The organism is Nostoc sp. LEGE 12447 (genome assembly GCF_015206985.1).
Lineage (GTDB): Bacteria > Cyanobacteriota > Cyanobacteriia > Cyanobacteriales > Nostocaceae > Nostoc.
In genome coordinates this window covers 1-84,025 of record NZ_JADEXT010000035.1, presented here as the reverse complement: position 1 = coordinate 84,025, position 84,025 = coordinate 1, and the positions used below count along the sequence as shown (strand labels likewise).

Annotated in this window: 71 protein-coding genes, 1 tRNA gene and 2 pseudogenes; 34 read left to right on the top strand and 40 right to left on the bottom strand. The window is 42.9% G+C overall.

Going from position 1 to position 84,025, the window contains the following annotated elements:
• Window positions 1-250: 250 nt before the first annotated feature.
• Together IQ274_RS27280 and IQ274_RS27275 are read right to left on the bottom strand one after the other, a co-directional pair.
• A pseudogene (locus tag IQ274_RS27280) lies at window positions 251-571 on the bottom strand (filamentous hemagglutinin N-terminal domain-containing protein); the annotation flags it as partial.
• Between the two features lie 118 nt (window positions 572-689).
• Window positions 690-2,393: pseudogene (locus IQ274_RS27275) on the bottom strand (ShlB/FhaC/HecB family hemolysin secretion/activation protein).
• Window positions 2,394-2,951: 558 nt separating this feature from the next.
• On the opposite strand from IQ274_RS27275, the gene IQ274_RS27270 reads away from it, so the two are divergent.
• From IQ274_RS27270 to IQ274_RS27260, 3 genes are all read left to right on the top strand, one after another.
• Window positions 2,952-3,512, top strand: a complete 561-nt coding sequence (locus tag IQ274_RS27270) for a Uma2 family endonuclease (protein WP_163929897.1) — start codon at window positions 2,952-2,954, stop codon at window positions 3,510-3,512.
• A gap of 119 nt (window positions 3,513-3,631) precedes the next feature.
• Window positions 3,632-3,823 (top strand): hypothetical protein, encoded by a 192-nt coding sequence (locus IQ274_RS27265; protein ID WP_163929894.1) that lies wholly within the window; start codon window positions 3,632-3,634, stop codon window positions 3,821-3,823.
• Between the two features lie 90 nt (window positions 3,824-3,913).
• Window positions 3,914-5,050 carry an AI-2E family transporter gene (locus IQ274_RS27260; protein WP_163929893.1) on the top strand — a complete coding sequence of 379 codons (1,137 nt, stop codon included), beginning with the start codon at window positions 3,914-3,916 and terminating at the stop codon, window positions 5,048-5,050.
• Between the two features lie 526 nt (window positions 5,051-5,576).
• Here IQ274_RS27260 and IQ274_RS27255 read toward each other — a convergent pair.
• The 3 genes from IQ274_RS27255 to IQ274_RS27245 form a co-directional block, all read right to left on the bottom strand.
• Window positions 5,577-6,413 (bottom strand): DUF928 domain-containing protein, encoded by an 837-nt coding sequence (locus IQ274_RS27255; protein ID WP_163929891.1) that lies wholly within the window; start codon window positions 6,411-6,413, stop codon window positions 5,577-5,579.
• Between the two features lie 65 nt (window positions 6,414-6,478).
• Entirely contained in the window at window positions 6,479-8,815 is a 2,337-nt protein-coding gene (locus IQ274_RS27250; RefSeq protein ID WP_194144046.1) for a CHASE2 domain-containing protein, read from the bottom strand.
• A 183-nt stretch (window positions 8,816-8,998) separates the two neighbouring features.
• Window positions 8,999-9,967 (bottom strand): DUF1822 family protein, encoded by a 969-nt coding sequence (locus IQ274_RS27245; RefSeq protein ID WP_163929889.1) that lies wholly within the window; start codon window positions 9,965-9,967, stop codon window positions 8,999-9,001.
• A gap of 119 nt (window positions 9,968-10,086) precedes the next feature.
• On the opposite strand from IQ274_RS27245, the gene IQ274_RS27240 reads away from it, so the two are divergent.
• On the top strand, window positions 10,087-10,311 hold the full coding sequence (locus IQ274_RS27240; RefSeq protein WP_194144045.1) for a hypothetical protein: 225 nt from the start codon (window positions 10,087-10,089) through the stop codon (window positions 10,309-10,311).
• A 31-nt stretch (window positions 10,312-10,342) separates the two neighbouring features.
• Here the strand turns inward: IQ274_RS27240 and IQ274_RS27235 are convergent, their stop codons facing one another.
• The 3 genes from IQ274_RS27235 to IQ274_RS27225 form a co-directional block, all read right to left on the bottom strand.
• On the bottom strand, window positions 10,343-10,534 hold the full coding sequence (locus tag IQ274_RS27235) for a biliverdin-producing heme oxygenase (RefSeq protein WP_228058390.1): 192 nt from the start codon (window positions 10,532-10,534) through the stop codon (window positions 10,343-10,345).
• Between the two features lie 33 nt (window positions 10,535-10,567).
• Window positions 10,568-10,888, bottom strand: a complete 321-nt coding sequence (locus IQ274_RS27230) for a coproporphyrinogen III oxidase (RefSeq protein WP_322745349.1) — start codon at window positions 10,886-10,888, stop codon at window positions 10,568-10,570.
• A gap of 158 nt (window positions 10,889-11,046) precedes the next feature.
• The gene (locus IQ274_RS27225; protein ID WP_194144044.1) at window positions 11,047-14,289 is read right to left on the bottom strand and encodes a PAS domain S-box protein; all 3,243 of its coding nucleotides are present in this window, start codon (window positions 14,287-14,289) and stop codon (window positions 11,047-11,049) included.
• Between the two features lie 440 nt (window positions 14,290-14,729).
• Here IQ274_RS27225 and IQ274_RS27220 point away from each other — a divergent pair, with 440 nt between their 5' ends.
• The 9 genes from IQ274_RS27220 (at window position 14,730) to IQ274_RS27180 (ending at window position 27,635) form a co-directional block, all read left to right on the top strand.
• The gene (locus IQ274_RS27220) at window positions 14,730-15,083 is read left to right on the top strand and encodes a Crp/Fnr family transcriptional regulator (RefSeq protein WP_175586718.1); all 354 of its coding nucleotides are present in this window, start codon (window positions 14,730-14,732) and stop codon (window positions 15,081-15,083) included.
• 3 nt (window positions 15,084-15,086) lie between these two features.
• Complete coding sequence (locus IQ274_RS27215) at window positions 15,087-15,917, top strand: class I SAM-dependent methyltransferase (protein ID WP_194144043.1); 831 nt, start codon at window positions 15,087-15,089, stop codon at window positions 15,915-15,917.
• Between the two features lie 850 nt (window positions 15,918-16,767).
• Window positions 16,768-20,586 carry a PAS domain S-box protein gene (locus IQ274_RS27210; protein WP_194144042.1) on the top strand — a complete coding sequence of 1,273 codons (3,819 nt, stop codon included), beginning with the start codon at window positions 16,768-16,770 and terminating at the stop codon, window positions 20,584-20,586.
• Between the two features lie 7 nt (window positions 20,587-20,593).
• Window positions 20,594-21,523 carry an STAS domain-containing protein gene (locus IQ274_RS27205; protein WP_228058389.1) on the top strand — a complete coding sequence of 310 codons (930 nt, stop codon included), beginning with the start codon at window positions 20,594-20,596 and terminating at the stop codon, window positions 21,521-21,523.
• A gap of 10 nt (window positions 21,524-21,533) precedes the next feature.
• On the top strand, window positions 21,534-21,947 hold the full coding sequence (locus IQ274_RS27200) for an STAS domain-containing protein (RefSeq protein WP_194144041.1): 414 nt from the start codon (window positions 21,534-21,536) through the stop codon (window positions 21,945-21,947).
• Complete coding sequence (locus IQ274_RS27195; protein ID WP_228058388.1) at window positions 21,886-22,332, top strand: anti-sigma regulatory factor; 447 nt, start codon at window positions 21,886-21,888, stop codon at window positions 22,330-22,332. The genes IQ274_RS27200 and IQ274_RS27195 overlap by 62 nt, the downstream gene beginning before the upstream one ends.
• A 1-nt stretch (window position 22,333) precedes the next feature.
• Complete coding sequence (locus tag IQ274_RS27190; RefSeq protein WP_163929882.1) at window positions 22,334-23,344, top strand: SpoIIE family protein phosphatase; 1,011 nt, start codon at window positions 22,334-22,336, stop codon at window positions 23,342-23,344.
• 105 nt (window positions 23,345-23,449) lie between these two features.
• The gene (locus IQ274_RS27185) at window positions 23,450-25,669 is read left to right on the top strand and encodes an ATP-binding protein (RefSeq protein WP_194144040.1); all 2,220 of its coding nucleotides are present in this window, start codon (window positions 23,450-23,452) and stop codon (window positions 25,667-25,669) included.
• Entirely contained in the window at window positions 25,662-27,635 is a 1,974-nt protein-coding gene (locus tag IQ274_RS27180) for a response regulator (protein WP_194144039.1), read from the top strand. The genes IQ274_RS27185 and IQ274_RS27180 overlap by 8 nt, the downstream gene beginning before the upstream one ends.
• 180 nt (window positions 27,636-27,815) lie before the next feature.
• Here the strand turns inward: IQ274_RS27180 and IQ274_RS27175 are convergent, their stop codons facing one another.
• From IQ274_RS27175 to IQ274_RS27155, 5 genes are all read right to left on the bottom strand, one after another.
• Complete coding sequence (locus IQ274_RS27175) at window positions 27,816-27,995, bottom strand: hypothetical protein (protein WP_094351499.1); 180 nt, start codon at window positions 27,993-27,995, stop codon at window positions 27,816-27,818.
• Window positions 27,996-28,140: 145 nt separating this feature from the next.
• A complete protein-coding gene (locus IQ274_RS27170) occupies window positions 28,141-28,461 on the bottom strand; it encodes a 2Fe-2S iron-sulfur cluster-binding protein (RefSeq protein ID WP_114080152.1) in 321 nt (106 codons plus the stop codon).
• Between the two features lie 425 nt (window positions 28,462-28,886).
• Window positions 28,887-29,477, bottom strand: coding sequence for a thioredoxin family protein (locus IQ274_RS27165; protein ID WP_194144038.1), 591 nt, complete (start codon window positions 29,475-29,477; stop codon window positions 28,887-28,889).
• A gap of 254 nt (window positions 29,478-29,731) precedes the next feature.
• Window positions 29,732-30,730, bottom strand: coding sequence for a M48 family metallopeptidase (locus IQ274_RS27160; protein WP_163929879.1), 999 nt, complete (start codon window positions 30,728-30,730; stop codon window positions 29,732-29,734).
• A 218-nt stretch (window positions 30,731-30,948) separates the two neighbouring features.
• Entirely contained in the window at window positions 30,949-31,266 is a 318-nt protein-coding gene (locus IQ274_RS27155) for a hypothetical protein (protein WP_179071275.1), read from the bottom strand.
• Window positions 31,267-31,468: 202 nt separating this feature from the next.
• Between IQ274_RS27155 and IQ274_RS27150 the strand changes: the two genes are divergently transcribed.
• The 3 genes from IQ274_RS27150 to IQ274_RS27140 all read left to right on the top strand — a co-directional run bounded on the left by IQ274_RS27150 (window position 31,469) and on the right by IQ274_RS27140 (window position 33,365).
• Complete coding sequence (locus IQ274_RS27150) at window positions 31,469-31,834, top strand: DUF1622 domain-containing protein (RefSeq protein ID WP_194144037.1); 366 nt, start codon at window positions 31,469-31,471, stop codon at window positions 31,832-31,834.
• Window positions 31,821-32,135, top strand: coding sequence for a DUF1622 domain-containing protein (locus IQ274_RS27145; RefSeq protein WP_194144036.1), 315 nt, complete (start codon window positions 31,821-31,823; stop codon window positions 32,133-32,135). The genes IQ274_RS27150 and IQ274_RS27145 overlap by 14 nt, the downstream gene beginning before the upstream one ends.
• 147 nt (window positions 32,136-32,282) lie before the next feature.
• Window positions 32,283-33,365 (top strand): class I fructose-bisphosphate aldolase, encoded by a 1,083-nt coding sequence (locus tag IQ274_RS27140; RefSeq protein WP_194144035.1) that lies wholly within the window; start codon window positions 32,283-32,285, stop codon window positions 33,363-33,365.
• A 125-nt stretch (window positions 33,366-33,490) separates the two neighbouring features.
• Here IQ274_RS27140 and IQ274_RS27135 read toward each other — a convergent pair whose 3' ends face one another.
• Complete coding sequence (locus tag IQ274_RS27135; RefSeq protein ID WP_194144034.1) at window positions 33,491-34,159, bottom strand: ribonuclease T2 family protein; 669 nt, start codon at window positions 34,157-34,159, stop codon at window positions 33,491-33,493.
• Between the two features lie 259 nt (window positions 34,160-34,418).
• On the opposite strand from IQ274_RS27135, the gene IQ274_RS27130 reads away from it, so the two are divergent.
• Complete coding sequence (locus tag IQ274_RS27130; RefSeq protein WP_163929873.1) at window positions 34,419-35,585, top strand: pyridoxal phosphate-dependent aminotransferase; 1,167 nt, start codon at window positions 34,419-34,421, stop codon at window positions 35,583-35,585.
• A 115-nt stretch (window positions 35,586-35,700) separates the two neighbouring features.
• Here IQ274_RS27130 and IQ274_RS27125 read toward each other — a convergent pair whose 3' ends face one another.
• Window positions 35,701-36,159, bottom strand: coding sequence for a DUF3592 domain-containing protein (locus IQ274_RS27125; RefSeq protein WP_194144033.1), 459 nt, complete (start codon window positions 36,157-36,159; stop codon window positions 35,701-35,703).
• Between the two features lie 192 nt (window positions 36,160-36,351).
• Window positions 36,352-37,539 carry a glycosyltransferase gene (locus IQ274_RS27120; RefSeq protein WP_175586941.1) on the bottom strand — a complete coding sequence of 396 codons (1,188 nt, stop codon included), beginning with the start codon at window positions 37,537-37,539 and terminating at the stop codon, window positions 36,352-36,354.
• 258 nt (window positions 37,540-37,797) lie between these two features.
• Here IQ274_RS27120 and IQ274_RS37810 point away from each other — a divergent pair, with 258 nt between their 5' ends.
• Genes IQ274_RS37810 through IQ274_RS37800 form a run of 3 tightly spaced genes read left to right on the top strand, consistent with a single transcriptional unit; the run spans window position 37,798 to window position 38,267 of the window.
• The gene (locus tag IQ274_RS37810; protein ID WP_322745351.1) at window positions 37,798-38,007 is read left to right on the top strand and encodes a hypothetical protein; all 210 of its coding nucleotides are present in this window, start codon (window positions 37,798-37,800) and stop codon (window positions 38,005-38,007) included.
• Entirely contained in the window at window positions 37,952-38,095 is a 144-nt protein-coding gene (locus tag IQ274_RS37805) for a protein kinase domain-containing protein (RefSeq protein ID WP_322745348.1), read from the top strand. Before IQ274_RS37810 ends, IQ274_RS37805 begins: the two co-directional genes overlap by 56 nt.
• A 49-nt stretch (window positions 38,096-38,144) precedes the next feature.
• Window positions 38,145-38,267 (top strand): hypothetical protein, encoded by a 123-nt coding sequence (locus IQ274_RS37800; RefSeq protein WP_322745347.1) that lies wholly within the window; start codon window positions 38,145-38,147, stop codon window positions 38,265-38,267.
• A 195-nt stretch (window positions 38,268-38,462) separates the two neighbouring features.
• On the opposite strand, the gene IQ274_RS27110 is transcribed toward IQ274_RS37800, so the two are convergent.
• The gene (locus IQ274_RS27110) at window positions 38,463-39,683 is read right to left on the bottom strand and encodes a sensor domain-containing diguanylate cyclase (RefSeq protein ID WP_163936426.1); all 1,221 of its coding nucleotides are present in this window, start codon (window positions 39,681-39,683) and stop codon (window positions 38,463-38,465) included.
• A 770-nt stretch (window positions 39,684-40,453) separates the two neighbouring features.
• Here IQ274_RS27110 and IQ274_RS27105 point away from each other — a divergent pair.
• Window positions 40,454-40,807: a hypothetical protein gene (locus IQ274_RS27105; RefSeq protein ID WP_163936429.1), complete on the top strand. Its 354-nt coding sequence runs from the start codon at window positions 40,454-40,456 to the stop codon at window positions 40,805-40,807.
• Window positions 40,808-40,828: 21 nt separating this feature from the next.
• Here IQ274_RS27105 and IQ274_RS27100 read toward each other — a convergent pair whose 3' ends face one another.
• The 4 genes from IQ274_RS27100 to IQ274_RS27085 form a co-directional block, all read right to left on the bottom strand.
• Window positions 40,829-41,059 (bottom strand): DUF6737 family protein, encoded by a 231-nt coding sequence (locus tag IQ274_RS27100; protein WP_012407001.1) that lies wholly within the window; start codon window positions 41,057-41,059, stop codon window positions 40,829-40,831.
• 380 nt (window positions 41,060-41,439) lie between these two features.
• The gene (locus tag IQ274_RS27095) at window positions 41,440-42,405 is read right to left on the bottom strand and encodes a TauD/TfdA dioxygenase family protein (RefSeq protein WP_190934254.1); all 966 of its coding nucleotides are present in this window, start codon (window positions 42,403-42,405) and stop codon (window positions 41,440-41,442) included.
• Between the two features lie 466 nt (window positions 42,406-42,871).
• Window positions 42,872-44,908, bottom strand: coding sequence for an NAD-dependent DNA ligase LigA (gene ligA, locus IQ274_RS27090; protein WP_194144032.1), 2,037 nt, complete (start codon window positions 44,906-44,908; stop codon window positions 42,872-42,874).
• Between the two features lie 100 nt (window positions 44,909-45,008).
• Window positions 45,009-45,227 (bottom strand): hypothetical protein, encoded by a 219-nt coding sequence (locus IQ274_RS27085; RefSeq protein WP_194144031.1) that lies wholly within the window; start codon window positions 45,225-45,227, stop codon window positions 45,009-45,011.
• Between the two features lie 456 nt (window positions 45,228-45,683).
• On the opposite strand from IQ274_RS27085, the gene IQ274_RS27080 reads away from it, so the two are divergent.
• Together IQ274_RS27080 and IQ274_RS27075 are read left to right on the top strand one after the other, a co-directional pair.
• On the top strand, window positions 45,684-46,634 hold the full coding sequence (locus IQ274_RS27080) for a hypothetical protein (protein ID WP_194144030.1): 951 nt from the start codon (window positions 45,684-45,686) through the stop codon (window positions 46,632-46,634).
• Window positions 46,618-47,616, top strand: a complete 999-nt coding sequence (locus IQ274_RS27075) for a glycerophosphodiester phosphodiesterase (protein WP_194144029.1) — start codon at window positions 46,618-46,620, stop codon at window positions 47,614-47,616. Before IQ274_RS27080 ends, IQ274_RS27075 begins: the two co-directional genes overlap by 17 nt.
• 83 nt (window positions 47,617-47,699) lie before the next feature.
• Here IQ274_RS27075 and IQ274_RS27070 read toward each other — a convergent pair whose 3' ends face one another.
• From IQ274_RS27070 to IQ274_RS27055, 4 genes are all read right to left on the bottom strand, one after another.
• Window positions 47,700-48,395 carry an SAM-dependent methyltransferase gene (locus tag IQ274_RS27070; RefSeq protein WP_194144028.1) on the bottom strand — a complete coding sequence of 232 codons (696 nt, stop codon included), beginning with the start codon at window positions 48,393-48,395 and terminating at the stop codon, window positions 47,700-47,702.
• Between the two features lie 208 nt (window positions 48,396-48,603).
• Window positions 48,604-49,710 (bottom strand): iron-containing redox enzyme family protein, encoded by a 1,107-nt coding sequence (locus tag IQ274_RS27065; RefSeq protein WP_194144048.1) that lies wholly within the window; start codon window positions 49,708-49,710, stop codon window positions 48,604-48,606.
• Window positions 49,711-49,930: 220 nt separating this feature from the next.
• The gene (locus IQ274_RS27060) at window positions 49,931-51,769 is read right to left on the bottom strand and encodes a peptidoglycan D,D-transpeptidase FtsI family protein (RefSeq protein WP_194144027.1); all 1,839 of its coding nucleotides are present in this window, start codon (window positions 51,767-51,769) and stop codon (window positions 49,931-49,933) included.
• 105 nt (window positions 51,770-51,874) lie between these two features.
• Window positions 51,875-52,585 (bottom strand): hypothetical protein, encoded by a 711-nt coding sequence (locus tag IQ274_RS27055; RefSeq protein WP_163939386.1) that lies wholly within the window; start codon window positions 52,583-52,585, stop codon window positions 51,875-51,877.
• Window positions 52,586-53,089: 504 nt separating this feature from the next.
• Between IQ274_RS27055 and IQ274_RS27050 the strand changes: the two genes are divergently transcribed.
• From IQ274_RS27050 to glgB, 3 genes are all read left to right on the top strand, one after another.
• The gene (locus tag IQ274_RS27050; RefSeq protein WP_163939384.1) at window positions 53,090-53,287 is read left to right on the top strand and encodes a hypothetical protein; all 198 of its coding nucleotides are present in this window, start codon (window positions 53,090-53,092) and stop codon (window positions 53,285-53,287) included.
• 531 nt (window positions 53,288-53,818) lie between these two features.
• Window positions 53,819-54,154, top strand: a complete 336-nt coding sequence (locus tag IQ274_RS27045) for a hypothetical protein (RefSeq protein WP_194144047.1) — start codon at window positions 53,819-53,821, stop codon at window positions 54,152-54,154.
• A gap of 149 nt (window positions 54,155-54,303) precedes the next feature.
• Complete coding sequence (glgB, locus tag IQ274_RS27040; RefSeq protein ID WP_194144026.1) at window positions 54,304-56,595, top strand: 1,4-alpha-glucan branching enzyme; 2,292 nt, start codon at window positions 54,304-54,306, stop codon at window positions 56,593-56,595.
• Window positions 56,596-56,681: 86 nt separating this feature from the next.
• Here glgB and leuD read toward each other — a convergent pair whose 3' ends face one another.
• Window positions 56,682-57,290 carry a 3-isopropylmalate dehydratase small subunit gene (leuD, locus tag IQ274_RS27035; RefSeq protein ID WP_194144025.1) on the bottom strand — a complete coding sequence of 203 codons (609 nt, stop codon included), beginning with the start codon at window positions 57,288-57,290 and terminating at the stop codon, window positions 56,682-56,684.
• Window positions 57,291-57,378: 88 nt separating this feature from the next.
• Window positions 57,379-58,782 carry a 3-isopropylmalate dehydratase large subunit gene (gene leuC / locus IQ274_RS27030; RefSeq protein WP_163928189.1) on the bottom strand — a complete coding sequence of 468 codons (1,404 nt, stop codon included), beginning with the start codon at window positions 58,780-58,782 and terminating at the stop codon, window positions 57,379-57,381.
• A 652-nt stretch (window positions 58,783-59,434) separates the two neighbouring features.
• On the opposite strand from leuC, the gene IQ274_RS27025 reads away from it, so the two are divergent.
• From IQ274_RS27025 to IQ274_RS27015, 3 genes are all read left to right on the top strand, one after another.
• Window positions 59,435-59,707, top strand: coding sequence for a GlsB/YeaQ/YmgE family stress response membrane protein (locus IQ274_RS27025; RefSeq protein ID WP_012406985.1), 273 nt, complete (start codon window positions 59,435-59,437; stop codon window positions 59,705-59,707).
• A gap of 892 nt (window positions 59,708-60,599) precedes the next feature.
• On the top strand, window positions 60,600-61,430 hold the full coding sequence (locus IQ274_RS27020) for a metallophosphoesterase (RefSeq protein ID WP_163928186.1): 831 nt from the start codon (window positions 60,600-60,602) through the stop codon (window positions 61,428-61,430).
• Between the two features lie 218 nt (window positions 61,431-61,648).
• A complete protein-coding gene (locus tag IQ274_RS27015) occupies window positions 61,649-62,482 on the top strand; it encodes a metallophosphoesterase (RefSeq protein WP_194144024.1) in 834 nt (277 codons plus the stop codon).
• A 581-nt stretch (window positions 62,483-63,063) separates the two neighbouring features.
• Here IQ274_RS27015 and IQ274_RS27010 read toward each other — a convergent pair.
• Both IQ274_RS27010 and IQ274_RS27005 read right to left on the bottom strand, forming a co-directional pair.
• Complete coding sequence (locus tag IQ274_RS27010) at window positions 63,064-63,783, bottom strand: hypothetical protein (RefSeq protein ID WP_194144023.1); 720 nt, start codon at window positions 63,781-63,783, stop codon at window positions 63,064-63,066.
• 523 nt (window positions 63,784-64,306) lie between these two features.
• Window positions 64,307-64,936: a J domain-containing protein gene (locus IQ274_RS27005; protein WP_194144022.1), complete on the bottom strand. Its 630-nt coding sequence runs from the start codon at window positions 64,934-64,936 to the stop codon at window positions 64,307-64,309.
• A gap of 33 nt (window positions 64,937-64,969) precedes the next feature.
• On the opposite strand from IQ274_RS27005, the gene IQ274_RS27000 reads away from it, so the two are divergent.
• Together IQ274_RS27000 and IQ274_RS26995 are read left to right on the top strand one after the other, a co-directional pair.
• A complete protein-coding gene (locus IQ274_RS27000; protein ID WP_194144021.1) occupies window positions 64,970-66,067 on the top strand; it encodes a tocopherol cyclase family protein in 1,098 nt (365 codons plus the stop codon).
• Window positions 66,068-66,100: 33 nt separating this feature from the next.
• Window positions 66,101-66,174: transfer RNA gene (locus IQ274_RS26995), tRNA-Arg, on the top strand.
• Between the two features lie 239 nt (window positions 66,175-66,413).
• On the opposite strand, the gene IQ274_RS26990 is transcribed toward IQ274_RS26995, so the two are convergent.
• The 7 genes from IQ274_RS26990 to IQ274_RS26960 all read right to left on the bottom strand — a co-directional run bounded on the left by IQ274_RS26990 (window position 66,414) and on the right by IQ274_RS26960 (window position 75,967).
• On the bottom strand, window positions 66,414-67,037 hold the full coding sequence (locus IQ274_RS26990; RefSeq protein ID WP_194144020.1) for a Uma2 family endonuclease: 624 nt from the start codon (window positions 67,035-67,037) through the stop codon (window positions 66,414-66,416).
• Window positions 67,038-67,065: 28 nt separating this feature from the next.
• Complete coding sequence (locus IQ274_RS26985; RefSeq protein ID WP_194144019.1) at window positions 67,066-67,221, bottom strand: hypothetical protein; 156 nt, start codon at window positions 67,219-67,221, stop codon at window positions 67,066-67,068.
• 263 nt (window positions 67,222-67,484) lie between these two features.
• Window positions 67,485-72,665, bottom strand: a complete 5,181-nt coding sequence (locus IQ274_RS26980; protein ID WP_194144018.1) for an eIF2A-related protein — start codon at window positions 72,663-72,665, stop codon at window positions 67,485-67,487.
• The gene (locus IQ274_RS26975; protein ID WP_194144017.1) at window positions 72,635-73,972 is read right to left on the bottom strand and encodes a P-loop NTPase fold protein; all 1,338 of its coding nucleotides are present in this window, start codon (window positions 73,970-73,972) and stop codon (window positions 72,635-72,637) included. Before IQ274_RS26975 ends, IQ274_RS26980 begins: the two co-directional genes overlap by 31 nt.
• 470 nt (window positions 73,973-74,442) lie before the next feature.
• A complete protein-coding gene (locus tag IQ274_RS26970) occupies window positions 74,443-74,679 on the bottom strand; it encodes a hypothetical protein (protein WP_194144016.1) in 237 nt (78 codons plus the stop codon).
• Between the two features lie 155 nt (window positions 74,680-74,834).
• Complete coding sequence (locus IQ274_RS26965; protein WP_194144015.1) at window positions 74,835-75,692, bottom strand: SDR family oxidoreductase; 858 nt, start codon at window positions 75,690-75,692, stop codon at window positions 74,835-74,837.
• 44 nt (window positions 75,693-75,736) lie between these two features.
• Window positions 75,737-75,967 carry a hypothetical protein gene (locus tag IQ274_RS26960; RefSeq protein WP_194144014.1) on the bottom strand — a complete coding sequence of 77 codons (231 nt, stop codon included), beginning with the start codon at window positions 75,965-75,967 and terminating at the stop codon, window positions 75,737-75,739.
• A gap of 491 nt (window positions 75,968-76,458) precedes the next feature.
• Between IQ274_RS26960 and tatC the strand changes: the two genes are divergently transcribed.
• Window positions 76,459-77,253, top strand: coding sequence for a twin-arginine translocase subunit TatC (tatC, locus tag IQ274_RS26955; protein WP_114080191.1), 795 nt, complete (start codon window positions 76,459-76,461; stop codon window positions 77,251-77,253).
• Window positions 77,254-77,367: 114 nt separating this feature from the next.
• Here the strand turns inward: tatC and IQ274_RS26950 are convergent, their stop codons facing one another.
• The 4 genes from IQ274_RS26950 to IQ274_RS26940 all read right to left on the bottom strand — a co-directional run bounded on the left by IQ274_RS26950 (window position 77,368) and on the right by IQ274_RS26940 (window position 81,856).
• Window positions 77,368-78,330: a diguanylate cyclase gene (locus IQ274_RS26950; protein WP_163928165.1), complete on the bottom strand. Its 963-nt coding sequence runs from the start codon at window positions 78,328-78,330 to the stop codon at window positions 77,368-77,370.
• A gap of 7 nt (window positions 78,331-78,337) precedes the next feature.
• Complete coding sequence (locus tag IQ274_RS37795) at window positions 78,338-80,227, bottom strand: response regulator (protein ID WP_322745350.1); 1,890 nt, start codon at window positions 80,225-80,227, stop codon at window positions 78,338-78,340.
• A 9-nt stretch (window positions 80,228-80,236) separates the two neighbouring features.
• Window positions 80,237-81,421, bottom strand: coding sequence for a GAF domain-containing protein (locus IQ274_RS36770; RefSeq protein ID WP_228058387.1), 1,185 nt, complete (start codon window positions 81,419-81,421; stop codon window positions 80,237-80,239).
• A gap of 126 nt (window positions 81,422-81,547) precedes the next feature.
• The gene (locus tag IQ274_RS26940; protein WP_163928162.1) at window positions 81,548-81,856 is read right to left on the bottom strand and encodes a DUF3067 family protein; all 309 of its coding nucleotides are present in this window, start codon (window positions 81,854-81,856) and stop codon (window positions 81,548-81,550) included.
• A gap of 228 nt (window positions 81,857-82,084) precedes the next feature.
• Here IQ274_RS26940 and petC point away from each other — a divergent pair, with 228 nt between their 5' ends.
• Both petC and petA read left to right on the top strand, forming a co-directional pair.
• Window positions 82,085-82,624 carry a cytochrome b6-f complex iron-sulfur subunit gene (gene petC / locus IQ274_RS26935; protein WP_114080194.1) on the top strand — a complete coding sequence of 180 codons (540 nt, stop codon included), beginning with the start codon at window positions 82,085-82,087 and terminating at the stop codon, window positions 82,622-82,624.
• A gap of 106 nt (window positions 82,625-82,730) precedes the next feature.
• Window positions 82,731-83,732, top strand: coding sequence for a cytochrome f (petA, locus tag IQ274_RS26930; RefSeq protein WP_194144013.1), 1,002 nt, complete (start codon window positions 82,731-82,733; stop codon window positions 83,730-83,732).
• Window positions 83,733-84,025: the final 293 nt, after the last annotated feature.

The following is an 84,025-nucleotide window of genomic DNA, read 5'->3' as shown; positions in this document are numbered from 1 at the left end:
GTTTTCACTAATAATTGTTTCAAGATTTTCTGAAAGGTCTGCTTGTTTTGGCTTTGACAAGAGTCGGTTTTTCTTGAACACTTTCACTCTATTAGTAAAATTTCTAGGAGTCGATGAGGATAAGTTAGGGAAAGTTAAGGAGTTGATTTTTGCATTTCGCCTTTGTATAGCATTAGAGAAATTTTGGTCCTGGTGTGCGGGGAATGTTCAAAGGTATGTTAGGACTACTACAAACAGAAGACACTTTTAGAGCATTTGCGCCGAAAATAATCCCACTAGGATTGAGCAAAAACAGATTAGCGCTACTATTGGCTTTAACTAAACCATCAATGTTGGAAACACTGCCGCCAGTGACGCGACTGAAGATATTTTGCACATCTGCGGCATTTTTGAAAAAAGCCAAGCCATTGCTGGGAACTGAAAATTGGCTGAAGCTGTGGAAGAGGTTGTTGCCAACTCTATTATCGTTGGTGATGGTAAAGTTATCGCCACTTTGAGAGACAGTGGTATTTAAAGTGCTATCAGGAGTTACTTGGGCACTCACAGAGCCGCACCAAATTGGCATTACCATCAACGGCACTATTCCAGCGCACAGAACCAACCAAATAGAGGTCGCACTCATTGTCAAGCCTTTATTTATACCTTATATTTTAAAATGCTCCAAATAATATAATTTTGAAGCGATCGCCTCAAAATGGCGAATAGCGCAGTGAGAAGTACAAGCCATTTTCTTGGAGCGATCGCTTTTCACCATCCACTGAGATTAGAGGAATGCCCCAATCTAGGCGAGCCGATAAGTCATCACCCTGTTTCCACAACAGCCCCAACCCAGTACTAACAAGGTTACTGGGCGATGGATTTTCGCCGTTGACGTTCCAGCCTTTACCCACATCAATGAAGGGTGTCAGTTGCAGTACCCCGCCAATGTTATTCGCGCGGGCAATGGGAACTCGAAATTCTGCCGAAAACAACAGACCATTATCTGTAAGTAATGCGTCTTGACGATAGCCCCGGACACTTAGCTGTCCCCCAAGACCAAATTGCTCTAAAGGCACTAAGGAATCTGCCGCTAATTGGAAATCGCCCCTAACTAAAAATAATGTGTCTGGTGCTAATTGTCGTACCCACTGTGTCTGTCCCCGCCACGCGAAAAAGCGGCTATCTGGTTGATTCTCACTGACATTGGCATCGAACCAATCTACCCCAAAACTCAATTGCGATCGCGCCGCAAACACATACTGGTTACTTCGCTGGGTATATTCTTGAAAAAAGCGCAAAGCCGAAATATTCGTTTTTCCGTTCTCATCTGCACCTGGGGAGAGGCGAAACGGCCCAATATTATCAATACCCAACTCAGTTTGGCTTGATTGACGCGAGAATGACACCCCGACTGCCAACTCTTGGGTTGGTTTTTATACCAGTGGTTGGCGATATCCTAATTCATAAGATTGGGAATCTGACTGGATATCAAGGACACTGAATGGTTTTTCAATAACGTGGTTCCATCCCTGGCTAAAGCCAAAGGAGATAGTGCCATTGTGGGCATTAATCGGTAGTGTGTAATTGGCATTAATGCTATTACTGCCATCAGTATTGGCGTATCCCACACTCAGAGTATCGCCCAAACCTAATAAATTGGCTTCTTGCAGATCCACTCCCCGACGAAAACTACCCACACTAGGCGATCGCCCATTATCTAGGCTGGCTGTCAGTTTAAAAGTGTCTGCTTCTTCAACCTCAACTTGCAATACATTGCTTCCCGGATGCATGCCTGTTTGTAATTCGGCTGAGAGGTTTTGGATGCGTGGATCGAGGCGGAGTAGTTGGAGTTTTTCTAGGAGGCGTGGTACGTTTAGGGGTTTGCCAGCACCCAGTTGAATGCGATCGCGAATGTATTTACTACCTAATCGTCTGTTACCAATGATTTTGATTTCTTGCAGACTGCCTTCGATTACCTGAATCTTTACTGTTCCTGCTTCTAGTGTCTGCGGTGTAATCAATGCCCCTGTGGTTACATAACCGTTATTAATATAAAGCTTGGCGATCGCATCTTTGATTTGCAATAATTCTGCAAATGTCACTTCTTTGCCGACAAAGGGATTGGTAATCGCGGCAAATTGCTCTGGTTTGAAAACTGTACTACCTACAACTTCAATCCGATCTACCCGAAATTTCGCATTCGAGTTATCCTGACTTGGAATTGACTCATCTGGTATTTTGGGCAAAGGAACCAATTGATTGTTATCTGTTGGCTTTGGCAATACATCAGTGGGTAAGGGAGTCACTGGAACTTCTTCTAACCGACCGGGTGGTAAGGTTTCAGGATTCGGAGTTTGGGCAATGACCTGCTGATAATTAGATAATACTGCTGCTAAAACAAAGCCGAATGCCAGAGGTCGTAGTCCAGAGATAATACTTACAGGCTTGTTTAATATTTGTTGTGTAGAAAATACTGAACTAATAATAGAGTTCTCTGTAACGACTTGTTTCACTGACACCCTTCTCCTTAAATTTACTAAATAAGAATTCAGGAGTCAGGAGGGGAGCCGAATATCTTCTTTGGTCAGAATTCAGTTGTTTATTCTGACCAAAGAAGCAGTAGCAAGTCCGCCATCCTCTGAATAGAGAGGTTTAAGACCCGTGCTAAATAGAAGATTTAGTGGTCTCGATTTGACCGGAGTAACGGAAACGTCTCCAGCTTCGCTCCTGAATCTAACTTCTGAATTTTTCTTCAATGATTCTTTCTTTAAATTCAGTTTATCCCCGATACTTTGGTGTAACGAGCGATGTACCACTATTTATCATGGCTGTATTTTTTACAGCTATCATCAGCGTAAATACTGCTTTTTGTCAAGACTGATCAAGCGAAGAGACAATTTAATTTAGTGAATCAATACTCTAGGCGATCGCTAAGGCACATAATTAAACCATCCCCTCTACGCTATTTGCTGATGGCGATCGCAACTCAACCCCAACTAACTTTAGACGAGTTCCTCAAACTGTCAGAAACTGAGCCAGCATCAGACTTTATCAACGGGAAAGTTATTCAAAAACCAATGCCTCAAGGTGAACATAGTTTACTTCAGGTGACTCTTTGCGAAACAATTAACGATATAGCTAAAAGGCAGAAAATTGCTATAGCTTTTTCAGAACTACGCTGTACCTTTGGTGGTGCTTCTATCGTCCCTGATGTGTCTGTGTTTCGTTGGGATAGAATTCCTAAAACTCCATCTGGCAGAATTGCTAATCGTTTTGAAATTCATCCCGACTGGGCAATTGAGATTCTTTCCCCAGACCAAAAGTTAAAAAAAGTGTTGAGTAAATTATTGCATTGTTCGCGCAATGGTAATGAATTAGGCTGGTTAATCAACCCCGAAGACGAAAGTGTGCTGGGGGTGTTTCCTGGACAGAGAGTGGAATTATACGAAGGTGCAGATAAATTACCCATCCTAGAGGGTATCGAGTTGGAACTAACTGTAGAACAAATTTTTGGCTGGTTGAGTTTGACGTAAAAAAGCGAACGCATTTCCTAAAGAAAGTTGGAAAGGATTGTATCTGTAGGTTTATTGTAGAAACTGAACCGTACAGCGCAAACTCGTATGTACCACAAAAAATTTTATGCCGTACTTTTATGAGAAATCAACTAGGATTTGTTCTGAAACTGCTTTTACTGTCGGCTTTGTTATCAGTATTAATTAAGTATGTGGGGCCAAGTCTATCAATTCCGGCGACAGGAACCAACGCGCTAATTATAGTATTGTTGCCGATTGTGATTATAGCGATCGCACTACTGTGGCGATTTCAAGCACAGAAACAAAATTAACTCAAACGATCTACGCACAAGTGACTAAAATCAGTTAACCTAGCTGAATTACAACAAAATTGCATCTCGCCAACCGTTGGGAGTTAGCCTGTGAACCTCGGTCAATGGATCGGCTTAATCGCCATAGTTCTTTCTTTATACATCCTGTGGCAAATCCGGGAAGTGCTTTTGCTCATGTTTGCCGCAGTTGTGTTAGCCACGACCTTGAATCGACTAGCAAAACGCTTCCAACGCTTTGGGATGAAGCGTGGATTCGCCGTTCTCCTGGCAGTAGCGATCTTTTTCGCAGGCATTGTGGGTTTTTTCTGGCTTATTGTCCCACCATTTGCACAGCAGTTTCAAGAACTAACCTATCAGGTTCCTAAAGGGTTTGGGCGCTTTAATACTTGGCTTGATGCCTTGAGAACTCGCATTCCTAATGAGTTAGTTCCCTACATTCCAGATATCAACAGCCTCATTCAACAAGCACAACCAGTCGTCAATCGGGTGCTGGGAAATTCCTTCGCCTTTGTATCTGGCTCTTTAGAAGTCGTTCTTAAGATTTTGCTGGTGTTGGTTTTAACAGGAATGATGTTAGCCGATCCTTTAGCCTACCGCAAAGTATTTGTCCGGCTTTTCCCTTCATTTTATCGGCGACGGGTAGATGGGATTTTAGATAAATGTGAAGTCTCTTTGGAGGGATGGATTACAGGCGCTTTCATTGCCATCTTTGTAGTAGGGCTGATGAGTCTCATTGGCTTATCAATTTTGCATGTCAAGGCAGCACTAGCTTTAGCGGTTTTAGCGGGATTTTTTAACTTGATTCCCAACCTGGGCCCAACAATGAGCGTAATCCCAGCAATGGCGATCGCTTTCTTAGATGAGCCTTGGAAAGCGATCGCTGTCTTGATTCTCTACTTTATCATTCAACAGGTTGAGAGCAATTTCATTACGCCTGTGGTGATGGCACATCAAGTCTCATTGCTGCCTGCCATAACCTTAATTGCCCAACTATTTTTTGTAACTTTCTTTGGCTTTTTAGGATTATTTCTAGCACTACCCCTAACTGTTGTAGCTAAGATTTGGTTGCAAGAAGTGTTAATTAAAGATGTTTTAGATGAATGGGGAAATAACCATAGAAAAGAGACTGAGTTTGTGATAGTTTCTGAATCTCCTGAAGTAGAGGACTATTGGACAGCAGATAGTCCTGATGTTAATCGGGAGAAAGGGATTGATGATGATATTTGACAAAAAGAAGATTAATCAATTTTTGATTTTGGATAAAGGCAAGTAGCTAGACGGAAATCAATTAAAGTTTTTAGTAATTTAGTCCTAGTAATCCTAGTTGGTAGTGAGCGATAAATCACTCACTACCAACTAGGATTTTATTTGATGTTGAATTATGGCTAACTACTTATCCCTCTTTTGTTACTTTAGGGAAAGAAAAAATAACAATAAAATTAGATATCTCCTTCCCCCTAAATCCCTCTTAAAAAGCAAGGCTGCTTCATTTAATCTCTTAGGGATTTTGTCAAGAGTATAAGCTAGAAATTTGCTTTAGTGGGACAAACAAACACTACCACCTCAATCAGTAGATTTCAGTGCGAACACCATTTTCTTGCCCAATCAGGTTTTTTAGTCGCCTAATTTTTTTGCTTGAAATGCTTGTAAATTAGCGGCTTTTAGGAGAATGAAACAACCCTGCCTTTATAAGGGGGATTAAGGGGGGTAATAATTCAATTAAAATCACAACATACTACTTTTTAAACAACCCCTAAGGTTGCTCTGAAAAAATCGGTTCTGCTGCAATATCATCTAAACGGATGCTGCCTAACAAATTCTGCCACTCTGCTTGTAATTTTGCATCTTTAGGATTTTTCTGGCGCAGTTGAGCCAGTGTGGTAAGTGCGTCGTACCATATCCCGTTTTGGGCATAGATAGCATAGCGCTTCAAAAGTTCTGTCGTTTCTAGCTCTTTAACTACGGCGGGATTGAGTTCGACTCTTTGTATTACCCCTTCGACGTAAGTCGGGGGAGCATTCTTTTCTTGGTCACAGCTAATAGTGAAAAACCAGCGATATTGTTTGTTTAGTGCCAAGCCAGGAGAAGTGGTAGGTAGAGAAACGTCGATGACTCCTGCTTTCTCTGGTAGAACGATCGGTTTTTTATAAATCTCGTTAGAGTCTTGATCTTGCAGCACAAATTCAACTGCATAAGGAAAATCTTTAGTATATGGCACATAGAAAAACCAACTTGGGTGTTCTAGCGTTGTCTTTCCCCAGACATTGATTACTGAGTTAGCTTCCTGAGTAAAGGACACTAAAGCAGTCAGGTCATGTTTAGTAATTTGGCATCCATTTAGGTTGCGCTTCGCTCCACCACGAACGCGGCCTCCAGGAGGAGGCCCAGATGGAATTGCAGGTTGATTAAAGGTTGTGGATTTAGTATGGCTTGTTTTAGCTTCAGAGCGTAGGCGTAGACCGCCGTAGGCATCGCTAGTTGAAGAACCGACGTTTGGTTTCGCCAGTACTGGAGTCAGGCTAACTAATAAATTGGTACAGCTAAAAGCTACTACTAAAAACAGTTTTATCGGTTGTGAATTTGACTTCATAAAAACCCTTCTTGAACTATGTAAGCCTGGTAGATATCCAAAAATTTAATCAAAAAAATCTTTCCCTATTGCCCATTCTCTACCTGCACTTTTGTTGCTGAATTATAAATTGACAGCAGGCTAACCGTGGCTACTAGCGACAAAATGGACGGGATAAATGGCACCCATGCACCCGAAATTAATAGACCAAGGCAAACTATATAGAGAACACCAGAGGTAATGCTAACTGCCAATGCCAACCAAGGTAAGGAAAACTTTCGCCAAGCCAAAACTCCTCCTACCAAAGACCAAACCCAAATCCAGGCCACCTCAGCCCACAGCGACCAAACCCACAGTAATGGCCGCCCATCCTGCACAGCACTGAGGAGCTGGCTAATCATGTGGGCTTGTACTAACACTCCTGGCATTTGCTCATCTAAAGGAGCCCCGTATGGTGTAGGCCAAGTGTCTGGAGAATCCCCCCTTGCTGTCACACCAATCAAAACGATCTTGTCTTTAATAGCACTGGGATTAATTGGACTAGCTAAAAATTGGGTTAGTTTCACCTGTTGGACTATCTGTTTTGGAGAACGGTAGTTAAGTAAGATTTGACCACCATTAGCATCAATATCGTGATAGCCGCCAGTGCGAGACTTCAGATTCGGAAAAATAGTTTTACCGAGTTGCAAATTCCCTTCAGGGGTGAACTTTGGTTGAATTCCTGAAGGACGCAGATACAAGGAAGCTAGTTGTAGACTGAATGCAAAGGTAGCAGGACACAACGATGTCGGTTCCTGGTTCATGAACAGGAGATGGCGACGGATAACTCCATCAGAATCGTGAATAAAGTCACTGAATCCCAGATTTGTTGGGGGGATTTCTGGTGCTGGCTTAATACCAGTGATGTTTGCTGTGCTATCACTTCCTTTACATACGCCAACCAAATTTTGAGTTTTTTGAAGACGAGTGATTAAATCTGGTTGTTTGGCTTGAAAATCACGGTAAATATCCAAGCCGATCGCGCGGGGTTGATATTTATTCAGTTTTGCCAATACTTTGTTAAGAGATTTTTCGGAAATGGAAGCTCCAATCAAGGACTCATTATTCTGTCTTTGAATTGCCAGATCGTCATCATCAATTGCAATTACCAGCAGGCGCGAATCTTGTGGCTCCGCAGGGCGCGATCGCATCATCTGGTCAAAGGCGGGAATTTCTACACTTTCTAGCCATCCTACGCATCTCACCGCAAAAACCAAGCCTGTAATCGCTAAACTGGATAACAAAGTTGTTGCCAATCTGCGTTTGGTAGACAAAACTAGATTCGGTGTATCTTTAGGTTTTGTTGGAGACTTTAATTCATCCCAAGTGGGTGGTATCTGCGCTGGATTTTGGCAAATCATTGGTAGCCAAGTTGCACAGGGAAATCGATCCTCAAGTCCTTGCAATCGTTCCCGTGCTTGGCGTACCGCTTGATATAAAGACTCGCCACCAGCAAAGCCTTGGAGAAAATACTTTAAGAATTCCTTCGCAACCTGGTCTGGGACTGGTTCACGCATGACGATTATTTGAGGAATTTGCAAATCAGCCAATTCTCGCGCTAATCCTAATCCATCACAGGAGTTGAAGATAGCTAGTTGCAAGCCGTTCTCAATGGCTTTCTTCAGAGCATATTTTAATTCGCCAATGGTCAGACTATCAGTCTTATTCAGGTAAATTCGTCCACTTTCTCCATTTTTGTTACTGGAACTGTGCCCAGCAAAGAAGAGAATATCCCAGTTTTTTCCCCAAAGATGCTCGGTTAATTCTTTACGTTGTGGTTCGACCAAAAAGCAGACTTCTGCGTTACCACACTGTTGGAGTAAAGCTTGATCGGCCTCAGTATCAATCCCCTGACTATTGCCCACAATTGCCAAAATATTGACTAATGGATTTTTTGTGCGTGGCTTGTGAATGCGATCGTAGGATGGTGAAGAAAGAGCGATTTCAGCCTTGGGGTAGCGTTCTAACAACTCCCACAGATGCCAAGGCAATAGCTGTAATTGGCTATTTTCTGTTTGCAAAATTACTCGTACTTCTTCTTCGGACGACAATCTTTCTAACCATTTTTCCCTTAAAGGGCGAAATTCTTCTGCTCGCAACCAGGTATTAAAGCGGGCCCTTAAGATATGGGAAGTGTTTTCGCAGTCTTGAATCATCGAGACATTCGTCACCTGCATTTTGTCAGCATGGAGACGATAACGATTGCCTATCTGCCGATAACTAGACTGCCAATGACTATAATAAAGCGGCATTTCGGGAAATGAAGGTAGTTTCCCCGTGATTTCTGTTGCCGCCCGCTCATGTTCTTCACCAATTTGGAGGGTGACAGCAAATCCCTGTTCAAAACTACCTTCTCCGAATTTCAGAACCACTAACTTACCCATGACCGTCACTATACCCTCTGTGCAGAATCATCCCCTGTTCTAATGTCTCATAACAAGCTCCACACGCTTTTGCAGACTTTTTTCAAAATCTCCAAAACTGGCTTGAATTTTTAATTTTTAATTTTTAATTAACCAATTAGCACTTAATAAGTTACCGACAAAGAGGGAAAATAACTGGATGTTTTAAATCCGAAAATGCTCAGTAATGCTAGTATCATTAATGGCTACCCTAACACTAAATTGTTCTGTAGGTTCACCACGAAACTGTAACTGAATATAGTTGTCTGATTTTCTCGATTGAGCATCTAAAAATACTGCTCCCGAACTATCTAGAACGGTGAGATGAACTCCGGGTGGTAAGTAGATTTGATTCCCAGTGGCGTGCAATTGCAGATGAATACTGGTTTGTTGATCTTTTTCTGGGCTGATTTCCACAATCAACATAACGGGTTGGTTAAGAATTTGGATACCTAAATCAATTAGTTTTGCTCGTTTAGTAATTGATTCTGGTTGATTGAGGGCATTGAGTTCTAAAGTTTCGGTACTACGAAAGGCATAAACTGGTCTAAGTTCCGGCAAGTTCCACAAAGATTCAATCGTTTGCCAACCTGCCTCAAATATACCAGTAAACCACTGACTCAAATTTACGAGTGAACTAACTGGAGATTGACGCAATTCTCCCAAGTGGTCGATAAACGCTTCCAATGGTTGTAGTTGTTTTAAAGGCAGTGTTTCAGTTGTGACACTAGCAATAAAACCAAGCAGCCTTGCTTCTTGGAGTAATTCATCAAATTGAACTACTAAATAACCCACCCGTTCTTCCCAGGTTTCTGGGGGAATGGAACATATCTGTTGATGTTGATGGACAGGGCGACACTCTAGACGACCAACTGAGGGCAATTCTAAGTCAGCAACATTTCCACAGAGGCGCATGATGGGGTTCCAGCTATCGCTAGCTTGGAGGTTGGTAGGAATATCCATCATTTCCAAGTAGTCATTTACCACCCACACAGCTAGCGTATTCAGCCGAACTTGCTCTGCTTTTTCCGAATTTGGCTGTTGGTTAGCAAATTCCTGGGCAGTGATCCGAGCTAATTGGGGAATCGGTAATGTTAAAGCGAAATCGTCTAGCTGATAGGTGGAGTTATTCATAAATCAATCTTTAGTGATCAATGCTGCTATGTACATATCATCCGCATTCACTAAATTTATGCCACAAAATAGAGAATGATTATTAGAAAAATTTAATTAGGGATTGGGAATTGGGGAAAATGCGATCGGTGCAAGAACTGACTCCGATGTTTGACCAACAGGAATTGTTGTGGGGAAAAGCAGTCAAAGTTTCACAACAAGTATTGTCACAAAGGTTTATCAGTTTTCCAGCAGAGCTTTTTGAGCGGGTATTTCATGACTTGCTGCCACATTTACAAGTACATTGGCATTCTAGGCTAAAAAGACCTCTGCCACTTGCGGTCAAATACGCAAGCAAGAATTAATGACTGTACAGCATCGGCATCTCATCAACAACTACTTGGGGATTTCCATGTGAATTAGAATTAGAAAATTCAATGCTTGACGGTACTGCTCTTTAAATTCCCGTCTAGCTTCCGGGGTAGGAATCTGTTCAAATTCATGCATTGCAGTACCGCGATCGCTTGGTAAATCCATTGCCGATCGCGCAATATTTTTCAATGCTTGCCCTCCCGATAAATCTCCCATGTAACGAGTAAACCCTTATTGCTAAAAATGTTGTTATTTTTGGACAAAAGTCACATTAGTCCAATCTTTAGGCTGGAGAAAAATTTCGGTAAGTTGTGCTTTGGGTGTGCCTGGTTCTGGTTCATAGCAATATTCCCAGCGTGCTAGAGGTGATAGAGACATCAGTATGGATTCAGTTCTCCCATTGGTTTGCAGACCAAAAACAGTTCCTCGGCCATACAGCAGATTAAACTCTGTGTAAAGACCCCGACGGTACAGTTGGAACTGACGTTGGCGATAGCTATTAGGCAAGATAGCAACAGACTCTACGTAGTGAAACAAATATGAATGCAATACAATCTCTGCCAGATTCACAGTTTTCTTCTGTCTATAGTTCTGTCAAATCTTGAGCTATATATCTACATAGCTATATGTATTTTATATGATTTAAAATCACCAACATAAATGTCAAGTTCTTGAATTTTAGTTGGAATTTACAGTTTGATTCACCGAATCAGATGCAGGATAAGTTGTCATGGGATGATAACCGTTGCGATCGCATCCAGCAGGCATTGCGGGTAGAGCGGTTTTGCCAGATGCGCTTGAAATCCGGCAACGAGGATTTTCTGTCGATTCGTTTCACCTGCATAGGCGGTCAGTCCGATCGCTGGAATATCCCGGTTGAATTGAGGCGGTAAAGCGCGAATCTGACGAATGAAGGTGTAGCCGTCCATTTCTGGCATCCCAATATCGCTGATGAGCAGATCGAATTGAGCTTGGGTCAGTAACCGCAGGGCTTCGGTAGCAGAGGAGACGGCCCGCACGATCGCGCCTTCCTGCTCCAGTACAACCTTAACCAGTTCTAGAGAATCTGCCTCATCATCTACCACTATCGCTCGCAGATTCTCTAAATTCAGTGTTTGATTGTTGAGGTAATTAGGAGCATCGGGACTTGGTACAGGCATTAATGGCAACTGCACCGTAAAGGTTGCCCCAAGCCCTTCGCCGGCACTTACAGCTGTAATGGTGCCGCCATGCGCTTCGACCACCTGACGAGCGATCGCCAGCCCTAAGCCCAATCCGCCAAAAGAACGAGTCGTAGAACTGTCTTGCTGTTGGAATAACTCAAATACATGGGGCAAAAATTCGGGTTGGATGCCCTTTCCGGTATCACTAACCTGAATTTGAGCATAGCGATCGACAGAGGTGAGTTGCACCGTCACCTGTCCCCTTGTAGAGTTGAATTTAATCGCATTCGACAGTAAATTCCAGACCACCTGTTGTAGCCTGTCTGCATCCCCTCTGACCTGCCCTACCGATGGGTCAAGCAACACCTCAAACTGAATCGCTTTTGCTTCTGCGGCTAAACGAACGGTTTCTAAAGCTGCCGCGATTGGCTCAGATAAATCGATAGCTCCAAAGCTAAGGGTGAGTTTGCCACGAATAATCCGAGAGATATCGAGGAGATCCTCAACGAGTTGCGCCTGTTGCTTGGCATTGCGCTCGATCGCGCTTAACCCCTGCTGGAGTTTGTCGGAACTGACAAGGGGTGATTGTAGTAGTTTTGCCCAGCCTAAAATCGGGTTAAGCGGTGTTCGTAGTTCGTGGGAGAGAACAGCAAGAAATTCATCTTTCATACGGTTGGCACGTTCTGCTGCTTCCCGTGCGGCTTGCTCTTGTCGAAGTAGCTGTTCCCGTTGGGCTTCGGCTTCTTTTTGCTCCGTAATATTCAATACAGTACCACTGAAGCGGAGTGGTTTTCCCTTTGCATCATAGTAGGCTTGGCCTTTTGCCCTAAGCCAACGTTCAACTTTATCCTCAATGCCGATCGTCCGATACTCAGTGTCATAAAAGCCACCTAATACTGGATTGAGCGCCGCTTGAATAATTTCCTGAAGGCGATCGCGGTCATCGGGATGTAAGCCCTCAAAAAATAACTCAATGCTACTCTCACCATCGGGCGATAGCCCAAACATGGCTTTGCAGCCTGTATCCCATTTTAATTCTCCGGTAATGAGATTCCAATCCCAGGTTCCCAATTGGGCAGAGGTGATTGCCATACGCAAACGGTCTTCATTCTCTCGCAGAGCTTCCTCTGCCTGTTTGCGATCGGTGATGTCAATAACTGAACCGATGTAGCCCTTATACTGACGATCTGCCCCAAACCAAGGGCTTGCTGCATCGATTGCCCACCGATACTCTCCGTCCTGACGGCGTAAACGGTATTCTGCCCGAAAGGCTTCGTGACGACTATTAGAGCTTACAAATGTTTCTTTAGCAAATGCACAATCCTCTGGATGCAACGCATCCAGCCAACCAAAACCCAATCCTGTTGCTTCGGTTTGCCCTGTGAATTCGTACCAGCTTTGGCTGAGGTAGGTGCAGTATCCGGTGGCATCCGTGACCCAAACCATTACAGGTGCATTGTCTGCCATACTGCGGAATCGTTCTTCACTCTGGCGTAAGGCTTCCTCGACTTGAATCTGTTCGGTGATATCTTCACAAACGGTATTAATGCCAATTACGCGATCGCCATCCTTTAACGGCAAGAAGCTTTCTAGCCAGACACGCTGTACTCCTGGTTGTGCTGGAGTTTCCCCCCGAATTTCGACGTTTAGTAGTGGTTCTCCCGTTTCTAAGATCGGGCGCAGCAACTCTTCGGCAGTATCTGCGATGTCAGGTAGCAACTCTCGAATGGTTCGCCCAATGTGTTCCTCTATGGAAAATCCATTGATTTCTGCCAATCGCTGGTTAATCCGCACAAAGCGCAGATCGGTATCGAGAACGTTTAACCCTATCGGAGCAGACTGGTAGATGGTTTCAATTTCAGCCAGTTGTCTGTGCAAGGTTGCCCGACTTTCCTCTAATTCGGCTTCCAGTTGCTGACGTTCTGTGACATCTGCTGTCATCCCAATTAATCGGGTTAACTGACCCTGCTGATCAAACAGCGCGCGTCCGCTTTCCTCCAAGATAACGATTTGACCATCCGGGCGCACGAATCGATAGGTGATTTTGTAAGTACTGTTCTCAGGTGCAAGTGCCTGTAAGCCTGCCAAAAAGCGATCGCGATCATCAGGATGGACTTGTTGAAAATAACTGGTACCTGTGTCCTGTTGTGCCGATGACGACCTTAACCCCAGGATGGAAGCAGATTGAGGCGATCGCTTCACCACATCGAGGTTTGGCTGCCACTCAAAAGTAAACATCCAGGCAACTTCCATTGCCAACTGGTTGCGCTCTTCGCTCTCCCGCAGCGCTGCATTTACCTGCTCTAACTGGGCAGTTCGTTCGGCAACGCGCTGTTCTAGTTCTTGGTTAGCGTGTTGTAGGGCAGCTTCCGTCTCTTTTTGCTGGGTCATGTCACGGGCAACGCAGTACATCACTCCTCGGTCAATCTGCGGTGATGCTGTCCATGCCAGCCATCGGTAGCTGCCATTCTTCGTCCGGTAACGATTCTCGAAATAGAGCGTTGGTACTCCCGTATTCAACTTCTCCATTTCTCGCAGTGTGGCAGAGTGGTCATCTGGATGCACGAAGTCCAGAAAAGGACTGGCTAAGAATTCGGCTTCTGAGTAACCGAGGGTTTGGGTAAAGACAGGGTTGATCCGTTTAAAGTAGCCATCCAGGCCAATGACTGACAGCAGATCGAGCGATCGCTCAAAGAAAAAGGCTTCTTCAGATGGCGATGCTGCATCGCCATCTTCCTGAGTGTTCACGGCTGGGAAGCTTTGCGATTTTAAAGGAGGATCTGCTTCACACAAACGCATTTGCTCCATAATAAATAACTATAGTAGCGAATTTCTACCCAAAATTGCTTACCGCCATATTGGTTTGAACCACCCTACCAATACTTGTCGGGTTTTGGGGAAAGGGAAAGGGTTAAAGGGGAAAAACCTTATATATCGAGCCTTCCACTCTTTTTCCCCTTTAACCAAAACATATTCGATGATATCCAACGCCGGATAGTGTAACGGAAGTTGCTGCATTATTTATTGTGAAAGTTAGGAGGATCAACAATAGGTAAGAAACAAACTTAAACATAAATATGACTACTGAAAACCTTCTGCTTGCCGCCTTGCGCCCTGATTTGTACAAGCAGCTCAAAAAAAATATGGAGCAGGTCGAGCTTTCATAGGGCGAGATCCTCAACCGACCTGGCGAAACCATAGAAGAAGTCTACTTCCCTCTCACCTGCTTGATCTCAGTCACCATCACCATGATGGATGGCATGACAGTTGAAGCCGGAGTGGTCGGAAGCCGCGAGATGGTCGGAATCAACGCCTTCATGGGCGGTCGGGAAACGACGCAGACTGAGTATATTGTCCAGGTACCGGGCAAAGCGGTAAGAATGAAAGCAGATTTGCTACTCCATGAGTTCGACACCAATAAGTCGCTGCGCGACGTGATGCTGAAATACACGCAGGCTTATATGGCGCAAATCTCGCAGAACGTTGCCTGCAACCGCCTTCATACTATAGAACAACGCATGGCCCGCTGGCTGCTCGAATCCAGCGATCGTCTCAACTCAGATCAACTGTTCCTGTCCCATGAGTTCCTCTTAAGAGAGTAAGAAATGACACTTGACCCGATCGTTACTCACGAGGCATTTAAGGAATTCGAGCGTGACAGATTCTCTGATGTAGCCCAGGGATATGATCGAGCGATCGCTGTTGTGACTTCTCAGGTGAATGAAGCCATATTGGATGCCGTAGGAGCTAAATGTGGTCTGAGATTGCTGGATGTAGCTTGCGGGACTGGTTGGCTCAGTGCCGCAGCAGTAAAGCGGGAGGCGATCGTCACTGGATTAGACTTTGCAGAGAATATGGTGGCCATTGCCAGAGTGCGATGCCCTAAAGCCCAATTCCATAACGGGGACGCTGAGAATCTTCCTTTCCAGTCGAGCCAGTTTGATGCAGTCGTCTGTAGCTTGGGCATCCTCCATTTCCCAAACCCAGAACGGGCGTTAGCCGAATCCTTTCGTGTACTCAAACCAGGAGGGCGCTATGCCCTCACCTGCTGGACACCACCAACGCGCAATCCGTTCATGGCTCTAATACTAGGTTCAGTGCAGACTTATGGCAGCACAGATGTGAATCTACCTCCTGGGCCGCCCCTGTTTCGCTTTGGCAACCCCACTGAATGCACTCGGGTTTTGAGCGCTGAGGGATTTACTGAGGTGTCTGTCGCAGAACTGCCTATGAAGTGGACTTTCTCTACACCTGAAGATGTGATGCCAACGGTTGTTGTCAGTACGGCACGTCTGGGGCCAATGTTGGCAATGCAAACCGACGAGCAACGGCGCAATATTGAGAACGCAATTATCAAGGGAGCCTCGGAGTATGCCACGGATAGAGGTGTGGAAATTCCTACTTCTGTGATGCTAGCTGTAGCTCGCAAACCATAAGGGATCTGCGGGTTAATAGTATCCCAACCAAACGGGTTTCGACTGCGCTCAACCCTCAGCCATCGAGAGTTGAGCGCAGCGATGCACTGAGCGCAGTCGAAGTGTCAAAACTCGGTTTACTGGTACTTTATTTTCACGCAAGTCCCTAAGCAAGAACAACTTTTATTAAATTACTTGAAGTACAAAGGTGGCTCCCGCTTTTTGAGCGCTCCACCACAGGGCTGATTGAGAATGCTTTCACTGTTCTCTTGTTTAACAAGAGAACAGCTTTAGCTCTCGCTAGAAATTTACATGGGGCTTCATAAATTCAATGCCCCGGTTACTGTATAAGTGGTTCGGTATGTAGAGATATACAGCTTGCATGGTGGCTTGTTCCGAAAAAGAATGGATTATTTATAGAAAATTCATAAATCGCACCACGTATCTGGAGTTAACTTCATACCTATTGATAAAAATCATTTTGTTGACATCCTCCTCAGCATGAAGGTATGAGGATTCCAATCTATTCAAACAGACTTAACTGTATGAATTCTTGGTGGGGTCAGCGTTAAAAAGAGTGAACTGTACAGTCATTTTTGTAGTAGCCATGTCTTTTCTTTTCTGGCTAAGAAACCATTGCACTTTGTTTCTTACTGCATATATATTCTAAAGGTGCCCGCGATCGCTCAATTGTTACAATCAGAACTTACGCAGAAAAACTGTTTGTCGAGACTGGGTATAAGATTATAAGAGTTTTTTTACCTACACCCCTTGTCCAAAGCCTTGATTTTGCTCATTGCTTCAGTTAATAACAGTTTCAGATTGTATATTTTGGTTCAAAATTATGTGTAGCAAGCCGAACTAGATTATAATGCGCTCTTGGTTAAACAGTACATTTCGCATTCGCTTAGTACTTCTCGTCCTTTTAGCTGTTGTTCCAGCACTAGGATTAATTCTGTACACTGCTGCCGAACAACGGCGTACCGCTACAGCAGAGGCACAAGAACAGACACTACGGCTGGCGAGATTGGCGGCTAATAACCAAAAACAGGTTGTAGAAGGAACCCGTCAACTGCTGATGATATTGGCACAGCTGCCACTTGTCCGTCAGGGGAATTCAGCAGAGTGCAATCAATTGCTGACCGATATCCTAAAACAACATTCAGCTTACGCTAATTTTGCCGTACTTGATGGTCAAGGAAATGTGATTTGTACTGGGATTGCCTATCCTGGCTCTGTGAATCTCAGAGACCGCAGTTATTTCCAACGTGCTTTGCAAACTCGGAAATTTGTGGTTGGTGATTATCAAATAGATCGCGTCACTAAAAAAGCTACCCTGAATTTTGCTTACCCAATTTTAGACAAGGCAGGGCGAGTACAAACTATGGTTGTAGCTGCACTTGATTTAGCTCAGTTAAATCAGTTGGCGGCGCAAATAAGAATGCCCCAAGGCTCGGTGCTGAGTTTGGTTGACAAGAAAGGAACACTTTTAGTCCGCTATCCCAATACGCAAAATTGGGTAGGCAAATCTTTAGCACCAGATACTTTCGCCAGAATGAAAATCGCTCAGGTTGAGGGGATCGATGAAATGACTAGCCTTGATGGTGTGCCGCGAATCTTTGCCTTTATTCCTTTGGGCGATAATCCAGTCAAGCCGGATGGATATATCAGGATTGGTATTCCCAAGTCTGAAGTTTTTGCTAATGCTGATAGTTTATTATTCAGAAACTTAATTAGTTTAGGTGTAGTTACTTTTTTAGCGATCGCTGCTACTTGGGTGGGTGGGGATGTATTTTTTCTCAACCAGATAAAATCTTTGGTGCAAACAGCCAAGACCTTGGGTAGTGGTCAACTCAACACACGCACTGGACTTGCTCATATATCGGGAGAACTTGGTCAACTGGCGCAAGCGATTGACGAAATGGCCGCAGCACTAGAAGCACGGGAAATCGCGATCGCTTCTGTGAGCCAAAATATGCAAACTTTATTTGAGTTAATTCCCATTGGCATCCTGATCACGGAAGATATGGGATTTCAGGAGGTAAAATCTAACCCAGCATTTGCTGAGATTTTAGGTATCTTGCCTGAAGTTAATGTTTCCTCTACTCCCGTTAATGCCCCGCGTCCATCTTACAAAATTTTGCGGCAGGGAAAGGAACTCTCACCAGAAGAATATCCGCTACGTTATGCAGCCATTCATAATACAGAAGTCAAAGGCACAGAAGTTGATATCGTTCGTGGTGATGGCACTATATTTAATTTATTTGGTTATGCTGCTCCCCTACTTGATGAACAGGGTAATCCCAGAGGAGCGGTAGCTGCATTTTTGAATATTACTGAACGCAAGCAGACAGAAGAATGCACACGTCAGTTGATGAGCCAGGTGCAACATCAAGCGAATATCTTAAATGCGATTCTCTCTGCCTCGGTGGATCATATTTATATTTTTGATCGGGATGGTTGTTATCAGTATGTCAGTGAAGGTGGGGCTGCGGTTTTAGGTTGTCAGCCAGAAGAGATAGTCGGTAAGGTATGGCAACAACTTGATTTTGCCCCAGAAATGTTTACTACGATGCGTCGGGTAGACACCCAACGAGAAACAGTAATGACAACGGGGCAACCCATCAGAGCAGAGACTGAATATAATACCGTTGATGGAGTGCATTGTTACGAATATATTTTGGCTCCTTTATATAGTCCTGAGCAAGCGATCGCAGGTGTAATTGCTGTATCTCGTGATATTAGCGATCGCAAGCGCACAGAGCAAGCATTGCGACAAAGCGAACAACGCCTCCAAATGGCACAAAGAGCAGGAAAAATTGGGACTTGGGAGTGGAATGTACCTACTGGTGAGGTATTTTGGTCGGAAGGAATCTGGGATATCTTGGGGTTGGAAATAGGTACAGAAGAACCTGGTGTGAAGCCTTGGGTTGATTTTATCCATCCAGACGATCGTCCACGGGTTATGGAAGGAGTAGAAAAAGTATTAGCTGAAGGTAAGGAATATTACGACGAATTCCGCATTGTCCGCAGAGATAATACAGTTATTTGGGTAGCATCGAAAGGGCAAATTATCCGAGATGCAGAGGGACAAGCCGAGTGTTTTTTAGGAGTCAACATTGACATTAGCGATCGCAAGCAAGCCGAAGAAGTGCGGCAAGAAAGTGAAGAACGCTTTCAGGCATTCATGGCACATAGTCCTGCTGCTGCTTGGATTACAGATGCAGATGGTAAAGTTATTTACCTTAGTCCGACTTATGTAAATACTTTTCAGCTATTTACTCAAGATGCGATCGGCAAAACTGCATTTGAATTGTTTGATATTGAGATTGCCACCCAATTATTAAACAACATCCAAACAGTGGCTAAAACTAATCAGGTTTTAGAGACAATTGAAATGGCACCTCGTCTGGATGGCACAATAGGCGATTTCCTCGTTTATAAATTTCCCATTGCTCATTTATCTGGGCAATCTTTGGTGGGGGGAGTAGCAATTGATGTGACTTCCCGCAGGCGAGCCGAAGAAGAACGTGAAGAATTACTGCTACGCGAACAAGCTGCACGAGAAGCAGCTGAAACTGCCAACCGCATTAAAGATGAATTTTTGGCGGTGTTGTCTCATGAATTGCGAACGCCGTTAAATCCGATACTCGGGTGGATAAAATTGCTGCGGACTCACCAATTAAGTGAGGAGAAAAAAGCGATCGCTTTAGAAACAATCGAACGCAATGCTAAATTACAAACTCAACTGATCGCTGATTTATTAGATATATCCCGCATTCTGCAAGGCAAATTAACGCTTAACATTTCTTCAGTTGATTTAGCTGCAACTATTGCAGCTGCCAATGAAACAGTCGCTTTCGCAGCAGAAGCTAAATCGATTCAAATTCACACTGAGATTGCACCAGATGTCCAGCTTTTTATGGGTGATGCTAGCCGCCTGCAACAGGTAGTGTGGAATTTGCTTACTAATGCGGTGAAGTTTACCCCAACTGGCGGCAAGGTAAAAATAAAATTAGAGTCTACCGATACTTGTACTCAGATTCAAGTTAGCGATACAGGCAAGGGCATTACACCAGAATTTTTACCTTACGTCTTTGAAACATTCCGCCAAGCTGATAGTGCCACAACACGCAAGTTTGGCGGCTTGGGATTAGGATTAGCAATTGTCCGACACATTGTCGAAATGCACGGTGGTACAGTTCAGGCGGACAGTAAAGGAGAAGACCAAGGAGCAACCTTTACAGTTAAATTACCGCTCATCACTACAGTTTTACAATCAAATCAGAATAAAAGTTTACCTAAAATATCGTTAAATTTACGCGGCGTGCGGGTGCTGACAGTAGAGGATGAGCAAGATACGCGAGAACTATTGGTATTCATGATTGAGCAATATGGTGCAGAAGTAACAGCCGCCGCATCCGGTCGTGAGGCATTAAAGATATTAAAACAATCTCAGCCAGATATTCTCGTCTGCGATATTGCTATGCCAGAGATGGACGGATATATGCTCATCCGTCAGGTAAGAACTTGGCCAAAAGAACAAGGCGGACAGATAAAAGCGATCGCGCTGACAGCTTATGCTGGAGAATCCGATCAAAAACAAGCTCTCGCAGCAGGTTTTCAAAGACACTTATCCAAACCAATTGATCCCGAAGAACTAGTAGAAGCGATCGCTAGTTTAATATGAGCTGCCAATGAACGGACTTTCGCGTTGGTCTGAATCAGCATACACTGATTTTGGACTAATCAAAGTGGTTGCCCTTATAGGAACAATGAGCGAAAGTAAGATATCAGAAATCTTGGAAACCTTCGAGGCAGAACTGCTGTCAGAGTGGACTCAGGAATTAGCCACTATCAATATTCGGAAAGGCTTGATTAAAGAAGCCGAGCTAAAGGAGGAGTGCCGGGAATTCCTGAGCTTGTTTCGGAGCGCGGTTGGGCAGGGCAAGTTGAGCAATATTCAGGCAGCAGCGTGGCAAGATATGCGGGAAATACTAAGCAGCATTTCTCGATCGCGATCGCAAAAAGGCTTCACACCGGCGGAAACAGCTACATTCGTCTTTTCGTTCAAGCAACCCCTCTTCAACCGAATGCGTCAGCAATTGAAAGACCCCATTGAGTTGGGTGAAGAGATTTGGCTAGCCACCAACTTACTGGATCAACTGGGATTGCTGACAATTGAAGTGTATCAAAAGGCGCGGGAAGAGGTGATTTTGCGACAGCAGGAAGAGTTGATGGAGCTGTCTACCCCAGTGATTAAACTCTGGGACGGAATTTTGGCATTACCCATTATCGGCACCCTGGATAGTGCCCGCACGCAAATGATGATGGAGTCGTTGTTGCAGAAAATTGTTGAAACCGGGTCAGAAATTGCCATTATTGACATTACCGGGGTTCCCACCGTGGATACCCTCACCGCTCAACATCTGCTCAAGACCGTTACTGCTGCCCGTCTTATGGGAGCTGATTGTATGATCAGTGGTATTCGTCCTCAAATTGCCCAAACAATCGTTTATCTCGGTATTGATTTGACTGATATCACAACAAAGGCAACCTTAGCCGATGCCTTTCTCATAGCGCTAAAACGTTTGGGAGCGACCATTACTCGCTCTCAACCCAAATAGGTAGGAACCAATGGAACGTATTCCTATACTCAAAATGGGCAATTTCCTGCTGGTGACAATCCAAGTGGATATGTATGATCGCCTTGCCATGACTCTACAGGATGACTTGGCCAACCGCATCACTCAAACTCACGCTCACGGTGTCTTGATCGATATTTCTGGATTAGAAATTGTCGATTCCTTCATTGGGAGGATTTTAGGCAACATTGCCAGAATATCACGGGTATTGGATGCCCAAACAGTTGTCGTTGGGATGCAGCCTGCTGTGGCAATTACCCTGGTGGAATTGGGGCTGTCGCTGACGGGTATTCGCACTGCCCTAAACGTAGAAAAAGGTATGGCACTCTTGCGATCATCACTCAATGAAACCACAAATCAGGTCATTGCCACTCAATGGCGTGCAGATGACGATGCAGAAGACTGAAACAATCGACATTCAATCTTCTACAGATGTAGTCTTAGTTCGGCAAGCCGTGCGCCATCTGGCCGTGGAGATTGGCTTTGGCTTAGTAGACCAAACTAAAATTGTGACCGCCGCCAGTGAGTTAGCCCGCAATACCCTAGACTATGGGGGAGGTGGCACAGTCAAGCTAGAAACGCTTCAGGAAGGGAGACGACGAGGACTCCGGCTGACCTTTGAAGATCGGGGCCCGGGAATTCCCGATATTGATCTGGCGCTGAAGGATGGGTTCACCACGGGTAGCGGATTGGGTATGGGATTGAGCGGTGCTAAACGACTTGCTAACGAGTTTGAGATTCAGTCTGCGGTGGGAGAAGGAACACGGGTAATAATTGTACGATGGAAATAAAATGAGAGAATCTGTCGCCATTACAATTACTGAATCTAGCCAGACTGGGGAAGCGCGACGGGTAGCGATCGCATTGGCAACTCGGCTTGGCTTTCAGGAAACGCAACGGGGCAAGGTTGGCATTGTGGTGACAGAGATTGCGAACAATCTAATCCAGCACGGTCAGGGTGGAGTATTATTGCTAAGATTGCTCGAACACGATTCAGCCATTGGTATTGAAGTCTTATCGCTAGATAAAGGACGGGGAATGGTTGATGTGGATGAGTGTTTGCAAGATGGCTTTTCCACAGGCGGAACCTTGGGCAATGGACTGGGCGCAATTTCTCGCCTCTCTGGTTTATTGGAAATTTACTCTATTCGCAATCAAGGGACAGCGCTCCTCGCCCACCTCTGGTCAGACTCGACACCCCATCTGCCGGAAAAGACCTTAGAAATTGGGACGATCTGTTTGCCCAAACGAGGCGAGGAGGTTTCAGGAGATGCCTGGGCATATCAAGTTGATCGTTGCCGTAGCCTGTTGCTAGTAGCCGATGGCTTAGGGCATGGGCCTGCGGCTGCTACTGCTTCCTCAAAAGCCGTCAGAATTTTTCAAGAACACGATCGCTCTCCGGCTGCGATCGTCGAAGCTGCCCACGCCGCCTTGCGAAGTACGCGAGGAGCAGCACTCGCCATTGCTGAAATCGACTTTGAACAACAGTCTGTCCGCTTTGCCGGCATTGGCAATATCGCTGCCAGCATTTTCTCCTTTCCTGAACGCCACCATCTGATATCTAACAACGGCACAGTGGGACATGAAATCCGCAAAATTCAAGAGTTTAGCTATCCCTGGTATGCCAACGGACTTTTAATTATGCATTCTGACGGATTAGACACTAAGTGGCAGCTCGATCGCTATCCAGGCTTGAGTCAAAAACATCCCAGCCTGATTGCAGGTGTCTTATACCGAGACTTTAATCGAGACCGGGATGATGTGACAGTGTTAGTGGCTAAAGGAATGGGAAATAATTCGTAATTCGTAATGGGCTACGCCCCGCTACGCCCCGCTACGCTAACGTAATTCGTAATTCGTAATTAAAGATACGAAAGAAAGTGCAATTTTGAATTGGAGTGAAGCGACTTGACAACTATTTTCACCTTCGAAATCCAGTACGAACAGGATGTTGTCCAAGCTCGGCAACGAACTCGTGAGATCGCCGAGCAATTGGGCTTTGATGCTCAAGATCAAGCACGATTGGCAACGGCAGTTTCAGAAATTGCCCGCAATGCCTTTCAGTATGCCAAAGGTGGAACTGTTGAATTTTCTGTGGCAGGAGAACCTCAAGAGTTTCTGATTCAGATTCAGGATTCGGGTAGTGGCATTCCTCATCTGGAAGACGTTTTGGCAGGACGCTACACCTCTAACACGGGAATGGGGCTAGGCATCATGGGTAGCCGGAAGCTGATGGATTTCTTTGAGATGGAATCGCTGCCGGGACAGGGAACAACGGTGGTGATGAGCAAAAGGTTGTCGAAGCGCACACCTAATTTCACCGATTTGCAATTGCAGCAGATTCGAGAAAGCGTGATGGAGCGATCGCCCCAAAATCCCTATGAAGAGATCCAGCGACAAAACCAGGAGTTACTGCGGGCAATGGCAGAGCTACGGAAGCGGGAGGAAGAACTAACCCAGCTCAACCGAGAACTGGAAGATACCAATCGCGGTGTGGTTGCCCTCTATGCAGAATTGGATGAAAAAGCAGACTCTTTGCAAAAGGCAAACGAGCTAAAAACCCGCTTTCTCTCAAACATGAGCCATGAGTTTCGTACACCGCTCAACTCGATTCTGTCCCTATCTCGGATGCTGCTGGCCCGGATGGATGGTGATTTGACCGTCGAGCAAGAAAAGCAGGTGACATTCATCCAAAAGGCAGCGAGCGGATTATCAGAACTGGTCAACGACTTGCTGGATTTGGCAAAGGTGGAAGCTGGAAAAATTGAAGTGCGTCCCAGTTCTTTTGAAGTTAGTGATTTGTTTGCCACACTGCGGGGAATGCTGCGCCCATTATTGGTTCAAGACTCCTCTGTCGCGCTAATTGTCGAGGAACCTGAAGGCATTGGGCAGATATATAGTGATGAGGGCAAAGTCGCGCAAATTCTGAGAAACTTTATCTCCAATGCCCTGAAATTTACCGAGCAGGGAGAAGTCCGTGTAACCGCTGTGCAAAGAGGTCATAACGTGATCTTCTCCGTGTCTGATACGGGCATCGGTATTGCGATCGCCGATCAAGAGCGCATTTTTGAGGATTTTGTCCAAATTGAGTCTTCTCTGCAAAAGCAGGTGAAGGGAACCGGGTTAGGATTGCCGTTATCGCACAAGCTAACGGAGCTACTGGGCGGTAGCATTTCAGTTACAAGTAAGCTGGGTGAAGGTTCTACATTTACAGCAGCGATTCCCATCGTCTACCCTTATGCAACCGAATTTCCCACCCTACTGCAACCGATGTTCGACGGTCGAGCGGAGACGATCGCACCACTGGAAGCAACTCGTCTGCCAATTCTGGCAGTTGAAGATCATCGAGAAACGCTATTTATTTACGAAAAGCACCTTCAGGATTCAGCCTATCAATTAATTGCGACCCGCACTTTAGCTCAAGCTAGGCTTGCCTTACAACAACTTCAACCAGCGGCGATTATGCTCGATATTATGCTAGAAGGGCAAAACGGCTGGACGTTCTTGCGAGAAATCAAAGGAGATGAAAGCACCCGCAGCATACCTGTACTAGTTATCACCATCATTGATAACGAGAAGCAAGCACTAGCCCTAGGAGCCAACGGTTTTTTAATTAAGCCGGTAGACAGATTGCAGTTGTTGAATAAACTTAATACGCTAATTAATCAGAACAAGCCTCAAAAAATCTTGTTAATTGACGATGACCCTGCCTATCGGTATTTGGTGAAACAGTTGTTGGTAAATACACAATTGAGTATTTTAGAAGCCATGAACGGATGGGAAGGATTAAATTTTGCAGAACGCGAGCAACCGACTGCGATCATCCTTGACTTGGAGATGCCAGAGTTAAGTGGGTTTGATGTACTCAAGCAGCTTAAAAGCAATCCTGTCACTCAGTCGATTCCTGTGATCATCTACTCATCGGCACAAATTGATACAGAAACTCAGAGCCAATTAGCAAAAAAAAGCATCGCCATTCTTTCCAAAGAAACAGGCTCTCAAACCGCAACGATGGGCTACGCCTCGCCTTTGCTGCGGAACGCTCCGCTAACGGCGAACGCCCAACTGCAAGATGCGCTGATCAAAGCTGGGCTTGTTCTAGATACTTGTGGGCAAAGTCATGTCTGAGCCACGGGTTATCATCCTGCATGTTGACGATAACGAAGCCAATCGTTACATCGTCACCCGGATTTTGCAAAATGCAGGCTTTACCGTCGTGGAAGCGGCAACGGGAGTAGCAGGATTAAAAGCAGCTACTGAACATCAACCTGCTCTGGTGATTTTGGATGTTAAATTACCAGATATTAACGGCTTTGAAGTCTGTCGCCAAATTAAGGCAAATCCCGAAACTGCTTTTATTCCCGTGCTACACCTTTCTGCAAGTTTTGTCCAAAGCCAGGATAAAGCAGAAGGCTTAGACAGTGGTGCCGATGCTTATCTGGTGCAACCTGTTGAACCCATTGAACTGCTGGCGACAGTGCGATCGCTGCTGCGAATTCGACGAGCGGAGGAAGCTGCTTTATCCTCAGCACGAGAGTGGCAAACTACCTTTGACTCTATCAAGGACAGCGTATGTCTGGTAGACCGGGAAGGTATAATTCTGCGCTGTAATCTAGCGATGATGCAGCTTTTTTGCAAGCCCTCCCACGAAATCTTAGGTTGTGTTCACCATGAGTTGATGGGCGCAGAATTGGGGATTGGAGATGGCGCTTGTTTTCGTCGGGCGAAAGAAACTCACCAACGGCAAGTTCTAGAATTTCAGTCCACAGAACGCTGGTTTGCCAAAACCATTGACCCAGTATTTGATGGGTATGGGACTCTCACAGGTGCCGTTTTCATCCTGTCCGATATCACCGAACGAAAGCGAGCATCAGCGATGCTGCAAGAGCAGAACGATCGCCTCAATCAGCTAATGATTTCTTTGCAGCAACAAACTGAACAAGCGCAACAAGCCAATCGGATTAAAGATGAGTTTCTGGCAGTGCTATCTCATGAATTGCGATCGCCCCTGAATCCAATTTTGGGATGGGCAAAAATTTTGCAAACGAGCCACCAGGACGCAGCCAAAACTCAGTATGCGCTTGAAACGATCGAGCGTAACGCTAAACTGCAAGCGCAACTGATTGAAGATTTGCTCGATGTATCGCGTATTCTCCAAGGTAAGTTGAGTTTGCATACAGTTCCAGTTGGTCTAACTTTAACCATCAAAGCTGCTCTGGAAACCGTGCGACTAGCTGCTGAAGCTAAATCTATTCAGATTGAAACAGTCTTTGAACCGAACGTTGGGCAAGTGTTGGGTGATTCTGGTCGCCTGCAACAGGTTGTTTGGAATCTACTTTCCAACGCGATTAAATTTACCTCACAGGGTGGTCGAGTAGAGGTGCGGTTAGAAAGGATTGAGAATGAACTAGATACTCATCCTTCGGAATACACTCAAATCACTGTCAGCGACACTGGTATGGGGATCTCTCCTGACTTTCTACCTTATGTCTTTGACTACTTCCGCCAAGCCGATGGGACAACAACCCGAAGATTTGGAGGATTGGGATTAGGGTTAGCGATCGTGCGTCATTTAGTTGAATTGCATGGCGGAACCGTTCAGGCAGCAAGCCCTGGAGTCGGTCAAGGAGCAAGGTTTATAGTCAAGTTTCCACCGATCGCTGCGGCAAAACTGAATCAAGATGATACTGCGTTCCATAATCGCTCAGACTTCAATCTAAATGGATTGCAAGCCCTGCTTGTAGATGATGACAGAGATTCACGGGAGTTCATCGCCTTCCTGCTAGAACAGTATGGGGTGCAAGTGACTGAAGCTGAATCAGCACATGATGCTCTAAGCACTTTGGGGCAAGCAAAATTTGATTTGCTAATCAGTGATATTGGAATGCCCGATATGGATGGCTACACACTAATTCGTCAAATTAGAAAGCAGCCGTCTGACCAAGGCGGAGAAATTCCAGCGATTGCCCTTACCGCTTATGCAGGAGAGATCGATCAACAACTAGCACTAGCAGCCGGATTTCAACAGCATATTTCTAAACCAATTGAGCTAGAGGTACTAATGCAGGCTATTTTGACTATAGTCGGGGTATAGCAACGATTAATGAAAAATACTACTTAGGGGGATCAATACACATTTTGTAGCCAGCAAAAAGATGTGTATAGACCGTAGCCTGAAAAAGGGGGGAAGCAGAATCAAAGTCCCCCAATTTATCGGGGAATTTAGGGGGATCTAAAATTTTTGCTACCGACAAGAGGACTTTTCAAACATCCTCTAACTCTTAACTGTCGTGACAACGGCTTCAACTGTAGCTTTTTGTTCGTCAGCATCTACAGAAGTAACTGCCCAACGCAGAGGTTCGCCTTGTTTCTTTAACTCTGTTTCAATTACTTCTAGTAACTCTGCGGGAGTTTCTTGTAAATCAATTTCTGCGGTAATAAAATGAGTTGTCATTTTGGTAAATCCTGTTAATTTCTAGTTTCTAGAATAGCTGACTTCATCTGCGATGAAATACTTGTATAACTTATCAGATGGTAATCTGAGTGAACAGTTATTCAGTTATGAATAATCATCCGATATACTGATAACTGTTCGCTGATTATTTGCCTTTGCCAAATTGTAACTGATAAACTACGTCTTCCTTTTCTGTCTGAAGTTTCAAATCAGAAAGGGGTTTGGCAACACAAAGCAATACGTAACCTTGCTTTTGTAAATCTGGACTAACGCCCATACCATCAGTTTGATCCACAGTTCCCTCAGATAATTGACCGGCGCAAGTTGTGCAAACACCTGCATTGCAAGAACTCGGCAATTCTAAACCAGCAGCCTCGGCAACCGATAAGATCGTTTCATTTTCAGGAACTTGCAAGGTATGAATTTTGCCTTGGTGATCAATTTCTACGGTGTAAGTTTTGGGCATATACAAAAGAAGGTGATGCTACGGACAAATTTATTAGTTTATCTGAATTAGTTAAAAATATCTAGATGTCACTATAAAAATTTAGGTAAAAGATCCATGATTATAGCAACTAATTCTAAACAATTTTTAGATTAGTAACATTATTTACCATAAAACACACAAATAAATTAGTTAAATTTGCTTACTATAAATATGCGCGATCGCATAGGATGGAGAGTCGAAAGTAGTTGGATCTCTTACTCAAAAGTTACTACTCAAAAGTAACTTTTGATACCGCTTTGCTTATCCCAATGTAAACTCATCGTGTAGGTAGTTCACTATTAGTCTTTTTGGGAATATGCCTTTCGGTATACTTTTAACTATCTACTTTTCCTAACTCCCTAAAAAATGGGCGAACCGGGGGTAATTACGAATTACGAATTACTTTAATTTACTACCTGGCTGCCATGACTGCGGGGGTCATCTTGACTAGCTGTTGGTGCTACTGGGGCTGAAAACTTGGAAACCTTCCCACTAGCTTGAGCATAAGGAAGAGACGAACCAGTAACCAAAGCTTCTAAGTTACTAGCCATAATTTTACGGGGTTGATCGCCGATCGCTTGAGCTATGGTTTCCCCTTGCTGACTCAAAAATACAAAATGGGGAATCCCGTCCACCCGATATTTCAGCATTTCGGGTAGCCACTTGGTATTATCCACATTCAGCATGACAAAATTCATCTTGTCAGCATACTCTGTTTCTAATTGAGTGATATCTGGTGCCATTTTTTGACAGACAGTACACCAATCAGCATAAAACTCTACTAGAGATGGTTTGCCGTTGCTGACGGCTACTTCTAATGGTGTGGACGAATCGCTTAACTTGGCTAGGCTTGCTGAGGTTGTTTCAGTTCTCAATCCTAAGACGAGGGCAACGCTAAGAGCGATCGCTACCATTACAACTAAGAAGTTTCTCAAACGCTTCCCTAATGAAGATTCAGGCTTATCGGGAGAATTAACAGGTGAATCAGTACTCATAACAGAATTATTAAAACTTATTAAGCAATTTCTTCTTTAGTCTAGCTGACTCTAGCCGCTCTTTAATACGTAATTTGATATTCAAAATGGGTATTAGAGGCTATTTATAAAGTAAAAATAAAATTCTTGTAGGGTTGTTAGGCGCATATTTCCATATAGTTTGTTACAAAAAATATGACTCTCGCGCCTAACACACCATGTTATGTAGCGGTGAACACCCTACTTAAGATTTATGCCACCATAAATTAGTGTTTTTATTTACCAAAGCGACGCTCTATATCATCTGCTTGGGAACCACCACGAACCGAGTTAATCCGTAACGAGGTCTTATCTTTAGAAATGTTATAAGTTAAAGGCTTTGTCTTAGATATTCGCGTTTCACCCTCTTTAGCCAAAGTCTGGGGTGGATACTTAATAATTAAAGCTTTGATTGCCTCAATTCGTTTGGGTACTGCTGGATGAGTTGTATCAAATTCAGAACCAGGAGTTTGAGCCAAAACCTGCATTACTCTTAAACATCCTTCTGGTTCAAAGCCTGCTTTCACAGAAGCTATGTAGCCAATTTCATCAGCTTCAAACTCTTGTTGTCGTTCTTGTTCTGCTAAACGCTGTTCTAACTCTTTTTTCTTTTTATCGACAATCTCATTAATGCGTTGCTGTGATTCTACTTGTCGTTGAGCGCCTTGATTACCAAGAACTGAACCCAGTAAACCACCAAAAGTTCCTCCAACTACACGATTCACAACGGCACCGCCAACGTTAGCAGCTGTTGACTCTTGGTTTGCAGCTTCTCTTTCTCCCAGTACTTCTTTGGTTGCTTCTTCTTGAATTTTGGCAATTAACTCAGTTTTTTTAGCTTCACCAACAGCAATGTGACGCTTGGTGTGATGTCCCATTTCATGGGCAACTACACAAGCTAATGCTGAAGAATCACCAGCTAACTGGTCAAGTATGCCATCGTAAATAGCAACCAAATTAACGTCACTTGCATAAGCATTGACATCATACTTGGGAACAGCCACAACCCGCCAAGGACGATTATCTAATTCGTTGGCACGTGCGACTCTATCTATGACGCGATAGAGGGTATAAAAATCTTCAGGTAATTCTTTTTTAGCTTGCTGGTAAATTGTTGTAGCTGTGGGTGCTGGTTTCTTTGATTGGACTGGTTTAGCCTGGACTGGCACCATTGCAGACAACAAAAGTAGGCACAAGGAGCTAGTAGTTAGGAGTGTTCTGTCCCAGTTCAGCATTATTGTTGATACCTCTGTAATATAAGGATTATTTTTATACAATAATGCAAAAAATATTTTGTGTAAATTTAAGATTTACAAAAGTACTACAGACCGAAGTCCGTTTAAGCAGACTTCGGTTTGTTGGCGTGAGCGACGGTAGTCATGTCAGTGAAGCTGCGTAGGCATAGCCCATCATAGACATCACTGTTACTCAGACATACAAGTTAGGTCGATATTTACAGTTTGTGTTGGCGTAATTGCTCTACTATATAATCTTCTAGTTCTTGTTTTTCTCTGTTACTGGCATTTCGTTGATAGGTTCTTCCTGTTTCTTGAATAAACTTACGTTTCTCGCTTGGAGAAGATTTGAGTTTACCTCCAGTTCCTTGCAGCTTTTGCTGTAATTCTTCCCAAGTCTTTTCGCCCACACTTTCGCCTAGTTTGACAAGTACCTTTGGTAGTAATGTTTTTGCCTCTCTTTGAAAATCTTCTTCTGTCTCAAGGGAAGCTAAATCTATATTGCTGAAGTCGATATCGATTTGAAACTTACTCATAGAATTGTATTTGTTCTTTTAACGATTATTACCACAATGAGGAAAAGATAAGTTTTATTTTGCTATCAATCGTAGATAGGATACGAAGATAGCATGATTGAGCAGCTAGTAGATGGTAGGGATCGGTTAACTTTGCACTGACAAGTATCGCCAATGCTTTGCGCGTGCGCGTTTGCCTGCTTGAACCTATGAAATAAACTATATGGAAGCTTTCGTCACGAATTTGACGACTGTACTTGCTACAGCAGTTGATATCTTTACTGGCATTATCATTGGTATAGCCGTCTTGGAAGCCGTAGCCAAGGTTCTGGTTTTTTTCTTCAGCCGCCGTAAAAAGTTGAATGAGGCTAAAGAGGAAATTCGGCTATCGCTGGGTATGTGGCTGGCTCTTTCCCTTGAGTTTGCATTGGCTGCTGACATTTTACGTAGTACGATCGCTCCAACTTGGGACGAAATTGGTAAACTAGCTGCCATCATTGCGCTACGAACAATTCTGAATTTCTTTTTGGCAAAAGAAATTGAGCAAGCAAAGAATAAAAAGAACGAGATCAAGGATGAATCTTTTTAATTTCTCAGTATGGGCAGTAATTATCCAGTTTTTAGGTTCTTTAGCGATCGCTGCTTATGTCTTCGCTGCCATCTTTTCTCTAATTTTCAGGTGTAATGTCTATCAGGCAAGACTTATAGTAGCAGAAGGGGTGGTAACAAGTTTAAACTTTATGGTTGCAGCAACTCTGCTAAAGACAATTAATCTGCGAACTTGGAGGCAAATTTTAGTCTTTAGATTAATCCTATCAATCCGCATCTTTCTTAAGAAGTTATTTGTGTGGGAGAAAATGCAAATTTTGACAATAAAATCTCGCGTTTAATGAGTCAAAAAAGTTTTTACTAATAATTTAAGACTGCCATATCAGAAATATTTTACATATAGTTAATGCCTGCATAACCAGGTTAGCAATATTAAAAATGCTATCTTAAAGGCAAAGGTCATTTGCTCAATTTTTGAGGAAAACACTATGACTACAACGCTCATAGAGTCTAGTTCTATCGAGTCATTGCTAGGTAAAGAGGCTGAAGACCTGCTTACCTACAAAGCAAAGGTTTCTCAAGATTTACTACACTTGCCAGGGCCAGACTTTGTAGATCGAATCTGGATCAACAGCGATCGCAATCCTCAAGCATTGCGTAATCTCCAGCTACTTTATTCTACTGGTCGTCTGGCAAACACAGGTTATCTCTCGATTTTACCTGTAGACCAAGGGATTGAACATTCTGCGGGTGCGTCTTTTGCGCCCAATCCAATTTACTTTGACCCAGAAAATATTGTTAAATTAGCGATCGCCGCAGGTTGCAATGCTGTTGCTACCACTTTAGGAGTATTGGGTATAGTTTCGCGCAAGTATGCTCACAAAATTCCCTTCATTGCCAAAATCAATCACAACGAATTGCTGACTTTCCCCAATCAATTTGACCAGGTATTGTTTGCGGATGTAGAACAAGCTTGGAATTTAGGGGCGGCGGCGATAGGTGCGACAATTTACTTTGGTTCCGAGAATTCTACCAGACAAATTCAGGAAATCAGCAAAGCTTTTAAACGCGCCCATGAATTAGGGATGGCGACTATTCTCTGGTGCTATCTGCGGAATAACGCTTTTAAACAAGATAAAGATTACCACCTTGCTGCTGACCTCACCGGACAGGCAAATCATTTAGGTGTGACGATTGAAGCTGATATCATCAAACAAAAGTTACCCGAAAATAACAATGGTTATGGTGCAGTTGCCAAAGCCAGTGGTAAGAGTTACGGCAAAACAGATGAGCGCGTTTATACAGAATTGACAACCGATCACCCAATTGATTTAACTCGTTACCAAGTACTAAATTGTTACTCTGGGCGTGTAGGGTTGATTAATTCTGGTGGCGCGACTGGTAAAAATGACTTCGCTGAAGCAATTCGCACCGCCGTGATCAACAAACGCGCTGGTGGTTCGGGATTAATTTCTGGGCGAAAGACTTTCCAGCGTCCCTTTGAGGAAGGTGTGAAGTTATTTCATACCATTCAAGATGTTTACTTATCGCCAGATGTGACGATCGCTTAGGGAGTGGGGAAGGGAATAGGGTACAGGTTACAGATTACAGATTACAGATTACAGATTATTCACTGTCACCTGTCACCTGTCACCTGTCACCTGTCACCTGTCACCTGTCACCTAATCCCCCATTGCTATCTAACATTTCTCACTAAGAAATCTGGTTGACCACAACTTTTTCGCGATCGCTTCAAAATCTCGGTGCTGCAAATACCAGGTTCACCGTTTTTGGAATAACAAAAGAAGACTTCTTGCAAAAATCTTCCTGAACCAGAACAGAAAGGTGCTACACCATCAGCAGTAATTCGATTATTCGCACTCACAAATGAATTTTTAAAATTTGTAATTGTGGTACGCAAAGGTTTATTGGGACGATTATAAGCTGCGGGAATAGCGATCGCATCTTTTAAGTTTTTACTCAATGTCAAGTATTCCGCAGGAGTTTTCCCCGAACAAGTACCATGTTTTTCCCATTCATGATCGTAAAGTTTATTACTAGGATACAAATTGGGAAACCGTTGCTTTACTTCCGACGGTAGTTTTTGCGTGGAACAATTAGCAGGATAACCAGTTTGGTACTGTGGCCACAAACCATGTAATACAAAACCAAGTTTCCTTCCAGAACCGCACTGCTGCGGGTCACGGGTACCATTTTTTGCACAATAATCCGGCGACCAGGAGAGTGTCAGTACATAAAAATCAAATTTACCTGGAGTACCGCGATTTTGAGCAATGGCAGCATTAGGTATAAAAAGATTAGTAATTAACAGAGAAGATGTAATTAAAAGTTTCTTAATCTGCATAAAAACAGTTAGTTTGCACTAAAAATCAAGTTATATACGATACATTCTTAAGAGTCAATAATCAAACTGCTTCGCGGAGTCATTTGTCATTAGTCCTTTGTCATTAGTCCTTTGTCATTAGTCCTTTGTCATTAGTTATTTCTTATTCTTCCCTGCTCCCTCATCTCCCCGATTATCAACGAATTCAGAAAAAGCAAATCTCGGTAATGATTCTGGGATATCCTTAGATAAGTGAAAGATTTGCCAAAAAATAGTAAGAATGAAGCTGGCAGCAAGAGTAAGTCAGGTAACACCTTCATTGACCTTAGCGATCGCAGCCAAGGCTAAGGCACTGAAGGCAGAAGGAATAGATGTTTGTAGTTTTAGCGCTGGAGAACCAGATTTTGATACCCCAGCGCATATTAAAGCCGCAGCAGTCAAAGCTTTGGATGAAGGCAAAACCAAGTATGGTGCAGCAGCCGGAGAACCAAAGTTAAGGGAAGCGATCGCCCATAAGCTCAAAAATGATAACGGTCTTGATTACAAGTCGGAGAATGTCATCGTCACCAATGGCGGTAAGCATTCTCTGTACAACTTGATGGTGGCGCTAATCGATCCAGGTGATGAGGTAATTATCCCTGCACCCTACTGGCTAAGTTATCCCGAAATGGTGACTTTAGTCGGTGGAGTTTCGGTAATTGTACCCACAGATGCCACAACGGGTTATAAAATTACTCCCGAACAACTCCGTAAAGCAATCACCCCCAAGACAAAGTTATTTATCCTCAACTCTCCATCTAATCCCACAGGGATGGTTTACACGCCAGACGAAATCAAAGCACTGGCGCAGGTAGTAGTTGATGCAGATATCTTTGTCGTATCTGATGAGATTTACGAAAAGATTCTCTACGACGGTGCAGAACATATCAGCATCGGTTCTCTTGGAAAGGAAATTTTTGACCGCACTTTGATCAGTAATGGGTTTGCAAAAGCTTATTCTATGACTGGTTGGAGACTCGGCTATTTAGCGGGGCCAGTGGAAATTATTAAAGCAGCAAGTACCATCCAAGGGCATAGTACATCTAACGTGTGTACCTTTGCTCAATATGGTGCGATCGCAGCGCTACAAAGTTCTCAAGATTGCGTCGAAGAAATGCGCCAAGCCTTCGCCAAACGCCGACAGGTAATGCTAGACAGACTCAACGCCATTCCCGGATTGAGTACTGCAAAACCAGATGGCGCGTTTTATCTGTTCCCTGATATCAGCAAAACCGGTCTAAAATCCCTAGAATTTTGTGACGCTTTGTTGGAAAAACATCAAGTTGCAGTCATTCCTGGAATTGCTTTTGGCGCTGATGACAACATTCGCCTTTCATACGCTACAGATATGGCAACTATTGAAAAGGGAATGGATAGGTTAGAGAAATTTGTCAAGTCACGTATTTAGTTGTCATTTGTCATTTGTGAGGAGAATTTATTAACTCTTCAATTTTTTACTCCACCTTTTCAACTCGAACTGGTGGAGTTTATTTTCAAGTCTCAAATTAGTTCCCAAAATACTTTTACTTAGAACTTATCAAACGTGGAAAGGACTTGATGAGTACAACTCCTCCAAGCAAGGCAAAAATTGATCCTAAGCCAGTTAACATAACAGGTAAAAACCATAAACTTAGCCAAGATTTTATCATGGCAGAATTTGGCTTTTCTGGACTGTATAATATTTCTACCTGCTGACCTTTAGTAAACTCTGGTGGGTTGCTGCCTGAATTTGATTCAAAAACCGTTGCTTCCCCAGAACGGGCAGTAAATTTTATTACTGGATAGTAGGCATAAGAAGAACGACCTTTCCTATCAGTTGATGAACGTTGCACCAAATCGATTATTGTCCCTTGTGCTGGTATTGCTGAGGTAACAAAGGAACGAGTATTCAATGCAATCATGATGCCCGTAACGGCAATTATGCTGCCAACACCGCCGAATATTGAACCAAATATACGAAAGAATTTTGTATCTTCATTCATAAAATATTGAAAGGTTTAGTATAGCTAAAAGTTTAGATTGAAAATTTTAGGTTGATATTTTCAGATTAGGTAACAATCGGGGAGAAGTAGGGGAGGCAAATCTTAAGGCTATTACGCCACAGTGCCAACAAAATTTCGTAGGCGATCTTCTCCCCATGCCCCCTGCCCCCTGCCTCTTTCTCCCCCTCATCTCTACATCAACCCCATCTCTTGCAACCCCTGGCGTAGTCTTTTCGCCTCTTCGGGATTATATCTTTCATGAAGGGCGATCGCTTTTCTAAAAGCTGTTAAACTCTCTTGATGATTGCCAACTTTGAGCAACACTACCCCTAAATTTTGATAGGCTTCGGCATAGTTGGGATTTAAGGTGATTGCATGTTGATAATATACGATCGCATCTGTAAATAAACCCAAAGCCTTAAATGTCATCGCCAAATTATAATGTCCAAAAACAAAATTAGGATCAATTTTTAAAGTTGTGGCGTAAGCTGTTTTGGCACCGTTGAAATCTCCTGCTGCTTTGAGTAAGTTACCCAAGTTGTTGTATGCTCCTAATTTGAGCATGGGATAAATTGGCAATTTGATAGCAGCTTTATAGTGAGAAATCGCCTGTGGAGATTTTTGCAAGCGACTGTAAGCAATGCCTAAATGATAGTGGAGTTCATATAAAATATCGTAATTTTCTTCAGCAACGCTGATTCCATGTCTGAGCAACTCCATACCTTCGGTAATTTTCCCTGTTTCTACATACAATGCCCCTAATTTACTGCAAACATAAGGGTCATCGGGATGAGTAGCAAGAAACCCTTCCATCGCGGTAGCTGCTTTGGCATATTTGTTATTTTGAGCGATCGCACTTTTTTGATATCCTGTGTGTACAAGTGCGACCCCAGGTAAATAACCTATTTGCCAATGGGGTTCTTTATTTACAATTGCTGACACGCTATCATCCACTAAGGCATGGTAAGGACGGTCAAAACGAATATCTGGATGATTGCGGAACAGCCTGGAAACCAAAGAATAGGGAGATTGTTCAGCACCTACTTCCTGGCGAACGAGGTTGATGAGCAGGTATTCATCTCTGGCGATCGCCTCTCGCAACTGCGGTACAATGCCTGGAGTCAAAGTTTCATCAGCATCTAAGACCAAAACCCAATCACCAGTGACATATTTTAAAGCTGCATTACGGGCAGCACTGAAGTCATTACACCATTTAAAATGATGAACTTTTGCACCGAGTTGTTGGGCAATATTGGGAGTGCGATCGATTGAGCCTGTATCCAAAACTACCATTTCATCCACCACTTTTCTGACACTGTTCAGGCATTTAGGCAGTGTTGCGGCTTCGTTTTTCACAATCATGCACAGACTCAAACTCATAAGTTAAAAATTGGGAAATGGGGAATTGGGAATGGGGAATGGGGAATTGGAAATTGGAAATTGGAAATTGCCAAGAGGAGAAAGAGGCAAGGAGAATTGGGGACAATGGGAAAGACTTGTTGCAAGATTCTCACTCAAATCACCTTGTCACCTGTTTGCCCTCATCTTCCTTATTACCCATTTCCTATTTTCATATTTAGATTTTGTGCAAAAATCAAGATTAACAAAATCAGTGAGTGATTCAATCTGGGAGAAAGGGTGAATTTAATGCAGGGTCAAACCATCGGTGGACGCTACCAAATTCTCACCCAACTGGCACAAGGGGGGTTTGGTACGACTTTCTTAGCTCAAGATATTCAAAGACCGGGGAATCCACAATGCGTTGTTAAGCATTTTAAGCCACTCTCTACCGATGTATACACTTGTCCATCAGCACAATGTGATTCATCGGGATATCAAGCCGGCTAATATTCGGCGAAGAACATCAGATAACAAGATAGTACTAATTGACTTTGAGGCTGTCAAACAAATTAGTACTCAGATGCCTAATTCTTAAGGACAAACAAGTTTTACCGTAGCCATTGCTACTCATGGTTATATGCCAAGTGAACAAGCTAGCTAATCGCACTCCACAATTGAGCAGCGATATCTATGCAGTGGGAATTATTGGTATTCAAGCCTTGACAGATGGATTCACGAGTATAAAAGACTCGTTAACGGAGTTCTGAGATGGATTCACTAATATCGAAAAAATACTAATTAACTGCTGAAGTGGCAGGTATAACAGCAAAGTTCGTTCAATTTATGCGATCGCACTTTGATATATAAACAGCGATACACAGGTTCTTTTATTAAGATGTTCACCAATTTGAAATCAGCGTATTTTCTCTAATGAAAGAAAAGTTATAAAAGAATACTAATGCCTATTCTTGTTGATGAATAGATTGCCGCTTGAGACGCTTCTGAGCGTACATTAATTCGTCAGACCTGGCAATTAGTTGTTCTAGTGACATATTACTTCCTGGTGAGTAACGCTCTATTCCCATACTCATCGAAAGTTCATAGCTACGGTTTTGCTGTTGATTAAAGTTGGCAATATTTACTTGCAGATACGCTTGGATGCTATCAGCATCCTTAAAGTAGCTGGAGATGAAAACAATGAACTCATCTCCACCCAAGCGAGCAACAATATCCGAGTTCCGAAAACTTTGCTTGAGTAATCGACCAGCATCAACAATTAAGGCATCCCCCATATCATGACCAAGGGTGTCGTTAATCTGTTTTAGCCCATCTAAATCAATGAAAATCACCCAGCACAACAATCTCATGCGGTGAGCAATTTTCAACTGTTGTTCAGCCATCACGAAGAAGCCACGTCGATTATGCAAACCTGTTAGATCGTCGGTCAGCGATAACTGCCTTCCTTCTATCTCTGATTGTTTACGGTTGCGAATTTCCTGAGTGAGTTCCATCTGAGCGATCGCTTGCCGAGTTAAGCGGCGCAGTGCATCCAACTGCTGGTAACTTAGCTGGCGAGGAACGGTGTCCATCACACACAACGTCCCTATTGGAAAACCATTAGGCGTAACTAGTGGCGCACCAGCGTAAAAACGAATTTTAGAATTACCTTTGACTAGAGGATTGTTTGCAAAGCGAGCGTCCTTGATGGCGTTGGGAACTACTAATATATTCTCTGGTTGCAGAATAGCATGGGAGCAAAAAGCCGACTCTCTGGGCGTTTCTCTAACTTTTAGTCCAATGTTAGATTTAAACCATTGGCGATCGGCATCCACTAAGCTAATTGAAGCAATTGGAGTTTTACAAATGTAGGCAGCAATAGCAGTTAGGTCATCAAATGCTTGTTCAGGTAGAGTGTCCAGAATATTGTAGTCTGCTAATGCTTTGAGCCTTTCTGCTTCATTTTTATATAGAGGAGCAACTGGTGTTTTCACAGATGAGTGTCCTCGCCTTAGCGAGGAAAGTCTGATACGCTGGAATTTTTGCAACAACCGCAGGGCTAACTCTCCAGCAACCAGGCTGCGTGATATAAATATCTCTGCAACGAAAATCAAAATTCGATTGAATATACAGAAATATTGTATTGCATGATGTTCTTCATGCCTTTGGTTTGCTCTGTTGTTCATATCACCCTAATTTTCACTGTGCAAATCCCCTGAGCATCTATATGCTTACAAGGTCTTCTACCCAAAGCCATGTTGAAAATTATCATTGTCAACTAAAAATTATCAAAACTTATCATACTGTCAGAGTTCCTATCAAAACTGGACATTTTTGATACTGATAGTTTGTTTGGATGCAGATAAATTCCGAGAGTTAGATTCCAACCCTCGGAACTCTCCTCTGGGTCTGTTCTTTGCCAAGGGATGCGCGAAGGAGAGCCCCAGAAAACTAAGCAGACTGACGGCAAAAATAAAAATGTGCGATCGCTTAATTTTGCAGTCCAGTCCCGATGATCTCTGCGTAGACGGCTATCCTGATTGATTGGCTTTAATCTCTAATTTTTCAAAAGCCGTAGTGGATGTAACTAAAACCAAAATATCACTAGCTTTCTTGGGGTGGGCAAAATTTTTGCTCTGACTCATCTACCACTTGCACAAAAGTTATTCTGGCTGCTTAATTCTGTTTTCAGTCACTTACCTTTATAGCAATTAGTTTGGTACAAAGCAGCGATTGATACGGTTTTAGTAATCGGTTTCAGCTTTGATCCTTGATAGGAAAGTAACATAAGCCGTAGAAAACTTATCAACAAATTCTGCCAATGGATAAATTTTACTCAAACTAAAATTGCTAATTTTACTCAGATAAAAATGCACACAACATTAGCAATACTGCGTTATCTTTGCTATGCAGAGATGAAGTTACAGTTTTTAGCACAATAATAATGGAGAAAGTAATGATTACTGAAGAAGACTTAGCTCAACAATTTACCCTTATTATGAAGCAATCTCACCCTACAGCATGGGAATTACTACGCCACTGCTATATAAAAGTGCTAAATTCTAGCTTAAAAGAAGCGTATACCGCTCATGCCAAACATATTAGGATTTACTGTCCTGACAGACTGATTGCTGCTGTAGTAGCAGAAAAAAATTTACTGATAGAAGTGGCAGAATCTCTGGGTCTAGTTGAAGTTGTTTGCCTGAATGCAACAAATCTGTTGCACGACCCCAAATCGCAGATTAGGAAGGCTTATCCTCAATTGTGGTTAGATTTGATGTGGATTGTTACGCAAAAGCAAGAATTATGAAACCTAGAATTATCTCTAGAATTAGTCTTTATACGACTCTAAAATCCCACTGCGAATCATTAGTTGTGGCCAAAACAACACAAAAAATCCCATCCACATCACTATAGGGATAGAGACGAGAATGGTTAGCCAGATAGTTTTAAATAGTAACCAGCTACCACTAATAATTGTTACACCTGTGAGAACTATAGACCAGGGCTGACACCACCAAGGTTTGTAGTTCCAAGGACTTATAGGCTTTTCTTCGGACATTTGTTTTATTTAATAAAACTCCAAATTTACCTTTGACCATTTTTAGGGTCAACGATCTACTAGGGTTCCAGAGTTGAACGCAATCGTTATCAATATTATCAAGGTTTTGGTAATATTCTTCAGAAATATAACAGTACAATCCAGATCAATTTTGGTTATTGTCCACCTCCGTAGACTCAGAAAAAATTAACAAGGGGATTTTGCCCCTTGTTATGAACCCGCGTAGGTGGGTAAAGCCTTGTATATACAATACTTTTCGGTTAAACCCAATAATCTCTCTTTTGGTCTGGGGAAAGGTTAAAGGGTAATGGGGAAAGGGAAATTCAAACCCTTTCCCCCAAAACCCGAAAAGTATTGCTTGTATATAAGCTTTTAACTACTTAGGAAAGCACTGCTGCTTCTAGCTTATCGGCTCTGTTCTTCAAGATGGTTGGTAATTCGCTGCTGAACGCTTCACCTTCAACCACTTGCGATCGGAAACCATCGGGCCCAACTGGAACGTCACCCGTGATGGTTGTGCGATAGAGGACGCGCTCAACTTCCAGATGATCCAGATCCTGTGGGGCTAAATGCGAGGTGGCGCGGTTATCCCAGAAGGCAATGTCACCGTTGTTCCATCGGAAGCGAGTGGTGTAGGCAGGCTTGGTGATTTGGTTGAAGAACAACTCAAGCAGCAGGTCGCTTTCTTGTCGTGACACGTCAAGAATGTGTGAGGTGAAACCAGGATTCACATACAATGCTCGTTCGCCTGTCTCAGGATGAACGCGTACTACTGGGTGGATTGAAACCAGTGGATTGGCAGCAATGCGCTGGGCGATCTTGCTATTGCTGGGCAGATTCAAACGCGCATTGAAGCGATGTTCAGCTTTCAATCCGTCTGCAAGCGCCCGCAGGGGTGCTGATAAACCCTCGTAGGCTGCGACCAAATTAGTCCACTGTGTGTCACCACCGAAACTAGGAACGTTAACTGCACGCAAAATCGATGCCGCAGGTGGATTGACAACTGCTGTCACATCGGTATGCCAGCGACTCTCGTAGCTGGAACGCCGTAGACCATTGCGCCGTTCGTAACGGCTGCGGTCAATTGGTAAGATTTCTGAGAAACCTTCTACCGGCTCATCTTCGTGGGGATGTGCGTAGGTCACTTCGCCGAAACGAGCCGTGAATGCAACCTGTGCAGCATGATCGATGTTCTGACCGCGAAAGAACACGACTTTCCACTTCAATAGCGCTTGACGAATTTCTTTAACTGCATCATCGTGCAAAGGACGTGAAAGGTCTACGCCACTGATTTCAGCACCAATGAAACCAGCTACCTGTTTGACTTCAATGTGTTTGTTAGTCATCTGAATTCTCCATAGTTTGATTCATAGGGCGGTGTTCACACTCGTCCGTTCCCTTTGGTATTTTGTTTGCACTTTATGCCTACATCCCAAAGGAAGCGATGCCTACGGCTGGCTACGCCTACGCATTTGAAAAACATTATACGTTAAATCTATCGATTTGCAGTAGTATAAAAATATCGAATTTTAAACTGCCTAACCATCTGCACCCTGTGGGCTTGCTACAGATGACTTTGGGCAACTTAGCCTTGCTTTAATTTCTCTCTTTTTTAAGGGGGCTTAGGGAGGATAAAGCCTTGATCTAAACGTAATTATGTCGTGCATTTAATTGGCACAACTAGGGCGGACAAGATGTCCACCCCACAAGAGATTTATTTTTTGGGGGATGCAAATTATAAAGATTTCTGAAGCTTAAGAAAGTTTAAGCTGTAGAAGCCTTTATACTCCAACCCGTTTTTGAAATTACGAATTATTCGTTAAGTATTTCCAACAACTGCGCTTCGCTTAACTGTGTAATTCCCAAAGAGACAGCTTTTTCTAATTTAGAACCTGCATCTTCTCCTACTACCAAATAATCTGTTTTTTTACTCACCGAATCAGTCACTTTACCACCAGCTTTTTGAATCAAAGCCTTTGCCTCATCTCGCTTTAGGGTTGGCAATGTGCCTGTAACTACAAAAGTTTTACCTGCAAACTTTTGATTACCATCACCAACTGTTTTTGTTTCTTCTGGGGCAGTTAATTGCAATCCTTCTGCTTGCAAGCGTTCTATCAATCTTTGGTTGGCATCAATCCGAAACCACTGGTACACAGATTGGGCAATTTCAGCACCGATACCGTAAATTCCTTCAATATCTGATTGCTTTGCTGTTGCTAACTGTTCTACGGTGAAATATTTCTGAGTCAACAATTGGGCATTCACACTGCCAACGTGACGGATACCTAAGCCATACAATACCCTTGACCAAGGTTGATTTTTTGATTGAGCGATCGCATCAATCAATTTTTCTGCTGATTTTTGCCCCATCCTTTCTAATGCACATAACTTATCTGCTGTCAACTCATATAAATCGGCAACGGAATGCACTAAAACTTTATCAACGAGTTGATGCACTAGCTTTTCGCCTAAACCTTTAATATCCAAGGCATCACGACTTACCCAATGTTCAATAGAACCTTTGAGAATCGCTGCACAGGAAGCATTGACGCACCGAGTTACCGCCTCACCTGATTCTCGCACCACTGCTTGATCGCAGACAGGGCAATGGGTGGGCATAACGAAGGGTTCAGTGTCAGCAGGACGGAGTTCTTTGAGTACCCTCACGACTTCTGGAATGATTTCTCCAGCTTTGCGGACAATAACAGTATCCCCAATGCGGATATCTAATTGAGCAATGCGATCGCTATTGTGTAAAGTCGCGCGAGAAACTGTTGTCCCCGCCAGTTGTACAGGGCGCATCTCAGCTAACGGCGTTAACGCCCCGGTTCGTCCGACATTTACAGCAATATTTTCCACACGGGTGGGTGCTTCTTCGGCGGGGTACTTTAACGCGATCGCCCAGCGAGGAAATTTCTGGGTAAACCCTAGCTGTTCCTGAAGTTTAAAAGAATTCAGCTTTACTACCACCCCATCAGTCATGTAGGGTAAATTCAGGCGTTCCGTATCCCAATATTCATAATATTTTGCCACTTCTGCGATCGAGGCACACAATTTATGGTTTGGGTTCACTTGAAAACCCATCTTTTCTAACAACTCCAACGCTTCCCATTGGGTATTGGCAATACTGGTGTCATCTCTACCAGGAATGTGCAGAGTATAGCCAAAGAAAGCTAACCGCCGTTTAGCGACAATGCGCGAGTCTAGCTGTCTGAGTGTACCAGCTGCGGCATTCCGGGGGTTGGCGAATAATTGCTCACTGGCTTTTTGCCTTTCTTCGTTAATTTGTTTAAATACTTCCAAAGGCAAAAATGCCTCGCCTCGCACTTCCACCCTTTCGAGAATTTCTAACCCTTCAAAATTTAAACGCAAGGGAATTGAGCGAATTGTCCGCACATTTTGGGTGATATCTTCACCTGTCACGCCATCACCCCTAGTTGTCCCCCTAACTAAAATGCCATTTTGGTAGGTAAGAGCCAAAGCAGAACCATCAATTTTCAGTTCAGTGACATATTCCACCGAATCTATTTTCGGTACTTGTCGCCGCCAACGCTGTTCCCACCCTTGCAACTCATCAATATTAAACGCATTTTCCAGACTGTACAGGGGGATATTATGCCGCACCGAAGTAAACTGCGTTGCTGGTCTCTCACCCACGCGCTGAGTCGGGCTATCGGGTGCTGTCAACTCTGGATATTGAATTTCCAGTTGTTGTAATTCTCGATATAGCTGGTCATAGACTGCATCCTCCATAATTGGAGTATCTAGGACGTAATAAGCATAGCTGGCTTGTTGCAATAACTGGCGCAATTCTTCTGTGCGCTTTACTTCCGGCTTAATCTGTGTCATTAGAATAATTACAAAATATTTAGCGAATAAAATTTTAAAGATAATGAAGCCTATTGTTTGGATAGCCGCGACTAACCTGTGAAATCAAGGCTTTCATGAATTAATCTTTCATATTATATTCTACCCAAATTGGATGTCTTGGTAGGCGATCGCTACAACAAGGGCAAGGAAGTACCGGATATCTTTCGGCAACTTTCATTACTAGTGATGCCAATACGGTTCGGTTAAGGGAAGAGACGCGATAAATCGCCGTCTCTACAAAGGACTGATGATTGTAAAGACGGCGGTTTATCGCGTCTTTGCGATCTATAACTTTCATCAAAAAACCTTATTCGAACCGTATTTAGAGTGATGCGATCTTGATCGTTCCCATCTCATAAATATGGATCAATAACCATAGAACCCATTCTTATTGGCTGGGTAATAAGATGTTTTTAAAGTCAATATAAATGTATTTTGTACTAAGCTTATTTGAGCTCATGTTCTTCTCAGTGAGTTAAAATACTTTTTCTTTAAAGTGTAAGAAAGTGCAAAGCACAAAATAGAGAGTATCGCGCCTTTAATTAGCTATCATCGGCAGAAAATAAGCTAAGAATACATAGTAAAGTTATGCCAAAGATATACAAATAAAAGTTCGGTATTTTGAATTCAGGAATCATCTGTAAATCTTGGGTATCCACAATTATCAGCATCGCTACCTGGGTATTGCATAAAAAATAAATGCAAACCTATTTAGTTAGTGCAGCCCACAAATTTACATTTTTATTTTACTAATATGTTCATACGTTCTTTAACATTTACTGCCTCTAGTGCAGCGTTACTTGCAACTTTAGTCAGTTCTGCTTTTGCCGCTCCCATTAACTTTGCTAATAGTGTCAGCAATAGTGAGACAAACACAAAGGTAATTGCTCAAAATGTTGCCCAATTACAGAGAATACCCGATGTCAGAAGACAAGCGATCGCTAACGGACAAGACCGATATGCCGCTATTTGGGTGAAGTCTGGTAGTGGGGCTTGGGAAGCGCGGCATGGATTGACCTCAGCCCAATATCAAGCTACTTTTGACAAACTAGTTGGCGAAGGATATCGGTTAGTTGATGTCAGTGGTTACAGTGTGAACGGACAAGGCCGATACGCTGCTATTTGGGTCAAGTCTGGCGGCCCAGCTTGGCAAGCGCGACATGGATTAACCTCAGCCCAGTATCAAGCGACTTTTGACAAACTAGTTGGTGAAGGATATCGATTAGTTCACGTTAGTGGTTATGCTGTGAACGGACAAGACCGATATGCCGCTATTTGGGAGAAGTCTGACGGCCCAGCTTGGCAAGCGCGACATGGATTGACCTCAGCCCAGTATCAAGCTACTTTTGACAAATTGGTTGGTGAGGGATATCGGTTAGTTGATGTTAGTGGTTATGGTGTTAACGGACAAGACCGATACGCTGCTATTTGGGTGAAATCTGGTGGCCCTGCTTGGGAAGCGCGACATGGATTGACCTCAGCCCAGTATCAAGCGACTTTTGACAAACTAGTTGGTGAAGGATATCGATTAGTTGACGTAAGTGGTTACAATGTCAACGGACAAAACCGATACGCCGCTATTTGGGAAAAGTCTGGTGGTTCAGCTTGGCAGGCGCGACATGGATTGACTTCAGCCCAGTATCAAGCTACTTTTGACAAACTGGTTGGTGAAGGATATCGATTAGTTGATGTCAGTGGCTATTAGTACAACATCTCCAATTATCATTGCACACCGAGGCGCTAGCGGCTATCGTCCAGAACATACTTTAGCTGCTTATGAATTAGCGATTGCATTGGGTGCTGATTATATTGAACCTGATTTAGTTTCCACCAAAGATGGTGTTTTGATTGCTCGTCACGAAAATGAGATTTCTGAAACTACTGATGTTGCAAACCATGCAGAATTTGCTTACCGACGAACCACCAAAATAATTGATGGCGAATCAAAAGCTGGCTGGTTTACTGAAGATTTTACCTTGGCAGAAGTGAAAACACTACGAGCCAAAGAGCGAATTGGGCAACTGCGATCGCAAAATACCGCTTATGATGGACTCTTTGAAATTCCTACGCTACAAGAAATCATTGATTTAGTGAAGCGTAAAAGTGCCGAAATTAATCGTGCGATCGGCATTTATCCAGAAACAAAACACCCAACTTACTTTAAATCTATTGGGTTAGCTCTAGAACCACCCCTACTTGCAACTTTGACAGCCAACGGTTATGAGGGCGCTAATGCACCTGTTTTCATTCAGTCTTTTGAAGTGAGTAATTTACAAGATTTATCTACAAAGACTGATTTACCTCTGGTGCAATTGCTGAATAACAGTGGTAAACCTGATGATTTTGTTGTTAGTGGCGATGAACGCACTTATGCAGATTTAGTTACTGCATCAGGTTTAAAGGAAATTGCTAAATATGCAAAGGCGGTTGGGATTCATAAAAATTTGCTGGTTCCTAGAGATAGTAGTGGTAAATTGCGATCGCCTACATCTTTAGTAACTGACGCTCATGCGGCTGGTTTGCTGGTTCATGTCTGGACTTTCCGCAATGAAGACTGGTTTTTGTCACTGGATTTTCAAGGAAATCCCCAAGGGGAATATGAACTATTTTTCAGCTTAGGTGTTGATGGCGTATTTAGTGACTACCCGGATACGGCTTCTACTGTGAAGGAAAATCTTCGATTGTAAATCTTGTTCTTCGTAAAAGTTTTAGTCATGAAAAATTAGATTCCCGACTTCTTAAAAAAGTTGGGAATCTGAACTCCTGATTTTCACAAACTCGTCATCACCTGAGCTAGTTGATTAGATAAATCAATCCCCGGATTCTCTGATTTTGTAAATAAAACGCCAGCTAAAAAATAATAATCGCCAGAATAAAAAGCCATTTTGTTTTTTCGGAGTTCTTCTATGTGTTTTTTTACTTTAGGCTCCGAGCTATAGTAGCCGAACTGCAAAGGTACTACCATGAAATTTTGAACATAATAACCATTGTATTTTGCTATATTCAACGTATTTATGGGATTAGAAAAGCTAGATATTAAAACCAAGACATTTTCATAATCTAACGACAAAAGATCATTGGTAACTGTTGCTCCATCTACACCCCCAAATAAGAGTGGTATATAAATATCGTCATCTGGTGCGGGTAGATAGGGTGGATTGGCTACAAGATACTCGGCATCTGGTTGAGAAGAATTAAACAAAGATGAATTATGGATTATATATTTATTTGTGAGATTGTATTCATCGATGGTTGAATTGGCAACTTTCCATGCAGAAGTATTTAATTCAAATCCCTGGATTATGCCATTAAAGTTGTTTCTCAATAAGGAATTAATTACAGGGCTACCATCTCCTGAACCAAACTCCACAATAGATTCAGAACTTTTACAATTTCTGATCACAAAGCTTTCTAAACAGTTTGAGTAGAAATTGGATTCTTCAGGACAAAAAAAGATATCTTTCATTTGACTGCAACCAATTGGTAATGTATAATAAGCAGGAAAGAAATTATTTATTACCTTGTATTAAGGCAATAAGAAACTGTTCCTTTAGCAAGGTGTTGCTAAAGAAATGTTTTTGCAGGTAAATTAGATATAAAATGACTTAAAAATGTCAAATTAAAATTCTAAAATCTGCTATTTTTAGTTTTTGGGATTTCTCTTTACATACGAGTCAGACTGATTGTTTTGCTTCGCGTATCGATCGCACAACAGCAGTAGCGGCGCGATCGCCCATTAGTTTCTCCTGGTCATACCCAAGCAGGAGTTCCCAGGCATTTTTGGGATACTGTTCTGCTAAAGACAAAGCAACATCATCTAACATCCAACGACCGTGGCGTTCATCTTCCCTGATGTGCAGTTCCCAATAACCCATCGCCGCCTCTGACAGTCCCAATCGTTGCGCCGCCGCCAGATAGTTTTTATAAGCCGCAGGGCCAGCCACCTCAAAATATGTTAATGCACCACAATAACGTAGGAAATAGCGTTTGCGATCAGTGGTCAAAAAATTATGATTAGCACAAGCTAGAACTTCCCAAGGCACTAAATCGAAGTATCCTTCTGGTGCAGTGTTCATCCCAAATTTAGCCAGCATTTGGGCAAAAAATGTCGAGTGCTTGCGGGATAAACGACCATTGCCGTATTCTTCTAGTAGTACTCGCACCAGCGTACACTGCACTTCATTAGCAGCACCACCCAATACATAGCAAAGACGACTACCTTCAACCAAGCCATCAAAAGAACCGATCGCTAGCAAGTGACGATAGCCAGCTTCAGTCATATCCTCACGAATATAGCGGCTACTATCCGACAAAGGCGGATTTAAATCGGCGGATGCACGCTCAATTAAAGCGTGTTTGACATCCAATTGTTGCAGCGCTGGTAAATCTATCTGTGCCAGTTCCCAGTTTTGCCAAGCAGCCTCAATTTGATCGCGACATGAGGATAAATAAAGCGATCGCTCATTGGTATAATGCTGCAAATCGTCGTACCAAAACAGTTTTAGCCGATTAATTCGATAAAGTATCCGTTGCAGAAAACGGTGAGCCTGTTCATCAGAGCGATCGTTTTTATAGGCGGCACGAATTGCTGTTGAGAGCGCCTGTTCAAACTCACTAGCTATTGCAGGTTTTACATCCAGCTTACGATCCAAATCCTCCATTGCTAGCAATTCTATAAATTGCTCCTCGGCACGGTCGTACTTGGTAATTGTTCTTTCTTCTGTTCGGGTGCTTTTTTTCGCAGCCCCAGTATTAGGAAATATAACTAAATTGCTTTGCATGGAATCTTCGCTAGCTTTGGAAAAGTGAGAAATTAGTTTCACCTCTAATACCTAGGTTTCCACACCAGTAGCTTTCTGTACCTCTTTCCCTGGTTATAAACAAAGATTAAGTTTCAAAAGAAGGATATTGGGTATTGGGCATGGCGCATTGGGCATTGGTTATTTCCCCTACTCCCCTGCTCCTCTGCCCCCCTGCTCCCTCTGCCCCCTGCCCTACTCCCTACGGTGCTTTCGGCTGCTGCTCAATCGCCTTACTTGGCGGAATCTCCTCAAGAGGAATCAGTGCTTCGATTACTGACTTAACAATTGGTGCGGCAACAGTAGAACCATAAGCACTTTCTCCTTTTGGCTCATCCACCAGTGCAAACACTACATAGCGAGGAGATTCTACTGGTAAAATAGCCACGAAGCTTGTCATTCTAGCACCCTTGATGTAACCACCATTAGGACTAGCTTTTTGGGCTGTACCAGTTTTACCAGCAATGCGATATCCGGGAATTTGTGCCGCCTTACCACTGCCTTCATTAACAACAGTTTCCATCATTTCTACGACCTTTTGAGCTGTTGCGGCTGAGAAAATTTGCCGTGATACAGTGCGAGTGGGTGAATCATGCATCTGCCCTTTGGTATCAATCAACCCGCGCACTACATGGGGTGTAACCAATTTACCGCCATTGGCTAAAGCACCGTGCATTTGCACTAGCTGTATGGGTGTCATCGAAAAACCTTGCCCAAAGGAAGTAGTAGCTGGTTCAATTGGCGAAGCAATAAATTCTTCTTGACTTTTGAGCCGACCGCCAACTTCAAAAGGTAAATCTGTATCAACTTTTTGTCCTAATCCCAAGCGTTCTAGCCAGTTGTAGTAGATTGAAGGCTTTAAGCGTTGGATAATTTGCACCATCCCAATGTTGCTGGAATATTGTAAAATCTGAGCGATACTGATTCGCCCATTACCATTATTCATCGCATTTTTGATGGTGTAATTAGCTACTCGAATAGAACCGGAGTCATTAAACATATCATCCGGTTTGATGACACTATTTTCCAGAGCGATCGCCACATTCAAAGGCTTAAAAGTCGATCCCGGTTCATAAAGATCCGCCACCGTCCAGTTTTTGAACAGCGAGATATTAGCTTTAGCGTATTCATTAGGGTTATAGGTAGGCTGAGAAACGAGGGCGAGTAAGGAACCATCCAACGCATCCATTACAATTACCGCCCCACGTTTAGCATCAAACTTCTCCATTTGTTGTTTGAGTGCCAGGCTAGCAATCCGTTGCAGACGGCTATCGATTGTGAGTTGCAGCCGCAAATCATCAAAATGCAGAAAACCTTCTGGTGCATGATCCGGCATCACGGCTCCATTACCAGAGCGACTGAGGCGCACCGTTTGCACAGGACGTTCTAACAACTTCTCTTGAGAATATTCCACACCTGCTTGACCACGACGGTCAACATTCACATAACCCACCACATCAGCAACCAAATCGTCTGGCGGATAATATCGGGAGTATTTTTGAATTAACTCTAAGCCATTTAAACGCAAAGAAGTCACGCGATCAATAATTTCTTCCGGTAGGGCTGGGGCAAGTATAATTCCGCTTTTTTTGCTTTGAAAAGTTTTCACCAATTCAGCAGTATCTTTGGCCAATATTGGGGCAAGTCGCTCTGCCATCTCTTCATTAGACTTATCAAACAGCTTGGGATGAGCGTACAAAGTATATACAGGACGATCAATCGCCAACAGTTCACTATTGCGATCTACCACTGGGCGACGGGGCATAAAAGGTCGCAAATCCACCATTTGCTGGTTCCGCGCCTGCTCTGTTAATTTTGTCCCCTTGACAATTTGCAAGTTATATAACTTGATACCTAACCCCAATCCTGCTGCCATTAATACGCCCCAGACGAGGAACAGCCGGGAATTGGTATTGGATGTTTGATTTTGGATATTAGAGGCAAGTGTCCCCAACAACCCTCGTTTAGAACCCTTCTGCTGCTTTTTGAATCCTGGATTCCGAGACTTTTTTAATCTTGTTCTGCTTGGTAATTTTTGCATTGCCTACTCAGTACCAAATTACTTTTCGGAGTCAAAAGTCCAAACTTAAAGTTAGTTACTCCATAACTCCTGTACAAACGCGATTAATCGCGTCTCTCCTAACTCTTAATATCCAAGTGGTGATAGCGTTTGCCGTTGCGTTTCCGAACTTGGCGTTATGTTAGGCGTTATGTTATTAGATGATGCTGGCTTAGGATTATGAGGTGCTGGAGACAAGAAAATCATTCCTTGAGGGGTTGGCAATACTAGCCCTGCTGTTGATTGTTCTGCTTCCTTAGCCATTCTATTTGTCAGCGTGGCGTTGGTTGTCGTTAGTAGCCGCTCATGACGTTGGAGGTTTTGCAGTCTACGATACGACTTACTCCAAAGCTCTTGGGAATATACTGTCCAGCCATAAACAGCAAGTGTCGATGCTACTACCAAAAACGCCAAAACTGTCGAATAACGATGAAATGTGTACAAGCGCAACAACCATAAAGGTACGGCTCCAGAATTAGGCATTGTGGGAAGTCCAAGAAAATCTCCCCCTGAACTTTTCTGAGTCGCACTGGACTGCTCATTGAGATTTGGTAACTTTTGTCTACCCAACTCTTTCACCGATTTGGGCATAGCTGCCTTATTTGTGGCAGAAACCGCTAAATTTTTTGAGGAACGCTGTTGTCTTTGAGAGGATAAGGGTGTGGCTTTGGTCGCTGGTGTAGCAGCGCTCTGTGCTACCGAATCTATACGCGCACGTCGCCTTCCTAAAGAAAACATAGAATCTCGCCAGAACCAATTACCCTTTCCAGAAACAGCAGATTTACGAGCAACTACCATAAATTTTTGAGATTGAAAATACTGTACTTTAGATTGATTTTCTTGATTGTCTGTTTTTGATAGGGTTAAGACTTACTTCTGTGCAACAAGCACACATAACAGACTACACCCTTTTAACTGTTCTGATAGATAGCTGTACCAATGTTTGCATCCTCTAGATATTGCAATGTTTGCAATCAGCGATTAGCAACTGGACAGCTTACCCTTTAGAGATAGCACCTAAAGTATGGCAACGCCGGGCAGCAAGGTGCAATACTCTGTGAAAAAAATAAAATTTTTTGTTATGATAGCTCGGTTTGCTAGAAAATTTGGTAATTTCCTTTTTGCTTCGGAGTTAAGAGAAACTAATCAGATAGCTGTATGAGACATACTGCCAAAAAGAATATCCCAAAGGATTATTTTTTTAAGTATGTAATCTCACAGCATTAAAAAAAAAGCAATAAATACGGTATCGTATTCAACAGGCGAAAAATTTTTCTAGCCACAATTGGTGAAAGAGGAGTTATGAAAACAAAAATCTTTGGTTTGGCTGTAATCTTAAGTTTAGCTACAATTCTGGGAGCCTGCGAAGGCGGTGGTGATGGTGGTACTACTCCTGGTGGTACTCCTGCTGCTACAGGTGAACCAACTGATGCGCCTCCCGCTACTAAAATCACACCTGCTGCTACACCTGCGGCTACACCTGCTGCTACTCCTAAATAAGGCATCTTAAGCTTTTAGCTTTAGTTGAAATCATGCCCAAAACAGCTTAGTAACAACGCTCGTCACCACATAGCTTGAATTAATAGGTTTATCTAGAAACCTTTATCTTTCTTTTGGTGTATCAGAGCCTAGAGTTTGCTCAAATATCAGCTAAGTAGGGCAGCAATAAAAGGACACTGGTGATGAGGATTACCTCGTCAACCAAGTGTCCGCCTGAAAATTCTCGCCTGACCGAGCCTTATTCCAAGTAAAAGAGAGTTTATTTCTGTAAATCTAAGCCATCTTGTGGGCAAAATACTTCCATGATTTAGTGTTTGGAATAGCTTAAACTCCTGAGTTTTGAGAGGACAAAAGAATTCATTGCGATCGCTGGCAATTGCTCAAGAGCATTCCCTGTAGTCTATTCTGTATTAGGACAGACCTAGTGATGTTTCTTGATATTGCCAGATTTTTATTGGGAAAATTTATAACTTTGGGAATTTGGTACTGGGAAATAGATTTTCATGCTGCGTTGTGAATGCAGTTCAGGATATGGGGAGAGTTAAAGCGAGAAAGGCAGTAAAATTTCTGAGCTTGTTTGTGATTAGTGCAACTTTTTTTGTGGTAAGTGGCTATTGGACATCATCAGTCGTTATAGCATTACCGCCACCAGAAGATACACCAGAAGAAATATTACGGACAAAGATTATTATAGAAGCGCGATCGCCAATTGATGGAAGCTTCCTAACAGCTGCCGAATACATTCAATTACAAGCACAGCTTCAAGAAGCCCCACCACCAAAACTAGATCCCAAAATTCGGGAACAGATTTTCTTGCTTCGCCTACGTAAAACCTTACTTCAGTTTTTCCCATTTTTAAATTTTTGATAAATTCCCCATTCCCCATTCCCCATTCCCCATTCCCCATTCTGATGTACGATAACGGTGGCGACAAAATTGCAAATAAATGTAAAGAATATATATAGATATTAAAAAAGTAGATTTAGTCAATCACGTTATTTCACTTAGGTAGCTTCATGTCCATGACCACGATCGCCCCTGAACAGGTTAACAGCATCGTTTGGAATCAGCATAACGATCCCTTTGAAATACTAGGTTCTCATCCCATAGAACAAGACGGCAAAACTGTCTGGGCTGTGCGGGCCTACTTACCAAATGCAAGTGCAGTATGGGTCGTTCTTCCTGAACAACGGAAAGAATACCCAATGCAAACAGTGCATCATCCTCACTTTTTTGAATGCACTATTGAAACCGCAGAACTGGCAAACTACCAGTTACGGATTAAAGAAGGGGAACATGAGCGTGTTACTTATGATCCTTACGCCTTCCGTTCTCCTAATTTGACAGATTTTGATTTGCATTTGTTTAGTGAAGGCAACCATCACCGAATATACGAAAAACTGGGAGCGCACACCACGGAAATAGGCGGCGTTAAGGGCGTTTATTTTGCAGTTTGGGCACCCAATGCTCGCAACGTTTCATTGTTGGGAGATTTCAACCTCTGGGATGGGCGCAAACACCAAATGCGTAAAGGGCCAACCGGGGTTTGGGAATTGTTTATTCCTGAAATCGGTGTGGGAGAGCATTACAAATATGAAATCAAAAATTTTGAAGGACACATTTACGAAAAATCCGATCCCTACGGTTTCCAGCAAGAACCCCGCCCGAAAACGGCATCTATTGTCACTGATTTAGATGCTTACAGTTGGGATGACGAAAGCTGGATGGAAAAGCGGCGGCACACTGACCCCCTTACCCAGCCCGTCTCAGTTTATGAAGTGCATTTAGGGTCTTGGTTACACGCTTCGAGTGCCGAACCGGCTAAACTGCCAAATGGTGAAACTGAACCAGTAGTTATCGTTTCGGAACTTAAGCCGGGCGCACGTTTCCTTACCTATCGGGAACTAGCTGACCGACTGATTCCTTATGTCAAAGAATTGGGATACACCCATATAGAAATGTTGCCCATTGCGGAGCATCCCTTTGATGGTTCTTGGGGTTATCAAGTAACTGGGTACTATGCCCCGACTTCTCGTTTTGGCACCCCCGAAGATTTCATGTATTTTGTTGACAAATGTCACCAAAATGATATAGGGGTAATTGTGGATTGGGTTCCGGGTCACTTCCCCAAAGATGGACATGGTTTAGCTTTCTTTGATGGTAGCCATCTCTACGAACACGCTGACCCCCGCAAAGGTGAACACAAAGAATGGGGTACTTTGGTGTTCAATTATGGTCGCCATGAAGTTAGTAATTTCCTAGCAGCTAATGCCCTCTTCTGGTTCGACAAGTATCACATTGACGGGATTCGTGTGGATGCTGTTGCCTCAATGCTCTATAACGACTATTGTCGCAAACCAGGAGAATGGTTGCCCAACCAGTACGGCGGCAGAGAAAACCTAGAAGCAGCAGATTTTCTGCGTCAGGTTAATCACATTATCTTCAGTTATTTTCCCGGCATTCTCTCGATTGCTGAAGAATCTACTTCCTGGCCAATGGTATCTTGGCCCACCTACACAGGCGGACTGGGCTTTAACTTGAAATGGAATATGGGTTGGATGCACGATATGCTGGATTACTTCAGCATGGACCCTTGGTTCCGCCAGTTCCACCAAAACAATATCACCTTTAGTATGTGGTACAACCACAGTGAGAACTTCATGCTGGCTCTATCCCACGATGAAGTGGTGCATGGCAAGAGCAATATCATCGGTAAAATGCCGGGGGATACATGGCAGAAGTTAGCTAATATCCGTTGTTTATTTAGCTATATGTTTGCTCACCCAGGTAAGAAAACCATGTTTATGAGTATGGAGTTTGGGCAGTGGAGTGAGTGGAATGCTTGGGCAGATTTGGAGTGGCATTTATTGCAGCATGAAGCCCACCAACAGTTAAAAACGTTTTTCCGGGAATTGAACCATCTCTACCGTTGTGAGCCTGTTTTGTACACCCAGGATTTTGCTGAACCGGGGTTTGAGTGGATTGATTGTAGTGATAATCGCCATAGTGTAGTTTCCTTCATCCGTCGTGACAAGGATTCTGATGATTTTGTGATCGTGGTTTGCAATTTTACACCGCAACCCCATTCTCACTACCGCATCGGTGTACCGCAAAAGGGATTTTATACTGAGTTATTCAATAGTGATGCACGCCAATATGGCGGCAGTAACATGGGTAACTTAGGCGGGAAGTGGACGGATGATTGGTCTTTGCACAGTCGTCCCTGTTCGCTAGATTTGTGTTTGCCACCTTTGGGTGTGTTGATTCTCAAGTTAGATAAGAAGAAGACTGCTGAGGTAATTGGATAACAATTTTGGGTGGGCGATGCCCACCCAATAATAAAATTTTTGCCATTTTCTCATTCCCTGCCTGACAAGCAGAGAATGAGAGAAAACTAACTTGCTGCTATATTGCCCCAACCTATGTAGGGTAATTTTGCAGCTGTTGTCCGAACTTGGCTAGCATTCGCCACCAATTGACCGCAAGCATCCCAAGTCCCAGAAATAAATGTGCTTCTTGTACCTTCACCGATCGCAACTTGGGCAGTATAATCATCAATTTGCACTTGCAAAGTTTCCAGATTCACTGTTACGGCCGCTTGAGGATTGGCAGCTACTAACTCTTGCAGTTGTTTAACAGTAACAGCGTCGGCTGTCAGACAAGGTATACCCATTGCCACACAGTTACCGAAAAAGATTTCTGCGAAGCTTTCACCTATTAAAGCTTGGATTCCCCATTTTGCGATCGCTTGGGGTGCGTGTTCCCGTGATGAACCACAGCCAAAGTTACGGTTGACTATCAAAATATTTGCGCCTTGATATTGCGGTTGGTCAAAGGCATGTTCACCTTTAAGTGCTGTCCGGTCATCAATAAACGCACCTTCACCTAACCCATCAAAGGTAACGGCTTTTAAATATCGCGCGGGAATGATGCGATCAGTGTCTATATCATTGCCCACTAAAGGTATACCGCGCCCTGAAACTGTTTTAACTTCACTCACCATAAACTTTATTTACCTATCATTTCAATGACAGCCTGTTAATCTCTACAAATGACCAATGACAAATGACCAATGACAAATGACCAAAAAATTACAGCAACTCGCGCACATCAGAGACTTCGCCTTTAATCGCAGCTGTGGCAACCATCGCCGGACTCATTAACAATGTCCGACCAGAAGAGGAACCTTGTCTGCCTTTAAAGTTGCGGTTGGAGGAAGAGGCGCTGATTTGTCTTCCTTGCAGCTTATCGGGGTTCATGGCCAGACACATGGAACATCCCGGTTCACGCCATTCAAATCCAGCTTCCTGAAAGATTTTATCCAGTCCTTCAGTTTCCGCCTCTTGTTTTACCCTTTCAGAACCGGGGACAACAAAGGCTTTGATTCCCTCGGCAACATGGCGACCTTTGGCGATTTTCGCCGCTTCCCGTAAATCACTAATTCTGCCGTTGGTGCAACTACCAATAAAGCAGACATCTATTTTGGTACCCTTGATGGGTTGACCGGGATATAAATCCATGTAGCGGTAAGCTTCTTCGGCAATAAATCGGTCTTCTTCGAGCAGTTCTTCTGGTTGAGGCACTAACTGGTTGACACCGATACCTTGACCAGGAGTAATCCCCCAGGTGACAGTGGGAGAAATTTCAGCAGCGTCGAATACGACTACATCATCGTACTGGGCATTAGCATCGCTCTTGATGGAATCCCACCAAGCCACTGCTTTATCCCAATCTGCATTTTTGGGAGCAAAATCTCTGTCTTTGAGGTAATCGTAGGTGACTTGATCTGGATTGACATAGCCGCATCTAGCACCGCCTTCGATCGCCATATTGCAGACAGTCATCCTCTCTTCCATATTCATTTGTTCAAATGTCGTACCTGCAAATTCGTAGCCATAACCCACACCACCTTTAACGCCAAGGGTGCGGATGATATGCAGTATGACATCTTTGGCGTAAACTCCTGGGTTCAGGTTGCCGTTAACTTCAATTTTGCGGACTTTTAGTTTTGAGAGAGCGAGGGTTTGGGAAGCGAGAACATCCCGGACTTGACTAGTACCGATACCAAATGCGATCGCACCAAATGCCCCATGACTGGAAGTATGGCTATCTCCACAAGCGATTGTCATTCCTGGTTGAGTCAGTCCGAGTTCTGGAGCGATGACATGAACTATACCCTGACTACCAGAACCGATGTTGTAAAAAGTTATATTATTTTCTTGGCAGTTATTTTCGAGCGCCTGAATCATCTCCTCTGCCAAACTATCAACAAAAGGACGTGCCTGATTTTCTGTCGGCACAATATGATCGACTGTGGCAACAGTCCGCTCTGGAAACAGTACTTTTAGACCCCTCTCGCGTAACATAGCAAAGGCCTGGGGACTGGTGACTTCATGAATTAGGTGAAGCCCGATAAATAGTTGCGTCAGCCCAGAGGGAAGTGTACCAACGGTGTGTAAGTCCCAAACTTTATCAAACAGGGTACCTTTGCTCATACGTAAATTAATATTTCAAGAGTCCGGTCTTAAATAGTATCAAAAAATAGTCTAATTTTTTCTAGATCGCTTCATAATATTAGTGACATTTTTGCACTCTTATTCCTCTGTGTCACGCCAGATGCGACAACGGGAAGGCAGTCCGTTTCCTTTGGGTAGGCAATGTCCGCTTTTGGTCTTCCGTAACTCATCCGTAAGTCCTAACTAATATTTAAAGCCTCCATCCCGAAGAGATGCGATGTTACGGGTATCCTGGTGATGCCCAGTGTGGAATGCTGGTAATAAAGTTGCTAAAACTACGCTTGTAGTAGAAATTGCCTGATTTTGCTCCTTTACATTACTTTAGAGACAGTGTTTGAAAACTCAGCTTAATTCTTCTAGTAGAGGAGAGAGCTAATTAAAAAGCCATATACTGCAATTACCAAGCAATAGTTTGATCGGCTCCTAATTAAAGACCTATTAGGAGCTTTTTTTAATTGATATTTTTTAAGTGATTATCTACCTGTAGGGGCGGTATATATAGAAAATCGTAGTTGCAATTAAACTATTCCTTATGGATATTAATTATTGATTCTGATGGTAGATGGATTCAAAAGATCAAGATTGATAATATGTATTCGTTGAGTAAAAAACCTTTACCGAATTAATAACAATGAATATTCTTGCTTGGATTGTTTTAGGTCTAATTGCTGGTGCGATCGCTAAAGCTATCTACCCCGGTCATCAAGGTGGCGGTATTCTAGGAACAATTTTATTAGGAATTATCGGCGCGTTTGTTGGTGGTAGTCTTGGAGTGTTTTTCAGTACAGGAACGTTAAGTTTAGCAGCACCGACTCTCAGCATTCCGGGTATTGCAGTAGCAGTTCTTGGTGCAATCGTTGCAGTTTTCCTGTGGAATCTATTAACAAATCGCAGTGCGGTATAGAAGCATAATTGCTGACAATAACTGAAGGTAATTTAGCAAATTTATTTAACTATCGTGAATTAAATCAAAAAAATAGCACTAGCCTAATCATAGGTTGGTGCTATTTTTTAACTTTTAATCAATCAAAATTTGTAAGAATTTAATGGTGTGCGATCGCTGTTAGCATCGCATATTAGAGACTTGCTATTCAAAAAAATATGCTGTTTTGTAGGCGAGCCAGTGCATTACGCTGAAGCAATCCGCACAAGAGGCAGGTTTCGCCCCTGAGAAACTGCTATTAGCGTAATGCTTTTCCGCCACTAATCCCCGTCACCCGGTTTAGACAAAAAACAAACACCTATAAAATAGCCTCAAATCTATATACAGATAGGGTTTAACATCATTTTGTTTGGTTTTTTGATATATCCAGGTTCGATAAAAAAATTATATGCATTCAAATATTACTGTTTTTAGTGGGAAAACTAAGTTTATTCGAAGTGCAATCTACTACACCACTAACGCAGGTATATATGAGCGCGGTTAAACTTCAGGCTAATGATTGTCCTATCTCTAAAATATTTAGCAACGATTTTATCTTCACTATTCCTTTATATCAGCGCCCAATTCATCAGCTAAAAGAAGTTTGGCGTTTACAGTAGTAGGTTGGCTAGGTGTGTAGATGCGTAGCTACCCATAGAGGTACGATGACCTAAATCTACGCACTTACAATCTAAAAAAGTAGTATTTTTGACAAAAATTGGTTAGTAAATTAATTTTTGATTTAAATAAGTATAAATACGTTTAAATCTACAGATTTTATGAAATTTTCAATAAGTTGCACTCGTCATTACACACAAAACGATGATGTTTCGTTAAGCTGTAAGCGCTATGATTAGAGTTTATTGAACGTCTTATGCACTGGTTATTATCTGGGCCGTTGAGTAGAGAAGAATTGACGGTTAAGATTGTAGGGTTGCCTGCATCATTACAAGGTAAGAAGCTGGTGCAGTTGTCAGATTTTCATTACGATGGTTTGCGGCTGTCGGAAGAGATGCTAGAAAAAGCGATCGCAGTTACTAATGAAGCTAAAGCAGATTTAATTTTATTAACTGGTGACTACGTAACTGACGATCCAGCACCGATTCACCAACTGATACTTAGACTCAAACATCTGCAAAGTCACAGTGGTATCTATGCTATTCTTGGCAATCACGATATACATTACAAAAACGCAAAAACAGAAGTTACCGATGCCTTTACTAGCATTGGAATTCACGTCCTTTGGAACGAAATTGCCTATCCACTAGGAAAAGAATTACCATTGGTCGGACTAGCTGATTATTGGTCGCGGGAATTCTACCCTGCACCCGTGATGAATCAACTAAATCCCGACACACCACGCATCGTTTTATCCCACAACCCAGATACTGCGGAAATACTGCAAGCATGGCGAGTTGACTTACAATTATCTGGTCATACTCACGGTGGTCAAATCGTGATTCCCGGAATTGGCCCTGCAATGTTTTTTTATGAAAAGCTTGCAAAAAAAATACCTAAAAAAGTGCAGCGTCGATTTCCATTGTTGCAAGAAAATGTTTCTGTAGTCAGACATTGGGAATGGGCACAGGGTTTCCATCAGCTGGGAAAAAATCAGCTATATGTCAATCGTGGTTTGGGAACTTACCTCCCAGGACGCTTATTTTGCCGCCCGGAAGTTACTATAATCACGCTACAGGGTGAGTAAGTAATCCAAATGTCTAAATTCCAGAATGGAATCACAGCAGGTATTCTGGCTAATCAGTACCTGTAGATTTGAGTGAGTCCTGCTTAGTTTAGTCTCAGGATTTAAATCAATTCGTTAATTTTATCTTGAGTATGTGACATAAATTATTGCAGTTTCTCAAGTTACATTTTGATTTTTGGTAAGCTGTAAGCGCTGGTATGAGGAGTATCGGTTGCCTTATGCATTGGTTGTTTACGGGACATTTAAGAGTAGATAAAATCACGGTTAAGATTGCGGAACTTCCAGCATCTTTACAAGGTACAACGCTAGTGCAGTTGTCAGATTTTCACTACGATGGTTTGCGCTTGTCAGAAGAAATGTTAGAAAAAGCGATCGCACTTACTAACGAAGCCGAACCGGATTTGATTCTATTAACTGGTGACTATGTAACTGATGATCCGACACCAATTCACCAATTGGTGCATCGACTCAAACATTTGCAAAGTCGCTGTGGTATCTACGCTGTACTGGGTAATCATGATATCTACTACAGTCATTCAAAAGCAGAAGTTACACAGGCTTTAACTAGCATTGGGGTGCATGTGCTTTGGAATGAAATCGCCTATCCACTAGGAAAAGAATTACCATTTGTAGGACTAGCTGATTATTGGTCGCGGGAATTCTACCCTGCACCTGTGATGAATCAACTAGACTCTGTTACACCCCGCATCGTTTTATCCCATAATCCAGATACAGCCAAGATACTGCAACAATGGCGTGTAGATTTGCAACTATCGGGTCATACCCACGGCGGTCACATCGTAATCCCTGGCATTGGCCCTTTAGTATTCCATTATAAAAAGCTACTCAAAAAAATTCCCAGAAAATTAAGGTGTTGGGTAACGTTTTTACTAGGAGACTGTTCTAAAGTCGTCCGGTATTGGGAGTGGGCGCAAGGGTTTCACAAGGTGCAAGAAAATCAACTATATGTTAACCGGGGTTTAGGAACTTATAAACCAGGACGTTTATTTTGTCCGCCAGAAGTGACTGTAATTACCTTAGTTAGTCATTAGTCATTGGTCATTGGTCTAAATAACCCTCTCCTAAGAAGAGAAGAGATAAATAACAAAGGACAAAGGACAAAGGACAAAAATACATAACACTCAAAGCAGAAACCGCCGGAAGCTACGATGGATAAATATCAGCAGCTTGGGGCGGTTTCTTGAAGATTAGAGAATTCAGAAGTAAGTAACTCAACTAAGGTGGACAGTATTCGCGATCGCTATACTCAGAATTGCACATCCTAACATTCCAACTAGGCAGGCATTTTCTGGCAGTGCGTTTTCAAACCTCCAAAAGAACTCATTGAACTTAAAGCAAAACACATTCAATGGATGTCACAACTTCAGAGCGATCGCAAGAACATTAGAGCAGGAGGTACAGGCTCTAACTTGAAAGTTTTGATTAACTTTTAACCTGTTTGTACCTTGCTCTTAATCTAGCATGGTGTTTGTTTAGCTACAAGATACGTTTACCAAACTTGAACACCATTAATTTATCGCAACAATTCCGAAATCTTTCTTAAGAATATCCCACTTGTTAGATGTTGGCGTTAATGCCAGCATTATCAAGTGGGCTAGAAGTTCAGAAGCCGTTATTGAGCAGAACCGCCTGTTGTAGCATCATTTGCGGTAGAAGAACCATTATTAGATGTACTGTTTGACTGGTCTACTCCTTGAGGTGGAATGGTTTTAGAGGTATCGCCTTTCGTACCTGGAGTGGAAGTAGGAGTATTAGTAGTTGGACTCGTCGTTGGACTTTGTGTTGCTTTCGGGGCTGGCTGAGTTACAGAAGGTGCTTTTTCTGCCGCAGGCTGTTGGGGTGGAATAGTAATGTTAATATCCGGTTGGCGAGGTGCAGATGGAGGTGTAACCTGCTGTTGTGGAACAGGGACAGGAACAGGTACTTCTCTAATTCTTTCGATTATCTTCGTTTGTGGTTGAGGAGTTGGACTACTATTACTCGGTACAGGAACCACGACCGGCACAGTAGTGTCAACCGCAGTGTTATTACGTTGGTTTAAGTACCAGACCCCACCTATAATCAAACTGACTACAGAAGTAACAATAATACCCAACAGCAAACCACGGCTAGCATTTTCATTGTCACGCTCGGCTAAATCAGCTTGTTGGTAACTACGCTCAGTATTTCGACCTTGTACGTAACCGTTAGTGTAAGAGTTAGGATTAGCTGTGCTGTTCTTGACTGTTTCTGTAGTTCGCGTCAAGTCAGTGTGAATATTACCATTAGTATCAGTGTAAGATTCTTGCTTAATTTCACTGTTTTTGCTTTCGCGTTCATTGGGAATAGACATAACTATTGATTTCACTCCTCGATATGATATTGACAAACTAAAGCTTTGTAAGAGAAAGAGGTTTTAATGAGTTTAAAAATCTATGTTGCTGATAAATATTGAGTTTTATTTATTACCCAACTGTTGGTTAATGCCAGAATAACCTCTGAGATCGGACAAGTGGCTCTATCTATAGGAAGTTAATACTTTATCTAGAGAAAGAGTATCCCAAAGATGGATGTTATTAAACTGTCAGATGATGGATTGATACCAGGAGTTAGAATTGAGAATTTAAAATACTCCGCCCATGAAAGGATGAAGTATTAAATTTTTGATTAATACTTTAATTTTGTTTCGCCCACATTTCAGCAAAACTCAGTGACCACCAAGGGAAGGTTTTAAACCAATTTCATTACCCAATACGTTGAAAAGTTCCATAACCATCTTACAGAATTTAATTCTGTTAGCGGATAGCTAACGGTTTAGCGTATTCTGACTCCTGAATTTTATGATGAGAAATCTAGGAATTTACTGAAATCATCTATCATTTCCAACGTCGATTTAGCCGCAATATCTTTTTAATCCCCTGACAAAATCTTTCTACCAGAGGTCTGGGCTTTGATACATATCTAGGCGATCGCACTCTTTTTGTAGCACCAGGATTTTTTAACCCTTGTTCTATTTGTGCAGCTTTATTTAAATCTGAAGCGGCTCTATATTCATATCCAAGTTGGGAGCAAACTAGCCCACGATATTTATATGCGTCAACATAGTTAGGATTGAGACGAATTGCATGGGTAAAATCTGCGATCGCATCCTCATATCTTCCTTCCGTGGCATTCTCTACGCCTAAAGTATAGAAAGCTTCTGCATCCCAACGATTGACAGATATTTTTGTGGGATTTTTAGGCGAAGATGAAGAGGGATTTTCTGAAATGGGAGGTTCAGATGGACTTTCTGATTTGAGCTTGTTGTAAGCTACGTTAATTAATTTGATTTTTTCCTCAGCTTCCTGTTTTTGCTTTGGATCAAAAAAGCGATCGGGATGCCAAATTTTTACCAGTTTACGGTAAGTTCGCTTTACCTGTGCTTGAGACGCACCGGGTTCTAGCCCAAGAATTTCATAAGCATCATTGATATCGAAGCGTAGACGTTTCGGCTTGTCGTTAGACATCGCGCATACTGAAAAAATCGGCAACTATATACTATGTTAACTATTCCCCTCAATTTCCTCCAATCAACCCAAACGCCCCATTCTGGTTATCACTGGGATGGCGGTAGTCGCCGCTTTTTTGAAGGCTGGTATTACCGCATCACTTTACCGGAAATTGGGCAAACGTTCGCCTTTATGTACTCCATCGAAGACCCCATCGGCGGTAAACCCCACAGTGGCGGTGCAGCCCAAGTTCTCGGCCCGGATGATGAGTATTTATGCCGTACTTTTCCTGATGTGAATAAATTTTGGGGTAGTCGGGATGTTTTGGGTTTAGGTCATTGGGGTAAAACAGATTTGCAAATTGCTCCTCTGTACCTTCTACCAGCAGAGTTTGAGCATCATGTTCAAGAAGGATATCAAGCCACAGCCACCTTGAATCAGGGAATAATTAGCGAACCTGCAACCAATAATTATTGCCGTTGGGAGTATGAAATTCAACCAGTATACGGTTGGGGTAATAAAAATAGCATTCAGCAATCAACCGCCGGCTGGCTGTCATTCTCACAGATTTTTGAACCTGGATGGCAGATTTTGATGGCTCACGGTTTAGCCAGTGGAAAAATTGACTGGAATGGCAAAATCTACGAATTCACTAACGCCCCAGCTTATGGAGAGAAAAATTGGGGTGGTGCTTTTCCTCAAAAATGGTTTTGGCTAAATTGTAATTGCTTTGAAGGCGAACCCGACTTAGCATTAACTGCTGGCGGTGGAAGGCGGGGTGTGCTGTGGTGGATGGAATCTGTAGCAATGATTGGGTTGCACTATCAAGGCAAGTTTTATGAATTCGTTCCCTGGAATTCCCAAGTAGATTGGGAAATTCAACCCTGGGGTAGATGGCAAATGAAAGCTACAAATTCTAATTATGAAATTGAATTGACAGGAACCACAGATTTAGCTGGTACACCTCTGCGTGCGCCCACAGAGGATGGTTTAAGATACTGTTGCAAAGACACCATGCAAGGAAAGTTAAATTTAGAGTTACGAGAACTAAATGGGAGAAAATCTAAAGTAATCTTGAAAGCAGAAAGTTTTCTTTGTGGTTTAGAAGTAGGCGGCGGCTCTTGGGATAATGTTTGGCAGTCTCGGTAAAAGTACTGCTATAATTATATATGCTTCATAGTTGGGGTTGTAGCTCAGTTGGATAGAGCGGACGCCTCCTAAGCGTCAGGTCGTGCGTTCGAGCCGCACCAGTCCCGTAACCAAAGAAATCCCTAAGACCTTAACTAATAGCAGGTAATAGGGATTTTATTTTTACCGTAGTAGCTGGAAAAGAGTACTGCATAACAATTTTGCTCACTCATGTCTCCAAAAAATCCCTATTGACACCATATCAATAGTACTGAGTTAAGCCAGCGATCGCTCCTCCAACACTAAGAGCGATCGCGCATTAAACTAGTGACAAGAAGACGACTATAATAAATTTCTTCATTGCTAATCAGCGACTCATTGCAAAAATCTGTTCAGCCGTTAAGGGAATGTTCCCAAACAATCTAGAATCAATTCGATCCTGCCCTCGAAAAATCTTTGGGGGTAAATACTCTGCATCTTCAAGTTGGTAGATTGTAATAGTTGGCTGCTTGGGAGAGCCAATGAACCGAATGCCACCAAAAGCAGCATAGTCTACAATGATGTACTCGAAAACGCCCAAGTCCTCATATTCTGCAAGTTTTGTCAAATAGTCGTCCTTCCAGTTGTTGCTAACGACCTCGATGATTCCGGGTGGTGGAATATATGCAGCAGCAGAACTAGAGCTAGTTTTCATTCTCTGCCATTCAACTCTTGCAAATATAACAATATCTGCTTTCCGGCTTTTTTCCTTTTCTCCTGGTGCTGTTTTGAGCCGAACCTGCTTGGACTGGCGCGACACATAAGGCAGGTCATTTTCTTGGCAGTGATTTTCTAAATAGGCACACAGTCGCTGGATCAAATCCTCATGATTTGCATTTGGTTCTGATAATGGCACGGGAATCCCATCCAATAGCTCAAACTCTCTGCCTGAACCATCGTCCCAGGCAAGAAACTCTTCAAAAGTCAGTGGTTGTGTGACGGTTGCGTACATCGCCCTCGCTCCCTTGCTGACGGGTACTTCACTCAATGCTACCAAGATGTACAGCTTTGTCTATAAGTCCTGGCTGATTTTCCTGTCGTAGTTCTGAAACAACGGCTTGAGGTTGAGTTGAGGAACGAATCCGGGCTGAGTATATACAGGCTTTACCAGGTAATGCAGAAGGTGGTAATTTCAAGCAGAAACAACAAGTATTGACATTGATTATTTGTATTAAAATTTGATTTTTCTAAAAAACCTGTGTAAGTGCGTAGGCTATTCTCTCTTATATCAAGTCCGGTTAATCACTTATGATTACCGCATCTGTGCAAAAATCGGAAAAGCCTCTTTTGCCCTGCCTCCTGCGGTCTAAATGATAAGTCTTTAGCCAGACACGATATTACGCTCCCAAAGCTTGACGTTCATTTTAAATTAACGATCTGAATGGGAACAAAATCTCGCTCACCGACTAGAACACAAGGCGCGATCGCCCCTGGCGTTGGCGGAGCCAGACGCTTGCGGACTCGCTAACGCTGCGCGATCGCCTTTGATTACCTTCTGATTAGTCTGCAAATAATCATGCAGCAAATCGCAACCCCGTGCTAGTAGTTTTTCCAGTTGGATATCTGCCAAATCTTGGAAAATCACTGTACCATTACCACTACCCGCAGCTAAAATCTTACCGTCATTACTAAAACTGACGCTGGTTAACTCTTGCTTATCACCTTTCAAAGCAATCAGTAATGTCCCTTCGCGGTTCCAAATCCTCACTTTGTCATCACTGCTAGCAGCTAAAGTCTTACCATCGGGGCTAAAACTTACACTAATAAAACTATCACCATCACCTGCAAGATTACTTAGCAGATGACCGTCTCGGTTCCAAATCTTCACGGTGCTATCAATACTAGCTGAAGCAATTTCTTGACTATCAGGCGACCAAGCAACCCCATTTACCCGGCGGCTATGACCAATTAAGGTATATAGCAATTTACCATCTAAACTCCAGATTTTCACGGTTTTGTCATCACTGGCTGAAGCTAGCAACTTACCATCGGGGCTAAAACTTACCCAATTCACTGCATCTTGATGTCCTTGCAAGGTGTTGAGCAGCTTACCATCTCGACTCCAAAGCTTTACTGTTTTATCTTTACTAGCTGAGGCAATTACTTGACTATTAGGCGACCAAGCTACACTCAAGACGGTACTATTATGACCTTGTAAGGTGTTGAGCAGTTTACCGTCAGTACTCCAAAGCTTCACTGTTTGATCTTTACTAGCCGAAGCGATCGCTTGACCATCTGGACTGAAACTAACCCCCCAAACTTGACCTTTATGCCCTGTAAATATGCGGAGTAGTTTACCTTCGCGGCTAAATAGTTTTACAGTTTTGTCTCGACTCCCTGCTGCTAAGGTGCGATCGCCTGGGCTAAAACTGATGCTAGTTATCCAGTCATCATTAGCGGCTTTGGGTTTTCGCAATAAGATATCGTCCCAATGCCAGAGTTTAATAGTTTTGTCCCGGCTTGCAGAAGCTAGGGTGCGACCATCTGGGCTGAAACTGACGCTGTTAACCCAATTATTATGTCCCTTCAGGGTTCCTAGCAGCACACCTTCAAAACTCCAAAGTTTGATTGTCTCGTCGGTACTTGCAGAAGCGATGGTATTACCATCTGGGCTAAAACTGACGCTGGTAACTCCAGCACTATGCCCTGATAGGGTTCGCAGTAATTTCCCCTCTAAATTCCACAGTTTGATTGTCTGGTCTAAACTAGCAGAAGCGATCGCTTTCCCATCGGTTGACCAAGCTACACTTTTAACTGCATCATCATGTCCCTGCAAGGTTTTGAGCAGCTTCCCATCCCGACTCCACAATTTTACTGTCTTGTCTGCACTCCCAGAAGCAATGGTCTGTCCATCGGTTGACCAAGCGACGCTCAAAACTGCACCATCATGTCCTGGCAAGGTTTTGAGCAGTTTACCATCCCGACTCCACAGTTTTACTGTCTTGTCTGTACTCGCTGAGGCAATAATTTGTCCATCTGGGCTAAAACCGGCACTATTCACTACACCTTGATGCCCTAATAGAGTAACAAGTAGTACACCCTCTCGGCTCCAAAGTTTTACCGTCTTATCTTGACTAGCGGAAGCAACAATTTGACCATCGGGGCTGAAACTGACGCTATTAACTACATCTTCATGCCCAGATAAGGTTTTGAACAAGCTACCATCAGGAAGCCAAAGTTTAATTGTAGTATCCGCACTAGCTGAAGCAATTAAAGAACGGTCAGGACTGAATGTAGCATTATTTACTCCAGATAGATGCCCCTCCAAGCGGTTATATTCTTTCAACCCAGAAACAGCTTGATAAAGTGCCGTCTGTACTTGCTCTCTTGTGTAGGAATCTACCCAAACTATTTGTTGTAATTTTCTTCCTGCCCTTAAAGCTTCTTTTAAAGAATCAATACCTTTTTGTGAGGCAAAGAGGGCTTCACTGGATGCACTAAGGGTTTTAATTTCACTATCTACTGCTGTTACTATGGAAACACTTAATCCCAATATGGCAAGAAAAGAAGCAGTCAAGGCAATTTTCAACGAACGATTTAATTGAGCTTCACTAAGTCTTTGTTTCTTTTGACTTTCTGCAAGTTTTGCTGTTAATTCTTTTTCTTTCAGTTCAGCTCGTAATTGTTCAATTTGTAACTGACTCAATTCTTCCCGCTTGTGTAATTCTCGCAATTCTGTTAGTAAGTCCACTCCCTGTTGAGGATAAGAATCTACTAATGTGGAACGCTGCGTTTTTTGGCTAAGTTCGCTCTTAAGTCGGTCAATTTCAGCTTTACTTTGTTCTACTTTGTGGCGCAACTGATTTAGTTGTACCTGTAGGCTCGATTCTTGTTGTTGTAAGTAGCGAATTAAGTCTACTAAATAATCGTGAATCAGTTGATAGCGTTCTGGTACATCAGGGAATAGTACTACCAAACCGGAGCGTACTAAAATGTCTAATACTAACTCTAATTTGCTGGCATCTTCTAATTCTGCTAACTGTGCCGCTAATTCAGCACGAGTTTTAAATGGTCGATTATTACTTTCATCTGTTAATAAGTATAAGACGAGTAACGCGGCTCGTTCATTTTCTGGGCCGCAGTCTTTAATCAGTTCTTTAAGATATCGCTCGATGAGTTTGTTGGGTCTATATGGCTGATATTCTTCTAGAGTAGTAATGCGCTCATCTTGAATTTGCGCTCCCACAACTTGCAATTCAATGGGGCGGACTTCTCCAAATTCTGTGGATAAATCTTCGATTAAGGCATCGATTAAAACAGGTTCTAAATTAAACTGCGATCGCTCGGTCAATTTTTGGATAATTGCTTTAGCATATTCTGGTGAAAAGTTATTCAACTGGTAGCGAATATGCTTGTCGAGAATATTATTATTAATCGCTTCTAATGCCGAAAGATGTTTAAAATCTAACAAACGATGTAAGTAATCTTCTCGTAACGAAAGGATAACTTTGACAAAGGGGATATTTAGGCAATCACTAATAAATTTATCAAATTCTTGCTTTTGGTTGCGATCGCTATAACCAAAGAAAAATTCTTCAAATTGGTCAAAAATTAAAACTGTAATCAGATGGTTATCAGCATTTTGTTTGAGTTGTTGTAAAATTCTGACGATGGTGATGGGTGTAGGAGAGTAGGGCAAAACCTCCGCCGCTTCGATGGTTGCTTCTAGCTTAATATCAGCGTAGACGGCAAGGGATGCGTCACTAAACATCGCTTCACTTAAAGATTTCTCTAATTCCCGCGCCCAATCGGTATAAACTTGCAATACTACAGGCACGGCTATTTGATCGCCAATAGCTCGATTTTGCAGTGCTGGAACTAAACCAGCAGTGACAATAGAACTCTTACCTACCCCTGATTGACCGTGAATCACCGTCAGCTTTTGATCGGCGCGGCTTATTCTCCCAATTAAGTTATTAATATCACGCTCCCGACCAGAAGCCGCAATTTCTAAAGCAACGCTGCTACTTCCAGAATGTGACATCAATGCTGGGTTTGTTGCTTGTCTTTGGGGTTGCAAGCGCCCTGCACCAATAAAAGCCCGAAAACCATACTGCTGCTCAACAGAACGCCGTTTCTGTCGAATGTAATAGGCTTCCAGATAGCGGCCTTCTTCAAAGTATAGCGATCGCAGTGTCCGCAATAAGCGAATATAACGATGGGCATCGTATTGATGGGCACTGCTTTCTAAAGCTGCTGACAATTCTCTTGTTGCTTTTTCTAAGTATTCATGAGCGATTACTAGCTCACCTAAATTTCGCTGTGCTTTCGCCAACACTAAATAGTAAATTTGCGCTAACAGTAAGGGAAATAAGCAGTTATAAGGATCGTTGTGCTTTTGCGCTTCACCTAATTTCAACAGCGATACATGGGCTAATATACTCGCCTGTACCCACCGAGACTGCTGCACAGCCACTTGTGCGAGAAAACCGTAGTCACAAGCTAATTGAATTTGACTACCATAAGTTTGATGCAACTCCAGAGACTTTTGGGCAACTGTCTGCAATTCTTCCCACTCTTGCAGATATTGCAAAACTTCAGCGAGTTGACTAATAAACCCAGCAACTATATCTAAACGCCCAGCCACCTGTAAAACATTCAAACATTGCTGAAAATAAGATTTAGCTGTATACCAATGACGACGGTTTTCTGTTTGATTTTGCTCTGCGAAACGGCAATAACATAGCCCAATATAAAACAGCAAGATTCCCTGTCGCAAAGGTAGCGGCGATGGGGGGGATGGAGGTGTAGGGGAAGAAAATACTCTTTCATCTCCCTCTACTTGCCTATTTCCGATTTCCTCTAATTTTTGCCAAACTTGCAAGCTTTGCTGAAAGTGGCTTAAAGCTGTACTGATGCGATCGCTAATATAATTATCTAGACCAAAAACAAACTCTAAACTAGCGTGTAATTCTGGCTCTAAAGTAATCCCACGATTGTGCAACTCTTCAATAGCAAAGTGGAGTTCATAGCTATTTTTCCAGACTTGCTCCACAGTGAAATAATGCTTGGCAACTTGAGGAGGTTGGTGTTGTCCAGCATCGCTTGGTAACACCGTGGCAAATAAAGCGTCCGTTTCCTGTTGCAAAAATTGCCGCAATGATTGAGTTGTCATCTCAAACCGAATCGGTGTAGCCGCCCAACTCGCAAAATCTGGTGCTAAACGGACTACCTTTTGCAACACTTCTTCATTCACCCACACAATCATCGGAAATGGGTGGCGTTTGCGAAATTCATCACGAATATGATTGATAGACCTCAGTAAATCGTCGATTCCATCTACTGACTCCAAACCCAAAATCATCAACGCCGATGGCGGATTATCTTCAGTTACCAGTTGTAAATGAATACTTGTGTAAAGACTTCTAGCATTATGCGGCAGAATTACCTTTTGAATATGGTGTACTCCTGAAGAGAGTTCTTCGAGTCGTTGCAGCATAAGTTCTTGCAAAACTCGATAATTGCAGCACACCAAAACCAGAGAGAATTGACCGCTAGAAAGGGCAATTGCTCTCCCCAAACTCCGTAAAGCCCGCTCATTAGCTGCTCTTATATCTGTTTGTGGGTGTCGTTCAACCATGATTTAAATTTTTCCGTCTCTGCTAAAACTGGGTTGACGGCAAACCAAGCTCCCTGATGATCTCGGTATTCAAATACAAATAAACTTCGCAATAAAGTGTGGTATTCTATATCACCTCTAACTCTTTGCTGTTGCACTACCTGAAAGATTAATTCCCACTCATGAGGATCGATCGCATTAGCTCGGTAATCTCGCTGTCTTTGAATCACCAAATCAACACACTCCCGCTCAAAAGGTGGATCTTGTTCTCGCAGACAGTCAAACAGTAACCCTAGCAAGTCGCGGACATGACCACCACTAATCAAGCACAACCGATCTAAGGTTTCCAAACTATCAAACACCTCTGTAATTAAGCCTAACCGATCGCTAGGTAAAATGTCTGGGAAAGCTCTAGCTAGTACCATTTGCCGCAACATTGCTAGCCCTTGAGGAAAAATCTCTCCAGAGCGCAGACGTACAGGTATCATCGGTAACATTTTTGGTGCGACTCCTCCCCCCAAACGATGTTGAAGTTCGGCGCTATCGTTGGAGAAAGTCAGAGCTAAAGGAATAGTGTAGACTACATGGCAATTTAGTTTGCGTAACTGTTCACCACGCTGAATAAATAAGTATTCTGGCAGCGATCGCCCCGATGGTAAAGGTCGAATTGCAACTCTATCCAGGTTATCAACAATAACCACCAGTCCTTTTTTACCTCTAGTTTTTAGTTCCTTGATGGCACGTTCTAGCAATTCTTGATTAATTGACTGTAAAATGTTTGCTGTTCGCGGTTCTAAATAATCTCTTAACCGCCGCCGCAACTGGGGACTTTCTTTAGTTTTGGCTGTAATTTTGGCAATTCCCACAGACAACTCTGCTTCTACCCCCAGGTCAATTGGCGTTTGCAGAAAATCTACGATTTCACCAAACAACTTGCTAAAGTAAGTAGATTTGAGCCTGATTTTCATGGCTTCTAGGCTCTCACTTACTTGTCCTGCGATCGCCAACAAAATATCAGTCACATCCACATCTGCCATTTCTAAGACATGGGTAGACTCAAAGTAAACTACATGAAATTGCTGCGCTTCTAACTCAGCTTTTAACCGCAACAATTCCGTTGATTTTCCACAGCCGAGATGTCCTGTAAATAGCTGACAAGTTGGTTCATCGGGCGATATTTTAGCGATCGTGCGCTGCAAAGCTTCGATAATTTTGCCACCCCGTACCGCAGCAAAATCAATATAGTACCTGCGATCGCTGGCGTTTCCTATGATTAGAGGTCTGCTCGGATTGCAAGCCTGATAAAATCTTTCTAAATCTAGGAGCATAACTAATCAAGTTCACTCAAGAATGGGGATGACAAAATTTACTGAATAAATATATTGATTTTAGGGAATTTATGCTTTATTTTAATCAAACTACTAACTAAACTAGCAGAATTTCGGATAATTGTTTATACATAAGTTAGATGTAGCACATAGTAATGCTGAGATTTTAGTTAAATTAAGCAAAAATACTACTATAAGTACAAATAACAAAATCATCTAATATTCAATAAGCTACTCTTATCAATATTAAAAATATCCGGTACAAAAAAAGGTACTGTTAAGTACAGTTTTGTAGCTCTCTTGAACCCGTTATCAGCTTGAGTTATTAAAGAGCTTTTGTCACTTTTGCGAGAGAATAATCTACAATCCTTGCAACATAAGACTTTTAGCAAAAGCGTTGGTTAATTACAACTTTAATTTAGAGTTAATTTTTGACTAGATTCCTGCCTCTAGTTACAAAAATAACGATTTTATTGATGACAAGAACGATTTTGTTGATGACCAAAACGATTTTGTTGATGACCAGAACGATTTTGTTGATGACCAAAACGATTTTGTTGATGACCAAAACGATTTTGTTGATGACCAGAACGATTTTGTTGATGACCAGAACGATTTTGTTGATGAAAAGCATAATTTTCATCAATAAAATCATGTTTTTGTTCATAACAGCTTTTGAATTCAGAGTGACTAGGGCGTGTTTCCAAAGTTTTAGCTCCCCCCAACCCCCCTTTCTAAGGGGAGCTAAAAATCTCTTCAAGTCCCCCTTTTTAAGGGGGATTTAGGGGGATCTAAAAAATTAGGAGGCTAAACGAGTAGTTTGAAAACACGCCCTAGCCCTGAAGTATTGACGATCGCTAATCTACAATCCCATTGAGTATAAAATTATCTGGTCATGTAGCTTATCAGGCAAAATATGCTTTAGCACCGCTCCGAGTTTGGCATCTGAACCAACCAGATAGCGCGTCTTGGGTTGCTTTGCAGTGAGCGCATGAACAACAGTCTGAGCGACAATATCCGCAGAAATTCCCTTAGATGCGAGAATCTGCATTTTCTTGCGGACAATATTCATTGCTTGACCGTAGAGATTTTGTGCCGATTGTGGTAAATCATGCTGTGCTACTTCCGATTGGCTTAGGGACTTTTCCCAAATTGGGGTAGCAATGGAACCAGGTTCAATAATTGAAACCGAGATTCCCCAAGGACGTAATTCCATCCGCATGACATCAGTGAGTGCTTCCAAGGCAAACTTAGAAGCATTGTAAGCTCCTAAGAACGGCGTAGGACTCCTACCAGCAATGGAACCCATATTGACAATTCGGCCCCGACTTTGGCGTAATAGGCCAAGAAATGCTTGTGTCACTGCTAATTGTCCGGTGACATTAACCTGCATTTGGTGTTGAAATTCTGCGATCGCTAATAATTCTAAAGGCCCAGGGATAGCGATTCCGGCATTATTCACCAAACCTAAAATTCCAGTACCACCGACTTCATTTGTTACCTTATCAACCGCAGCTGCGATCGATTCAGCATCAGTAACATCTAAAAAAATTGGAATCAGTCTTGGCGATCCTTTCTGCTTAAGTGTTTGAGCATCAATATCTTGACGCACGCCAGCAAAAACAGAGAAGCCCAACTGGTCTAAAAGCAAAGCACATGCTCGGCCAATTCCTGTTGATGCTCCCGTAACCACCACTGTACGTTGATGTTCTACAACCATTAATTTTCTTTTTTATAATTTGGACTACCAATTCCCAATTAGTATCAATCTTTGCAAATACCAGCCCGAAGACAATCTTCAGTTTGGTCATCTCTAGCTGATATTTGCCAAGGTAATATGCGTGACGGAGCATTTGTACTGTAAGCAATTAGAGCAGCTATTATCGGAGGCTGGTTTTTGACAATTGTCACATCACTACTAAGACTATTGCTTAGTCCAACATTGTATAAATAAACAGGCAATGCCATCATGACAATGCAAATTGTCCGTTTCATACTCAACCTCAGCTAAAAATTTCCGATTGCGCTATGTATGTATAGATGCCACCTTGATGAACCGGATTTTTAAAACTGAGTATTATATGTTGATGTTGTGTGAATTTACCCAGCACTACTAGTCGTGTATCAACTTGAAATTGATGGGTAAACAATCTCTTAGCAAGGATTTTAGCCCTTATTCTTGCACTAAAATGCTTACCACAAACCATCAAAACAAGTTAGACAGACTACTAGCCGCAGAGACGTGATTTCTAAATTATCAGTTCCACCCTTTTTTAGGTTAGGCATTGCCTACAAGATGGCTTCCTACTAACTTATGCAGATGCAACCCTAAAAAACAGGACAAAAAACCCACAGCATCCAAAAACATATCTTGGTAGCTGCATTCCCCGGATAAAATAATGAAGAGTGCTGAGTTCCAAGTCCTGAGTAAAAAATCTTGCTTATTACTTAGCACTCGGTTATAAATGTTGCCTACTAGCTGACTCATGCCGCCTTTACAAGACGTAGATACTGTAAACGTTCCCAACATCGATCCAGAAGGATATGGCAATTCAGACACAGATCCTCTTAATGAGTTGCCCGATGAAGTCGAAATGTCCCTTTTCGACCACCTAGAAGAGTTACGACAGCGCATTTTCTATTCGCTGATTGCCGTAGCGATAGGTATTATTGGCTGTTTCTTTGCCGTTAAGCCGATTGTTCAACTGCTTGAGGTTCCAGCGCAAGGAGTAAAATTTCTCCAACTTGCACCCGGAGAATATTTCTTTGTCTCCTTCAAAGTTGCAGCCTACACTGGTTTAGTACTTTCTAGTCCTTTTATTCTTTACCAAATTATCCAATTTGTGCTTCCAGGACTGACTCGCCGCGAACGCCGTTTACTGGGGCCTGTGGTTTTGGGTTCAAGTGTACTGTTTGGCGCGGGTTTAGCATTTGCTTATTTACTCCTTATCCCCGCAGCATTGAAATTTTTCATCAGCTACGGAGCAGATGTAGTTGAACAACTTTGGTCAATAGATAAATATTTTGAATTTGTGCTGCTACTTTTATTCAGCACTGGTTTAGCATTTCAAATTCCTATCATCCAATTGTTGCTTGGTAATTTGAATATTGTCTCGTCTGAACGGATGGTTTCTGGTTGGCGTTACGTGATTATGGGAGCAGTAGTTTTAGGAGCCGTACTTACACCTTCTACCGATCCTCTAACTCAAAGTCTTTTGGCAGGAGCCGTTTTAGGGCTTTATTTCGGTGGTGTTGGGCTGGTGAAGCTCACAGGTAAATAACATTTGGAATAAGTAATATAGAATAGGTAAAAAATTTTAATCCCAGCGTTGGCTTACCAGTTATACAGAATTCAGAATTGAATTCTGGCAACTGATGCCAATATTTATTTTTTGTTAAGTTACGAGGCGTTTAGCACGTTTATGCTCATACATGAGCTTGTCAGCCTCTTCTAGCAATTGTTCTAGTGAAACGTTTTCATTTAAAGCACATTGGGTAGCACCAACACTTATGGATAGTTGATATGAGTAATTATGCTCTTGATTAAAGCGCTCAATATTTTCTTGCAATCGCGGACGAAATTCATCTGTATTGCCTGGGGAGCAGACAGGAACAAATATTACAAACTCATCTCCTCCTATACGGGCAATAACATCCGACTCACGGAAGCTTTGTTTTAGTAATTGGGCTGTGTCAACGATCGCTCTGTCTCCTATTTCATGTCCTAGAGAATCATTAATCTGCTTTAAACCATCTAAATCAACAAACAAAAGACAGCAAAATATTTCTGTACGTCGGGCAATTTTGAATTGATGATTTGCCAGCCAAAAGAAACCACGTCGATTATATAATCCTGTCAATTCATCAGTTAAAGATAGCTGCCTTACCTCTGCTTCAGCCTTCAGGCGTTCCTGAATTTCATGCTCTAGGCGTTGATTTTGCTCAAGAAGTTGTTGATGTTGCTGTTTGATGAGTAGCTGATTTCTGACTCGCATTAGCACTTCAAGTTCTTGAAATGGTTTGGTGATATAGTCTTTTCCACCCAGTTCAAAAGCCTGCACTTTATCATTAATTTGGTCAAGGGCACTAATAAAAATAATCGGAATTTGCTCTGTTGTTTTTGATGCTTTCAACTGTTGACAAACTTCATAGCCATTCATTTCGGGCATATTGATGTCAAGCAGAATTAGATCCGGTGGATGTCGCTCGGCAGCTTGTAATGCCATTCTCCCATTGATGGATTTACGGATGGTATAACCCTGTAACTCTAGTATTTTGGTTAACAACCGTAGATTATCGGGGGTATCGTCCACGATCAGGATATTCGTTTCCGAAGGGGATTTAAGTAAATTAGCCATAATCTTTTTACTGAGTTTGGGTGAGAGTTGCGATCGCTTCCAACTCGAAGTTCTCCACCAGATATTTCAGAGCATTGACGAGAACTTGCTCCTGGTTGGGGATTTGAGCGATGAGATTGTAGAGTTCGGCATCGTTGAGATCCAAAGCTGCTTGATGCACCTGAATAATCCACTCTGGCGACATTACCTGTAAATCTTTAGCTGTTAGGGATTTCTGAAGTAAATTTTGCTGGTCTAACCCCGGTAAAACTTTTTCACGGTAGCAGTAGCGGACTCTTAAGTAGTGTGCAATCTTCTCAAATAGGATAGCTTCTATAAATGGTTTATTAATGTGGTCGTTGCAGCCTACTTGAATGCTGGTGGTATAGTCTTCCTCAAAGGCATAAGCCGTCACCGCAATAATCACCACGTCTTTACCTCTTTCCCCCGCTCGAATTTGTCGGGTAATTTCGTAGCCATCCACCACGGGCATTTGAATGTCCATTAAAATTAGGTGGGGGTGCCACTTTTCCCAGAGCGCGATCGCTTCATTTCCGTTCTCGGCAGCACAGACCTCGAACCCAACTGATTCCAATAGCCTGATGAGCAACTGACGATTTTCTTGAAAGTCTTCCACCACCAAAATGCGATAAGTGGGCTGTCCGGGTTCTAGACCGATAACAGTGCGAGTCGTTTCCGGCGCGATGATATCTATTGAGTTGCCCAGACTCAGTAAAACCTCACAAATAAAAGTAGACCCCTGATTTAGGGTGCTTCGCACTGTAATATCACCACCCATTAAACGGGCAAACTGACGGCTAATCGATAAGCCTAAACCTGTACCTTGATTATGGCGACCTAGTTCTGTTTGCATGAAGGCCGCAAACACATTTTCCAAATCAGACTGAGCGATACCACATCCAGTATCTTCAACTTCGACATGAAGAGTGATGATTGGTTTGGAATCATCGGTATAAATAGAGGGACTGCGTTCTGTTAAATCAAGTGAGTTGATGCTGGACACTCTCCCGGTCAAAACTTGTAATCGCAGGCTGACATTACCTGTTGTCGTAAATTTGATCGCATTGCTTAATAGGTTGAGCAGAATTTGGCGCAGTTTTGATTCGTCACCATACACATAGCGAGGAACGCTGGTATGCTGTTGTGTTCTCAAATCAATTCCTTTCTCTAAAGCTTTGAGGGCAACCATATCTCTGATGGAGTAGATTAATTGATGCAAATCGAAACAATTTTCCGTTAGCTGTAACTGACCCGCTTCAATTTTGGACATTTCCAACACATCGTTGATCAAGGTTAGCAAGTGTTCTCCACTGCGGCTAATGATGTCTAAATCTTCTTGAAACTCAGATGGAATCTTGTTGCTGCGGTTCATCAACTGAGTAAATCCCAAAATGGCATTGAGAGGAGTTCGCAGTTCGTGGCTCATTTTAGCGAGGAACTGGCTTTTGGCACGGTTAGCGATCGCGGCTTGTTCTGCCGCTTCTTCTAGGGCTATCTGGGAAAACTCCAGCAGTGCCAACATCAGCGTATTTCGCATCTCACTAGCGGCTTCTAGTTCGGCCATTTCCCAAGGCAAGGAAGTTTCTCTCACGGTTTCCTTCCACAGTTCAAACGACTTTCGGGGACACAATTCCATCTCTCCAATTTCATTGATTTTCACTGTATCCTGGGGGTTGCCGACCCAATTCACTGTCTGGATTTGCTCTGGTCGAAACCAGATAATGTGGTAAGACTTTTGTTTAACATGATTGAATAAAATTGAAATTGCGAGTATGCCGCTAGCTTGATCTTTAAATGCCCTCGCTTCTGGATATAAACGTGAGAGGGAATCAGTGGTAAACACTTGTTCCCCCTGGTGTTGCACCAACCACGTCACCAGATCCTGCACTTGGGTAATTGATGGCGTTTAACCAACTAATGTCAGATGACCGTCAAGTGAAATCGCCGCTCCTTGAGCATGAACTAGCTCCAGTAATTGAAAAGTATTTCGGCTCAACACTTGCTCAATAAAATTGGACTCTTGCAATAATGTTTGTTGCAGTTCATTCTGAATCCTTTTCACCCGTGTTCGGTAAAAATGCAATTCTTGTTCTTGCTTATGCACCAGTTCAATTGAGGCAAACTGTCCTAAAAATTCACAGGCTTTGCGAGTTTCATAATCCACTAGTTTCGGGCTGGAGTGGTGACAGGCAATTAATCCCCAGAGACGTTTGTCGTTGAGCAACGAAATCGTCATCGACCCAGCAACCCCCATGTTTTGTAAGTATTCAATGTGATAGTGAGACACTCCTCGTAACACAGAATTACTCAGATCCAGGGGTGTATCCGTCAGAGGATAGTTGCTGGGAATCAGGGGGATCGGGGTGTAATTGACATCAGGAATGAATCGTATCAACTTGCGGCAAAACAACTTGCGGGCTGGTGCGGGAATATCTGTCGCCATATAGTGCAGTCCCAAGTAGCTTTCTAAATGCCTCTGTTTCTGCTCTGCAATCACCACACCACTGTCGTCTGCCTTAAAGCGGTAGACCATCACCCGATCAAACCCAGTCATTCTTTTCACATCTCTGGCAAGGGTTTGAGCCATATTTTTTAGGTTAGTGGCATTACGGAGATTGGCGATCGCCCCTTGTAGACGGTGATAGAACTGGGTTGAATGAATGCTGTTGCTGGATTGCTGAGGTTCTAATTCCAGGATCAACCCATCTATCATCCGGTACATTATACCTGTGAATATTTGATTTTTCTGTTGCCAATCAGTTTGGGCAACCCTCCGCCGCGTTTTTAGTTGAAACGGATTGCAAAGCTCCAGGTTATCTTGAGCTAGATACCCAGCAAGTCGCTGCACTTGATCGCCAGAAAACAATCGTTGCAATGGTTGACCCAGCAATGCTTCTGCCGAAATCCCAAAAAACTGTTCCACATTTTCGCTAATCTGCAAGATTCTAAGGTGTGGCTCTTGCAGCATCAGCAAGATTCCATGCGGCTGAATATAGCCCGGAGCATACACCGATTCATCACTGCACACTTCTAAAGCCGTTAGTAATGAAGGGGTCAGCGAGGAGAGTGAGATCGGATTTGGTGACTGCATAGCTAAGATAAGCGGTTTTGGAAATCAAAAAGTTGTGAATATTAAGTTAAAAATTCAGACAAGGAGAATTGCCTGGAATTAGTTTAATTAGCTATTACCAGAAAGGGAAAAGGAAGAAAAACTTGGTCACAATATCCATTCTGAAGAACGTTCACCCAAATCTAGAGGAATGCTAACAGCCTTACCGAGGCGGGGGCGATCGCGTGTTTGGGCAATAAATGTTTGTACTTGTGTTGACCCGCCCAAAGCATGGAGATAATTAGCAATGCTGTCAAGATGCTCTTGGTATTCCGCCTCACTCAAGGGAAAAGAAGCCTGCTCCACGTATTTCCACATTACTTGCAAAAATATCTTTCCCTGTGCCCGCCGGAACTGGACATCATAAGAATATCCCCACTTATCAAGCAACATCTGACGTAATTCCTGTCCTGTCATAGCTTTTCTCAATCAGATTTTACATTTAGTTATGATGTTAAGTTCCGTGACTCCAGTATGATAAGGATATAAAGAAATGTAATGCTAACAGAAAAGATGCTTTTTATATCTTGGAACAAAGAAGTATGGCATCGTTGTGAGCGCTAGCATTTCGACTTAGACAAGAGTTCCTCAAGTACAGTACTTTTGTCAAAATGCTTAACAAAATACACAAAGAGCGCGTAGATTATGGCTCAATTTTCTGAATCAGCAGACGTGCCCGATATGGGTCGTCGTCAGTTCATGAATCTGCTCACTTTTGGGACTGTCACTGGAGTAGCTCTGGGTGCATTGTATCCCGTTGTCAACTACTTTATTCCACCGGCTGCTGGTGGTGCTGGTGGCGGTACAACGGCAAAAGATGAGCTAGGTAACGATGTTAGCGTCACCAAATTTCTAGAAAACCGGAATGCAGGCGATCGCAACCTAGTCCAAGGACTTAAGGGAGATCCTACCTATATTGTGGTAGACAGCAAAGAGGCGATCAAAGATTATGGCATTAACGCCATCTGCACTCACTTAGGTTGTGTCGTCCCCTGGAACGTTGCTGAGAACAAATTCAAATGTCCTTGTCATGGTTCCCAGTATGACGAAACTGGTAAGGTTGTTCGGGGCCCAGCACCACTGTCTTTGGCTTTAGCCCATACCAATGTAAGCGACGACAAAATCGTTTTGACCCCTTGGACTGAAACCGACTTCCGCACCGGTGATGCTCCTTGGTGGAGTTAATAATTTTGTCCTTAGTTCTTAGTCATTCGTCCTTTGTTCAGGGCTTAATGACTAATGACTAATGACCAATGACTAATGACAAATTCAATCGTTGCCCTTATTAGAGATGAGAAATGTTTTCCGAACAGCGAGGTTAACTCGCAGTGCTAGAGCGATCGTAAAAACATTGCTCATAGCGATCGCCACTGTGACATTTTACTTCACCAGCGATCTAGCCCTTCCCCAATCAGCTGCCGCCTATCCATTTTGGGCACAGCAAACCTATCCCGAAACCCCCCGCGAACCAACCGGGCGGATTGTTTGTGCCAACTGTCACCTAGCCGCCAAAGTTACAGAAGTAGAAGTTCCTCAATCGGTTCTACCTGACACTGTATTCAAAGCTATAGTGAAAATCCCTTACGATCTTTCCGCCCAGCAAGTTGGTGCCGATGGTTCTAAGGTTGGCTTGAACGTCGGTGCTGTACTGATGCTACCTGAAGGCTTTAAGATTGCTCCTGAAGACCGTATTTCTGAGGAACTTAGAGAAGAAATTGGCGACACTGCCTTCCAACCCTACAGCGAAGACAAAGAAAATGTCGTCATCGTCGGTCCCTTACCTGGTGAACAGTATCAGGAAATCATCTTCCCAGTTCTTTCTCCCAATCCCGCAACCGACAAAAACATCCACTTCGGTAAATATTCAGTTCACGTAGGTGGTAATCGGGGACGCGGACAAGTTTATCCTACTGGCGAAAAGAGCAACAACTCTGTTTACAACGCTTCCGCGACTGGCACAATTACCAAGATTGCCAAAGAGGAAGATGGAGATGGTAACGTCAAATATCTAGTAAACATCCAACCTGAATCTGGTGATGTTGTTGTTGATACGGTTCCTTTAGGGCCAGACCTGATTGTTTCCGAAGGGCAAGCAGTTAAGACTGGTGATGCTTTGACCAACAACCCGAACGTCGGTGGATTCGGTCAAATAGATGCAGAAATCGTACTGCAAGATTCCTCTAGAGTCAAATGGATGATTGCGTTCGTCGCTCTTGTAATGTTGGCTCAAGTTATGCTTGTGCTGAAGAAGAAGCAGGTTGAGAAAGTTCAAGCTGCTGAAATGAATTTCTAAATTCTTTGCTAAATCATTATTTGTAGGACAGGCAACAAGCCTGTCTTTTTTAATGTTAGTTACATGAAATTTAGAAATTTGGGACTTATACAAATTGCTGTACCCCTACCAACGTATTTATATCATTATTAAAATGAAACGCTATTAACTGCTAGTAAACTTTATGAACTCACGCCTAATGTGAATTAGGAAAAAAGGCGGGAGAAGTAAGAAGATGAAAGTTACCAGCTTTTCAACTCAGACTTCCCCCATGACTAGCATAGACTTTGGAACGTTAATCACAACAATCTTTG

Excerpts from the sequence above, each read along its gene's own strand:
- tatC (WP_114080191.1), top strand. The coding sequence starts at position 76,459 with ATGCCGCCTTTACAAGACGTAGATACTGTAAACGTTCCCAACATCGAT.
- IQ274_RS27235 (WP_228058390.1), bottom strand. The coding sequence starts at position 10,534 with ATGGGAGATTTATCGGGAGGGCAAGCATTGAAAAATATTGCGCGATCG.
- IQ274_RS27190 (WP_163929882.1), top strand. The coding sequence starts at position 22,334 with ATGAGAGAATCTGTCGCCATTACAATTACTGAATCTAGCCAGACTGGG.
- IQ274_RS27135 (WP_194144034.1), bottom strand. The coding sequence starts at position 34,159 with ATGCAGATTAAGAAACTTTTAATTACATCTTCTCTGTTAATTACTAAT.
- petC (WP_114080194.1), top strand. The coding sequence starts at position 82,085 with ATGGCTCAATTTTCTGAATCAGCAGACGTGCCCGATATGGGTCGTCGT.
- IQ274_RS27055 (WP_163939386.1), bottom strand. The coding sequence starts at position 52,585 with ATGGTAGTTGCTCGTAAATCTGCTGTTTCTGGAAAGGGTAATTGGTTC.
- IQ274_RS27140 (WP_194144035.1), top strand. The coding sequence starts at position 32,283 with ATGACTACAACGCTCATAGAGTCTAGTTCTATCGAGTCATTGCTAGGT.
- IQ274_RS27065 (WP_194144048.1), bottom strand. The coding sequence starts at position 49,710 with ATGCAAAGCAATTTAGTTATATTTCCTAATACTGGGGCTGCGAAAAAA.
- IQ274_RS27200 (WP_194144041.1), top strand. The coding sequence starts at position 21,534 with ATGGAACGTATTCCTATACTCAAAATGGGCAATTTCCTGCTGGTGACA.
- IQ274_RS27170 (WP_114080152.1), bottom strand. The coding sequence starts at position 28,461 with ATGCCCAAAACTTACACCGTAGAAATTGATCACCAAGGCAAAATTCAT.
- IQ274_RS26960 (WP_194144014.1), bottom strand. The coding sequence starts at position 75,967 with ATGAAACGGACAATTTGCATTGTCATGATGGCATTGCCTGTTTATTTA.
- IQ274_RS27075 (WP_194144029.1), top strand. The coding sequence starts at position 46,618 with ATGTCAGTGGCTATTAGTACAACATCTCCAATTATCATTGCACACCGA.
- IQ274_RS27095 (WP_190934254.1), bottom strand. The coding sequence starts at position 42,405 with ATGACTAACAAACACATTGAAGTCAAACAGGTAGCTGGTTTCATTGGT.
- IQ274_RS27045 (WP_194144047.1), top strand. The coding sequence starts at position 53,819 with ATGGGGAGAGTTAAAGCGAGAAAGGCAGTAAAATTTCTGAGCTTGTTT.
- IQ274_RS27125 (WP_194144033.1), bottom strand. The coding sequence starts at position 36,159 with ATGAATGAAGATACAAAATTCTTTCGTATATTTGGTTCAATATTCGGC.
- IQ274_RS27130 (WP_163929873.1), top strand. The coding sequence starts at position 34,419 with ATGAAGCTGGCAGCAAGAGTAAGTCAGGTAACACCTTCATTGACCTTA.
- IQ274_RS26975 (WP_194144017.1), bottom strand. The coding sequence starts at position 73,972 with ATGCTCCTAGATTTAGAAAGATTTTATCAGGCTTGCAATCCGAGCAGA.
- IQ274_RS27150 (WP_194144037.1), top strand. The coding sequence starts at position 31,469 with ATGGAAGCTTTCGTCACGAATTTGACGACTGTACTTGCTACAGCAGTT.
- IQ274_RS27105 (WP_163936429.1), top strand. The coding sequence starts at position 40,454 with ATGATTACTGAAGAAGACTTAGCTCAACAATTTACCCTTATTATGAAG.
- IQ274_RS27110 (WP_163936426.1), bottom strand. The coding sequence starts at position 39,683 with ATGAACAACAGAGCAAACCAAAGGCATGAAGAACATCATGCAATACAA.
- IQ274_RS27155 (WP_179071275.1), bottom strand. The coding sequence starts at position 31,266 with ATGAGTAAGTTTCAAATCGATATCGACTTCAGCAATATAGATTTAGCT.
- glgB (WP_194144026.1), top strand. The coding sequence starts at position 54,304 with ATGTCCATGACCACGATCGCCCCTGAACAGGTTAACAGCATCGTTTGG.
- IQ274_RS27255 (WP_163929891.1), bottom strand. The coding sequence starts at position 6,413 with ATGAAGTCAAATTCACAACCGATAAAACTGTTTTTAGTAGTAGCTTTT.
- IQ274_RS27100 (WP_012407001.1), bottom strand. The coding sequence starts at position 41,059 with ATGTCCGAAGAAAAGCCTATAAGTCCTTGGAACTACAAACCTTGGTGG.
- IQ274_RS27165 (WP_194144038.1), bottom strand. The coding sequence starts at position 29,477 with ATGAGTACTGATTCACCTGTTAATTCTCCCGATAAGCCTGAATCTTCA.
- IQ274_RS27240 (WP_194144045.1), top strand. The coding sequence starts at position 10,087 with ATGCGATCGGTGCAAGAACTGACTCCGATGTTTGACCAACAGGAATTG.
- IQ274_RS26950 (WP_163928165.1), bottom strand. The coding sequence starts at position 78,330 with ATGGCTAATTTACTTAAATCCCCTTCGGAAACGAATATCCTGATCGTG.
- IQ274_RS27160 (WP_163929879.1), bottom strand. The coding sequence starts at position 30,730 with ATGCTGAACTGGGACAGAACACTCCTAACTACTAGCTCCTTGTGCCTA.
- IQ274_RS27175 (WP_094351499.1), bottom strand. The coding sequence starts at position 27,995 with ATGACAACTCATTTTATTACCGCAGAAATTGATTTACAAGAAACTCCC.
- IQ274_RS27005 (WP_194144022.1), bottom strand. The coding sequence starts at position 64,936 with ATGTCTAACGACAAGCCGAAACGTCTACGCTTCGATATCAATGATGCT.
- IQ274_RS26940 (WP_163928162.1), bottom strand. The coding sequence starts at position 81,856 with ATGACAGGACAGGAATTACGTCAGATGTTGCTTGATAAGTGGGGATAT.
- IQ274_RS27060 (WP_194144027.1), bottom strand. The coding sequence starts at position 51,769 with ATGCAAAAATTACCAAGCAGAACAAGATTAAAAAAGTCTCGGAATCCA.
- IQ274_RS27000 (WP_194144021.1), top strand. The coding sequence starts at position 64,970 with ATGTTAACTATTCCCCTCAATTTCCTCCAATCAACCCAAACGCCCCAT.
- IQ274_RS26965 (WP_194144015.1), bottom strand. The coding sequence starts at position 75,692 with ATGGTTGTAGAACATCAACGTACAGTGGTGGTTACGGGAGCATCAACA.
- IQ274_RS27270 (WP_163929897.1), top strand. The coding sequence starts at position 2,952 with ATGGCGATCGCAACTCAACCCCAACTAACTTTAGACGAGTTCCTCAAA.
- IQ274_RS27225 (WP_194144044.1), bottom strand. The coding sequence starts at position 14,289 with ATGGAGCAAATGCGTTTGTGTGAAGCAGATCCTCCTTTAAAATCGCAA.
- IQ274_RS27265 (WP_163929894.1), top strand. The coding sequence starts at position 3,632 with ATGAGAAATCAACTAGGATTTGTTCTGAAACTGCTTTTACTGTCGGCT.
- IQ274_RS27195 (WP_228058388.1), top strand. The coding sequence starts at position 21,886 with ATGAAACCACAAATCAGGTCATTGCCACTCAATGGCGTGCAGATGACG.
- IQ274_RS27245 (WP_163929889.1), bottom strand. The coding sequence starts at position 9,967 with ATGAATAACTCCACCTATCAGCTAGACGATTTCGCTTTAACATTACCG.
- petA (WP_194144013.1), top strand. The coding sequence starts at position 82,731 with ATGAGAAATGTTTTCCGAACAGCGAGGTTAACTCGCAGTGCTAGAGCG.
- IQ274_RS27250 (WP_194144046.1), bottom strand. The coding sequence starts at position 8,815 with ATGGGTAAGTTAGTGGTTCTGAAATTCGGAGAAGGTAGTTTTGAACAG.
- IQ274_RS27085 (WP_194144031.1), bottom strand. The coding sequence starts at position 45,227 with ATGAAAGTTATAGATCGCAAAGACGCGATAAACCGCCGTCTTTACAAT.
- leuD (WP_194144025.1), bottom strand. The coding sequence starts at position 57,290 with ATGGTGAGTGAAGTTAAAACAGTTTCAGGGCGCGGTATACCTTTAGTG.
- IQ274_RS37805 (WP_322745348.1), top strand. The coding sequence starts at position 37,952 with ATGTATACACTTGTCCATCAGCACAATGTGATTCATCGGGATATCAAG.
- IQ274_RS27180 (WP_194144039.1), top strand. The coding sequence starts at position 25,662 with ATGTCTGAGCCACGGGTTATCATCCTGCATGTTGACGATAACGAAGCC.
- IQ274_RS27205 (WP_228058389.1), top strand. The coding sequence starts at position 20,594 with ATGAACGGACTTTCGCGTTGGTCTGAATCAGCATACACTGATTTTGGA.
- IQ274_RS27120 (WP_175586941.1), bottom strand. The coding sequence starts at position 37,539 with ATGAGTTTGAGTCTGTGCATGATTGTGAAAAACGAAGCCGCAACACTG.
- IQ274_RS27015 (WP_194144024.1), top strand. The coding sequence starts at position 61,649 with ATGCATTGGTTGTTTACGGGACATTTAAGAGTAGATAAAATCACGGTT.
- IQ274_RS36770 (WP_228058387.1), bottom strand. The coding sequence starts at position 81,421 with ATGCAGTCACCAAATCCGATCTCACTCTCCTCGCTGACCCCTTCATTA.
- IQ274_RS27050 (WP_163939384.1), top strand. The coding sequence starts at position 53,090 with ATGAAAACAAAAATCTTTGGTTTGGCTGTAATCTTAAGTTTAGCTACA.
- IQ274_RS27210 (WP_194144042.1), top strand. The coding sequence starts at position 16,768 with ATGCGCTCTTGGTTAAACAGTACATTTCGCATTCGCTTAGTACTTCTC.
- IQ274_RS27220 (WP_175586718.1), top strand. The coding sequence starts at position 14,730 with ATGATGGATGGCATGACAGTTGAAGCCGGAGTGGTCGGAAGCCGCGAG.
- leuC (WP_163928189.1), bottom strand. The coding sequence starts at position 58,782 with ATGAGCAAAGGTACCCTGTTTGATAAAGTTTGGGACTTACACACCGTT.
- IQ274_RS26980 (WP_194144018.1), bottom strand. The coding sequence starts at position 72,665 with ATGGTTGAACGACACCCACAAACAGATATAAGAGCAGCTAATGAGCGG.
- IQ274_RS27080 (WP_194144030.1), top strand. The coding sequence starts at position 45,684 with ATGTTCATACGTTCTTTAACATTTACTGCCTCTAGTGCAGCGTTACTT.
- IQ274_RS27020 (WP_163928186.1), top strand. The coding sequence starts at position 60,600 with ATGCACTGGTTATTATCTGGGCCGTTGAGTAGAGAAGAATTGACGGTT.
- IQ274_RS26990 (WP_194144020.1), bottom strand. The coding sequence starts at position 67,037 with ATGTACGCAACCGTCACACAACCACTGACTTTTGAAGAGTTTCTTGCC.
- IQ274_RS27145 (WP_194144036.1), top strand. The coding sequence starts at position 31,821 with ATGAATCTTTTTAATTTCTCAGTATGGGCAGTAATTATCCAGTTTTTA.
- ligA (WP_194144032.1), bottom strand. The coding sequence starts at position 44,908 with ATGACACAGATTAAGCCGGAAGTAAAGCGCACAGAAGAATTGCGCCAG.
- IQ274_RS27215 (WP_194144043.1), top strand. The coding sequence starts at position 15,087 with ATGACACTTGACCCGATCGTTACTCACGAGGCATTTAAGGAATTCGAG.
- IQ274_RS27010 (WP_194144023.1), bottom strand. The coding sequence starts at position 63,783 with ATGTCTATTCCCAATGAACGCGAAAGCAAAAACAGTGAAATTAAGCAA.
- IQ274_RS27025 (WP_012406985.1), top strand. The coding sequence starts at position 59,435 with ATGAATATTCTTGCTTGGATTGTTTTAGGTCTAATTGCTGGTGCGATC.
- IQ274_RS27070 (WP_194144028.1), bottom strand. The coding sequence starts at position 48,395 with ATGAAAGATATCTTTTTTTGTCCTGAAGAATCCAATTTCTACTCAAAC.